The 115,343-nt window shown below is 34.2% G+C and carries 116 protein-coding genes, 1 other RNA gene and 1 pseudogene (2 of these 118 running past the window's edge); 72 read left to right on the top strand and 46 right to left on the bottom strand.

The genetic code is table 11. From position 1 onward, the window contains the following. The 13 genes from ATE47_RS07955 to ATE47_RS07895 form a co-directional block, all read left to right on the top strand. Positions 1–105: the 3' portion of an RNA polymerase sigma factor gene (locus ATE47_RS07955; RefSeq protein WP_062161463.1), read on the top strand. Its footprint begins 441 nt before the window's first position; only the last 105 of its 546 coding nucleotides appear in the window; the start codon falls outside the window, past its left edge; it ends in the stop codon at positions 103–105. Next, positions 83–790: a hypothetical protein gene (locus ATE47_RS07950; RefSeq protein WP_062161462.1), complete on the top strand. Its 708-nt coding sequence runs from the start codon at positions 83–85 to the stop codon at positions 788–790. Before ATE47_RS07955 ends, ATE47_RS07950 begins: the two co-directional genes overlap by 23 nt. 79 nt (positions 791–869) lie before the next feature. After that, the gene (locus ATE47_RS07945; RefSeq protein ID WP_150114802.1) at positions 870–1,964 is read left to right on the top strand and encodes a hypothetical protein; all 1,095 of its coding nucleotides are present in this window, start codon (positions 870–872) and stop codon (positions 1,962–1,964) included. 147 nt (positions 1,965–2,111) lie between these two features. Beyond that, entirely contained in the window at positions 2,112–2,510 is a 399-nt protein-coding gene (locus tag ATE47_RS07940; protein ID WP_062161460.1) for a hypothetical protein, read from the top strand. Further along, positions 2,507–2,959 (top strand): hypothetical protein, encoded by a 453-nt coding sequence (locus ATE47_RS07935; protein ID WP_062161459.1) that lies wholly within the window; start codon positions 2,507–2,509, stop codon positions 2,957–2,959. Before ATE47_RS07940 ends, ATE47_RS07935 begins: the two co-directional genes overlap by 4 nt. Before the next feature lie 51 nt (positions 2,960–3,010). After that, the gene (locus ATE47_RS07930) at positions 3,011–4,189 is read left to right on the top strand and encodes an acetyl-CoA C-acyltransferase (protein WP_062161458.1); all 1,179 of its coding nucleotides are present in this window, start codon (positions 3,011–3,013) and stop codon (positions 4,187–4,189) included. 73 nt (positions 4,190–4,262) lie between these two features. Further along, a complete protein-coding gene (locus ATE47_RS07925) occupies positions 4,263–4,574 on the top strand; it encodes a hypothetical protein (RefSeq protein WP_062161457.1) in 312 nt (103 codons plus the stop codon). 190 nt (positions 4,575–4,764) lie between these two features. Next, complete coding sequence (locus ATE47_RS07920) at positions 4,765–6,246, top strand: MFS transporter (protein ID WP_062161456.1); 1,482 nt, start codon at positions 4,765–4,767, stop codon at positions 6,244–6,246. A gap of 174 nt (positions 6,247–6,420) precedes the next feature. Continuing rightward, positions 6,421–8,586, top strand: a complete 2,166-nt coding sequence (locus tag ATE47_RS07915; RefSeq protein ID WP_062161455.1) for a T9SS type A sorting domain-containing protein — start codon at positions 6,421–6,423, stop codon at positions 8,584–8,586. A gap of 193 nt (positions 8,587–8,779) precedes the next feature. After that, the gene (locus tag ATE47_RS07910) at positions 8,780–9,706 is read left to right on the top strand and encodes a mevalonate kinase family protein (RefSeq protein ID WP_062161454.1); all 927 of its coding nucleotides are present in this window, start codon (positions 8,780–8,782) and stop codon (positions 9,704–9,706) included. Between the two features lie 10 nt (positions 9,707–9,716). Next, positions 9,717–10,646 carry a UbiA family prenyltransferase gene (locus ATE47_RS07905; RefSeq protein ID WP_062161453.1) on the top strand — a complete coding sequence of 310 codons (930 nt, stop codon included), beginning with the start codon at positions 9,717–9,719 and terminating at the stop codon, positions 10,644–10,646. Between the two features lie 64 nt (positions 10,647–10,710). Beyond that, positions 10,711–11,877 (top strand): proline dehydrogenase family protein, encoded by a 1,167-nt coding sequence (locus tag ATE47_RS07900; protein ID WP_062161452.1) that lies wholly within the window; start codon positions 10,711–10,713, stop codon positions 11,875–11,877. Between the two features lie 158 nt (positions 11,878–12,035). Beyond that, complete coding sequence (locus ATE47_RS07895) at positions 12,036–13,055, top strand: T9SS type A sorting domain-containing protein (RefSeq protein WP_062161451.1); 1,020 nt, start codon at positions 12,036–12,038, stop codon at positions 13,053–13,055. Positions 13,056–13,106: 51 nt separating this feature from the next. Here the strand turns inward: ATE47_RS07895 and ATE47_RS07890 are convergent, their stop codons facing one another. After that, positions 13,107–13,652, bottom strand: a complete 546-nt coding sequence (locus ATE47_RS07890) for a helix-turn-helix domain-containing protein (protein ID WP_062161450.1) — start codon at positions 13,650–13,652, stop codon at positions 13,107–13,109. Between the two features lie 829 nt (positions 13,653–14,481). On the opposite strand from ATE47_RS07890, the gene ATE47_RS07885 reads away from it, so the two are divergent. After that, positions 14,482–15,591 carry a M14 family zinc carboxypeptidase gene (locus tag ATE47_RS07885; RefSeq protein WP_062163488.1) on the top strand — a complete coding sequence of 370 codons (1,110 nt, stop codon included), beginning with the start codon at positions 14,482–14,484 and terminating at the stop codon, positions 15,589–15,591. Positions 15,592–15,656: 65 nt separating this feature from the next. Here ATE47_RS07885 and ATE47_RS07880 read toward each other — a convergent pair whose 3' ends face one another. Continuing rightward, positions 15,657–16,166 (bottom strand): DUF4920 domain-containing protein, encoded by a 510-nt coding sequence (locus tag ATE47_RS07880; protein ID WP_062163487.1) that lies wholly within the window; start codon positions 16,164–16,166, stop codon positions 15,657–15,659. A 454-nt stretch (positions 16,167–16,620) separates the two neighbouring features. On the opposite strand from ATE47_RS07880, the gene ATE47_RS07875 reads away from it, so the two are divergent. The 3 genes from ATE47_RS07875 to ATE47_RS07860 all read left to right on the top strand — a co-directional run bounded on the left by ATE47_RS07875 (position 16,621) and on the right by ATE47_RS07860 (position 20,871). Then, on the top strand, positions 16,621–18,036 hold the full coding sequence (locus ATE47_RS07875) for an APC family permease (RefSeq protein WP_062161449.1): 1,416 nt from the start codon (positions 16,621–16,623) through the stop codon (positions 18,034–18,036). A 489-nt stretch (positions 18,037–18,525) separates the two neighbouring features. Then, the gene (locus ATE47_RS07865; RefSeq protein WP_062161447.1) at positions 18,526–18,966 is read left to right on the top strand and encodes a GPW/gp25 family protein; all 441 of its coding nucleotides are present in this window, start codon (positions 18,526–18,528) and stop codon (positions 18,964–18,966) included. Positions 18,967–18,990: 24 nt separating this feature from the next. Beyond that, on the top strand, positions 18,991–20,871 hold the full coding sequence (locus ATE47_RS07860) for a type VI secretion system baseplate subunit TssF (protein WP_062161446.1): 1,881 nt from the start codon (positions 18,991–18,993) through the stop codon (positions 20,869–20,871). Positions 20,872–20,925: 54 nt separating this feature from the next. Here the strand turns inward: ATE47_RS07860 and ATE47_RS07855 are convergent, their stop codons facing one another. The 3 genes from ATE47_RS07855 to ATE47_RS07845 all read right to left on the bottom strand — a co-directional run bounded on the left by ATE47_RS07855 (position 20,926) and on the right by ATE47_RS07845 (position 22,916). Next, the gene (locus tag ATE47_RS07855; protein WP_062161445.1) at positions 20,926–21,225 is read right to left on the bottom strand and encodes a putative quinol monooxygenase; all 300 of its coding nucleotides are present in this window, start codon (positions 21,223–21,225) and stop codon (positions 20,926–20,928) included. 21 nt (positions 21,226–21,246) lie between these two features. Then, complete coding sequence (locus ATE47_RS07850; protein ID WP_062161444.1) at positions 21,247–21,927, bottom strand: type 1 glutamine amidotransferase domain-containing protein; 681 nt, start codon at positions 21,925–21,927, stop codon at positions 21,247–21,249. Between the two features lie 416 nt (positions 21,928–22,343). Then, positions 22,344–22,916 carry a Crp/Fnr family transcriptional regulator gene (locus tag ATE47_RS07845; protein ID WP_062161443.1) on the bottom strand — a complete coding sequence of 191 codons (573 nt, stop codon included), beginning with the start codon at positions 22,914–22,916 and terminating at the stop codon, positions 22,344–22,346. A 174-nt stretch (positions 22,917–23,090) separates the two neighbouring features. Between ATE47_RS07845 and uvrA the strand changes: the two genes are divergently transcribed. From uvrA to ATE47_RS07830, 3 genes are all read left to right on the top strand, one after another. Continuing rightward, positions 23,091–25,922 carry an excinuclease ABC subunit UvrA gene (gene uvrA, locus ATE47_RS07840; RefSeq protein WP_062161442.1) on the top strand — a complete coding sequence of 944 codons (2,832 nt, stop codon included), beginning with the start codon at positions 23,091–23,093 and terminating at the stop codon, positions 25,920–25,922. Positions 25,923–26,182: 260 nt separating this feature from the next. Next, complete coding sequence (locus ATE47_RS07835; RefSeq protein ID WP_062161441.1) at positions 26,183–26,584, top strand: hypothetical protein; 402 nt, start codon at positions 26,183–26,185, stop codon at positions 26,582–26,584. Positions 26,585–26,727: 143 nt separating this feature from the next. Next, positions 26,728–26,862, top strand: coding sequence for a bacteriocin-like protein (locus ATE47_RS07830; protein WP_062161440.1), 135 nt, complete (start codon positions 26,728–26,730; stop codon positions 26,860–26,862). A gap of 47 nt (positions 26,863–26,909) precedes the next feature. Here the strand turns inward: ATE47_RS07830 and ATE47_RS07825 are convergent, their stop codons facing one another. Further along, positions 26,910–27,476, bottom strand: coding sequence for a hypothetical protein (locus tag ATE47_RS07825; protein ID WP_150114801.1), 567 nt, complete (start codon positions 27,474–27,476; stop codon positions 26,910–26,912). A 136-nt stretch (positions 27,477–27,612) separates the two neighbouring features. Here ATE47_RS07825 and ATE47_RS07820 point away from each other — a divergent pair, with 136 nt between their 5' ends. The 3 genes from ATE47_RS07820 (at position 27,613) to ATE47_RS07810 (ending at position 28,979) form a co-directional block, all read left to right on the top strand. Then, entirely contained in the window at positions 27,613–28,128 is a 516-nt protein-coding gene (locus ATE47_RS07820; protein WP_082632530.1) for a DUF421 domain-containing protein, read from the top strand. Further along, complete coding sequence (locus tag ATE47_RS07815) at positions 28,129–28,629, top strand: GNAT family N-acetyltransferase (RefSeq protein ID WP_062161437.1); 501 nt, start codon at positions 28,129–28,131, stop codon at positions 28,627–28,629. 161 nt (positions 28,630–28,790) lie between these two features. Next, the gene (locus ATE47_RS07810) at positions 28,791–28,979 is read left to right on the top strand and encodes a hypothetical protein (RefSeq protein WP_062161436.1); all 189 of its coding nucleotides are present in this window, start codon (positions 28,791–28,793) and stop codon (positions 28,977–28,979) included. A gap of 361 nt (positions 28,980–29,340) precedes the next feature. Here the strand turns inward: ATE47_RS07810 and ATE47_RS07805 are convergent, their stop codons facing one another. Further along, on the bottom strand, positions 29,341–29,655 hold the full coding sequence (locus ATE47_RS07805; protein WP_062161435.1) for a DUF4286 family protein: 315 nt from the start codon (positions 29,653–29,655) through the stop codon (positions 29,341–29,343). Between the two features lie 148 nt (positions 29,656–29,803). On the opposite strand from ATE47_RS07805, the gene gyrA reads away from it, so the two are divergent. The 6 genes from gyrA to ATE47_RS07775 all read left to right on the top strand — a co-directional run bounded on the left by gyrA (position 29,804) and on the right by ATE47_RS07775 (position 37,276). Continuing rightward, positions 29,804–32,392: a DNA gyrase subunit A gene (gene gyrA / locus ATE47_RS07800; RefSeq protein ID WP_062161434.1), complete on the top strand. Its 2,589-nt coding sequence runs from the start codon at positions 29,804–29,806 to the stop codon at positions 32,390–32,392. 28 nt (positions 32,393–32,420) lie between these two features. Then, positions 32,421–33,464, top strand: coding sequence for a tetratricopeptide repeat protein (locus tag ATE47_RS07795; RefSeq protein WP_062161433.1), 1,044 nt, complete (start codon positions 32,421–32,423; stop codon positions 33,462–33,464). Between the two features lie 620 nt (positions 33,465–34,084). Continuing rightward, positions 34,085–34,921 carry a 1,4-dihydroxy-2-naphthoyl-CoA synthase gene (locus ATE47_RS07790; protein ID WP_062161432.1) on the top strand — a complete coding sequence of 279 codons (837 nt, stop codon included), beginning with the start codon at positions 34,085–34,087 and terminating at the stop codon, positions 34,919–34,921. A gap of 89 nt (positions 34,922–35,010) precedes the next feature. Continuing rightward, a complete protein-coding gene (gene menA / locus ATE47_RS07785; protein WP_062161431.1) occupies positions 35,011–35,940 on the top strand; it encodes a 1,4-dihydroxy-2-naphthoate octaprenyltransferase in 930 nt (309 codons plus the stop codon). A gap of 12 nt (positions 35,941–35,952) precedes the next feature. Beyond that, complete coding sequence (locus ATE47_RS07780; protein WP_062161430.1) at positions 35,953–36,399, top strand: SRPBCC family protein; 447 nt, start codon at positions 35,953–35,955, stop codon at positions 36,397–36,399. 190 nt (positions 36,400–36,589) lie between these two features. Then, positions 36,590–37,276, top strand: coding sequence for a metal-dependent hydrolase (locus ATE47_RS07775; protein WP_062161429.1), 687 nt, complete (start codon positions 36,590–36,592; stop codon positions 37,274–37,276). Positions 37,277–37,380: 104 nt separating this feature from the next. Here the strand turns inward: ATE47_RS07775 and ffs are convergent. Beyond that, an RNA gene (ffs, locus tag ATE47_RS07770) (signal recognition particle sRNA small type) lies at positions 37,381–37,478 on the bottom strand. Positions 37,479–37,609: 131 nt separating this feature from the next. Between ffs and ATE47_RS07765 the strand changes: the two genes are divergently transcribed. The 11 genes from ATE47_RS07765 to ATE47_RS07715 all read left to right on the top strand — a co-directional run bounded on the left by ATE47_RS07765 (position 37,610) and on the right by ATE47_RS07715 (position 46,945). Then, the gene (locus ATE47_RS07765) at positions 37,610–38,209 is read left to right on the top strand and encodes a DUF4199 domain-containing protein (RefSeq protein ID WP_062161428.1); all 600 of its coding nucleotides are present in this window, start codon (positions 37,610–37,612) and stop codon (positions 38,207–38,209) included. Between the two features lie 15 nt (positions 38,210–38,224). After that, positions 38,225–39,175, top strand: coding sequence for a glycosyltransferase family 2 protein (locus ATE47_RS07760; protein ID WP_062161427.1), 951 nt, complete (start codon positions 38,225–38,227; stop codon positions 39,173–39,175). 306 nt (positions 39,176–39,481) lie between these two features. After that, on the top strand, positions 39,482–40,183 hold the full coding sequence (locus tag ATE47_RS07755; RefSeq protein WP_062161426.1) for a head GIN domain-containing protein: 702 nt from the start codon (positions 39,482–39,484) through the stop codon (positions 40,181–40,183). An 87-nt stretch (positions 40,184–40,270) separates the two neighbouring features. Further along, positions 40,271–40,627, top strand: coding sequence for a four helix bundle protein (locus tag ATE47_RS07750; RefSeq protein WP_062161425.1), 357 nt, complete (start codon positions 40,271–40,273; stop codon positions 40,625–40,627). A gap of 97 nt (positions 40,628–40,724) precedes the next feature. Next, positions 40,725–42,440, top strand: coding sequence for a phospho-sugar mutase (locus ATE47_RS07745; protein WP_062161424.1), 1,716 nt, complete (start codon positions 40,725–40,727; stop codon positions 42,438–42,440). A gap of 31 nt (positions 42,441–42,471) precedes the next feature. Then, on the top strand, positions 42,472–42,834 hold the full coding sequence (locus ATE47_RS07740; protein ID WP_062161423.1) for a four helix bundle protein: 363 nt from the start codon (positions 42,472–42,474) through the stop codon (positions 42,832–42,834). Positions 42,835–42,879: 45 nt separating this feature from the next. Then, a complete protein-coding gene (locus ATE47_RS07735; protein ID WP_062161422.1) occupies positions 42,880–44,133 on the top strand; it encodes a pyridoxal phosphate-dependent aminotransferase in 1,254 nt (417 codons plus the stop codon). 191 nt (positions 44,134–44,324) lie between these two features. Beyond that, positions 44,325–44,864, top strand: a complete 540-nt coding sequence (locus tag ATE47_RS19225; RefSeq protein WP_185097142.1) for a hypothetical protein — start codon at positions 44,325–44,327, stop codon at positions 44,862–44,864. Positions 44,865–44,886: 22 nt separating this feature from the next. Then, positions 44,887–45,609 (top strand): 3-deoxy-manno-octulosonate cytidylyltransferase, encoded by a 723-nt coding sequence (gene kdsB / locus ATE47_RS07725; RefSeq protein WP_062161420.1) that lies wholly within the window; start codon positions 44,887–44,889, stop codon positions 45,607–45,609. Between the two features lie 76 nt (positions 45,610–45,685). Next, complete coding sequence (locus tag ATE47_RS07720; RefSeq protein ID WP_062161419.1) at positions 45,686–46,348, top strand: hypothetical protein; 663 nt, start codon at positions 45,686–45,688, stop codon at positions 46,346–46,348. Between the two features lie 18 nt (positions 46,349–46,366). Further along, entirely contained in the window at positions 46,367–46,945 is a 579-nt protein-coding gene (locus ATE47_RS07715) for a glutathione peroxidase (RefSeq protein ID WP_062161418.1), read from the top strand. A gap of 106 nt (positions 46,946–47,051) precedes the next feature. On the opposite strand, the gene ATE47_RS07710 is transcribed toward ATE47_RS07715, so the two are convergent. Next, a complete protein-coding gene (locus ATE47_RS07710; RefSeq protein ID WP_062161417.1) occupies positions 47,052–47,708 on the bottom strand; it encodes an NAD(P)H-binding protein in 657 nt (218 codons plus the stop codon). 101 nt (positions 47,709–47,809) lie between these two features. Here ATE47_RS07710 and ATE47_RS07705 point away from each other — a divergent pair, with 101 nt between their 5' ends. Beyond that, positions 47,810–48,160, top strand: coding sequence for an MmcQ/YjbR family DNA-binding protein (locus ATE47_RS07705; RefSeq protein WP_062161416.1), 351 nt, complete (start codon positions 47,810–47,812; stop codon positions 48,158–48,160). Positions 48,161–48,232: 72 nt separating this feature from the next. Continuing rightward, positions 48,233–48,715 (top strand): hypothetical protein, encoded by a 483-nt coding sequence (locus ATE47_RS07700; RefSeq protein ID WP_062161415.1) that lies wholly within the window; start codon positions 48,233–48,235, stop codon positions 48,713–48,715. Positions 48,716–48,758: 43 nt separating this feature from the next. Here the strand turns inward: ATE47_RS07700 and ATE47_RS07695 are convergent, their stop codons facing one another. Then, complete coding sequence (locus tag ATE47_RS07695; protein ID WP_062161414.1) at positions 48,759–49,679, bottom strand: bifunctional riboflavin kinase/FAD synthetase; 921 nt, start codon at positions 49,677–49,679, stop codon at positions 48,759–48,761. A 205-nt stretch (positions 49,680–49,884) separates the two neighbouring features. On the opposite strand from ATE47_RS07695, the gene atpD reads away from it, so the two are divergent. The 3 genes from atpD (at position 49,885) to ATE47_RS07680 (ending at position 52,665) form a co-directional block, all read left to right on the top strand. Then, positions 49,885–51,393 (top strand): F0F1 ATP synthase subunit beta, encoded by a 1,509-nt coding sequence (gene atpD / locus ATE47_RS07690; protein ID WP_062161413.1) that lies wholly within the window; start codon positions 49,885–49,887, stop codon positions 51,391–51,393. An 89-nt stretch (positions 51,394–51,482) separates the two neighbouring features. Next, positions 51,483–51,764, top strand: a complete 282-nt coding sequence (locus tag ATE47_RS07685) for a FoF1 ATP synthase subunit delta/epsilon (RefSeq protein ID WP_062161412.1) — start codon at positions 51,483–51,485, stop codon at positions 51,762–51,764. A 79-nt stretch (positions 51,765–51,843) separates the two neighbouring features. After that, the gene (locus ATE47_RS07680; RefSeq protein ID WP_062161411.1) at positions 51,844–52,665 is read left to right on the top strand and encodes a hypothetical protein; all 822 of its coding nucleotides are present in this window, start codon (positions 51,844–51,846) and stop codon (positions 52,663–52,665) included. Positions 52,666–52,683: 18 nt separating this feature from the next. Here ATE47_RS07680 and ATE47_RS07675 read toward each other — a convergent pair whose 3' ends face one another. The 4 genes from ATE47_RS07675 to ATE47_RS07660 all read right to left on the bottom strand — a co-directional run bounded on the left by ATE47_RS07675 (position 52,684) and on the right by ATE47_RS07660 (position 58,231). Next, a complete protein-coding gene (locus ATE47_RS07675; RefSeq protein ID WP_062161410.1) occupies positions 52,684–54,876 on the bottom strand; it encodes a B12-binding domain-containing radical SAM protein in 2,193 nt (730 codons plus the stop codon). A gap of 40 nt (positions 54,877–54,916) precedes the next feature. Continuing rightward, entirely contained in the window at positions 54,917–55,795 is an 879-nt protein-coding gene (locus ATE47_RS07670) for a DMT family transporter (RefSeq protein ID WP_062161409.1), read from the bottom strand. 62 nt (positions 55,796–55,857) lie between these two features. Beyond that, entirely contained in the window at positions 55,858–57,120 is a 1,263-nt protein-coding gene (locus ATE47_RS07665) for an aminotransferase class I/II-fold pyridoxal phosphate-dependent enzyme (protein ID WP_062161408.1), read from the bottom strand. Between the two features lie 73 nt (positions 57,121–57,193). Continuing rightward, positions 57,194–58,231: a PLP-dependent cysteine synthase family protein gene (locus ATE47_RS07660; protein WP_062161407.1), complete on the bottom strand. Its 1,038-nt coding sequence runs from the start codon at positions 58,229–58,231 to the stop codon at positions 57,194–57,196. Positions 58,232–58,451: 220 nt separating this feature from the next. Here ATE47_RS07660 and ATE47_RS07655 point away from each other — a divergent pair, with 220 nt between their 5' ends. The 10 genes from ATE47_RS07655 (at position 58,452) to chrA (ending at position 73,207) form a co-directional block, all read left to right on the top strand. After that, positions 58,452–61,937: a glycosyltransferase family 117 protein gene (locus tag ATE47_RS07655; protein WP_062161406.1), complete on the top strand. Its 3,486-nt coding sequence runs from the start codon at positions 58,452–58,454 to the stop codon at positions 61,935–61,937. 91 nt (positions 61,938–62,028) lie between these two features. Then, positions 62,029–63,516, top strand: a complete 1,488-nt coding sequence (locus tag ATE47_RS07650) for a hypothetical protein (protein WP_062161405.1) — start codon at positions 62,029–62,031, stop codon at positions 63,514–63,516. A gap of 140 nt (positions 63,517–63,656) precedes the next feature. Continuing rightward, positions 63,657–64,181 (top strand): DUF1697 domain-containing protein, encoded by a 525-nt coding sequence (locus tag ATE47_RS07645; protein ID WP_062161404.1) that lies wholly within the window; start codon positions 63,657–63,659, stop codon positions 64,179–64,181. A gap of 111 nt (positions 64,182–64,292) precedes the next feature. After that, positions 64,293–65,102: a 3-deoxy-8-phosphooctulonate synthase gene (kdsA, locus tag ATE47_RS07640; RefSeq protein ID WP_062161403.1), complete on the top strand. Its 810-nt coding sequence runs from the start codon at positions 64,293–64,295 to the stop codon at positions 65,100–65,102. Positions 65,103–65,249: 147 nt separating this feature from the next. After that, complete coding sequence (locus ATE47_RS07635; protein WP_062161402.1) at positions 65,250–67,472, top strand: TonB-dependent receptor plug domain-containing protein; 2,223 nt, start codon at positions 65,250–65,252, stop codon at positions 67,470–67,472. A gap of 200 nt (positions 67,473–67,672) precedes the next feature. After that, positions 67,673–68,050, top strand: coding sequence for an HYC_CC_PP family protein (locus tag ATE47_RS07630; protein ID WP_062161401.1), 378 nt, complete (start codon positions 67,673–67,675; stop codon positions 68,048–68,050). A gap of 107 nt (positions 68,051–68,157) precedes the next feature. Further along, the gene (locus ATE47_RS07625) at positions 68,158–68,631 is read left to right on the top strand and encodes a DUF3347 domain-containing protein (protein ID WP_062161400.1); all 474 of its coding nucleotides are present in this window, start codon (positions 68,158–68,160) and stop codon (positions 68,629–68,631) included. Positions 68,632–68,740: 109 nt separating this feature from the next. Further along, positions 68,741–71,581, top strand: a complete 2,841-nt coding sequence (locus ATE47_RS07620; protein ID WP_185097141.1) for a multicopper oxidase domain-containing protein — start codon at positions 68,741–68,743, stop codon at positions 71,579–71,581. Between the two features lie 80 nt (positions 71,582–71,661). After that, positions 71,662–72,093 carry a DoxX family protein gene (locus ATE47_RS07615; protein WP_062161399.1) on the top strand — a complete coding sequence of 144 codons (432 nt, stop codon included), beginning with the start codon at positions 71,662–71,664 and terminating at the stop codon, positions 72,091–72,093. Next, positions 72,080–73,207: a chromate efflux transporter gene (chrA, locus tag ATE47_RS07610; protein ID WP_062161398.1), complete on the top strand. Its 1,128-nt coding sequence runs from the start codon at positions 72,080–72,082 to the stop codon at positions 73,205–73,207. The genes ATE47_RS07615 and chrA overlap by 14 nt, the downstream gene beginning before the upstream one ends. Before the next feature lie 5 nt (positions 73,208–73,212). Here the strand turns inward: chrA and ATE47_RS07605 are convergent, their stop codons facing one another. From ATE47_RS07605 to ATE47_RS07585, 3 genes are all read right to left on the bottom strand, one after another. Then, on the bottom strand, positions 73,213–73,800 hold the full coding sequence (locus ATE47_RS07605) for a hypothetical protein (RefSeq protein ID WP_062161397.1): 588 nt from the start codon (positions 73,798–73,800) through the stop codon (positions 73,213–73,215). A gap of 112 nt (positions 73,801–73,912) precedes the next feature. Continuing rightward, the gene (locus ATE47_RS07600) at positions 73,913–74,779 is read right to left on the bottom strand and encodes a sigma-70 family RNA polymerase sigma factor (protein ID WP_002979276.1); all 867 of its coding nucleotides are present in this window, start codon (positions 74,777–74,779) and stop codon (positions 73,913–73,915) included. A 577-nt stretch (positions 74,780–75,356) separates the two neighbouring features. After that, complete coding sequence (locus tag ATE47_RS07585) at positions 75,357–76,148, bottom strand: S1/P1 nuclease (RefSeq protein WP_062161394.1); 792 nt, start codon at positions 76,146–76,148, stop codon at positions 75,357–75,359. 257 nt (positions 76,149–76,405) lie between these two features. On the opposite strand from ATE47_RS07585, the gene ATE47_RS07580 reads away from it, so the two are divergent. Genes ATE47_RS07580 through ATE47_RS07570 form a run of 3 tightly spaced genes read left to right on the top strand, consistent with a single transcriptional unit; the run spans position 76,406 to position 79,514 of the window. Next, on the top strand, positions 76,406–77,389 hold the full coding sequence (locus ATE47_RS07580) for a type VI secretion system baseplate subunit TssG (protein WP_228376338.1): 984 nt from the start codon (positions 76,406–76,408) through the stop codon (positions 77,387–77,389). Between the two features lie 56 nt (positions 77,390–77,445). Next, the gene (locus tag ATE47_RS07575) at positions 77,446–78,360 is read left to right on the top strand and encodes a TssN family type VI secretion system protein (protein WP_062161392.1); all 915 of its coding nucleotides are present in this window, start codon (positions 77,446–77,448) and stop codon (positions 78,358–78,360) included. 14 nt (positions 78,361–78,374) lie between these two features. Next, the gene (locus ATE47_RS07570; RefSeq protein WP_062161391.1) at positions 78,375–79,514 is read left to right on the top strand and encodes a hypothetical protein; all 1,140 of its coding nucleotides are present in this window, start codon (positions 78,375–78,377) and stop codon (positions 79,512–79,514) included. Positions 79,515–79,605: 91 nt separating this feature from the next. On the opposite strand, the gene ATE47_RS07565 is transcribed toward ATE47_RS07570, so the two are convergent. Next, positions 79,606–80,259: a metal-dependent transcriptional regulator gene (locus ATE47_RS07565; RefSeq protein ID WP_062161390.1), complete on the bottom strand. Its 654-nt coding sequence runs from the start codon at positions 80,257–80,259 to the stop codon at positions 79,606–79,608. Between the two features lie 84 nt (positions 80,260–80,343). On the opposite strand from ATE47_RS07565, the gene ATE47_RS07560 reads away from it, so the two are divergent. Beyond that, positions 80,344–81,375 carry a threonine aldolase family protein gene (locus ATE47_RS07560; RefSeq protein WP_062161389.1) on the top strand — a complete coding sequence of 344 codons (1,032 nt, stop codon included), beginning with the start codon at positions 80,344–80,346 and terminating at the stop codon, positions 81,373–81,375. A gap of 39 nt (positions 81,376–81,414) precedes the next feature. On the opposite strand, the gene ATE47_RS07555 is transcribed toward ATE47_RS07560, so the two are convergent. The 6 genes from ATE47_RS07555 to ATE47_RS07530 form a co-directional block, all read right to left on the bottom strand. Beyond that, a complete protein-coding gene (locus ATE47_RS07555; protein WP_062161388.1) occupies positions 81,415–81,918 on the bottom strand; it encodes a hypothetical protein in 504 nt (167 codons plus the stop codon). A gap of 229 nt (positions 81,919–82,147) precedes the next feature. Continuing rightward, positions 82,148–82,705, bottom strand: a complete 558-nt coding sequence (locus ATE47_RS07550) for a DUF4256 domain-containing protein (protein ID WP_062161387.1) — start codon at positions 82,703–82,705, stop codon at positions 82,148–82,150. 20 nt (positions 82,706–82,725) lie between these two features. Then, positions 82,726–83,124 carry a DoxX family protein gene (locus ATE47_RS07545; protein ID WP_062161386.1) on the bottom strand — a complete coding sequence of 133 codons (399 nt, stop codon included), beginning with the start codon at positions 83,122–83,124 and terminating at the stop codon, positions 82,726–82,728. A gap of 20 nt (positions 83,125–83,144) precedes the next feature. Further along, the gene (locus ATE47_RS07540; RefSeq protein ID WP_062161385.1) at positions 83,145–83,723 is read right to left on the bottom strand and encodes a YdeI/OmpD-associated family protein; all 579 of its coding nucleotides are present in this window, start codon (positions 83,721–83,723) and stop codon (positions 83,145–83,147) included. A 96-nt stretch (positions 83,724–83,819) separates the two neighbouring features. Next, a complete protein-coding gene (locus ATE47_RS07535) occupies positions 83,820–84,296 on the bottom strand; it encodes an SRPBCC family protein (protein ID WP_062161384.1) in 477 nt (158 codons plus the stop codon). 4 nt (positions 84,297–84,300) lie between these two features. Continuing rightward, the gene (locus tag ATE47_RS07530) at positions 84,301–84,624 is read right to left on the bottom strand and encodes an ArsR/SmtB family transcription factor (protein WP_062161383.1); all 324 of its coding nucleotides are present in this window, start codon (positions 84,622–84,624) and stop codon (positions 84,301–84,303) included. An 815-nt stretch (positions 84,625–85,439) separates the two neighbouring features. Here ATE47_RS07530 and ATE47_RS07525 point away from each other — a divergent pair. The 6 genes from ATE47_RS07525 (at position 85,440) to ATE47_RS07500 (ending at position 90,794) form a co-directional block, all read left to right on the top strand. Continuing rightward, on the top strand, positions 85,440–86,168 hold the full coding sequence (locus ATE47_RS07525; protein ID WP_062161382.1) for a tyrosine-type recombinase/integrase: 729 nt from the start codon (positions 85,440–85,442) through the stop codon (positions 86,166–86,168). Continuing rightward, complete coding sequence (locus ATE47_RS07520; protein WP_150114799.1) at positions 86,158–87,051, top strand: hypothetical protein; 894 nt, start codon at positions 86,158–86,160, stop codon at positions 87,049–87,051. Before ATE47_RS07525 ends, ATE47_RS07520 begins: the two co-directional genes overlap by 11 nt. A 5-nt stretch (positions 87,052–87,056) precedes the next feature. Then, entirely contained in the window at positions 87,057–87,623 is a 567-nt protein-coding gene (locus tag ATE47_RS07515) for a hypothetical protein (protein ID WP_062161380.1), read from the top strand. Then, complete coding sequence (locus ATE47_RS07510; RefSeq protein ID WP_062161379.1) at positions 87,616–89,697, top strand: hypothetical protein; 2,082 nt, start codon at positions 87,616–87,618, stop codon at positions 89,695–89,697. Before ATE47_RS07515 ends, ATE47_RS07510 begins: the two co-directional genes overlap by 8 nt. Positions 89,698–89,832: 135 nt before the next feature. Next, on the top strand, positions 89,833–90,078 hold the full coding sequence (locus ATE47_RS07505; RefSeq protein WP_062161378.1) for a hypothetical protein: 246 nt from the start codon (positions 89,833–89,835) through the stop codon (positions 90,076–90,078). Between the two features lie 275 nt (positions 90,079–90,353). After that, positions 90,354–90,794: a hypothetical protein gene (locus ATE47_RS07500; RefSeq protein WP_062161377.1), complete on the top strand. Its 441-nt coding sequence runs from the start codon at positions 90,354–90,356 to the stop codon at positions 90,792–90,794. Between the two features lie 81 nt (positions 90,795–90,875). Here the strand turns inward: ATE47_RS07500 and ATE47_RS07495 are convergent, their stop codons facing one another. Then, a complete protein-coding gene (locus tag ATE47_RS07495) occupies positions 90,876–91,715 on the bottom strand; it encodes a hypothetical protein (RefSeq protein WP_062161376.1) in 840 nt (279 codons plus the stop codon). A 140-nt stretch (positions 91,716–91,855) separates the two neighbouring features. Here ATE47_RS07495 and ATE47_RS07490 point away from each other — a divergent pair, with 140 nt between their 5' ends. After that, positions 91,856–95,032 carry a DEAD/DEAH box helicase gene (locus ATE47_RS07490; RefSeq protein WP_062161375.1) on the top strand — a complete coding sequence of 1,059 codons (3,177 nt, stop codon included), beginning with the start codon at positions 91,856–91,858 and terminating at the stop codon, positions 95,030–95,032. Between the two features lie 136 nt (positions 95,033–95,168). Here the strand turns inward: ATE47_RS07490 and ATE47_RS07485 are convergent, their stop codons facing one another. Beyond that, positions 95,169–95,372 (bottom strand): cupin domain-containing protein, encoded by a 204-nt coding sequence (locus tag ATE47_RS07485; RefSeq protein ID WP_062161374.1) that lies wholly within the window; start codon positions 95,370–95,372, stop codon positions 95,169–95,171. Here ATE47_RS07485 and ATE47_RS18885 point away from each other — a divergent pair. Continuing rightward, positions 95,373–95,495 (top strand): annotated as a pseudogene (locus ATE47_RS18885) (helix-turn-helix domain-containing protein); the annotation flags it as partial. A gap of 38 nt (positions 95,496–95,533) precedes the next feature. Here the strand turns inward: ATE47_RS18885 and ATE47_RS07480 are convergent. The 10 genes from ATE47_RS07480 to ATE47_RS07435 all read right to left on the bottom strand — a co-directional run bounded on the left by ATE47_RS07480 (position 95,534) and on the right by ATE47_RS07435 (position 101,950). Beyond that, the gene (locus ATE47_RS07480) at positions 95,534–95,962 is read right to left on the bottom strand and encodes a hypothetical protein (protein WP_062161373.1); all 429 of its coding nucleotides are present in this window, start codon (positions 95,960–95,962) and stop codon (positions 95,534–95,536) included. Positions 95,963–96,028: 66 nt separating this feature from the next. Next, positions 96,029–96,427 (bottom strand): surface-adhesin E family protein, encoded by a 399-nt coding sequence (locus tag ATE47_RS07475; RefSeq protein ID WP_062161372.1) that lies wholly within the window; start codon positions 96,425–96,427, stop codon positions 96,029–96,031. 1,040 nt (positions 96,428–97,467) lie between these two features. Then, the gene (locus tag ATE47_RS07465) at positions 97,468–98,013 is read right to left on the bottom strand and encodes a hypothetical protein (protein WP_062161370.1); all 546 of its coding nucleotides are present in this window, start codon (positions 98,011–98,013) and stop codon (positions 97,468–97,470) included. 46 nt (positions 98,014–98,059) lie between these two features. After that, positions 98,060–98,644, bottom strand: a complete 585-nt coding sequence (locus tag ATE47_RS07460; RefSeq protein WP_062161369.1) for a hypothetical protein — start codon at positions 98,642–98,644, stop codon at positions 98,060–98,062. Positions 98,645–98,670: 26 nt separating this feature from the next. Then, positions 98,671–99,045, bottom strand: coding sequence for a hypothetical protein (locus ATE47_RS07455; RefSeq protein ID WP_150114798.1), 375 nt, complete (start codon positions 99,043–99,045; stop codon positions 98,671–98,673). Positions 99,046–99,095: 50 nt separating this feature from the next. Further along, positions 99,096–99,719: a hypothetical protein gene (locus ATE47_RS19360; protein ID WP_228376337.1), complete on the bottom strand. Its 624-nt coding sequence runs from the start codon at positions 99,717–99,719 to the stop codon at positions 99,096–99,098. Between the two features lie 133 nt (positions 99,720–99,852). Further along, positions 99,853–100,302, bottom strand: a complete 450-nt coding sequence (locus ATE47_RS07445) for a hypothetical protein (RefSeq protein WP_062160408.1) — start codon at positions 100,300–100,302, stop codon at positions 99,853–99,855. A 65-nt stretch (positions 100,303–100,367) separates the two neighbouring features. Further along, positions 100,368–100,928, bottom strand: a complete 561-nt coding sequence (locus ATE47_RS07440) for a recombinase family protein (protein ID WP_062160409.1) — start codon at positions 100,926–100,928, stop codon at positions 100,368–100,370. A 559-nt stretch (positions 100,929–101,487) separates the two neighbouring features. Next, positions 101,488–101,610, bottom strand: a complete 123-nt coding sequence (locus tag ATE47_RS19450; protein ID WP_257721526.1) for a hypothetical protein — start codon at positions 101,608–101,610, stop codon at positions 101,488–101,490. Next, complete coding sequence (locus ATE47_RS07435) at positions 101,594–101,950, bottom strand: NUDIX domain-containing protein (RefSeq protein WP_228376336.1); 357 nt, start codon at positions 101,948–101,950, stop codon at positions 101,594–101,596. The genes ATE47_RS19450 and ATE47_RS07435 overlap by 17 nt, the downstream gene beginning before the upstream one ends. 183 nt (positions 101,951–102,133) lie before the next feature. Here ATE47_RS07435 and ATE47_RS07430 point away from each other — a divergent pair, with 183 nt between their 5' ends. Continuing rightward, the gene (locus ATE47_RS07430) at positions 102,134–102,718 is read left to right on the top strand and encodes a YciE/YciF ferroxidase family protein (RefSeq protein ID WP_062161367.1); all 585 of its coding nucleotides are present in this window, start codon (positions 102,134–102,136) and stop codon (positions 102,716–102,718) included. A gap of 76 nt (positions 102,719–102,794) precedes the next feature. On the opposite strand, the gene ATE47_RS07425 is transcribed toward ATE47_RS07430, so the two are convergent. Then, a complete protein-coding gene (locus ATE47_RS07425) occupies positions 102,795–103,256 on the bottom strand; it encodes a PA2169 family four-helix-bundle protein (protein WP_062161366.1) in 462 nt (153 codons plus the stop codon). 134 nt (positions 103,257–103,390) lie between these two features. On the opposite strand from ATE47_RS07425, the gene ATE47_RS07420 reads away from it, so the two are divergent. Together ATE47_RS07420 and ATE47_RS19050 are read left to right on the top strand one after the other, a co-directional pair. Further along, positions 103,391–104,191, top strand: coding sequence for a Cof-type HAD-IIB family hydrolase (locus tag ATE47_RS07420; protein ID WP_062161365.1), 801 nt, complete (start codon positions 103,391–103,393; stop codon positions 104,189–104,191). A gap of 127 nt (positions 104,192–104,318) precedes the next feature. Continuing rightward, positions 104,319–104,489: a lmo0937 family membrane protein gene (locus tag ATE47_RS19050; protein ID WP_062161364.1), complete on the top strand. Its 171-nt coding sequence runs from the start codon at positions 104,319–104,321 to the stop codon at positions 104,487–104,489. Between the two features lie 112 nt (positions 104,490–104,601). On the opposite strand, the gene ATE47_RS07410 is transcribed toward ATE47_RS19050, so the two are convergent. From ATE47_RS07410 to ATE47_RS07400, 3 genes are all read right to left on the bottom strand, one after another. Continuing rightward, the gene (locus ATE47_RS07410; protein ID WP_062161363.1) at positions 104,602–105,492 is read right to left on the bottom strand and encodes a helix-turn-helix domain-containing protein; all 891 of its coding nucleotides are present in this window, start codon (positions 105,490–105,492) and stop codon (positions 104,602–104,604) included. Positions 105,493–105,582: 90 nt separating this feature from the next. Then, positions 105,583–106,407 carry an oxidoreductase gene (locus tag ATE47_RS07405; RefSeq protein ID WP_062161362.1) on the bottom strand — a complete coding sequence of 275 codons (825 nt, stop codon included), beginning with the start codon at positions 106,405–106,407 and terminating at the stop codon, positions 105,583–105,585. Between the two features lie 210 nt (positions 106,408–106,617). Next, complete coding sequence (locus tag ATE47_RS07400; protein WP_062161361.1) at positions 106,618–107,607, bottom strand: aldo/keto reductase; 990 nt, start codon at positions 107,605–107,607, stop codon at positions 106,618–106,620. A 218-nt stretch (positions 107,608–107,825) separates the two neighbouring features. Here ATE47_RS07400 and ATE47_RS07395 point away from each other — a divergent pair, with 218 nt between their 5' ends. Next, positions 107,826–109,091: an NAD(P)/FAD-dependent oxidoreductase gene (locus tag ATE47_RS07395; protein WP_062161360.1), complete on the top strand. Its 1,266-nt coding sequence runs from the start codon at positions 107,826–107,828 to the stop codon at positions 109,089–109,091. Between the two features lie 91 nt (positions 109,092–109,182). On the opposite strand, the gene ATE47_RS07390 is transcribed toward ATE47_RS07395, so the two are convergent. Further along, the gene (locus ATE47_RS07390) at positions 109,183–110,103 is read right to left on the bottom strand and encodes a DUF3078 domain-containing protein (RefSeq protein WP_062161359.1); all 921 of its coding nucleotides are present in this window, start codon (positions 110,101–110,103) and stop codon (positions 109,183–109,185) included. A 223-nt stretch (positions 110,104–110,326) separates the two neighbouring features. Between ATE47_RS07390 and ATE47_RS07385 the strand changes: the two genes are divergently transcribed. Continuing rightward, positions 110,327–110,641, top strand: a complete 315-nt coding sequence (locus ATE47_RS07385; protein WP_062161358.1) for a hypothetical protein — start codon at positions 110,327–110,329, stop codon at positions 110,639–110,641. Between the two features lie 140 nt (positions 110,642–110,781). Here ATE47_RS07385 and ATE47_RS07380 read toward each other — a convergent pair whose 3' ends face one another. From ATE47_RS07380 to ATE47_RS07360, 5 genes are all read right to left on the bottom strand, one after another. Next, entirely contained in the window at positions 110,782–111,489 is a 708-nt protein-coding gene (locus ATE47_RS07380) for a DUF421 domain-containing protein (RefSeq protein ID WP_082632527.1), read from the bottom strand. A gap of 95 nt (positions 111,490–111,584) precedes the next feature. Continuing rightward, a complete protein-coding gene (gene bioA / locus ATE47_RS07375; protein ID WP_062161357.1) occupies positions 111,585–112,856 on the bottom strand; it encodes an adenosylmethionine--8-amino-7-oxononanoate transaminase in 1,272 nt (423 codons plus the stop codon). A gap of 55 nt (positions 112,857–112,911) precedes the next feature. After that, positions 112,912–113,910 (bottom strand): biotin synthase BioB, encoded by a 999-nt coding sequence (gene bioB, locus ATE47_RS07370; RefSeq protein ID WP_062161356.1) that lies wholly within the window; start codon positions 113,908–113,910, stop codon positions 112,912–112,914. Next, complete coding sequence (gene bioD, locus ATE47_RS07365; protein ID WP_062161355.1) at positions 113,910–114,557, bottom strand: dethiobiotin synthase; 648 nt, start codon at positions 114,555–114,557, stop codon at positions 113,910–113,912. Before bioD ends, bioB begins: the two co-directional genes overlap by 1 nt. Before the next feature lie 43 nt (positions 114,558–114,600). Then, on the bottom strand, positions 114,601–115,343 hold the 3' portion of the coding sequence (locus ATE47_RS07360; protein ID WP_062161354.1) for an aminotransferase class I/II-fold pyridoxal phosphate-dependent enzyme. It continues 367 nt past the right edge of the window; 743 of the gene's 1,110 nt are visible here — the last part of the coding sequence; its start codon lies off the right edge, out of view — the gene reads right to left on this strand; it ends in the stop codon at positions 114,601–114,603.

Here is a 115,343-nt window from a genome sequence, read left to right as displayed (position 1 = left end):
CTCAATATTTCTGAAGGAACAAGTAAAAGCCAGCTGAGCAAATCCAAAAAATGGATCGTAGATTTTTTAAAACAAAAAAAAGATGAAAAACAATATGCTAAATAAATTGAAGTCTGACTATGAAGAGCTTGAAATAAAGCCTTCTCCCGGTCTTTGGGACAGACTGGATCAAAAGCTGGATCAAACGCCTGAAATAGCGTTAAAACCATCTTTTCAGTGGTGGAAATATGCAGCTGTTGTTTTGGTGCTTGTTTCTTTGGGAACCATTATTTATTTTAATAATTATAAAAACAGTTTTGATCATAATAAAACCGATTATATCGCTAAAAAAGTTCTTGAAAAAACAGCCAATCCCATCAATCTCGACACTGAAAATCAATCTGTTATTCCAAACAACAACCCAATTGTGAAGAATGATGTAAAAACACTTGCTGAGAATCAAAAAATAAATTCCGACCAGGTCTTTGTTTCAAAAGAAGAAAAAGGAATGATTCAACCTCAAATTTCAGAGTTTAAAAACCAACCGACTACAATTGGACAACCTTTAAATAATAATACCGAACCCACAAAAACGGAGAATAATATTCTCAATACTCCTGTAATGGCGGAAATAAAAAAATCAAGCTATATCAGCGCGGATGAGCTTCTTTTGGGGCGAGAGCTGCATAAAACTAACGAAAACTCTCAAAAAGATGTAAGGAAATTCGGGATTTTCAGATTTAATAAGCCGCATGCAAATGTTGATAATGTTACGGTTTTGGGAGTAGCGGTTTACATCGATTCTAAGTAAATCTTTAAACTTTTAATAAAAAATTTACTGTTCAAAAATAAGAACAGCGCTAAAATATTGTCTAAAAATTAAAAAAAATATGAAAACTAAATTTGCATTAATGACTGCTGTAATGGCTTTTTCATACACTTTTGCGCAGGAAATACCGCTAAGTGCAGAATTAAATACCTATTCAAAAAAAGTCGACAGCATTGTAGTTTCCGAGAAAACAAAAATGAATGTGGAACTGGATGAAGTGGATAAAAATTATCAGGAAAACAAAATAACCTCAGATGAGAAACAAAAGCAAAGCACTGAAATTGCTTCCAGGTACGAAAAAATCATCAACGAGAAGGTAAATACCCAGCAAAACGACCTTGAAATTGCTACTAAGGAAATAGTAAAAAACGCTGTTCTGGGTAAAAATGACACTATCCAAAATCATGGGAAAAATGAAGTGCAATTGGGCTTTAACGGAATTAAAATGAAGGTGAACGGAGAGAAAAAAGAACCGAAAGATTACCTTCATTCCTGGGATTTTAATGTAAGTTTTGTCGGGGCAAACCTTACTTCCAAAGATGAACCCTTCAAGTTTTACAGTAAAGCTTCTGATGTGAGAACGACGGTTTATAATTCTTACAGTATTGCTTTAAGATATGAAGATCAGTTAGGAGGATTTAGGAGCCCGGTATTTTATAGAATAGGATTGGGAATGCGTTCTGATAACTTCAGACCAAAATATAACCAGGTTTTCAGCCAGGAAGAAAAGACATTGGTGGTAAAGGATTTTACAAAAGGAAATCTTCGTGATACCCGTCTAAGTAGCACTTATATCTATATTCCGGCAGATTTAAGGTTTGTTTTAAACCCAAAATATATTGAGCATAACGGCGTAAAATATCTTGACAACAAACAACCCCAGCTGAACATTATAGCGGGAGTTTACGCAGGAGTAAGGGCAGGAAGTGTTATTTACAATAAATATTCTACGGAATATACCAAAAGAGTTGTTGAGCGGGAAAGGGTAATGTACGGGATGAATGATATTATTTTCGGGGCAAAATTAGGAATAGGGTATAGAGGCTTTAATCTGTTTGTTCAGAAAGATTTAACGCCTACGTTTAATGATAATGCACAGCTGAAGAAGAAATACGGATTACAGATTGGTATTGAAATCGCAAATGTTAATTTTTAAATTAGTAATAATGTTTGGTTTATTTTACGAAATATTTAAAATTATAATCAATATTTTATTGTCTTTGATTAATTGATATAAAAAATCTATTTTTAAAACACACTGTTTTTAAGTGTGTTTTTTTTCGTATTTTGGCACTTTAGAAATATGAAAAATATTCAGATAATAGGATTGTTTTGGGTAGTTATAGGAAGCTTTCTGCCGTTAGTTCATGTTCCGCTGATAGGAAATTGGAACTACTGGCAGGTTGATCATTTTCTGGCCATTACCTGTTGGATTTTCTCAGCAGGCGCGCTTTTCGGAATTTTGAATAACAAGGGCAAAATAACGAAGATTTTTGCAGTTCTTTTAATTCTTTTATTTCTCTTTACATTATTTGCCATTAAAGTTCAGGCTTTCCAGTATTTTAGTTTTATGCCTTTTAAATCCTGGCAGGAAAAGCTGGCGGGTATCGTAAAATTAAGATGGGGCTGGATTGTAGAATTTTTAGGTGCTTTTATGATATTTTTTTCAAACAGTAATAAAATAAATCAGACACAGATATGAATTGGTTAAAAGTATTTTCAATCGCAGTATTATTTTTAGGTGTTTCCCAGGTTGATGCACAGAAAAAGGATACAAAAACAGCTCAAAAAGAGGCTCCAAAGCAAAAACCTGTAGATAATCCTACAAAATGCAGCAATATTAAAGAAGGAACATTTTTAAGAACCAATTATCCTAAAAATCTTTGGTACATGACTGTGAAAGACAATGTTCAGACAGAGTATTATAATAACGGTAAAGATTATATTAAATCAAGCATGGTTTTCCTTGATGACTGTAATTATAAGCTGATTGTGCTTGAGGTAAAGGGTGACGAAAATCGTATAAAAGTTGATGATGTTTTCACAAATAAAGTTCTGGCCACTCAGGACAATTATCTGAAAATAGAATCCCAGATTGCTGGGGATAAGTATAATCTTGTTTTAGTAAAAGTAAAAGAAAACAAAAAATAGAAATATAAAAAATGAAGCCGTAAGGTTTTATTGAATTTAAAATTAAGTATAATGAAAGAAGTATTCATCGTTTCCGCAGTAAGAACTCCTATGGGAAGTTTTATGGGAAGTTTATCAACGGTTCCTGCCACAAAGTTGGGGTCTGTTGCAGTAAAAGGCGCATTAGATAAAATCAACCTTGATCCGAAGCAGGTTCAGGAGATCTACATGGGGAACGTTTTACAGGCGGGAGAAGGACAGGCTCCGGCTCGCCAGGTAGCTTTAGGAGCGGGACTTTCTATTGAAATACCTTCTACTACGGTAAATAAAGTTTGTGCATCAGGAATGAAGGCCGTGACAATGGCTGCACAGGCGATCAAAGCAGGAGATGTAGACGTAATCGTTGCTGGAGGTATGGAGAATATGTCTTCCGTTCCTCACTATTATAATGCAAGAATTGCCACAAAATTAGGCGATATCAAAATGCAGGACGGTATGGTATTAGACGGTCTTACAGACGTTTACAATAAAGTTCATATGGGAGTTTGTGCAGAAAAATGCGCAACTGACTACAATATTTCAAGAGAAGAGCAGGATAATTTCGCTATTGAATCTTACAAAAGAGCTGCAAAAGCTTGGAGTGAAGGAAAATTTGCTGAAGAAATTGTACCGGTAGAAATTCCTCAAAGAAAAGGAGATCCTATCGTTTTTGCAGAAGATGAAGAATATAAAGCTGTAAAATTTGATAAAATCCCTACCCTTCCTACAGTTTTCAAAAAAGAACAAGGAACGGTAACGGCAGCAAATGCTTCTACTCTTAATGACGGGGCCTCTGCATTAATCCTTGTTTCTAAGGAAAAAATGGAAGAATTAGGTCTTAAGCCATTAGCAAAAATCATTTCTTATGCTGATGCTGCTCAAGAGCCTGAAAACTTCACAACTTCACCTGCAAAAGCATTACCGATTGCTCTTAAAAAAGCAGGATTGGAACTTACTGATATTGATTTCTTCGAGTTCAATGAGGCTTTCTCTGTAGTAGGTTTGGCAAACAATAAAATCTTAGGATTAGATGCATCAAAAGTGAATGTAAATGGTGGAGCAGTAGCTATTGGACACCCTCTTGGAAGTTCAGGTTCAAGAATTATTGTTACTTTGATCAACGTTTTAAAACAAAACAATGCAAAATTAGGAGCTGCTGCAATCTGCAATGGTGGTGGCGGTGCTTCTGCTATTGTTATTGAAAATATGTAATAATATTTCAAGCTAAATATTTAAAAATCCGGGAGTTTTGCTTCCGGATTTTTTTTGTTTTTAAATTATAAAGATGAATTATTTTTTTAGGAGCTATTTCCCGCTTTCCGCACTCGCTATTTTTTTTATTTCGGGCTGCGGCGGCAAAGCCGCCGCAGCCCGAAATAAAAAAAATGAGCTCAAACAAATGCTGCAATCGGGGCTAGACTTTCTGTTTTTAATTTCAAACATTCACAATCAATTCAACATTCAGTCTGTCATCCTGAAAAGATCTCAATGCAATTTTAAACTAGGTCTGGATCCTTCCAGGATGACAACAGTACGGAAAACTACTGAAAGATTCTCATCCACTTCACTGTTCAGAATGACAAAAGCGAGTTCATAGCTGTGTGAAACGCCCTTGCGACCGAAAAATATCCTCAATAATTAAAAAAAACATTGCGCTCTTTGCGTTAAAAAATCTTACTTGACAACATCCCAATTTTAACAAAATAATAAAATTTCACCGAAAGGAAATAAAAACCACCGAATATTCAATGGTTTTTTTATTTTTGTGCTACTAATATTTATTTGAAATGTCTGAAATTGAGAATCAACAGCCTCAAAACATAAAAAACAATCCAAAGATAATGAAGGCTTGGGCGGTCTATGACTGGGCAAACTCGGTATATTCTTTGGTAATTACTTCCACCATCTTTCCTATTTATTATTCCATTCTTACCACAGCTTATGAGAAGAAAGAATATGTGGCAGAAACAAAATCTTGGATTGATGTTCCCGTAAGGCATATGATCAAAATTTTTGGGAAAGAATATCAGCCGGATGCGGTTTATGGGTATTCCCTGACGATTTCATTCTTTATCGTGGTTTTATTGTCGCCGTTTTTGTCGTCACTGGCAGATACCATCGGCAACAAAAAGTCATTCTTACAGTTTTTCTGTTATCTGGGAGCTACATCGTGTATGGGATTGGCGATGTTTACAGGAATGCATAATGTTTTTCTGGGATTACTTTTCAGTATTACGGCGAGTGTCGGTTTTTGGGGCAGTTTGGTGTTCTACAATTCATTTTTACCGGATATTGCGACGCGCGACAAACAGGATGCGCTTTCAGCAAGAGGGTATGTTTACGGATATATCGGTTCTGTAGTTTTGGTAGTGATCTGTTTATTATTAATTCAGGTTTTTGCAAAAGGAGCGGCTCAGCAATTGTTATTTACCAGAATAAGTTTCTTATTGACAGGAGCCTGGTGGTTCGGTTTTTCTCAATATACTTTCAAGCATCTTCCTCAGTTTGGGGATGTGAAAGAAAAGCTTCCTAAAGATTTGGTATTGTTAAACTATAAAAATATATTCAAAAAGCACGAAGATCAGGGTGGATTTTTTGAGGTTTTAAAAGATAATCTAAGCTTCTATAAAGACATTGCAAAAGAAAGCTTCCATGAATTGTTTAAAGTAGGAAACGAGCTTTTTAAAGATAAAAATTTAAAGTTTTTCCTTTCCAGCTTTTTCTTTTACAGTGTGGGAATGCAGACGATTTTCCTGATGGCAACGTTGTTTGGAAAGAGTGAAATCAATCTGGCTCAGGACAAATTAATCGGGACGTTGTTGGTTATCCAGATTGAAGCCATTATCGGGGCTGTGATTTTCTCAAAATTATCAAAAAGAATAGGGAACAAAAATGTTATCTCAATTGCGATTGTACTTTGGATAGTAGCTTGTTTATGGGCATATTTCTTAAATAAAGAAAATCCTACGGTAGAATATCAGTTTTATGGAGTAGCGGCAGTTGTAGGGCTTGTAATGGGTGGTCTTCAGGCGATGTCAAGATCTACTTATTCCAAGCTTTTACCGGAAAACTCTATGGAAAATACTACGTTTTTCAGTTTCTATGATGTATTGGAGAAAATTGCGATCATTATCGGAACGTTTATCTTCGCTACTTTGATTGAGCATTTCAACAATATGCGTTTTGCAGCACTTTCCATGACCCTGTTTTTTGCTGCGGGATTAGTTCTCATACGTTTTCTTAAGCTTGCATCAAATAAAAGTGAATAATTAAATAAATAGAGACGCTAATTGTAGCGTCTTTTTTTATTTATAAATGTGAAAAATTTTAATCTAATTTAAGTTTTTGAATCATTTTAATTTAAAATATATGAAAACTCTATCATGTTTTTAATATGTTTGGAAATTTTTTGTTTATTTGCAAATTGTAAATAAATAATAATAATGATTAAAAAACTTCTACTTCTTTCTATTTTGCAGTTTTCCCTTTTGGGTTTTGCTCAGAATATGAAGCCGGTTGCTCAAAAAGTTTCTGAGTATCACGCTCAAAAGAAAGACTTTGAAAAATATGATTTGTTTGAAGTCAACAAAGCTTCCGAAAAATTAGCTGAATACAAACGAGCAGCAACAGATATTACAGTTATTAATGTTGATGCCAAACAGCTGAAAAAATTAGTTCATGACAAGCCGGAATTCCTGGAAATCTCTTTCCCTTTTGATGGAAAACAAATAACTCTTGAACTGTATAAAAATCAGATTTTCACAAACGATTTTAAAGTGACAACTAATAAGGGAGAAATCATAAACTATACTCCCGGAGCCTATTATCAGGGAATTGTAAAGGGTGATAGCGGATCAATTGTTGCCTTCAGCTTTTTTGACAATAATATCGTAGGAGTAGCTTCTACACCGGAACTTGGAAATATTGTAGTAGGAAAAGTGAAAAATTCTGAAGATTTTGTAAGTTATTCAGACTCAAAATTAACAGGCGCAAATCCTTTCGTTTGCGGTGTCGATGAATTGACGGACAACCACAAACAAAAAGTTTCCTTCGACCCGAATGCAAAGCAGAATACAGGAAAAGTATTGACCCAAAACTGCGTGAGAGTCTATTATGAAATTTGCTATACACCTTACGTAAACAACGGTTCAAGCACGACTACAACAACAGATTGGTTAACGGCTATTCATAACAATATTTCAACACTTTATAACAATGATGATGTAAGAATTGCTTTAAATGAGATTTATATCTGGACTACACAAGACCCATATTCGGGAACTCCGAACGCGAATCTTGCAAGTTTCAGAACAAACAGACAATCTTTCAACGGAGATTTGGCGCATTTAGTAAACCAGCCGTCTACTACAAGTGTAGCCTATGTAAATTCTTTGTGTACAGCAAACAGACATGCCTATTCTGGGGCTTCACAAACATATAACAACGTTCCGGTATATTCATGGACAATTATGGCAATGACTCATGAGATGGGACACAGCTTAGGATCTCCTCACACACATGCTTGTGCATGGAACGGAAATAATACGGCAATCGACGGATGCGGCCCTGCTGCAGGAGCAAATGAAGGCTGCAACGGTCCTATTCCTTCAACCACGGTAAAAGGTACCATTATGAGCTATTGCCACTTGATTTCAGGGGTAGGAATTAACTTCGCTAATGGCTTTGGCCCTCAACCGGGAGCTTTAATCAGAAATACGGTGGATTCTAAAGCTTGTCTGGGTACAGACTGTATTACAGCGTGTGGTACAACAATTACCGGGTTAGCTATTTCAAATATTACCCAAATTTCTGCAAATGCAGCATTTACAGATGCAACTTCTACCTCTTGGAAATATAAGCTTACGAAATTTGACGGAACTCCAGTTACTAACGGAACTTCATCAACTCAGTCGTTCAACTTTTCAAATCTTCAGCCTGCAACATATTATCTTTTATCTGTAGGGACGGATTGTTCTGCAGGATATCAAAGAACACAGCTGTTCATGACAGATGCAGACTGGTGCAACGGGGCACAGTTTACGGACACGGGTGGTGCAACTGCAAACTATGGACATAATCAGACCATTGTAAAAACTTTCTACCCGAGTTCAGGAGCTTTAACAATGAATTTCACAGAATTTGCTTTAGAATTAAACTATGATTTCATGTACATTTACAATGGCCCGTCTACGAGCTCACCACTGTTTACGGGTGGAAATAATTTAACAGGGAACACTTTACCAGGATCATTTACTTCAACACATCCTTCGGGAGCTATTACGGTAAGATTCGTTTCTGATCCTGCAGAGAATGCAAGCGGATGGAAGGCTAATTTCTCTTGTGCTGTTCTAGCGGTGGAAGATGTAAATACAAAAGATAACTCAGTAAGTATTTATCCGAATCCTGCCAAAAACATGATCACAATTTCGTCAAAAGATGCTTTAAAATCGTTTAAAATCTATGACGAAGCAGGAAGGTTAATTAAGTCAGAACCGTCTTTAAAAGGGACTAAATTTGAAGTTAATATTTCCTCAATGCAGACCGGAAATTATGTGGTAACCGTAGAGACAGAAAAACAAAAAGTCACAAAGAAATTAATTAAACAATAATTTTTAAATATTTAATAATAAAAGCCTGATTATTCAGGCTTTTTTGTTATCTTTATTGTATGAAGCACAGATTTTTGAGATTAATTAAAAATCTTAAATTATTTCAAGGTAAAATAAAGTAGAATTCGGCGCGGATTTTGCTAATATTCAGCGGAATAATTTTAAATTTGCAAAAAAAATTATTTAATATAAAATGACAAACCCTTTATTTTACGCAAAAATCCTTTTGTTCGGAGAATACGGAATCATAGAAGATTCCCAAGGTTTGACATTACCTTATAGTTTTTATAAAGGTACCCTCAAGTTCTCATCATTAGATTCTGATTTTGAAAAGAAATCTAATGAACATCTTACAAAATACTCAGATTATTTACAGAATTTGGATCTTCCCGAAGGTTTTGAGCTCAATGTTTCAAAATTTAAAGAAGAAATTTCCAAAGGATTATTTTTCGACAGCAATATTCCGCAAGGTTACGGAGTAGGAAGTTCAGGCGCTTTGGTGGCGGCTATTTTTGAACGATATTCTATTTCTAAACATGAACCTGAAAACATTTCTAAAGACGAATTAAAAAGCCTCAGAACTGTTTTTGGTTTAATGGAAAGCTATTTTCACGGAAAAAGTTCCGGAATTGATCCATTGATCTGTTACATGAACCTGCCCATTCTTATCGAAAGTAAAGAAAGCGTTGACAGGGTTGCCATTCCGGAAAGCGAAGCCGGAAAAGGTGCTATTTTCCTGATCGATTCAGGAATGACGGGAGAAACCGGGCCTATGGTTCAGATTTTCTTTGAAAAAATGAAAACAGAAGGTTTCCGTAAAACCCTGAAAGAAGAGTTTATCCGTTACAACAACGCTTGTATTGATGCTTTCCTCAAAAAAGATATGAATCCTTTCTTCAGAAATCTTAAAAAGCTTTCACATTGGGCTTACGAACATTTCCGCCCGATGATTCCTGAAAGTTTATTTAATGTCTGGAAAAAAGGACTGGATTCAAATGCTTATTATTTAAAACTCTGCGGAAGTGGCGGCGGAGGTTATATCCTGGGTTTCACCAAAGACTATGAAAAGGCAGAAAAAATGCTTGACGGTTTCCATAAAGAGGTGATTTACAGATTCTAATTACGTTGGAATGAATTCTGAAAAAGAAAATTTCCAACAGAAAAACTATATCCAAAAATCTTTTTATTACAGATTTTCACAATTCGTGGGCTTTCTTCTGGGAGCTCGCTTTTTTGTTGCTATTCTGCTTACTTTTGCATTGTATGTTTCGACATTTTTTTTGTTTAATCAAGATGAAACTTTCAGAAAATTTGTTTTTGACTTCAAAGTGCACGGCATTATTTTCTGTACCGTTCTCACGATTCTGGCGGGAGGAATTATCAATCAATTTTATGATTTTGAAAAAGACCATATCGTAAAGCCTTTTAGAACAAGGATTCAGAGCTTTATTAAGCAAAAATATTTTCTGTATGCTTATTTGATGTTAAGTATAGTTTCTTTGGGAGTTGCGTGGATGATTTCGCATAAAGTTTTTGCTTTCTTTGTTGTCTATCAGTTCTTTATGTGGTTTTATAGTCATAAATTAAGCCGAATCTTAATTTTAAATAACCTCACTTTTGTCAGCCTCACTTTATATCCGTTCTTCGGAATGATGGTGTATTATGAAACCTTTTCGAAAAAAGTTTTGCTAATGGCAATTTTCCTTTTTTTAATTCTCCTGTGTATTGATATTGTGAAAGATACATTGACAAAAAGTGTCGACAAAGCATTTGGTTATACCACGATCCCGAATTATTTTAAAAGCAAAAATACCAAAATTATTATCATTTCTCTGCTGATCATTACAATAGCAGTTTCTATGAAACTGATCCTTAGAACTGGGATTTCAGGCTTTATGGCATATTATTTTGTGGGTGGATTATTTGTGTTCATTCTCTGTATTTATCTTCTTTTAAATTATTCGAGAAGGAGTAAATTCATGACGCTCAATATCTTAAGATTATGGGTTTTTGTAGGAATTATCGCAATGCTTCTAAACGGACTGGAAGGTAAATTGTAGAAAATTTTCTCGAAAAAACCTTACATTTTCTTATCTTCGCAGAACCTTAAATTTATATAAAGTAATGCCCATTTTTAACGATACTAAAGTCGCATTTGCAGACAAATCTGATGCACAGTTAAGAAAAGCGTATTGGATGTTCAAGTTGATTGAGCAGCCTTCACTTACAAAAGTTGGAACTTCGGTTCTTAATTTCACGGTTCATAATAACTTTCCTTTCGTTACCGGAATTGTAAAAAACACCTTGTTTGAGCAGTTTTGCGGTGGTGAAACACGTGAGGAAAGTATGAAAGTAGTGAAGCAGCTTTTCAAAAGAGGAGTTGGAAGTATTTTCGACTATTCTATTGAAGGTAAGGAAGATGAAGAAACTTTTGACGCGGTTTGCAAGGAGATCAAAGATATCGTGAGATTTTCTGTAGGAAATCCGGCGATTCCCTTTATTGTTTTTAAGCCTACTGCCTTTGGTAGAATTGATCTGTATGAAGCTGTCGGGAAAAATAGTGAACTTACTTCAAGCCAGAAAGAAGAATGGGAAAGAGTGGTGAAAAGATTCGATGAAGTATGTAAACTCTGCCATGAAAATGATAAAAAGGTAATGGTAGATGCTGAAGAAACCTGGATGCAGGACGCAGCAGATCATTTGTGCGAAGAAATGATGGAGAAATACAATAAGGAAAAACCTATTGTCTGGAATACCATCCAAATGTACAGAACCGGAAGGTTGGAATATATGGAAGGAAATCTTCAAAGAGCGAGAGAAAAAGGCTATTTCATTGGTTATAAGATCGTCCGTGGAGCATATATGGAAAAGGAAAGGGCAAGAGCTGCGGAAAAAGGCTACCCGGATCCTATCCAGCCAACCAAAGAAGCTTCCGATAAAAACTATAATGCAGGAATTGATTTCGTGATGAATCATTTGGATAAAGTTTCAGCTTTTTTCGGAACTCACAATGAAATTTCCTCCGAATTGATAATGGATAAAATGAAAGCAGCAGGCCTTCAGAATGATAATCCACATGTATATTTCGGGCAGCTTTACGGGATGAGTGATAATATTACCTTCTATTTGTCAAAAAAAGGATATAATGTAGCAAAATATCTTCCTTACGGCCCCGTGAAAGATGTAGTGCCGTATCTTACGAGACGTGCCCAGGAAAATACTTCTGTAGCCGGACAGACTGGTAGAGAATTAGGTCTTATTAAAAAAGAACTAGACCGAAGAAAGAAATAACAATATTTGAATATATAAACCAACTTCACCTATCTGGTGAAGTTTTTTTATTTAGGATAAATATTTATTTTTGAAGATTTATGAAATTATTCATAAAACTGAAATTTTTACTATCAGTTTTCTTTATTATATTTGATTTTATAATAAAAGTTAATATCATGAAAAAAACTTTACTACTTACTATAAGTTTTATAGCAAATTTTTCTTTAGCACAAACCTATAATAATGGAGGTTTAAGTACCGGACCTACTTCAAAAAGCGGAGTAGCTGCACCCACCGGATACACATGGTCTGAACTTCAGAATAATACGGGAAATACTACAGAGTCCAACACAAGTGCTGGGTTTGGCGGGACTAATAGTTCGGCTACAACTAATTTATTTGTTGCAGATGACTTTACAATTCCAGCAGGTGCATCATGGCAGATTACCAGCATAGATTTTTTTGCTTATCAGACAAGTTATTTAGGAACAACTTCACCGTTTAATACGGTTCGTGTGAATATATTTAGTTCTGATCCTTCGGTAGCGGGTGCAGTAAGTGTTTTTGGAAATGACACCACCAACAGATTCGCTAGCAGTGTGGATGCCAATATGTACAGAATATTTAATAGCGCAGTACCGAACTCAACGTCTATCCCGGGAACGACAAGGAAGATATGGAAAATTACGGCCACTACACCTGTTACCTTAGCTGCAGGTACTTACTGGGTAAAATATCAACTGCAAAACGTAATAGCTACAAATGGAGGCTTTTTACCTACTGTTACAATCCCAGGATCGAGAGGGCTTGCCACTTTTAACGCGAAACAAAATGATGCGATTACGGGAACATGGAGTCCATTAATAGATAACGGAAATCCAGCAACTGCACCGGATTATACCGTAGATATGCCATTTATCATTAATTTTACTTCAACAACTTTGGGGACAAATGAAGCAATGCAGTATGATAACAGAGTTCAGGTATATCCAAATCCGGTTAAGGATAATTTTAAAATCAATAATCCTGAAAAGGTTAAAATCAGCAGTGTTGAAATAATCGACCTTTCCGGAAAACATATAAAAACTTTAAATGGAGCTGAAGAATATAATGTTTCAGATTTACCAAAAGGAAACTATATTTTAAAAATAAAAAACAACGAACTTACAAAAGTTACAAAACTTATAAAGCAATAACTTTAGTTTTAATTAAAATTTTAAACCTGATCATTTCCTGATCAGGCTTTTTTATGGCTCAAAACTTTCAAATTTCCCGTTTTCGTAAAAAAGAACAATGCGTTTTATTTTACTTTGTTGATTATCAACTACTTGTTTGATTTTTTGTTCATTTGTTTTCTCTAATTGCTGAGAATTGGATATTTTTTCCTGAGCAGTACTTTGGGACGGTATAACTGATTCTCGGGTACTTATTTTTGGAGCCTCAATTTCGCTTTCTTCCGTTCCAAAATCTTCGTCTTCATTCATCATCGTAAAAAGATCTGGTAGAGAAGTTGGTTTTGTCTTTTCCTCATCTGTAGTTTGTGGAATCTCTTCAACTCCGACAGTTTCCGACAGCTCAGATTTCAACATTTCACCTTCGCCCGTTACGAGCCAATCCCAAAGAATCTCGGGGAAGCGGGCTTTTATTTTAATAATAAATTCCAGCGACGGCTTATTTCTTCCGGAAGTAATATGCGAAATAGAGGAACGCTGTACATCAATTTCATCGGCAAATTCAGATGGAGTTAATCCAGAGTATTCAATAACCTTAGAAATTCTTTCATTTAAACCCATATAATTAGTTTTAAATTCACGTTACAAATGTAAAAATATAATTTACAAATGCAAAATACAAATGTAAACAAATGCGAAATGATTACATATACAAATGTAAACATCATATTTAATTGATAAACAACTATTTATATGATTTATAAGAAATTGTCAAAAAAATTATTCAACAAATTTCCCCCAATTTAATAATTATCTTTTTTTACTTCATTTATTACTTGAAGTAAACGACGTACTGTTAAATTGTGATTATTCTGTCTAAGTAAACCTCCTATTAATAACAATTGCCAACGTTTTTAGGCTTAAAATTTTCTAAAAAGAGTAGGAGACAGGTGAAATACCTGATTATGTATCAAATGGGATAAATCACTGTTAAACTTTCTCTCTAATCTACCATTATAAGGTAGTTTTAACATTAAATTATGAATACCGATTTTTACTTATTATAATAATTACAGCTTTAGGTTACATTTTTAAAGTGAAAAAATAAATGATTAAAATTTCATGATTAAAGTTTTAAATTATCAACAATTCACAAATGTATATTGGTATTAAATTTCGTTTTTCCACACATTTACGCGTTTAACGTATTTACGCCCAAATGCGGATAAACAGTACTTTTATAGCTTAAAGTAAACTTAAAAATATAGTTTATATAAAATCCGTATGTATTTGATTTTAAATATATTGATTACAACCAATTAAATTATTGTTAATCCACAATTTTATCCACAGACTTTTTGTCAATTTACATTGTTTAATCTTATTACAAATGTTAATTTTATTTTTAACTCAAAAATGGTTAAATTTGACTCTTGTAAACTATTCCACAATGAATTTTGAACAGATTTATTTTCCCAATCCTGATTTCCCAAACCGTTATATTTCCCCTGAAAAATTATTTTCTTATTTACAGGCAAATCTCAGCGATTACATTCAGGAGATTGGAAAGTCATATTTGGAAAAGCCTATTTATAAATTATCTGTCGGAAACGGTGACATTAATGTTCTTGCCTGGTCGCAGATGCACGGAAACGAATCGAATGCTACACACGCCATGCTCGATTTGCTAATAACTTTAGATAAAGCTCCGGAGCTCAAAAAAGAATTATTCGGTAAGATAAAACTGGATTTTATTTTCATGCTAAACCCCGACGGATCCGAAAGATGGACAAGATTGAATGCTGTAGACATAGATCTGAACAGAGATTTCCATAATGAATCGAGTAAAGAGATCAAGTTCCTGAAAAGTATGGCGGCTTCTAAAAAGTACGATTACGCGCTGAATCTTCACGAGCAGAGAACAATCTTTACGACGGACGGAGTTCATCCCGCTACACTCTCCTTTTTGGCGCCGTCGGAAAATGTAGAGCGTACCGTTACTGAAAACAGGAAGAAATGTATGGCTGTAATTGCCAACGTTTACAATCATTTAAAAGAAATGATTCCGAACCAGATCGGTAGGTATTCCGATGAATTTTATCCGACTTCTACAGGGGATAATTTTATCAAGGCCGGAATGCCGACTATTTTATTTGAAGGTGGGCATTTCGTGGATGATTACACCAGAAAAGGAACGAGAAAATATTATACGGTTGCGCTTTATTATGCTTTGAAGGCAATCAGTGAATTAAATTCAGAAACTGACGGATGGGAAACTTATCTCGATATTCCTGAAAATAAAGAAACACATTACGATATTGTTTACAGAAATGTAAAACTGAATACGGAGCATGAGTGTATTTTAGATGTGGCCGTTCAGTACCGCGAAATAAAAGAAGAAGGTAAAGATGACATATCTTTTGTGCCTTTTGTAATGGAAGTTGGAAGTGTAAAGCAGCGCAAGGGCTGGCTGGAAATAGATTGTACCGGGAAGAAGTTTGTTTGTGAAAACAAATACCCAAAACTGGATGCAGAAGTAAATTTTACTATAGAAGACTAAAAAAGCGGAACAATGTTCCGCTTTTGTTTTATATAAATGATTTTAATCGTAAGATCAATTTACAATTAGTTTACCACTTTGATTCCGTTTGCTACAAATCTGATTTCTTCTTTCGGAGTTGTGATGGCATCGATTTCAGCCTGAGGCTTTTTCGCATCTTCTGCATAATGCTTTTGCTCGTCAACAGAAGTTACTTTTCTTTCGGCAGTTCCGTCTAATACGACAGTTTTTCCTTTTAAAGCAGTTGGAACGAAGAATGCATAATCTTTCATTTTTACAAAAAACTGAGTATTATCCTCTGTCTGAATAGTCAACCAGCATCCTTTTTTCTCACAAACATCTGTTACTTTACCTTTTACGGCAACGTTTTCTACTTTTTTGTTTTCTTTTTTAAGCTTTTTGCTTAGTTTATCTACAGAAATTGCTTTAGATTCAGCATTTGAAGCAATTCCGCCACCATAAGTGTCACCAACAACAGCATTTCCAGCCGGAGGTCCGAATTTTTTTGATTCCTGTGCAAAAGCTAAAGTAGAAAAACCTAAAGCTGCTGCGAATAATATTACTTTGAATTTCATTTTTAATATTTTTTTCAAAAGTACTAATAAAATTTGAATCATAAATTGCGAAAAAATTGATAAAAAACAGGTTATTTTTTCCGTTGTTTAAAATGATTTTAAATGGATATGTCAATAAATTTATTTTAATGCTATGCTCGAAAGGCAATTTTCAATTAATCTTGAAAACAGTTTTGATCGCAGGGCGTTTCACTCAGCAAATGATAGCAACAATCTCTAACTTAAGAAATGTGAAAATTTTTAAGTTTAATTTACATAAGCATTATATAAAAAATAATGTACTTGATGCTATCATTTGCTGAGTGAAACGCCTTGCGATCAAAAAATAAAAATCCATTTATTACAAATAAACCTTGCGAGAATAGCGTTAAGTATTTAATACACTTTTCTTAATTTCACAACAAAATTTAAATTCAATGCTATATTTATTTATATTTGACATCTATACTCAACTATGCAAAAAAAACTAAAACTTTGGGACGCCATTATGTTGGTAATGGGTTCAATGATCGGAAGCGGGATCTTCATTGTGAGTGCTGATATGATGCGAAACCTGGGCTCAGGATTCTGGCTTATTGTCGTTTGGGTCATTACCGGAATTATGACTGTTGCAGCAGCAATCAGCTATGGAGAGCTTTCAGCAATATATCCGAAAGCGGGCGGGCAATATACTTATCTTAAAGAAATCTTTGGTAAAAAGATGGGTTTCCTTTACGGATGGGGATTATTTACGGTGATTCAGACCGGGACGATTGCGGCTGTTGCGATGGCTTTCGGGAAGTTTACGGCGTATTTGGTTCCGGCCCTTAATGATGCTGCTCCCATTATCCAAAGTGGAGAATTTAAAATCACTTGGATTCAGATTTTAGCTATTGCGATTATACTTTTGCTTACTTATATTAATACAAGAGGGGTAGAAAGCGGAAAATTATTACAGAATGTCTTTACAGGATCGAAAATTATTGCCTTATTGGGGTTAATTGCTGTAGGATTTATTTTAGTAGATGTTTCCCACATGGCAGAAAACTTCAGTTTTGGGATGGATTCTTTTAGTAATCTTAAAAAAGATGTATTTGGAAACTTCTTAAAAGAAGGCTGGGAACCGATTGGCGGAATGACTCTTTTAGGTGGAATTGCTGCAGCCATGGTAGGCTCTGTATTCAGCTCGGTGGCTTGGGAAAGCGTAACTTTCGTTTCCGGAGAGGTAGAAAATCCTAAAAAAAATATTGTAAAATCAATGATTTTCGGAACTACCGCCGTTATGATTTTATATATTGCAGTCAACTATGTGTATCTGAACGCTTTAGATCGTGACGCAATTGCCTTTGCAGAGAATGACAGGGTAGCGGTTGCGGCTTCACACCATATTTTTGGAAGCGCGGGAACGATCATTATTGCTTTATTGGTCATGGTTTCTACTTTCGGATGTGATAACGGTCTCATTCTCGCCGGAGCAAGGGTTTTCCAGACGATGGCCAAAGACGGAATGTTTTTCCAGTCCGCTGAAAAAAACAACAAAAATGAAGTTCCCGCCAATGCGCTTTGGATGCAGGGAGTCTGGGCTTCTTTACTTTGTCTGAGCGGTCAGTACGGGAATCTTCTGGATATGATTTCTTTTGTGATCGTATTATTTTATATGATTACTGTTTTTGGAGTTATTTATCTTAGAATCAAGCAGCCGAACCTTGAAAGGCCTTATAAAACATGGTTGTATCCTATTACCCCGATCATTTATTTATTGATAGGCGCAGGTTTTTGTATTTTACTTTTAATTTACAAGCAGCAATATACATGGCCAGGATTCGTAATGGTGTTACTCGGACTTCCGGTATATTATTTTATTAATCGGAATAAGAAAATTAAAGAATAAAATTCAAAAGCTGTTTGACTGATCAAACAGCTTTTTTATTAAACTGATAATTAATAACTAATAACTCATTTAGAAGCTTAATCCCGCTTTCCGCACTCGCTATTTTTTGTTTTTGGCTGCGGCGGCGAAGCCGCCGCAGCCAAAAACAAAAAATGAGCTCAAACAAATGCTGCAATCGGGGCTAGGTGGTAGGATTGGTGGCTTCGGGAGCCTCAGCCACCATGGAAAGTCAGCCTTTTTTCTTAGATGTTTTCTTTTTAAAATTCTCTATACGCAAAGAATTCCCCTCCTTTGGAGACGTGGCGAAAATTTCAAAGAAATTTTTGACGGGGTGGTTCTATAATTTCACCAATAAAAACATTAATTTTTAAATTAAAACTTTAAATCATAATTGAAAATATTATCTCATTTTATATCGTGAAAAATGCTTAATTTGGTATTTCTTTTTAGGTAACGGAAGTTATGAAGTAAAAAATTAAGAAGCTGATCATGGACACACCAAATTACAGAATGCCTTTTGTTCCATCAACATTAATGACGGAAGGGGGAAGTATCGACACCTGCGATATGGGTGAAAGTATTGCCCACAACATTATGCTGCTGATCACCACCAAAAAAGGCGAAAACAGGTATGATGAAAACTACGGAAACGATGTTTGGAACCTTGAATTCGACAATGGAGTTACCAGTGCCGTTTGGGAAAACGTTTTTATAAAAAGCTTAAAAAAGCAGATACAGGAATACGAACCCCGGATTATTCAGCCGCAGATCGATGCGCATATTCTGATTGTGGAACATAGCTACGACACAAAAGAACATACGGAAATCAAAAAGAAAGTAAAAATTGCCATTAATGCAAAAATGGAGGCAACGGGAGAACGTTTCAGCTTTTCCACGGAATTGTTCCTGAGCCCGATGTCGATTGATTAAATATTGTAAACTGTAACCAGAATTATGAACTTAGACCAGAATATATATTCCAAAGAATCCGTAAAAGCGAGAATGCTTCAGAATGCGACAAAAGTTTGGGGACTGAAAAGCCCACAGTCTTTGGACCCATTCGTAAAATTGCTGATTGATGCGTTCAGTACAGAAGTTTTCAAAGCAAACAACGAGATACAAACGGTCAACGCCAGGATTTTAGAAAAGCTGGCTAAATTATTAACACCGTCAATTTATACACATCCCATTCCGGCCCATGCAATCGCTTTCACACAGCCTTACGAATCATCAGAAATTTTGCTGGAGCATACAGAGTTTTTCTTCAGAAAACAGATGACTTCCACAGTGAAATCAGAGTCGGATAAACAGATTAACATTCCTTTTACCCCGGTTGGAAATGTAAGGATCAATAAAGCTCAGACTTCCATCATGTTTGTGGGGAACACCTGTTACAGTGTTGATGAAAGATTAAATAAAATCCCTATTGCAAGATTTCAAGGGAAACCGGAAGACTACAGAAAGATTACCATTGGTATTAATGTTTCAAAGTATGAAAGCGAAAATTTTCCTAAATATATAAGCATTTACTGCTCAAATCCTGCTTTTGAACACCTTGATTTTGTCTACAAATTATTACCATACATTACGGTTTCAAGCAACGGAAATCCTTTGTTTATAAGAGAAGGATTAACTTATCTTAAAAATAATCAGACAGACGGATATGAGCAGATGTTCCGTGAACAGTCGATTCAGAATAAATTAATTGAAGACGTTAAAAGTATTTACCGTCACAAATTCATTGAAATCACAGGAATTTCCGACAGTCTGTTTTCTGAACCCGGCAAGCTTCCCGAAAACCTGGATTTTGTAGATTATAAAGAAGAAATTACAAAACATATTGAAGGAAAAAGATACTTATGGCTGACTTTAGAATTTCCACCACAGTTTTCGGCGGAGATTTTAGATAATTTTTCATTTGTGTTAAATGCTTTTCCAATTTACAACCGAGGATGGAAAAAAACAGAATATAGTCTGGACATTATGGGAAATAATATCCCTTTGGTGACCGATGAAGGCGAACATTTTTTATATGTTGATGAAGTTCAGGACGGTGACGGCAGAAGATATACCGAAATCCCTTTTACGCCGAGTGATGATCTTAAAAAAGGATTATATACCGTAAGAAAAGGCGGAATGGAGCGTTTTACCAACAGAAATGCAGTCGATATGATTGCCAATGTGCTGGAGCTGACGCGAGATGAAATTGCAGCATTTTCTTTATTAAACAGGGACAATGTAAAAGGCCTTCTAAGTGAAATGTCGGACAAGATGAGATCAATGGTTCAGAAAGTGAATAATGCGAAAAGAAGCATCAAGCAGGAACTGAATTACGTGATCATGGAACCGGTCGAAAAAACAGATCATACGTATGCATCGTTTTGGGTAACTCACTGTACATTAGCCAATCATATGCGTCCCGGAACCGAACTTTCCAATCAGTTGAAATCGCAGACTCTTGTTCTTTTAACAGAAACAATCGGGGGATCGGAAGAGCAAAAAGGAACTGACAGCATTCAGGCTTATAAATATGCTTTAACGACCAGGGATAAAATCATTTCTCTTGAAGACGTTAAAAATTATTGTAGAATGGTTTTGAAAGATGAGCTGAAAGATGTCCGTGTAAAACGCGGAACCATGATCAGCAACAGGCCGAAAGAAGGTTTTATCCGAACAGTTGAGGTAGAAATCATTCCGCAGAATTATTCTTTTTATGGACGGGCTTATTGGGAAAATATGGCTAATATCCTTAGAAATCAAATTATTTCAAAAGCTATCGACGGCATCGAATATCTAGTGAAAATCACCAATGAAGATTCTGACTTTGGAGATTAAAAATAAAAGTTTCGGGAAAATCAAAGATTTTCCCGAAACTTAAAAAACACATGATTAAAATAATCGATTCATAAGAATCACCTCCCTGTTTTCCAGCAATGGAACAACCTGTTCCAAAACTATAGTTTTATAATGCTCAGAATTACGGTGCATCTCAACAGCATTAGCATCCACATAGCCTTCATATAGAATAATCGTATTCTGATCTTCCTGGCTTTGATGCAATGTATAAAGCAAATTTCCTTCTTCCTGAACACTTTTTTCTCTGGCTTCTTTCATTAATTGCAGAACAATATCCAGTTTTCCCTCTTTCACCTGCCATTTGGCATGCACAAATACATTTTTTTGATCCATTTTAAAGCTTTTTTAATTTAATTATGCTTTTTTAGCTTCCAAAAGAGCTACAATTTTTTCACCCACACCTTTTGCCGAAGCAGGATTTTGCCCTGTTACGAGGTTTCCATCTGCAATACTGTTTGCAGACCAAGGTTCAGCAGCATGAAAAATCGCGCCTTGTTCAGTCAATGCAGTTTGTAAATCAAAAGGTACGTCCTGTCTTGCGTAATTATCCTCTTCTTCCGTTGTAAAAGAAGTAATATTTTTACCGTTTACGATATAGCTTCCGTCAGTCAGTTTTACGTTTAAGAGTGAAACAGGACCGTGACAAACCGCTCCTACAATACGATCGGTTTCATAGAATCTGGCAATAACTTTCTTAAGTTCAGGGGCTTCCGGCATATCTGCCATCGGTGCGATCCCTCCGGGAACAAAAACAGCATCGTATTCATCGATATTTACATCAGAAAGTTTTCCTGCATTGTGCATGTCTTGCCAGCCTTTTCCCGTTAAAAATTTTAAATTATCAGGATCATCAGCTAAATTTAAAGCATCTAAAAATGGGGATTCGCCTGTTAAGCTTACAAAATCAACCTCATAGCCTGCTTTTTCAAATTCTGCATAAGGATGAGCAACTTCAGATAAGAAAGTTCCGGTTCTTCTGTGGTTGGGCCCGATTGAGTTGGCATTCGATACAATGATTAATACTTTTGGATTCATGATATTACATTTTTAAGTTAATTAAATATTTTTGTTGATCTTTTTGAAATCATTTAATTTCTATAGCAAATGTAGGTGTATCCGACGCCTAAACAGAAGGAGTGAAGTCACAAAAAAAGTGTGACCAAAATCACACTGAATTATTTAATGATAGTCTCTAAAAGTTTTTTTTGGAGCTTTATCCCGCTTTCTGCTGTATCTTTTTTGCGGGCTTCGCTTTGCTCCACCCGCAACCAAAAAGGATGTCGCTTCAATCGGGGCTAGGATTGCAGTCGTCTATTCAAACATTGGGAAAATGTCCACAAACTTAGTCATCCTGAAAGGAAGCAAACATAATAATATTAAAAACCAGGTTTATCTGTAATATTCGTGTGAAAATTAGTGTCATTAGTGTTTAAAAAAGAGATTGCTTGCAATTACTTATTCGTATTTGAATATAATCTGCTCAGTGTTTCCCGGCTTACTCCCAGATATTCCGCAACATATTTTTTTGGAACCTCAGAAATAAGATCCGGATATAATCTCACAAATTCTTCATACCGCTGTTGGGGTGTGCTTGATAATAAAAGAATAATTCTTTGTTGTAAGGCAATATAACCATTCATTAGTTTTACTCTGAAAAAGTGCTCCATTTTATGAAGTTCTGATGATAATTTTTCCCGTCCTTCCAAAGTAAGGCAGACAACGGCTCCGTCCTGTATACATTCCACGAACATGGTAGCATTTTTTTGTTTAAAAAATCCTATATAATCTGTCATCCACCAATTTTTTTTCGCAAATTGAAGAATATGTTCTTTTCCGTTTTCGTCAACGTAGAAAACTTTATAAATACCATCCAAAGTCAGGAATTCATATTTTACTTCATCACCTTCATGGACTAAAAACTGATTTTTGCGAACATTTTTAAGGATAAAAAAATCTTTAACATAATCAAATTCCTCATCCGTGAGTGGAGTTATAGCTTCTATATGTTCGCGCAGTCTGTTCATAGTTGGTTTTATGAGATGTAAATGTAATTAAATTTTTAAAGCAGTTAAAACTTAAACTTCAACAAAACCTTTTGCATCTTCGCACTAAATAATCTAACAATTTTTAACATAAAAAATTCCGTAAAATTCCGTAATTTTGCACATCGTGATTTTCATGCAGAATCACACCGAATTATGAGTAAATCAACAGAATATATAGAAGTTTACGGCGCACGTGAGCATAATCTTAAAAACATTAACGTAAAAATTCCGCGCAATGAATTGGTCGTGATTACCGGGCTTTCGGGAAGCGGAAAATCGTCATTGGCTTTTGATACGATTTTTGCGGAAGGACAGCGTCGTTATATTGAAACATTTTCAGCGTATGCACGCCAGTTTTTGGGAGGGTTGGAACGTCCGGATGTAGATAAAATCGAAGGACTTTCACCCGTAATTGCAATCGAACAAAAAACTACGAATAAAAATCCACGTTCAACTGTAGGTACCGTAACAGAATTATACGATTATCTGCGTCTGTTGTACGCCAGAGTTTCCGATGCCTATTCCTTAACGACGGGAAAAAGATTGGTAAGCTATACCGAAGAGCAGATCCTTGACGCTATCAAAGAAAATTATAAAGGCGAGAAAATAATGCTGTTGGCGCCGGTTGTGCGTTCCAGAAAAGGACATTATCATGAGCTTTTTGTTCAGATGGCAAAAAAAGGATACGGACAGGCAAGAATAGACGGTGAATTGCAGGATATTGAATATGATTTAAAGCTTGACCGTTACAAAACCCATGACATTGATATTGTCATCGACCGTTGGATCATTGGGGAAAGCGCGTCTGAAGGCAGAATGGAGAAATCGCTCAGAACGGCAATGGAAATGGGTGAAGGAATTATCGGGATTCAGAAGCTGAACGGAACAGAAATAGAATATTTTTCTAAAAATCTGATGGATGCAGAAACAGGACATTCATTAGCGTTACCGGAGCCGAATACTTTTTCGTTTAATTCCCCGAAAGGAAGCTGCCCGAATTGTAAAGGATTGGGAACCATCAAAAAAATCAATACTGATTATTTTGTTGAAAATCCGAAATTGTCAATCAATCAGGGAGGTTTGTTGCCGCTGGAAGACATTAAATCAAATAAATGGATCTTATCTCAGATTAAAAATATCCTTGAAATCTTCGGGTTAGGTTTTGCTACTCCAATGAAGGATATTCCTGCAGAAGCATTAGACTATATTTACAACGGTTGCCATAAAGAATTTAATAAAGATTTAAAATACGCTGGAATCGCCAAAAAAATTAAAATAAGTTTTGATGGTTTAATTCCTTTCATGGAAGAACTGATTGAAGAAAGAGAATCCTACGAAGCTATTTTGCTAGAAAGACATTTCACAACAGAAGAAACCTGCCCTGAATGTAAAGGTGCCCGTCTTCAACCGGGAAGCTTAAGTTTTAAAATTGACGGAAAGAATATTGCAGAGGTCAACGGTTTAAGCTTATCTGATTTAAAGGAATGGTTAGCTGATATTAAAGATAAATTTTCAGAAAAAAATTCGATCATCGCTCATGAGATTTTAAAAGAAATCGAAACAAGGCTTCAGTTCTTATTGGATGTCGGTTTAGATTATTTAAGCCTGAGCAGAAGTTCAAAAACCCTTTCCGGAGGGGAATCTCAGAGAATCCGTCTGGCGACACAAATTGGTTCTCAGTTGGTGAATGTCTTGTATATTCTGGATGAACCAAGCATCGGGCTTCACCAAAGAGACAATGAAAGATTGATTAATTCATTAAAAAATCTTCGTGATATCGGAAACTCTGTGTTGGTGGTAGAACACGATAAAGATATGATCCTGGAAGCCGATGAGGTGTTGGATATTGGCCCGAGAGCCGGAAAATTCGGGGGAGAGATCCTTTGGCAGGGAAAACCAAAAGATCTATTGAAAGCCGATACCATTACTGCTCAATATATCAACGGAAAAAGAAAAATTGAAGTTCCTGCGGAAAGACGTAAAGGAAACGGTAAAAATATATTGTTAAAAGGAGCTACAGGAAATAATCTTAAAAACGTAACCCTCGATATTCCTCTTGGAAAACTGGTCGTAGTAACCGGGATTTCCGGAAGCGGAAAATCTTCTTTGATAAACGGAACCTTATACCCGATTCTTAATAAACACTTCTACAGAGCCGTTCAGGAGCCTTTGCCATACAAAAAAATCGAAGGTCTTGATAATATAGATAAGATTGTAGATGTAGATCAGACCCCGATCGGTAGAACCCCACGTTCAAACCCTGCAACATACACCGGAATGTTTACAGATATCAGAAATCTTTTTGCGGAACTGCCGGAAAGTAAAATCCGTGGTTACAAGCCCGGAAGATTTTCTTTCAACGTAAAAGGTGGAAGATGTGAAACCTGTCAGGGAGGTGGTTTGAAGGTGATTGAAATGAACTTCTTACCGGACGTTTATGTTCATTGTGAAACCTGCAATGGAAAACGTTTCAACAGGGAAACGCTGGAAGTTCGATACAAAGGAAAATCAATTTCAGACGTGTTGGAAATGACCATTGATGAGGCGGTAGAATTTTTCCAGCCGATTCCTAAAATTTATTCCAGGGTAAAAACTTTACATGATGTTGGGTTGGGATATATTACCTTGGGACAGCAGTCTACAACACTTTCAGGAGGTGAAGCCCAGCGTATCAAGTTGGCAACGGAACTTGCAAAAAGACAGACAGGAAATACCTTATATATTCTTGACGAACCTACAACCGGACTTCATTTTGAAGATGTGAAAATCCTGATGGAAGCTATTAATAAACTGGTGGAGTTAGGAAATTCATTTATTATTATTGAACATAATATGGATGTCATTAAGCTTGCCGATTATATTATAGACGTTGGTCCGGAAGGTGGAAAACACGGCGGACAGATTGTTGCACAAGGAACTCCGGAGGAAATTGTGAAATCAAAAAAGAGTTTGACAGGGAAGTTTTTAAAGAGGGAATTGGAGTAACACTTTGTCAAAGTTAATCTTTCAAAATTTAAAGATAATATTAGGCTAAACCAACAAAGTTTAGCCTTTTTTATGCTCTAATTTAAACTCCAATGTTAAATTTTCAATTATTTTAAAATTTTATATTACTGATTATCAGTTGATTAATTCTCAATGTTAACTCAATGTTAACTGTATGTAAAATTAGTATGAATTATTTTATTTATCTTTGGTAAAGAAATAGTAATAAAGTTTAATATAACATTTAAAACCAAAGAGTTATGAAAAATAAAATTCAAATATTGATCGCTTCAGTTTTCGTTTGTGGATGTATGGCTGTAACAAATATGGCTAAAGCACAAAATTCAAATAATATGATTCAGGAAGTGCAGTTGAATAAAAATGACGCTTTCAACGAAATCAGAAATCTGCTGATGGCTAATTTCGACTTCACCAATTCTGATTATAAACAAGGAATCGTTAATTCAGAAGTAAAATTTGATATCGCTGAAAACGGAAAAATCGTTAACATTCATTCTAAAGGAGACTGCAAAAACGTAAGCAAAGAAATTGAAAAAGTTCTGAGCAGCCTGCAGTATAAAGTTGACAGCAGAAAAATCAACCAAAATATGATTGCTTCTACCTACGTAATGCCGGTAAGAGTGGATATCAACAACAGATAATATTCATAAAGATATGTAGATAAAGCCATGCAATTCTGTATGGCTTTTGTTTTTTAGATGTGAATAGTGAAAATTTTAAACATAAAATTGTAATAATTGGTATTAATTTTCGTTTTATATTTAATACGCAAAATTAAAACGATATGAAAAATTTGAAGAAACTAACCAAAGACGAGTTAAAAGCAGTAAACGGAGGAGCTCCGAAAAAATACTGCGTCTATTGTGAATGGATGAATGCTGTAGTTTGCAGTGAAATTCCAATTTCTCAATGTCCTTAAAAAGCAAAGCCGCTCAGTGATGAGCGGCTTTATTTATTGTTTGACTTTTATTTTGTAGTTTTAGCACCTTCCATAAAAGCTTTTAAACTTTTCTTAAGATCCGAATCGGTTATCTTTTTATCAAAATTAATATTATCAATCTTCCATCCATTGCCGGAATTAATTAGATTTACCTTATCTGTCCAGGTAATTTTTGGGGTTTCTTTTGAATTTTCAAATTCTACACTTACTTCTGATTTAGCCGGGTTTGAACCGTCAATCATTTTCACGGAAAGGATTTTATAAGTTGTATATCCTTCATAAAGACTTGTGAATACTGACCCCTCGAATACTTGAGGCTTATCCTCCGGATGTGCACTTTTCTTAACTTTTTCAATATCCTCATTGGAAGCTTTTACGGCTTCATCAAGAGTTTTTTTAAGACCGGATGAAAAAATTGTGTCAGAAAAAGGATTGTCATACATGGCTTCGCTTGATTTACCATAAACGCTGTACATCTGGTTTATTTTTTGTGTAATTTCAACATCGCTGTTTACGGCTTTTGGTGCGTTTTCACTTTTTTTACATGCAGTAAGTGTCAGGAAAACTCCTAAATAAAAAAATAATTGTTTCATAATTTGTGCTAATTTTTTAATAATTATTGATGATCGTGCGTCAAATTGTATGCCAATAATATTATTTTCTTTCATTTCGTAAAAATAATTCAAAACAAGTGCAAATATTTTTTACATTTGATATAAATAAACTATTGTGAATCCCATTCTTGATGTAGTGCTCCGCTCACTCTGCGTTTATCTTTTTATGATGATTGCAATCCGTGTTTTCGGTAAAAACCAGCTTTCACAGCTTAATGCAGGAGATGTCGTTTTGTTATTGTTGATTTCAAACGCGGTTCAGAATGCAATGGTGGGTCCGGATACTTCTTTGCAGGGCGGTTTAATTGCCGCTTTGGTTCTTTTTGCTGCTAATTTTATTGTTAAAAGATTTATGTTTTTCAGTCAGAAATTTGAGTCTTTGATGGAAGATGAGCCGGTCATTCTGGTAAAGGACGGAATGATTGACGAAAAGGCTTTGGATAAAGTGAAAATTACAAAAGGCGAATTAGAGGAAGCAATCAGGGAGCACGGTGTCGACGGAATTGAAAATGTGAAGCTTTGCATCCTTGAAGTTGACGGTAATATCAGTGTAATTTCCGAAGATGAAAAAAATAAGCAGACCCATTATTCAAGAATTAAAAGAAAAAATAAAAGAAAATACCTCAGATAAATGAACTACGAACTTAGACATATGCTTCCCGCCGATGAAAACAGGGTACTGGAAATATTCAGGCAAGGCGTTGACAGCGGAATTGCCACCTTTGAAACAATCATTCCTACCGCCGAAGCCTGGAATATGGAATATTTTAATGATTGCCGGTGGGTTTTGGAAAATGAAAACAATGAAGTTGTCGGCTGGTGTGCCCTTAAACTGGTGAGCAAAAGAGAATGTTACAAAGGCGTGGCAGAAGTAAGCATTTATTTCGACAATAATTATCAGGGGAAGGGATTAGGTTCGGTTTTACTTAAAAAGATGATTTTGGATAGCGAAAGCCACGGATTTTGGACTTTACAGGCAAATATTTTCTCCGAAAATGAAGCTTCAGTTAAATTCCATCAGAAAAACGGGTTTCGTATGGTGGGAATCAGGAAAAAACTAGCAAAGCTCAATGGCAAATGGAAAGATGTTATCATGCTTGAAAAAAGAAGCGAAACAGTAGGGAATGAATAATGAGTAATTGGTAATTTTATTAATAAATTAAAATAATATTTTAAACAAAACAGCCATAATACAAAACTTTAAAGCCGTTTGTTTTAAATCATAAAAACTTTGTAATTAAGTTTGGCATTAACATTGATATTTTTCACTTCGAAATTTGAAAAAGTGAAAAAATGAAAGGTTTGATTAAAATTGTCGGAGTCACGACGGTTATGTTGATGTTGACTTCATGTATAGTTCATGAGCATCACGGAAGAAGAGGATTACCTCCGGGACAAAGGAAAAAAGTGTTTATCTATGAAAAAAGAGGTCACGGGCACGGTCATTACAAACATAGAGGCAGAGGACACGGACATCATTAATGAATTGAAAAAAAATAAAAAGCGCTGAAATTATCAGTGCTTTTATTTTTGTTAAACATTCATTTTTAAAGTATTGAGATTGGCACTTAGCTTGATGGTTTTATATTACCAAAAAATGAAGATATGAAAACCTTATCTAAAATTATTACGGGATTAGCTTTGGTAGCTGTGTTTGCTTCGTGCCTGCATCACCCACCGGCTCCTCCCAAGCCTCCTGAACCTCCACGGCCTCACGGACGATAACAAATTATAAAAGCCCCGAAACTTCAGGGCTTTTTTATTTATAACGGATAATTGTATCAGTATATCTTTAATCAAAATTTAAAACTCATTAATATTAGCCTCAACCTTAATCCTAACCTTAAAACCTGGACTTCTTCGGATTTAAAAAAGTATTAAAAATCATCACTTCCTGCCCGAACTTCATTTCAATTCTGTCAGTAATATTTTCCAGTTCGCTTTTCACAAAATCTTCTCTCAGGTCGTCATTGTCAAACATTAAAAGAAGATTATAATTTTTTCCATCTTCAATATAATCGCTGTGAACTTCGGAAAGAATATATTTATCGACATCCATCAGATTTTCAGTCATTAAAACCAATGTTTCGTCGATATAATTTTCCCATTCATCGGGATTATTTTTTGTGCAATGGAAAGTTATACTTAATACGCTCATATTTTATGAATTTTTAAGATTTTGTGGATAAATTCTACCACAAAAATCGGCAAATTTTTCGTAAATTAGCCCGTTAATAAAAAATCAAAAAGAATAATTTTCAGACACACAGCTAACGGTCTGACTTTCATTATAATAAAATTTGTTTATGCAAAAAGAAGGAGAAAGATTGATTCCTATCAACATTGTTGATGAAATGAAGTCGTCTTATATCGATTATTCGATGTCGGTTATCGTTTCAAGAGCGTTACCTGATGTAAGAGACGGCTTGAAACCCGTTCATAGAAGAGTGCTTTATGGTATGTATGGATTAGGGGTTTTTTCTAATAGAAAATATTTAAAATCTGCGAGAATTGTTGGGGATGTTTTAGGTAAATACCACCCGCACGGAGATTCCTCTGTATACGATGCAATGGTCAGAATGGCTCAGGACTGGAGCCTGCGTTATCCCCAGGTAGACGGACAGGGTAACTTCGGTTCCATGGACGGTGACCCGCCTGCAGCAATGCGTTATACGGAAGCAAGATTAAAAAAAATCTCGGATGAGGTACTTTCAGACTTAGACAAAGAAACGGTAGATTTCCAGAATAACTTCGATGACAGCTTAACGGAACCAACCGTTATGCCTACTAAAATCCCAAACCTTCTGGTGAACGGAACTTCAGGTATCGCTGTAGGTATGGCAACAAACATGGCTCCTCATAATCTTACAGAGGCCGTAAATGCCATCTGTGCTTTTATCGATAACAGAGACATCACTATTGATGAATTGATGCAGCATATCATTGCTCCGGATTTTCCTACAGGAGGGATTATCTATGGATATGACGGAGTAAGGGACGCTTTCCATACAGGAAGAGGAAGGGTAGTGTTAAGAGCTAAAGTTGCTTTCGAAGAAATAGGAAACAGAAGCGCCATTATCGTTACGGAAATTCCTTACCAGGTGAACAAAGCTGAAATGATTGCCAGGACAGCAGAATTGGTAAAAGACGAAAAAATCCCGGGAATCTACGAAATCAGAGATGAATCGGACAGAAGAGGTCTTCGTATTGTTTATGAATTAAAGAACGATGCAATTCCTAATGTTGTCTTAAACTTATTATATAAATATACCTCACTTCAGACATCTTTTAGTGTTAACAATATTGCCTTGGTACACGGTAGACCGGAACAATTGAACTTAAAGGATATCATCCACCATTTCGTGGAGCACAGACATGAAGTTATCGTAAGAAGAACTCAGTTTGAACTTAGAAAAGCAAAAGAAAGAGCGCATATCTTAGAAGGTTTCATGAAGGTGATCGGAACGCAGGATGCTTTAGACAAAGCAATTTCCATCATCCGCCACAGCGCCAATCCACAGGCTGCGAAAGAAGGATTAATCACAGAATTTGAGCTTTCTGAAATTCAGGCTCAGGCGATTCTTGATCTTCGTCTTGCGCGTCTTACAGGAATGGAGCTTGATAAGATCCGTGATGAGTATGATGCTATTATGAAAGAAATTGCAGATTTGGAAGATATCTTGGCTAATGAACCGCGAAGATTCCAGATTATCAAGGATGAATTAATTGAGGTTAGAGAAAAATACGGCGACGAAAGAAGAACTGAAATCGATTATTCAGGAGGTGAAATGTCAATTGAAGACATCATCCCTAATGAATCTGTGGTTCTTACGATTTCTCACGCAGGATATGTGAAGAGAACGTTGCTTTCGGAATATAAAATCCAAAGTAGAGGCGGTGTAGGAAATAAAGCAGCGACAACAAGAGATTCAGACTTCCTGGAATATATTGTTTCTGCAACCAACCACCAATATATGTTGTTCTTTACTGAAAAAGGAAGGTGTTATTGGTTAAGAGTATTTGAAATTCCTGAAGGTTCCAAAACAGCCAAAGGTAGAGCAGTACAAAACTTAATTAACATTGAACCGGACGATAAGATTAAAGCATATATCAGAACCAATAACTTAAAAGATTCCGAATATGTAAATCAAATGAGCGTTGTGATGGTTACTAAAAACGGTACGATCAAGAAAACGTCTCTTGAAGCATATTCAAGACCGAGGGTAAATGGTGTAAACGCTATCGAGATCAGAGATAATGACCAGTTGTTAGGTGCTTATTTAACGAATGGAACTTCCCAGATTATGATCGCTACTAAAAACGGTAAATGTATCCGTTTCCCTGAAGAAAAAGTGAGAGAAGTAGGTAGAGGGTCTATTGGGGTTCGTGGTATTACGATGGAAGATAATGATGAGGTAATTGGTATGATTGTTGTGAATGATGTGGAGAAAGAAACCGTTCTTGTAGTATCTGAAAAAGGATACGGTAAGAGAACTGCAGTGGAAGATTACAGAATTACCAACAGAGGAGGAAAAGGAGTTATCACCCTGAACATTACCGAAAAGACAGGAAATCTGATCGCTATTCAAAATGTAACAGACGAAGACGGATTGATGATTATCAACAAATCAGGTGTTGCTATCAGAATGAATATGGATGAGATGAGAGTAATGGGTAGAAATACACAGGGAGTAAGAATGATCAATCTTAAGAAAAATGACGAAATTGCAGCCATCGCAAAAGTAGAAATGGATAAGGATGTAGCAGAAGAAGACGAGGAAAATGAAGAAGGAACAGAAATTATAGCGGATAACCAGGAAAACAATACAGAAGCACCTCAGACGGAAAATGAAAACCCAAATGAGGAAACTGAGAGTTCTGATTCGGAAGAATAATATTGTACAATTAATATAAATAGTTATTATGAAAAAGCTAATTTTAGGGATGGCTATCGTAGCATCAGCTTTTGCTTTCGGGCAGAAAGGAGATGTGAACGCTCAGCTACAAGAAGCTAACAAAGCGGCAATGGATGCATATAATGCAAAAAATTATGCTGTGGCGGCTCCAAAGTTTATCGAAGTTTACAACTTATTGAAAACCAACGGACAGGATAATAAAGTATATATGTATTATGCAGGTCTTAATTATGCTTTGGCAAATGATATTCCTCAGGCTACAAAAATATATACAGATTTGATCAATTCCGGTTATACAGGCGTTGAAACAAACTATACGGCGAAGGAAAATAAAACAGGTCAGGTTGCCAGCTACGATAAAGCGACTTGGGAATTGTTGAAAAAATCTTCATCAAAAGACTATTCAGACTTTAAAACTGAGCAAACGCCAAGTGTAGAAGCTGATTTGTATGAAACATTGTCAACGTTATTGTTAAATGCTAAGAAAAATGACGAAGCTTTAGCAATTATTGAAAAAGGATTGGCAAAATTCCCGAACAATGCGAAATTAAAGGAGTATCAAGGGACTGCGTTGTATGCATCTGGAAATACAGATAAATTCATGCAGAATTTGAAGGATCAGCTAGCGAAAAACCCTAATGATGCTACCAATTGGTACAATTTAGGAGTTCTTCAGGCAAAAAATCCAGCATCTGCAAATGAAGCGATCACTTCTTTCCAAAAAGCAATTGAATTGAAGCCGGATTTTTCTAATGCTTACCAGAACTTGGTGTACACAACCATTGGTGATGATGATGCAGCTGTAAAAGAAATTAATACGCTTAGAAAAACAAAGCCGGATGATGCTACAAAATTAATTGACGCGAGAAAGGAAAAGTTTAACAAAGCTTTACCTTATGCTGAAAAATGGTATCAAGCTGTACCAACAGATATAAATGCTGTTCAGACTTTGAAAGATATCTATAATATCACAAAAAATACAGCTAAATACAATGAACTGAAAGCTAAAGAAGCTGAATTGTTAAAACAACAACCAGCTGCTGCTAAATAATTTCAAACCATTGAAATTAATATAAAACCGGAACATTTTGTTTCGGTTTTTTTTGACACTTATTTTAATGTTTTTTAGGAGCTATTTCCCGCTTTCCGCACTCGCTATTTTTAGGGATTTGGCTGCGGCGGCTTTGCCGCCGCAGCCAAATCCCTAAAAATGAGCTCAAACAAATGCTTCAATCGGGGCTAGATCTTTGTCGGCTTATCAATGTATTATATTATTTATCAATGTTGTTATTCCGATGAAGAAGAATTTAATTTATTCAGATTATTAAAAAAGATTAATAGAACGGGCCTTAACTCGTTTCAAGATAAAGCATTCAATTTAGTTTTAGCCGAAACTTAAATTATAAATAAGAATTTATATCGGAGACTCTTCCTTCAGTCAGAATGACACGGCTCGTTCTTAGTTGAGTGAAACGCCCTTGCGAACTTTAAAAAGTCAATTCGCTTAGAAAAAACCTTGCGAACGTTGCGTTAAAATTAATCCATTCAAAACTCTTAATGATTTAAAAATTATTTAAGCAGAAAACTCAACAAATTTCCCAACGATTATCATCAAAAATCACCTTAAAAATTCTCTGCAATTCCGTATCTTTGAGAAAAATTTTTACAAAAATGATTGAGTGGAAAACCGCCAAAGAATACGAAGATATTACATACAAAAAATGTAATGGTGTAGCGAGAATTGCTTTCAACAGACCCGAAATTCGCAACGCTTTCAGACCAAAAACCACTTCCGAATTATACGATGCTTTTTATGACGCTTACGAAGACGCTTCGATAGGTGTTGTTTTACTTTCAGGAGAAGGGCCAAGTCCGAAAGACGGAGGTTGGGCTTTCTGCAGCGGAGGTGATCAAAAAGCCAGAGGGCATCAGGGATATGTAGGAGAAGACGGAAGACACCGTTTGAATATTCTTGAAGTTCAGCGTTTGATCCGTTTTATGCCCAAAGTAGTAATCGCGGTAGTTCCGGGATGGGCAGTTGGCGGAGGACACTCTCTTCATGTGGTTTGTGACCTTACTTTAGCGAGTAAAGAGTACGCTATTTTCAAACAGACAGATGCAGACGTTACCAGCTTCGATGGTGGTTACGGCTCAGCTTATTTAGCAAAAATGGTAGGACAGAAAAAAGCTCGTGAAATTTTCTTTTTAGGTAGAAATTATTCCGCTCAGGAAGCGTTGGATATGGGAATGGTAAATGCTGTAATTCCTCACGATGAATTAGAAGACACGGCTTACGAATGGGCGCAGGAAATTCTGGCAAAATCCCCGACATCCATCAGAATGCTGAAATTCGCCATGAACCTTACAGACGACGGAATGGTTGGGCAACAGGTTTTTGCAGGCGAAGCAACTCGTTTGGCCTACATGACGGAAGAAGCAAAAGAAGGAAGAAACGCATTCCTTGAAAAAAGAAAACCTGATTTCGGAAAAGATCAGTGGATATCTTAAATAAGAAGTTAAAGGTTAGAAATTAGATATCAGACTTATGCGGTTTAAAATCTAAAATCTAACTTCTAATTTCTAACATCTAAATAACTATGAAGGATTGGATAAAAGCCGCAAGGCTACGAACATTACCGCTTTCCCTGAGCGGAATTATCATGGGAGCTTTCATTGCAAAATGGAGGCTTTACGGTGAAGGTGGAATTTGGGACTGGAGAATTTTTGCATTGGCATTGTTGGTGACTTTGCTGTATCAGATTCTTTCAAATTACGCGAATGATTACGGGGACGGAATAAAAGGAACAGACGCAAAAAGAGCTACAGAGGCTGAATCCAGAGCGGTTGCATCCGGAAGAATTACGGCAAAACAAATGAGAAATGCAGTCGTTCTATTCTCAGTTTTATCTTTTATAGCAACAGTTGCCCTTTTATACGTTGCTTTTATCCCAAAATATATGAATGAATTTTACATTTTTATAGGTTTGGGAGTGGCGAGTATTTTAGCAGCAATTGGTTATACGGTTGGTAAAAAACCTTATGGATACATGGGATTGGGAGACCTTTTCGTGTTTATCTTTTTTGGATTGGTTTCTGTTTGTGGGAGCTATTTTTTATTTACTAAAACTTTCAGTTGGGACATGTTATTGCCAGGAACAGCAATCGGAATGATGAGCATGGCAGTTTTGAATCTTAACAACATGAGAGACATCGAAAGCGACAGATTATCAGGAAAAAACAGCTTTGCATTAAGAATCGGATTCAAAAATGCGATGATTTATGAAATGATTTTATTGCAGCTTCCGTTAATTTTAATTCTAATATTTTTAGGAATAAACGGATTCTTCCAGACTCAGAATTATTATGTTTTTATTGTTATGATTTTGCTGCTTCCATTGATGAAACTGAGAAGAAAAATCATGGCTGTAAAAGAACCGAAAGAGCTTGATCCATTCTTAAAACAGGTCGGAATAATGACTTTTGTGATGGCAGTTCTTACCGCTTTTGGACTTAATTTTTTTAACTAAAATATTTCTATCATGAATTCGAACGTGTATGTTGAAGCTCAAATGCTTATCAGAAAGCCGGTTGAAGATGTTTTTGAAGCATTTATCAACCCGGAAGTAACGACTAATTTCTGGTTTACAAAATCTACCGGAAAATTAGAAGAAGGCAAAACCCTGACTTGGGAATGGGAAATGTACGCCGTGAAATCTGATGTTAAAGTGCTGCAAGTTATTCAAAATCAGTTGATAAAAACAGAGTGGGGCGAACCTTCAACAAATGTAGACTACGAATTCAAACAAATGGAAAAAGGAACGTTAGTTATCATTAAAAGCTATGGATTTTATCAGGAAGGAGAAGACCTGTTAAAAGTAATTAATGACAACACGGGTGGTTTCACTACGGTTTTAGACGGCTGCAAAGCATATCTGGAACACGGAATTAATTTGAGATTAATTGAGGATAAATTTCCATCGAAATAATTTAAGTACAACAAATAACTCAAATATTTTTCACAAACTTCCACTAATATAATTGTGCTATATAAGCAGTTAGTATTAGCGTTGTCATGCTGAGCTTGTCGAAGCATCTCATAAGTTTAAATTTCAATTGTATTATTCGTGAAAAATTAGTGTCATTAGTGATTAAATAAAATCAAAAAATAAATTAAAAATGAAAATAAAATTCTTAGGACAAAACTGTTTTTTGTTCACTTATAAGGACAAAAATATTTTATGTGACCCTTTCTACAACTACAAAAAAGTAGAATCTGGGTTTGATATTACAGCTCAGAAAATTGATTATATTTTACTGACTCATGCTCACGGAGATCACATTGCAGACGTGGAAGAAGTGTTGCAGTATCATCCGGAAGCTACTATTATTGCGGTTCCTGAAATTTGTGGTCATTTCAAAATGGCAAAAAATACAGACGATGTCAACTTAGGAGGATCGGCAAAAATCGACGATCTTAAAATCTCTATGGTTCCGGCTCATCACACAAGTTCTTTCCCGGATGGAAGCTACGGCGGTGTTCCTGTGGGATATATTTTCAGATTGCCTGAAGGTAAAAACCTTTATTTGGCAGGTGATACAGGAGTAATGTCGGATATGGAATTATTTCCAAGATTATACGGAAATTTAGACTTATCAATCTTGCCAATCGGAAGTCACTACACGATGTGTGCGAGAAAAGCGGCTTTTGCAGCAGCAGAATTATTGAAAACTCCAAAAGTTATCGGATGCCATTTTGATACTTTCCCTGCGATTGAAATCAACCATGAAAGTGCATTAAAGCATTTTGCAGACAAAAATGTAGAGCTTGTTTTACCAAAACTAGGTGAGGAGTTCGAATTTTAAATAAAAATGGGAGGTAATTTGAAAACTGGAATTAAAATGTTGAAAAGTTTAGAAACAAAAAAAGATAATCTTCAAATTACCTCTCTTCAACTTAAACCAATAAAAAATGGCAAGCTACCTAAATCACACCGCTACGACCAATTACCTTTGCTGCGTTCCCACCCTGGAGGATTCTCAGGAGCTGGTTGTTTAGGACTTGCCGGTGCAAAGATAGCAATATTTTATAAATTTGAAAACTTATTAAAGAAAATTAGTTGAAAAAATTACTGCAATACAAGTAAACAATTGAATTTTAGAACGATAATTTTTCAACTTTTTTCTAAAAAATTAAATATGACGAAAAGTCCATCAACATTAGGAATTATACTTTTTATCGCTACAATGATCGTTTTTTTTGTAGTGTATTCTTTTTTCTCAGGAATCAATTATTTTGATATATCATTGAAGGCCAATGCTTTTGTGTTGCCGCTACTGTATGCTGGAGCAGCATTCTGGTCTGTGAAAACATATTGGAACAACCATCGAGTGGTAAGTTTTAAACAAGCGTTTAAGAGAGCTTTCGTACCCATGTTTATCGGGGGAATTCTTTCGATTTTCAGCATTTATGCTTACCTTAATTTTGTAGATACCGATGCAAAAAAGCTGTTAAATTATCAATACGTAACAAGACAAAAAGCAGAATTGGACAAGGAATATACTTCTGCAAGAAAGATTTTAAAACATCAGAAAGATATCGACGAGCTGGATCAAAAATATAAAGAAAGAAGCCAAAGTTTTACGCCGGAAGCGGTAAAGGGGAAAGATATGCTTACGGCAAGTCATTTTTCGGGATATTTTGCAGCAATTCTTATATTTTACGTAGTTTTGTCAGTGTTTTTCGGGGCGTTTTTCAGAACGAAAACTATTTATCAAGAAGAACAAAATCAAGAATAATTTTATTAAAATTAAATGAATTTATCTATAGTTATTCCGTTATTGAACGAAGAAGAATCTCTGGAAGAGCTTTTTTCAAGGATTGATAATGTTTGCAGGTCAAACAATTTATCGTACGAAATCTGGTTTGTGGATGACGGAAGTACAGATTTGTCCTGGAGTATTATTGAGAATTTAAAAATTCAGAATCCTCAGATTCATGGAATTAAATTTTCAAAAAATTACGGAAAATCACAGGCACTTCACGCAGCTTTTGAAAGGACAAACGGAGATGTAATTATCACCATGGATGCTGATTTACAAGACTTTCCGGAAGAAATTCCTGAGCTTTATGATATGGTTGTCAATGATAATTACGATATTGTTTCCGGCTGGAAGAAAAAACGTTTTGATAATGTAATGACGAAAAATGTTCCGTCAAAATTATTCAATGCGGCGGCTAGAAAAGTTTCCGGAGTTGAGCTCCACGATTTTAATTGTGGTTTAAAAGCTTACAAAAAACAGGTTGTAAAAACAATTGATGTGTACGGGGATATGCACCGTTACATTCCGGTTTTGGCTGCTAATGCAGGTTTCAGAAGAATTACGGAAAAAGAAGTTCAACATCAGGCGAGACCTTACGGAACTTCAAAATTCGGAACAGAAAGATTTATCAGAGGTTTTCTGGATTTGGTAACTCTTTGGTTTGTAAGCCGTTTCGGTGGAAGACCAATGCACTTTTTTGGGGCGGTGGGAACGTTGATGTTCATTTTTGGTTTCCTTTCTGCGCTTTGGCTGGGAATTTCAAAATTAATTGATGTTTCAAGAGGAATTTACGGACATTTAATTACCAATAATCCTTGGTTTTTTATAGCTTTAACGATGATGATCATGGGAACTTTGCTTTTCATTGCAGGGTTTTTAGGAGAAATGATTATCAGAACAAATAGAGAGCATAAGAATTACAATATTGATGAGGTGATTTAAAGTAAATGAATAAAAAAAGTTGTTTGAACTGCGGTCATTCAATCTCCGATGAGTTTTGTCCTCATTGCGGACAGAAATCCGACACAGCAAGAATAACTCCATTTTCACTCGTTAAAAATGATATTCTTGAATCAATCTGGCCTGTAAAAGTAATATTATTTCTTCCCGGCAATTACTTATTGGAATGCTTTTAAAAATTCATACTCAAAACCAGGTTATTCTGGAGGGTATTAATTCTTTATGTTTTAATGGGAATAGAAAGTCTTATTATCATTGCGGTTTTATTTAAAAATATTTTAAGTTAAAATGAAAAATATATTATATACATTCATGCTGCTGGCAATTGTTTCCTGCGGAAAAGTTTCTCCAAAGGGAAATATCGAAAGGAAAGATGTGGAAGTTCCGGAATTTGTAAATCTTGATCTGGAAGGGAAGTTCCGGGTATTTTACGCAAGAGGGACCAAAAACTTTGTTGAAATAGAAACCTACCCGAATATCGCTGATAATCTGGATGTTGATGTAGATGATAAAACACTTTCCATCAAAGAAAAACGGGGGACAAAAGGTGTTGATTTCTACAATGTTACTGTTTATTCAAAGTATAATCTCGAAAAAATATCTATTTCCGACTCTGTGGAAATGAATATTTCGAGTGAAATTAAGACCGATAATTTTAGGCTTAATTTAAAAAATAACGCTACTTTTATGGGTTCAGTAAACACAAGAAGAGCGGAAATTGAAATGGCGAACAGAAGCAGGGCAAATTTTCTGGGACTGACAAAAGATGCAGTGATAAAGATCTCTGATACAGCAAGTTTGATCGCTCCATATTGGAAAATCGAAAACCTGAATATCGATTCTAAGAATGGAAATTATGCAGAAGTTAATGTAAAAGATTCATTGAAAGGTCATATTCAGAATACGGCGAAATTTATTTATTATAATGATCCAATTCGCGCTTTTAAAATTGATAAAACGACACAAGTGCAGAATAAAAAATTGGATTAAAGGCTGGAAGAGGGAAGCTGGAGGATGGAAGTTGGAGGATGGAAGAAGTATACAACACAAATTAAATGATGGAAAAAATATTAATTGATGAGTTTCAAATTTGAAAAGTTGATTATTTGGCAGAAATCTATGGATTTTGGTGAGATTATTTTTAAATTATCTAGGAATTTTCCAAAAGATGAAGCATTTAATTTAACTTCACAAATTAGAAGAGCTTCTGATTCTATTGCACTTAATATTTCTGAAGGAAGTATTTTACAGTCAAAATTAGAATTTAAAAAATTTTTAGGATATTCAATTCGTTCTTTGGCTGAAGTTGTAACCTGTCTATATAAAGCAAAAAACAGGCAATATATTTCAGAAGAAGATTTTAATAAAATGTATACTGAAAGTTATAGTCTTATGAATCAAACTATAGCATTCAGAAATCAAATAAAAGAATGATAAGCAGGAAGCCAGGAGCTTGAAGCTGGAAAAACTTCCAACTTCCATCTCCCAACTTCCGATCTAAATATAAAATTACAAAATAGGAAATACAAATATGACAACATTAGAAAAAGCAAAACTTTGGTTGCATGAATCATTTGATCAGGAAACGAGAGATGCTGTTCAACTTTTAATTGACGGCAATTCGCCCGATTTGGAAGACTCTTTTTACAGAGAATTGGAGTTTGGAACAGGAGGGATGAGAGGAATTATGGGTGTTGGAACCAATCGTTTAAATAAGTACACGTTAGGTCAAGCTACACAGGGACTTGCGAATTATATGTTAAGTCAATTTCCAGGTGAGGAAATTAAAGTAGCGATTGCTTATGATGTAAGACATAACTCAAAAGAATTCGGGAAATTAGTGGCGGATGTTTTGACGGCAAACGGAATTAAAGTATTGCTTTTCAAAGACCACAGGCCGACTCCGGAATTATCTTTCACGGTTCGCGATAAAAAATGTAACGGAGGAATTGTGTTGACAGCTTCTCACAATCCACCGGAATACAACGGCTATAAAGTATATTGGAACGACGGGGCGCAAATCGTTCCGCCACATGATGAAGCAATTATCAATGAAGTATATTCTGTGAAATTTAACGAAATTAAATTCAACGGAAATGATGATCTAATCGAATGGATCGGAGAGGAGCAGGATGATGTATATATTGATGCCTGCATCGAAAACTCTACGTATCAGAACGTTGGAAAAGAAAATTTAAATATTGTCTTCACATCGATTCACGGGACGACTTATACAACGGTTCCTAAGGCTTTAGAAAAAGCAGGTTTTAAAAAGATCGATCTGGTAAAAGAACAGATGATTCCGAGTGGAAATTTCACGACGGTAGAATCTCCGAACCCGGAAGAGCCTGCAGCGCTGGAAATGGCAATGGACTTGGCAAAAATTACCAATGCAGACATCGTTATCGGAACAGATCCGGACGGCGACAGATTGGGTATTGCAGTAAGAAATCTTGACGGAGAAATTCAGTTATTGAATGGAAATCAGACCAATACAATCCTGACCTATTATATTTTGAACGAATGGAGAAAGCAGGAGAGAATTACCGGAAAAGAATTTATTGGTTCCACGATTGTAACTTCTGATATTTTCTTTGATATTGCTCAGAAATTTGGTGTTCAGTGCAAGGCCGGGCTTACAGGATTTAAATGGATCGGAAAAATGATTCGTGAAGCTGAAGGAAAAGAAAAATTCATTTGCGGTGGCGAAGAAAGTTTCGGATTTATGACCGGAGATTTTGTTCGAGACAAAGATTCTTGCGGAAGTATTGTCCTTGCCTGTGAAATCGCAGCTTGGTGCAAAGCCAACGGGAGAACGATGTACCAATATCTGATCGAAATTTACCAGGAAACAGGAATGTATTATGAAGGTTTGGTAAATCTTGTAAGAAAAGGGAAAGACGGCGCAGAGGAAATCGAAAATATGATGAAAAATTTCCGCGAAAACCCTCCAAAACAGTTGGCAGGTTCTCCGGTTGAAGAAGTGAAGGATTTCAAAGAGCAGACGAATTTCATTGTTTCAAAAGGCGAGAGAAAAGTAATGAACGACATTCCAAAGTCTAATGTTTTGATTTATTACACCCAGGACGGCACAAAAGTTTGCGTAAGACCCTCAGGTACAGAACCAAAAATAAAATTTTATATCTCAGTAAAAGACTCTATTACTTCCGAAGCAGATTTCAGGGATAAATTAAAATCTCTGGAAGCAAAAATTGAAGAAGTAAGAAAAGACTTACAATTAAATTAGACAATGAGTTATAAGTTTTGAGTTATGAATTATGAGTGATAGCATTATTGGTAAGAAGAGTTTTGAGTTTGCAATACAAATTGTCAATTTTTACAAAAAATTCAGTTCAGAAAAGAAGGAATTTATTCTCTCCAAACAAATTTTGCGATCAGGAACTTCTGTTGGAGCCAATGTTCGGGAGGCTTTAAATGCTCAAAGCAGAATGGATTTTATACATAAATTATCAATTTCACAAAAAGAATGTGATGAAACAATTTATTGGCTTGAATTATTATTTGCAACAGATTATATTTCAAGAGATGAATTTGAAAGTTTAAAAAACCCGGCTGCAGAAATATTAAAAATGATAAGAAGTATAATTATAACGACAAAGAGTAAAACTCATAACTCATAATTAATAACTTATAACAATAATAAGATAACAAAAAATAAAAATAAAGTGAAAGTTTCAAAATTAGCGGCGAACCTGATTGGTTCTGAAATTGTAAAAATTGGTAACGAAGTAAATGATTTAAAGGCAAAAGGAGCGGAAATTGCTAACCTTACCATTGGTGATCTAAATTCTAATATTTATCCTATTCCTGCCAAGCTGAAGGAAGAAATTCAGAAAGCCTATCAGAACAATCTTACTAATTATCCGCCGGCAAACGGACTTTTATCTTTAAGAAAAGAAGTTTCCAGAGACTTAAAAACAAGATGGAACCTTGATTATTCACCCAATGATATTTTAATTACAGCGGGTTCAAGACCTTTGATTTATGCTGTTTATAAAACAATTGTTGATGAAGGTGATAAAGTTGTGTACCCGACACCATCGTGGAATAATAACCACTACGCTTACCTTACTTCAGCAGAAGCGGTAGAAGTGAAAACGACACCTGAAAATAATTTTCTGCCAACTGCTGATGATTTAAGACCACACTTGGGCGGAGCAGTTTTACTGGCTCTTTGTTCACCACTAAACCCGACTGGAACGATGTTCACAAGAGAACAACTTTCAGAAATCTGTGAATTGGTGCTAGAAGAAAATAAAAAAAGAGGTGAAGATGAAAAGCCGCTATACCTGATGTATGACCAGATTTATTCTAACCTTACTTTCGCGGCAGAACACGTTGATCCCGTTTCTCTTTTCCCGGAAATGAGAGAATATACAATTTATATTGACGGTATCTCAAAATGCCTTGCTGCAACGGGAGTTCGTGTAGGTTGGGGATTCGGGCCGGCTCACATTTTGGATAAAATGAAAGCGCTTTTAACGCACGTTGGAGCCTGGGCTCCAAAACCTGAACAGGAAGCCACAGCAAAATTCTTTGAAAATCATGAAGATGTAAATATTTTTGTTGAAGATTTTAAAGCAAAACTGGAAGAATCATTAAAAGTTCTTCACAGTGGAATTCAGGATTTAAAAGCAAAAGGATTAGCAGTAGACAGCATTAAACCGATGGGGGCGCTTTATCTTACCATCAAATTAGATTATATCGGAAAAACAAAGCCAGACGGTTCTGTGATTGGAAATTCTTCTGATTTGGTATTCTACTTAATCAGTGAGGCCGGAGTTGCTTTGGTGCCATTCTCCGCATTCGGGGAAGAGAAATCTGAGCCTTGGTTCAGAGCTTCTGTAGGTGGTTTAGCTACTGAAGAAATTTCAGCAATGATGCCGAAATTAGAGAATGCTTTAAACAAATTAAAATAATTTAAAATAGAGATGCTTCGATGGGCTCAGCATGACAATCCTAAATACAATTACTTATTTCACAGTATATTTTTAGCGAGGTCATGCTGAGCGAGGTCGAAGCATCTTTTATTACTCATAATTAAGAATTATATAAAGTGAAACTTTTCAAAAAGTCCTTTCTTGAAACCAAATTATTGTGTTTTTCTACTTTGGGAATTATTGTTTTGGTTATTGTAAGTGTTTGGATTTCAGGAGAAAATTCTCACAGGTCTTTATTTCAGAATTCTATTCTATCGACTTCAATTTTAGCCATTTCCTTTTTTCTGTTTATCAGTTTAGGTTTATATTTTGGTTTGAAATTAAAAGATAATGTTGGACCTATTTTAACAAAAGAAAGAGTTAAAAAATTGTCAGATAAAACTCCTGAAATTGGTAGTTTGGACTTGGATATTCCGGCTGTTGGTGACAGCATTGGTGGTATTATAATTTCCATTATTTTGTGGATATTATTTACTATTGTTCTTGTTTTTCTTTTATATTTTTTAGGAGTCTTCTTTTGGGCAACAATTTTATTTTTTGGAGCCATGTTATATTGGATTTTTTTCCGAGCTTTACGTCTGGTATTTAAAAATTCAAAGCATTGTAAAGGAGATTTATTAAAAAGTTTTGGTTTCGGATTTTTTTACTCATTGTTGTATATTTCCTGGATTTACGGAATTATTTTGTTGGGTAATTATTTAAACTCATAATTAATAACTTATACTATATCACATGAAAATCATCGCAGTCATTCCCGCACGTTACGAAGCCAGTCGTTTTCCTGCTAAATTAATGCAGATGTTGGGAGAAAAAACGGTTATTACAACAACCTATCAGAATGTTGTGGAAACAGGGTTGTTTGACGAAGTTTTTGTAGCGACGGATTCGGAAATTATTTTTGATGAAATTGTAAAAAATGGTGGAAAAGCTGTCATGACCGGACAACACGAAACGGGCAGCGACCGTATCGCAGAAGCTGTGCAAAATATTGATTGTGATATTGTTATCAATGTTCAGGGGGATGAGCCTTTCCTTAAATTAGAGCCTTTAAAGCAATTAATTGAAGTTTTTTACAACGATGAAAATCAGGAAATTTCTTTAGCTTCATTAAAAATAAAACTGACCGAAAAAGAAGAAATTGAAAACCCGAATAACGTAAAAGTTATTACAGACAACAATGGTTTTGCCTTATATTTCAGCCGTTCCGTGATTCCTTTTCATCGGGAGATTTCTTATGATATTAATTATTTTAAGCATATTGGTGTTTACGCTTTCAGAAAACATGCTTTACTTCAATTTTCAAAACTGGAAATGAAGCCTCTGGAAATTTCAGAAAAAATTGAATGTATCCGTTATCTGGAATATGGTATGAAAATCAAGATGATAGAAACAAATTTTGTAGGAGTGGGAATTGATACGCCGGAAGATCTGGAAAAAGCGAGGAAGCTTATTTAGGTTAATCTACAAATTAGCTTATTTGCCTTTTGATGTTGTATTAAAAGCCTTATATTTGAATTTATAAAAAGAATTAATGAAGAAATTATTGTTAGTATTCGTCCTGATATTTTCGCAATTATTTTTTGCCCAAACTGCGAAGGAAATTATAGATAAGAATATCGAAATGTCCGGAGGATTAACGAATTGGAAGCTGTTAAATTCAGTATTACTTCAAGGAAAAGTAATTTTGGGGGTGAAGGATGAATATCCCATTAAAATCTACCAACAACGCCCGAATCTTACAAAAACAATCATTACAATCAGTGGGAAAGATACAGCAATTGAAGGATATGACGGGGCGAAAGGCTATGCAATGAATTATGCAACCAACAAACTTCAGGTATACGCAGAATATGTTCCCGAAAGTTTCGATAATGACTTTATAGACTGGGAAAGTAAAGGTTTTGAGGCCAAATATTTAGGAAAAGAAAAAATTGGTAATATTTACTGTCATAAAGTTGAATTAACGAAAAATGTTAATAAAAACATCTACTATTTCGATACAAAAACATACATGCTTTTGAGGGAAATTAAAAAAGATGAAACGTTAGATTATTCAGATTACAAAAAAGTAGGAAATTTATCAATGCCATTCAGGATAGAATCTTCCAGTACAAAGAAGGACGGAGATTTTGTGATGTTGATGAACAGGATTGATATTAATAAGGTATTTCCTTCTAATACTTTTAAGTTTTAATTAAAAATAAATTTTAATATGAAAAAATTCTTTTTAGTGCTGCTTTCTTTTGTGGCGTTTTTCAATAGCTGCGCTCAGAAAAAAAGTGAAGCATCTAAAGCTAAAACCAAAGAACTTATGGGAAAATCAATATACGATTTCAAAGTAGATGCCTTGGAAGAAGGTAAGCAAATCAATTTTGCAGATTTTAAAGGAAAGAAAATCCTTGTTGTAAACACGGCTTCAGAATGCGGATTTACACCGCAATATGCTGATCTTGAGAAAGTTTCAGAAGAGTATAAAGATAAATTGGTAGTTATAGGTTTTCCGGCGAATAATTTTGGAGGGCAGGAACCAGGAACCAACAAAGAAATCGGTGCTTTTTGCCAAAAGAATTATGGGGTAACTTTCCCAATGGCTGCTAAAGTTTCTGTAAAAGGTGATGACACCGCTCCAATCTTTAAATATTTAACTGAAAAAGATTTAAATGGAGTAAAAAACACCAAAATCCTTTGGAATTTCACAAAATTTTTAATTGATGAAAACGGAAAGCTGATCGATTCTTTTGTAAGTACTACAAAGCCTACGGACGAAGCGATTACAAAGTATTTGAAATAAAAATTATAATAAATAGAAACGCTTCATGAACATTCATTCGTAAACTCTTACAAAGAATTGTTCATGAAGCGTTAATAACTTCTAACTCATAATTGGAAACTCATAACTAATCGCTCCTTTTCTCCGCAAAACAAAAAATATTTCCCAGCTTAATACTTGAGTAGCCATTACTTTTAATTTTTGAAGAATTAATCATCGCTTTAGCTAAAACATCGGTAGGTAAAGGTTTTTGACTTTCCAAAAGGCCCAGTTTATTAGCAAATTTTATAATCCGGCTTCCCAAAACTTCTCCTGTTCGTTCAGAATTTTTCCTTTCGAGCATTCCGGGTTTGAAAATCGTGATTTTGTTGAAATGTAGCTGTTTTACAGCCTCTTCCAATTCACCTTTCATTTTAGAATAAAATATTTTTGAACTCGGGTTGGCTCCGTAAGCGGAAACCAAAACGTAATCTTCCACCTCATTTTCTTTGGCAGCTTTCGCAAATTGATACTGATAATCAAAATCTACTTTTTTTTGAGCTTCTTTACTTCCTGCATCCTTTAAAGTCGTTCCCAGGCATGAAAAAGCCACATCGCCCTTCACCAGATCTTTCCATTCATCAGGTTTTTCAAAGTCTACAATATGAGTTTTTAGTTTTTCATTTTGAATATCAACAGGTTTCCTTACAAAAATATCAATTTCCTCAAAATCCTTATCGTTAAGAAGTTGGTGAACTAAATCCTTTCCTGTAGCGCCTGTAGCACCGATTACTAGAGCTTTCATAATATATCGTTTGTGGTGATGATGTTTGTTTCTTAAATTTACTAAATTTGAATTAAAGTAAAAAATATTACTCATTACTAATTACCAATTACTCATAAAATATGGATGCCAACGAAATTTTAGATTATTGTCTCGCCAAAAAAGGAGTTGCAGAGACCTTTCCATTTGATAATGAGACACTTGTCATGAAAGTAGGAACAAAAATGTTTTTATTAATAAGTCTTGAAAAACAACCATTGTCAATTAGTGTAAAAACAGATCCGGAATGGAGTGCAGAGCTTCGTGAGCAGCATCCACAGATCACAGGCGCTTATCACATGAATAAAACCCATTGGAATTCCGTGTTGCTGGATGGTTTAAAAAAAGATTTGATTTTAAAGCTGATTGATCAGTCGTATGAATTGGTTTTTAAGTCTTTAACAAAAAAGGAGCAAAATGATATAAATTCATAAGTAATTTTAAGGCATAGAATTTGCCGGTTTGTAGTCAAATTTTAATTAAAAGCTAACAATAAAAAGATACAAATGAGAAAACATCTTTCATTATTTATAATAGCAGGAGTTTTATCAGTAACAGTAATAAGCTGTATGGTAAACGAAAAAAAGAGGAATTCCGAAAATAAAATAGCAGCTTCCGGGCAGGATCATTTAACATTGGAATTCACGGGAACAGAAAGTTTCAACATAAAAAATCCTAAATTCAAAGTGAGTTTATATGGATCTGATCCGAATTTAATGGATGTTAAAGCCACATTGATTACTGAAAAGGAATTTGAACAAAAATCAGTACCTTTTACTATTGATTTACCAATTCCAAAAAATCCGGAGAGTCTTATCAATCCTAAACCCGTTAATGGAGTAAAATATTATGTAACAACGGAATGGGATTCTGACGGGAATGGAAAAACCCGTGAAAAAGGGGATATATTTATTGATTATGATAAGAAATTCCCTAACGTAGAATTAAATAATCAGACACAGAAAATCTATCTTAAGATTTTAAAATAAAATATTGATTAACTGTTTCATAGCCAATATGAAACAGTTTTTTTTAGAAATTAAATTCCTCAGTTAATCTTTTATCTTCGTCTAACCTTTCAATTAATTTTTCCAGCCCTTCGAATTTAATTTCATCATGAAGAAAATCCCTGAATTTTACGGTAATATTTTCGTCGTAAATATCTCCTTCAAAATCAAGAATATACACTTCAACGGTTAGTTTTTCTCCATTTACGGTCGGATTCGTTCCAACGCTCAACATCCCTTTATATTGTTCACCTTTTACATTAACTTCAACAATATAAGCTCCTTTTTTAGGCAAAAGTTTAATAGAATCCGTTTCGATATTGGCGGTAGGATAACCAATCGTCCTCCCGATTTTCTTCCCATGAGCCACTGTCCCTGAAACAGAGTAGGAGTAACCTAACATTTCATTGGCAGCCTTGATGTTTCCTGCTAAAAGGGCATTCCGGATTTTGGTTGAGCTGATATTATTTTCGTGAATATTAATGGCTTCCATTTGTTCAACCTCAAAATCAAGTTCTTTTGAAAGCTTTTGAAGCAATTCAAAGTTTCCGCTTTTATTTTTTCCGAATGAATGGTCGTAACCAATAATTAAATACTTTATATTCAATTTTTCAATTAAGATCTGGCGGACAAATTCTTCTCCCGTCAAATTTCGGAATTCGTCATCAAATTCTTTTAAAAATAAATTATTGATCCCATATTTTTCCATCAAGGATTTCTTTTCATCCAGAGTATTCAGGAGTTTTAAGTCTTCATTAGGATTAAAAACAAACCTCGGATGTGGCCAAAAAGTAAGTACTGCGGTCTCCAAATTGTTTTCAGAGCCTATCTTTATTAATTCATCAATAATACTTTTATGACCAAGATGCACTCCGTCAAACATACCTAAAGACAATGCTAAAGGCTTCTGAGAGGAATAATCTGTAAAATTCTTGAAAACTTTCAAAACGGAAAAAATTTGACTGCAAATATAGAGATAATGTACCAATGTATCAATATAACAGTATATCAATAATATCAATGATAAATATTGTTGGATTGGGAAATTGTTATATTACTAAATTAATACAAAAAGCATGATAAAAATCTTTTTTTTACCAATTGTAGGTTTATGAAGAATCATTATATTTGCACCAAGAAAAAATTTAGCAATGGCAAACCAAATTAAAGGTAAAATTTCTCAAATTATTGGTCCGGTAATCGACGTTGTCTTTACTGATGTGGAAGCAGTTCCAAGCATTTATGACGCGTTAGAAATTACAAAAGATAACGGTGAAAAAGTAGTTTTAGAGGTAGAACAGCATATTGGAGAAGATACAGTAAGATGTATCGCAATGGACGCTACTGACGGTCTTAAAAGAGGGCAGGAAGTAATTGGATACGGAAATCCTATTACAATGCCAATCGGTGAGGCTGTGAACGGAAGACTATTCAACGTTGTTGGTGATGCTATCGACGGGCTTCAAAATATTTCTAAGGAAGGAGGTCTTCCTATCCACAGAGAAGCTCCAAAATTTGATCAACTTTCAACTTCTGCAGAAGTTTTATTTACAGGTATCAAAGTAATCGACCTTATCGAGCCTTACGCAAAAGGAGGTAAAATTGGTTTGTTCGGTGGTGCAGGTGTAGGTAAAACGGTATTGATCCAGGAGTTGATTAATAATATTGCAAAAGGACACGGAGGTCTTTCGGTTTTCGCCGGAGTAGGTGAAAGAACGAGAGAAGGAAATGACCTTTTGAGAGAGATGTTGGAATCAGGAATTATCAAGTATGGTGATGATTTCATGCACTCTATGGAAAACGGAGGTTGGGATCTTTCTAAAGTAGATTTAGAAGTTATGAAAGATTCTAAAGCGGCATTCGTTTTCGGACAGATGAATGAGCCACCTGGTGCAAGAGCGAGAGTAGCACTTTCTGGTCTTACATTAGCTGAGTACTACAGAGACGGTGGAGAAAGCGGACAAGGTAGAGACGTACTTTTCTTCGTAGATAACATCTTCCGTTTTACACAGGCTGGTTCTGAGGTATCTGCACTTCTTGGTCGTATGCCTTCTGCGGTAGGTTACCAACCGACACTTGCTTCTGAAATGGGTGCGATGCAGGAAAGAATTACTTCAACTAAAAATGGTTCAATTACTTCAGTACAAGCGGTTTATGTACCTGCGGATGACTTAACTGACCCTGCTCCTGCAACAACGTTTGCCCACTTGGATGCAACAACAGTATTAGATAGAAAAATTGCTTCATTAGGTATTTATCCAGCGGTAGATCCATTGGCTTCTACGTCAAGAATCTTGGCTCCGGAAATTATCGGTGAAGAACATTATAACTGTGCTCAGAGAGTGAAAGAAATTCTTCAGAGATACAAAGCTCTTCAGGATATCATCGCGATCTTAGGTATGGAAGAACTTTCTGAAGAAGATAAGCTTGTAGTTTACAGAGCTAGAAAAGTTCAGAGATTCTTATCTCAGCCTTTCCACGTAGCTGAACAGTTTACAGGTATTCCGGGATCATTGGTAGATATCAAAGATACGATCAAAGGATTCAACATGATTATCGATGGTGAATTGGATCACTTACCGGAAGCTGCTTTCAACTTGAAAGGAACTATCGAAGAAGCTATCGCAGCTGGACAAAAAATGTTGGCTGATAACGCTTAATAAATTAATTAGACACAAGATGTCAGATTCTAGACATGAGACTTTTATGTCTGAAATCTGAATTCTGAAATCTTTAAATCTAAATTAAAATGAATATAAAAATTTTAACACCAGAATACGTAGTTTTTGAAGGAGAAGTAGACTCAGTATTGCTGCCTGGAAAAAATGGTGAATTCCACATCATGCAAAATCACGCAGGAATCGTTTCTTCTTTGAGTGGTGGTAAGGTAAAATTATATGCAAAGTCTGTTGGCGAAGCGTATGCAAAATACTTTACTAAGGAAAATGAGAAAGATTCAGTTTTTTCTTATCCTATCAAAAGCGGTGTTGTAGAATTTAATCATAATAAAGGAATTATCCTTTGTGAATAATTAAATGAAAAGCTAAATATATTTTCAAGAAAGTGTAACTTTGGTTACACTTTTTTTATTTATGTAAGAATCTGATTTTATGAAGAGAGGTTTAATCATTTTATTTACAGTTTTGGGAATCCTGGTTAATGCTCAGATCATTAAAACCAAAAGAGGAATTGTAACTCTTGACGGAACCCATGTTGCAAAAATTTCTAATAAATCAAATGTTTATACTTTCATGGATTTGAAAGAAACACCGATTTACACCATAGAATTTGTTGATAAAAGCATAGTTGATTCTGTACGAGATAGTTATATCAAATTAAAAAGAATTTACAATCAGGAAAAAGTACTGGAATTGGATTATATTTCCCCGTCAGCATTTTCGGGCGAAGAAAAATCTGCCGTATATACTTCTGTAAAAGGATTAAAAATTATTGATAACAGAGGAATTAACATCAAAAATTTGGATGATCTTTTTTCTAAACCTCCCAAAAGAAATTTAGATGCAAAAACTAAAGAAGCATATTCTATCAGAAGTAAAATTGATAAGCTGAATATTACGGTTAATAATGTGGGTGAAATTCTAAGCAACGGAAGACCAGTAGGTTACTTTACAAATCTACCGATAAGCTTTGGTTCTGAAGATACGATCATGGATAAAACTTTTGTGGATATTGAAATCTACGATGCCAAAAGTAAATATATCGGAAGGTATATTACGACAACAAAACAATTGAAATCTGCCGGCGGAAAAACGTTTACGATTTACAGGGAAATATCGGGTAGGGCTTCCATTTTAAAGTTTCCAACTTATAAAGCTATCGCAGAAAGAATGGCTATTATGGATCCGAACTTTATTAAAATTCAGGGAAAGGTAGAAGCTGGTCTCGTTTTGAAGGATGGCATTGAAAAATAAGATTAAAAATTAAAAATTTTACAAACTCAAAATCACACCATTTTCTTTCAATTGCTGGACAGGTTTTGAAAACCAAAATAATTCAAAATCTTCAAAATTCTCTTCAAATTTTTCCTTAAGTTGTTGAAGTGTAATCTTTTTTGATTGATCTGTAGAATTTTCTTCAAACATTTTTATCAGCCATTCCGCCTTTTCCGGTTCCAAATCTATACTGATAATATTAGTTTTTAAATGGATTGTAATTTTTGTATACGGGTAAACATATTTCTTTTTTGTTTTTACGCGATTCTCAGCGATTACATTTTTTGTTAAAAATATGACTTTTGAATTTCCCTTAAATTTAAAATCATCTTCTTCCAGTAAACAATCATGAATGTAATCCGGATGAATTGTCGTTCCCGGAATTTTAAAATCAAACCACTCCTGAAGCGGAAGTTCAAAATTAACTCCGTGCATATAATTGAACAAAGATTTTTTTAAACCAAAACTAAATTTTCCATGATCGATTCCGGTTTTGTCTGTAAAATCAATATCATTGTTAGCGAATAAAATTTCTTGCTTGATCGGAGTTACTCCAAATTCTTCGGGACTTAAACCAACCGGCGAATGAGCAGTCATGGCAAACTGATGCCAAAACCCACTTTGCAGAATTCCCATCTCAAACATTTGCCGAACCATTTCCAAAGAATCAATTGTTTCCTGAACAGTCTGGGTCGGGTATCCATACATCAGATAGGCATGAATCATGATTCCGGCTTCCGTAAAATTTCTTGTCACCTGTGCAACCTGTTCTACCGAAATTCCTTTGTCTATTAATTTTAATAATCGGTCACTTGCTACTTCAAGCCCTCCAGAAACGGCAACGCAACCGGAAAGTTTTAACAGAAAACACAAATCTTTAGTAAAACTTTTTTCGAAACGAATATTCGTCCACCAGGTTACAACTAGATTTCTTCGTAAAATTTCCAGGGCAACTTCTCTCATCAAAGCGGGTGGAGCAGCTTCATCAACAAAATGGAATCCGGTTTCACCCGTTGTTGCAATGAGCTCTTCCATTCTGTCAACCAAAATTTTGGCAGAAATTGGCTCATAAATTTTTATGTAATCTAAAGAAATATCGCAAAAAGTACATTTTCCCCAATAGCAACCATGCGCCATTGTGAGTTTATTCCATCTTCCGTCGCTCCACAAACTGTGCATCGGATTAGCAATCTCAATGACGGAAATATATTTATCTAATTGTAAATCAGTGTAATCTGGAGTTCCTATATCGGCTTGTCTGTAATCGTGCTTTGTGGAATTATTTTTATAAATAACTTCTCCATTCTCAATTAAAAAAGTTCTTTTAGCTTCGACAGGCTCAGTCACCTTACCTGTAATATTTTGATAAAGCAGTTCAATCGGAAGTTCGCCATCATCCAAAGTGATAAAATCAAAAAACTCAAAAACTCTTTTGTCTTTAATTTCTCTCAATTCAGTATTTGGAAAACCGCCACCCATTGCAGTTTTTATGTGAGGGTAATTTTCTTTAATAAACTTTGCGCATCTAAAACCTGCATATAAATTTCCGGGGAATGGAACAGAAAAACAAACCAGTTTTGGCTGAATTAATTCTAATTTTTCCTGGAGAATTTTTAAAGTAAAATCATCAATAAAAGTTTGATTTTCACAAATTTTTAAATATAATTCATCAAAAGAGTTGGCACTTTTTCCGAGTCGTTCGGCGTATCTGCTGAAACCAAAATCTACATCGATACATTCAACTATATAATCAGATAAATCTTCTAAATATAAAGTAGCCAGATGTTTAGCCTTATCTTGCAATCCCATGTTCCCGAAAGCAAATTCCATATCATCCAGTTGATTGAATCGGGAAGCCTCCGGTAAAAAATTCATTGAACAGATTTGTCTTGCAAGGGTTGGAGTTTTACCTTGTAGAAAAGAAATAACCTGATCGATGGTCTTTATATATTCATTTCTTAAAGCAAAGATCCGTTGAGAGTTTTCAGAAACGCTCTGAATATCAATCTCTTTACTGAAAATTTTCTGAATTCCGTTTTTTGAGAACAACTCCAAAATCACTTCAATTCCCAAATCCAGCTGATAGCTTGAAATATCTTTTGTATTCAAAAAACCTTTGATATAAGCTGTTGCGGGATAAGGAGTATTTAGTTGGGTAAAAGGCGGAGTGATAAGAAGCAGATCTTTCAACAGTAAAATTTTTGCAAAGTTATTTTAAATATTTTAAATTTTAAGAATGAACAATTTTTTTACTTCCCGCAAGAACGTTTAAAATTACTCCAAAAAGTATTAAGATAATTCCTATTAATAAATTGAAAGTAAATTTTTCATGGAAAATCAAAACACTTACCATTACTGCAACTACCGGTTCCAGGGCTCCTAGAATTGCTGCAGAAGTTGAACCAATACTTTTGATCGCAAAAACCAAACACAATGTGGAAATTACCGTAGTTAAAAAAGCAAAAATAATGAAATTAAAAAAAATACTTGTTGAAGGAATTTCAAAGGATTCTTTTCCTATTAAAGCTTTAATCATAAAAAAAATGGAAGTAAAAACCATGGAATAAAAGGAAAGTTTAAAACCCGAAACTTTTATATTTGATTTATTTACAATAATCATATAAAGTGCGTAAGATAGCGAACTTAACATTACAATTCCCAAACCGGCATAGTTGATTTCCAATCCTTTGCCTTTTAAACATAAAACAATTACACCCGCAAATGCAAGAAATAATGAGATAATGGAAAGTTTATTTAATCTCTCTTTATAAAAGAAAAACATGATCAATGCTACCATAACCGGATAAATAAAAAGCACAGTCGAGGCGATTCCAGGAGTGAGATAGTCGTATCCTAAAAATAAAAATTCTGAAGAAAGGGCATAACATATCCCGAGTATAACTAAAATTAATCCTTCTTTCTTATTGATAGAAAAATTTTCTTTGGAATAGAGTAGATATCCACCAATCATTAAGGCAGAAAATAAGAATCTATAAAATAAAGTAATGTCTAAAGAAAAGTGTGCTTGCTTCACAGGCAGGATAAAAATCGGAATCAATCCGTATGAAACTGCTGAAATAATTCCTAAAGCGTAACCCTTTAATTTCATTATTGTATTTTATAAAAAACCACTGATAATTTCAGTGGTTTTTAGTTTATGATAATATCGAATTACATTTGTTTGTATTCGATGTTCATTTGCTTTTCCATTTCTGCGTATGTGCCCGACTCTAATTTTTCTTTGATGCCTTCGAAAGCAGCTAATGTTTCGTTAATTTCCGAATCAGTATGAGAGGCTGTCGGGATTAATCTCAACAAAATCATTCCTTTTGGAATCACCGGATATACAACAACTGATGTGAAAACGCCATAGTTTTCTCTTAAATCTTTTGCCAAAAGAGTAGCTTCAATTGTAGTTCCCTGGATAAAAACAGGTGTTACACAAGTGTTTGTGTTTCCAAGGTTGAAACCTCTTTCTTTCAGTCCGTTTTGAAGTTTATTTACGTTTTCCCACAATTTCTCTTTAATTTCCGGACGTGTTCTCAATAGCTCCAATCTTTTTAAACCTCCAATTACCATTGGCATTGTTAAAGACTTAGCAAAAATCTGGGAACGCAGATTGTATTTTAAGTATCTGATAATCGTTTCATCTCCCGAAAGAAATGCTCCGAAACCTGCCATAGATTTAGCAAAAGTTGAGAAGTAAACATCAATTTGGTCCTGACAGCCCTGCTCTTCACCAGCTCCGGCTCCGGTTTTACCTAAAGTTCCGAAACCATGTGCATCGTCCACTAATAGCCTGAAATTGAATTTTGATTTCAATTCACAGATTTCCTTCAGTTTTCCCTGCATTCCTCTCATTCCGAAAACTCCTTCAGTAATCACCAAAATTCCGCCTCCGTTTTCTTCTGCTACTTTAGTTGCTCGGGCTAAGTTTTTCTCTAAACTATCAATGTCATTATGTTTGAACGTAAAACTTTTACCCATATGAAGACGAACTCCGTCTACGATACAAGCGTGAGAATCAGCATCATATACAATCACATCATGTCTTGTAACCAATGCATCGATAGCTGAAACCATCCCCTGGTAACCGAAATTTAAAAGGTAAGCAGCTTCTTTTTGGGTGAATTCTGCCAATTCTTTTTCCAACTGCTGATGTTGTTGTGTTTCACCTGACATTGCTCTTGCGCCCATCGGATAAAACATTCCATATTCTGCAGCGGCTTTAGCATCAGCTTCCAACACTTCCGGGTGGTTGCAAAGACCTAAATAATCATTTGCACTCCAGAAGATTACATCTTTACCCTGAAATTTCATTCTTGGACCAATAGGACCTTCCAGTTTTGGGAAAACAAAATATCCTTCAGCATAATCAGCAAATTGTCCTAATGGACCGGGATTTTGTTTAATACGATCAAAAATATCTAACATTTTATTAATATTTAAGTAAAAAAGCCTTTTGTGATCTACAAAAAAGGCTTGATTTGTATAGATTTATTTATTTTTATTTAATGAATTCTGTTTTGAAAACTTCATCGTAGTTATGTACACAATTGTTAATGAAACCCTGCTCAGCCATCCATTGATCACTGTAAACTTTTGTGATATATCTTGATCCGTGGTCAGGATAAATAAGGACAATTACATCGCTTTCTGAAAACTGATGAGATTGTGCGTATTGCAATAACGCCTGGGTAACAGCTCCTGTTGTATAACCGCCCATGATAGCTTCTTTAAGAGCTACTTCACGGGTTCTGTAGGCTGACATTTCATCATTTACCCTTACAAATTCGTCTACTTTATCGAAAAGAAGAGCAGAAGGGATCAAATTTTTTCCCATTCCTTCGATCTGATAAGGATGAACATCTTCTTTGTGAATTTCTCCTGTTTCGTGATAACTTTTCAGGATAGATCCGTCAGCATCCACACCAATGATTTTTATAGCTGGATTTTTTTCTTTTAAGAATTTTGCAGAACCGGACAACGTTCCTCCCGTTCCTGTACATGCAAAAAGGTGAGTTATTTTACCTTGAGTCTGTTCCCAAATCTCTGGCCCTGTTGTCTGATAATGCGCATCAATATTCAGTTCATTGAAATATTGATTGATATACACCGAATTCGGCGTTTCTAAAGCGATTCTTTTGGCAACTTCATAATATGATCTGGGATCATCCGCAGGTACATTTGCAGGGCAGACATACACGATAGCACCCAGAGCTTTCAAATACGCGATTTTCTCGGGCTTCGTCTTGTCGCTTACAGCAAGAATACATTTGTACCCTTTGATAATGCACACCATTGCAAGAGAAAAACCGGTATTTCCGGAAGTAGTTTCTACAACTACGGAATTTTCATTTAATAAACCTTTTTTCTCAGCATTTTCTATAATATGAAGTGCAATTCTATCTTTTGTGGAATGTCCAGGATTATATGATTCTAACTTGGCATAAACGGTTGCAGGAATTTCTTTCGTCACAGTATTAAGCTTCACCATAGGAGTATTTCCTATCAGGCCAAGTATATTATCGTAAACATTACTCATTATTTGTTATTTTTCAATAAAAATCTGACGGCAAAAATACAAAAAAATAAATTATTTCTAAACTTTTGTTTGATTTCTCACCTCTAAAATAGCTAAAATTTATTTTTCTATCGCCATCTAAGACCAAAGTTTTCAAAAAGTGAGCCAAATTTTTTAAATTTTGTTAAAAACCATCTTAAATCATATAAAAGCGTTATTTTCGCGTAATTGATTTAATACTATGAAAAATTGGACTTTTAAGCAATGGAATACCGTCCTTGGATGGGTGATTTTTGTCATTGCATTTTTTACGTACTTGTCCACCATAGAACCCAATTTCAGTTTTTGGGATTGTGGCGAGTATATTTCCTCTGCTGTGAAATTAGAAGTGACGCACGCTCCGGGAGCTGCATTGTTCCAAATTGTGGGTGCTGTAGCAGCCATTTTTGCTTTAGGAAAAGGTGAGAATTATTCTATCGTTATCAATGCGATGTCTGCATTGTTCAGCGCATTAACGATTTTATTCCTTTTCTGGACGATCACTCATTTTGTAAGACGGTTGTTGAATAAGGATTTTGAGGAAGTAACAAAGCATGAGGAAATTTCTATCCTTTTTGCGGGTGCTGTAGGAGCTTTATGTTTCACCTTTTCGGATACGTTCTGGTTTTCAGCGGTTGAAGGTGAAGTTTATTCAATGGCATCAATGTTCATCGCTCTTTTAGTCTGGTTGATCACAAAATGGGAAAATGAGTATCTGGCGCCGGACAGCGACAGATGGATTATTCTTATTTTCTTTATTTTAGGACTTTCTGTTGGGGTTCACATGATGTGTATGTTGGCTATTCCTGCAGTTTGTCTGGTATATTATGCAAGAAATTACAAATTTACCTGGAAGAATTTTCTTTGGGCAAATGCCATTACTTTATTAATATTAGCTATTGTATTTAAAGGAATTTTCCCTTTTATCATGACGATGTTCGGGAAGCTGGAGATTTTCTTTGTTAATGGTTTAGGTTTACCTTTCCATTCGGGAACAATTGCAGCATTTATTTTAATGGTTGGAATCTGTTATTTCCTGATTACTTATGCAAGAAAACTGAAGAGAAAAGTATATCAGATTACTGCATTGTCGGTTGTTTTCATGATGATCGGTTTTTCATGCTGGATGGTAATTCCTATCAGGGCTAATGCCAATCCACCAATGAACCTTAATGATCCGGATAACGCAATCGGGATGCTGGATTATTATAACAGGGAACAATATGGTGACTGGCCGACAGCTTATGGCCAGAACTATACTTATAAGCTTGATGCTCATGGAATTGAGAAGAATGAAGACGGAAGCTTTAAGACTACAAAAACAGGCGAAATTTATGAAAAAGATGAAAAAACCGGAACCTACAGAAAAACAGGAGACCGATTCAATTATGTTTTCAATAAAGCTCATGTAGGATTCATGCCAAGAATGTTTAGTGACGATGATGATGTAATCGCCAACTACATTTCAATGTACGGAGCACCGGATTTTTCATTTAATTATGAAAATGACCAAGTTGCTGATAATCCTCAGGCTAAGCAGATATTTGATGAATTAAGACAAAAATATGAAGACGGGACTATTACGGCTTCTGATTATATGAAGGTAAGAGATTATGATTTAATCAAAGTTCAAAAGCCTTCTCTGGCTCAGAATATGGATTATTTTATCACTTTTCAGAACGGGTATTACTTCGTAAGATATTTAATGTGGAACTTTGTAGGACGCCAGAATGACCTTGAGGGAAACATGGAAAGCACAAGAGGAAACTGGATTTCCGGAATTCCTTTCATCGATAATACTTTGGTAGGAAACCAGGATAAAATGCCTGCAAAATTTAAAAATGAAAGTACGGTAAAATTCTTCTTTTTACCTTTAATTTTAGGGTTAATAGGATTCTTTTTTCAATTAAACAGAGACTTCGGAAGATTTTATGCTTTATTGTCTTTATTTGTTTTAACAAGTGTTGGAATTGTTTTCTACACGGGTGTAAAACCTTTCGAGCCGAGAGAAAGAGATTACGCAATGGTAGGCTCATTCTACGCATTTGCCATATGGATCGGAATGGGAGCCGGAGCAATTCTTTGGTTCTTACAGTCTAAAGTAAAGTCAAATGTAGCCAATATTGTAGCCGGAGTTGTTTTATTGGGAGTTCCTTTTATGATGGGCTTCCAGAATTATAATGTCCACAACAGAAACAACAGATATACTTCTTACGATTATGGTTATTCCGTATTAAAATCATTACCGAAAAACGATATTTTGTTTGTTTATGGTGATAATGACACGTATCCGGTTTGGGCAATTCAGGAAACTGAAAGATTCCGTGATGATGTGAAAGTAGTGAATTTTACATTAGCTTCAACTCCTTGGAATATCGACCAGATTAAGAGAAGAACGTACAATGCAGCACCGGTTCCGGGCGTATTGACTCATGATGATTACAGAGACGGCTCGAATGACCAGATCTATATGATGAGAAAAGAAAATTGGGAAGAAATTTTCTCAATGCTTAAAGATCAGGGGGCCCCGGAGACCGAATTTGCAGAATTCAGAAAATACCTGACACAGGATTCTATGACAATGAAGGAAGCTATTAATTTCCTTAAACATAAATCTCCAGCAAAAGATGAGCTTCTTAAAATGTATTTTGGGGAAGAAAAATATGAGAAGTACAATATCTTACCTGTAAACAAATTTATTTTACCTGTAAATAAAGCCAACGCATTACAGGCAGGAATTATCAATCAGGCAGACCTTCCGAACACGGTAAACCAGATTATGATCAATTATAAAGGAAATACATTGTATAAAAATAATCTGATTATGCTTGATATTCTGGCCAATTTCGACTGGAAAAGGCCGATAAATTTCTCTTCAGGAGGAATCTATGACAGCGAAAACGTTTTCTATCTTGATGAATATCTTCAGTTCGATGGATTCAGCTACAGGTTGATCCCGATCCATACGCCCCAGACTCCGGATGGAGAGATGGGTAGAGTAGATGCCAATTCTTTATATAATGTGGTGAAAAACTTCAGATGGGGGAATTTCAAAGACCTTAATACTCATTTTGACGAAACAGCCACTTCAAACATTATAAGCTATAGAAGTTCAGCGAGTAGAGCCGCCGCGGCATTAGCAACAATGGGCCAAAAAGGAAAAGCTGTTGAATTATTAGACCTGGCTTCCAAAGAAATTCCTGCTGAAAAATACAACGATCCACGTTCATTAAGCTCAATGGTTTACGGATACATCGTTTCAGGACAAGAACAAAAAGGATTAAAACTGGCAGAAGTCCTTAAAAAAGGAATTTTTGAAGAATACGATTATTATATGAGCCTTAGCAAAGCAGATCAAAGCTATCTGAGAAAACAAATCAGAACAAAACCGATGGAATATTCTCTGGTAATCTCTGCTGTTACGGACGCTTATACAAGAATCGGGAAGAAAGATAAGGCGTATGATTACCTTGTGAAATCCATAGAGCCGATTGATAAGAAATTCAACACATTTGTAGAAAATCTTAAAGAAATGGGCAAGGAAAAAGCAATGAGTGAATCTGAACAAGTTCAAAAGATTACACCATTCTACCAATATTTATTTGATATAATGGAGCCTTTTGATTCTACCTATTCGAAGGAAAAGGAAAATCAGATTACCAACGCGATTATAAAGGCAACGCAATAAAAACAAAATTTAAAACGGAACTTCGGTTCCGTTTTTTTATTATTGTGCTTCAGAAATTTTAAGATTATATTTGCCAAACTAATGAAGCACAATGACAGAGACGGAAAATAAAAAAATCCCGATATATGCTGTAGCATTTACAGTTGTTTTTAAACTTATTTTTTTACTGACACATTACATTCAGGAAGATGCCTTTATCACCTGGAGAGTGGCACAGAACCTCTTGGATTACGGAGTGATCGGGTTCAATGGAGCTACGAAAATATCTGCATCAACAACGCATTTGTATGTTTTTGTTTCTTATTTTTTTAATTTAATTTTTGGGAAAGAATACTTTATTGAGCCGATTCTTATTTTCAATTCCATCCTTTTTACGATAGGAAGTTTATTTCTTTCTCATTTGGTGTTGAAAAATGTCTGGCATAAAGCAATTTTTATATTTTTAATCGGAATTTTACCACCTGCCATAAAAATTTCTATTCTTGGGATGGAATACGGAATTCTTTTCTTTTTAGAAATGGCTTTGCTGTATTATGGCTTTAATAAAGGGAAAAAATGGGCTCTGATTATTTTACCCATCTTAATTTTATTCACGAGAATTGACACCGTAATTTTCTTGGGAATTGTCTTTTTAGTTGATCTGTTTTGGACTAAAAAAATCAGGTGGAGTTACATTTTGGGTGGAGCTTTAAGTGTTTTAGCGGCACTGGCTTTCAACTGGTTTTATTTTGGCGAAATTGTCAATAATACGATTGTTGCTAAGAAATTGGCTTATGATAAACATTTTACATTTGCCCAGAATTTAGAATATTTTAGATTAAATTTTGGAAACTTTTGGGGAATGCTGAAGCTTCCGGGAGATTTCAACCCGTTGACGATCTTACTTTTGATTTTTGAATTACTTTGCTTTATTTATTTAATCAGACAGAGAGAAAAAAGGAATTATTTTCTTTGGATGATTTTTATTTTCGGATGGGTAAAACAATTGATTTTCCTTTCACAGAAAAGCCTTTTCGATTGGTATTACTGGGTTCCGCAGATTTTACTTTTTGTCCCTATCCTGATTTTTGTATTAGAGCAAAAGATTAAAAGAAACTTATGGTTATCATTATTAATCATCGTTTATATACTTCCGATGCTGGCTTTCCAGACCATTCATTCCATCGCGACAGGAAACGGGGAGTGGAATTACAGAAGAACCATCGGATTGTTTTTAAATCAATATGAAAAAGATAAAAACCAATGGATTTTATTGGAACCAGCCGGTTATATCCCATATTTTTCTGGTTTAAAAACGATTGATGAAGTTGGATTGGTTGATAAGCAAGTCCAGGAAGAAATTATAAAAGACAAACCTAATTTCTGGATTAATACCGTAAAGAAAAGAAAACCGAAATACCTTCTTTCCTACGATGATTTATACCAAAGAAAAGATGCGGAATATTTTAAAGTTCATTATAAATTAATAAAAGAATTCCGGGTAAAAGACCACCTGAAAAGCAACAATAAATTGCTTGAAAAAATCTACATTTTAAAACCTTCCGGAACAGATTATAATTTGTATGAGAGAGTTGAGTAGGATGGAAGATGCAAGCGGGATGATGGAAGTTTACAGCTTTACATTTAATTTTTTTTAATTAAAATAAACTCACTCTCCAACACTAACACTCTCAAACACTCAAAACCCTCAAAATCTAATACCCTCAAAACTAACCAACTATGAAATACTGTGCATTTCTTCGCGGCGTCAATGTAAAAGGAACCAATATGAAAATGGCGGATGTCTGTCAGGTTTTTAAAGATGCCGGAATGGCGGATGTGATTTCAATTCTTGCTTCGGGAAATGTTGTTTTTTCTTCGGGAAAAAAAGTTGAGGAATTAAAGAAAATCCTTGAAAAAGCAATGTCAGAACATTTTTCTTATGAAGCATTTTTATTTGTAAAATCTCAGGAAGAAGTGGAAAATGTCTGGAATGGAAATCCTTTCGAAAAAAATGAAAATCTTCACTCTTATGCTTTCATAGGAAATGATGGTGTGGAAAATATTTTAATGCAGGAATTTGAAAAAGCTTCAAAAACAGGAAGTGAAGATGCTAAAATTGTGAATAATATTTTCTATTGGCAGGTTCCGAAAGGAAATACTTTAGACTCCACTTTCGGGAAAATTTTAGGCAAGAAAAGCTTGAAAGATCAATTTACAAGCAGGAATATTAATACGTTTGAGAAGATTTTAAATAAATTTTGATTTAAATCTATTATAAAGAAAAACTATTATGATCATAATCCGTTAAGTCCACAAATAATTTCCCATTCCAAAACTTATCAGTATTTTTACTCAACTTTTTAATTAAATAAAATGATTCAGTATTTAGATAATATTCATCACAAAGATTCAAAAAACTTTTTCCTGATTGCCGGGCCCTGTATCATTGAAGGAGAAGATATGGCATTGAAAATCGCTGAAAAAGTAGTAGAATTGACTAATAAATATAATATTCCATACATTTTTAAAGGAAGTTTTAAAAAAGCCAACAGAAGCAGAGTAGATTCTTTTACAACCATTGGTGAGGAGAAATCTTTAGAAATCCTTAAAAAAGTTGGGGAAACTTTCAACATCCCGACAACAACTGATATTCATGAGAACGAGCATGCTGCTTTGGCTGCTCAATACGTTGATGTTCTGCAGATTCCGGCATTTTTGGTTCGCCAGACTGACCTTTTGGTGGCAGCTGCGAAAACGGGAAAATGTGTAAGCTTAAAAAAGGGACAATTCCTTTCACCGGAATCCATGAAATTTGCCGTTCAGAAGATCACAGATTCTGATAATCAAAAAGTTGCAATCATTGAAAGAGGAAATTCTTTCGGATATACAGATTTAATTGTTGATTACAGAGGAATTCCTACAATGCGACAATATGCGCCTGTGATTCTGGATGTTACGCATTCTTTACAACAACCTAACCAAAGTTCGGGTGTTACGGGAGGAAGACCGGATTTAATAGAAACGATTGCAAAAGCAGGAATCGCGGTAGGTGCAGACGGAATTTTCATCGAAACTCACCCGACTCCGGAAACGGCTTTATCGGATGGAGCCAATATGTTGAGATTAGATTTGCTTGAAGATCTTTTACAAAAATTAACCAGAGTCCGAGAAGCTATTTTATAGTAATCAGACAATATTTATACAAGAATCAGAATGTTTAAATGCGATATGTATGTCATTTTAAGCATTCTGATTTTTAAATGTTAATAAAGTATAAATAAGTTAAAATAAAATTTATATATTCACGTTTGAAATTTTAAAACATTTCTTTTGAAAAAACTAGTTTTACCGCTAAGCCTTATCGTTCCCGCATTAGTATTCTCCCAGGCAAAGAAGAAGGATACCGCTACTAAAGTCAACAGTATAGAGGAAGTTGTTTTCCAGAAAAAAGGAACAGGAAGAACGAATGACCTTACGACTGTAAAAATATCGGCGAAAGATGCTCAGAACGTGGCGAGTATTTCCGGAGGTATTGAAGGGATTATCAAGACTTTACCTTCTGTAAACTCAAATACGGAACTTTCTTCACAATATATGGTTCGTGGTGGAAACTATGACGAAAACCTTATCTATATTAATGACATTGAAATTTACAGGCCTTTTCTGATTAGAAATTCTCAGCAGGAGGGTTTAAGTATCATTAATCCTGATATGGTTTCTACGGTTAATTTCTCTGCAGGAGGTTTTGAGCCGAGATATGGCGACAAAATGTCTTCTGCTTTAAATATCTATTATCGTGAGCCTCAAAAATTTGAACTTTCGGGAGAGGGGAGTTTGATTGGCGGAAGGTTAACTGCCGGATTTGCCGGTGGAAAAGATAAAGATGACAACAGGAAGTTTACGGCTTTATTTTCAGGAAGATACAGGAATACAAACCTTGTTCTTAATACCTTAAAAGAAGATACGGATTTCAATCCTAAATACATGGATTTCCAGACGTATCTTAATTATCATTTCAGCCCAAAATTCACGCTTTCATTCATAGGATACTATTCCAAGAATGATTACGAGATGATTCCCAAAGAAAGGGAAGTGGATTTTGGAAGTCTTCAGCAACCGCTTAAGTTGAGCGTAGCGTACGGCGGCCGTGAAGATGATAAGTATAAAAACATGATGGGGACAGTTTCTATGAACTTTAAACCATCAGACAAATGGAGATTCACTTTGGATGCTTTTGCTTATCAGAACCGTGAAAGGGAATATTATTCCATCGCTTCCAGTTATAAATTAAGTACTTTTGATCCGCTTACCGGAGAACCTGTTACCTCTTATGATGCGGGTGGACAGATTGAGCATGCAAGAAATGACTTGTTTGTAAAAACATACGGAGCACAGTTCAGAACACGTTTTTCACCCAATGTGAATACGGATATTGAAGTTGGGTTCAAATATGAAAAAGAAAATCTGAAGGATCTTACCAATGAGTGGAAACTATTAGATTCTGCGGGATATAGCCTTCCGCACGACGCACTTATTAATGATCCTAGAAATCCGGGAGATCTGGAATTATTGTATCATATTTCAGGTAAAAATCACATTGAGCCTACAAGAATGTCGGCGTATGCCCAATATTCCCAGAAGTTTTTCTGGGGAAGCAATAAGGTATTTGTGAATGCCGGAGCAAGGGTAGCACACTGGAGCTTCAACAACGAAACTATTTTCTCGCCAAGAGCGCAGTTTGCCATCAAACCGGATTGGGACACAGATATGTTGTTTAGAATTTCAGGAGGTATCTATTATCAGGCTCCTTTTTATAAGGAAATTAAAGATTTGGATGGAAACTTTAACAGCAATATAAAATCTCAGAGATCAATTCAGGCTATTTTGGCTAATGATTATGAATTTTATTTTGATGACAGACCTTTCAAATTAACGACCGAGCTTTACTATAAAAAAATGGATAACCTGATTCCTTATTATATGGATAATGTAAGAATCCGTTATACAGGAAAAAATAATGCTTCCGGTTATGCATACGGAATTGATACAAGATTATTCGGGGAATTTGTTCCAGGTGTAGATTCTTGGTTGTCTGCAAGTTATGCAAGGGTTTATGAAAATATTGATGGGAAAGGAGATATTCCAAGACCTACGGATCAAAGGTTTAGGTTTGCGATGTTCTATCAGGATTATATGCCAAAATTCCCACAAATGCGCGTGAATCTTACATTGGTTTATGCGATGGGATTGCCGACGGGAGCACCGGTTCTTACGGATCCATATCAATATCAGAAAACGTTACCTTCCTATAAAAGAGTAGATTTAGGACTTTCTTATGCATTTATAGATCCTAAAGAAAAGAAAACCGGATATGGATTTTGGGGTAAGTTTGAAGAATTAACGTTGGGAGTTCAGGTTTTTAACGCTTTCAACATTAGAAATACCGTTGCGAATCAATGGATTGCGGATGCCAATACAAATTTGATGTATCCGGTTCCGGTACGTTTAACAGGGCGTTTCTTTAATGTTAAATTAGAATTTAAGATTAAATAGGATCAATTTATAGGTTGCAGGTAGATTAGATAATAGTTTAAAATATTCAGATTATCTGTGAAGATTTGTAGGAAACAAAAGATTTAAAGAATATAATAAAACTCCTGAAAGTCTCGGGAGTTTTTTATTTTCCCAAATTTTATAACAACAATACATAATTTTATAACATACATACCACATATATTTTTAACTTTGCTTCAATGAAAAAGATTCTCGCCATACTGTTCTCTGTTTTCTACTTCGGGTTTTCCTCCGGAGCGGTTTTTAGCGTTCATTATTGTATGGAAGAATTGGCTTCTATCAGTCAGAAGGTTGATGATAACTGCAGTAAATGTGGCGTTAAAACAAAAAAAGACTGTTGCAAAACAGAGATCAAGGTTGTAAAAGTAGATGATTCTCAAAAGTCTGATTTACTTAAAATTGATTTCTTAAAACAGATGCCGGAATTTCAACATCAGGAATTTTTCTTTGTTGACAAATCTTTTTCGGCTACAAAATTTACTCAGATTCAGATCAATGCGCCGCCCAATGTCCGGCCGGTTCCTATTTTTATAGATCATTGTAATTTTAGAATTTAAAATCCGTTTGTCGTTGATATTCTTATCATTACGAACGACACAGCCTTTCGCAATATGCGATATCTTACTTAATTCTTTAAAAATTTTTAATTCTAAAATGTAAAACAATGAAAAAGTATATTTTCACAGCAGTATTATTTTTATTCGCAATCATTTCATTATCAGCACAATCTAAAAAAGATGCTCAGGTTTCAAAGCTCTATCAGAATTATATCGCTATAAAATCGGCTTTGGCTTCTAATGATGCAGATAAAACGTCAAAAGCAGCAACAGAATTCATCAAAACAGCTTCTGCGATTGATTATAAAATGGTTTCGGAGGGTAATTTAAATATTCTCAGAAAAGATGCAACGGTAATTTCAGAAGCAAGAACAATCAGTGCTCAAAGAGAGACTTTCTACAATCTTTCAGACAGCATGATTGCGCTTACAAAAGAATTCAAGCTTTCAGAAAAGCCAATCTACGTTCAATATTGTCCAATGGCCGACGGAAGCTGGCTAAGCGATGAAAAGAAAATCATAAATCCTTACTACGGAAGCTCAATGCTTTCTTGCGGGAATGTAAAAGCAGAGATAAATTAATTTATCTATTCAGTTTAAATATAATAAGTTATATAGCTTAATTAGAATTAGCTTTAATTATTGATAATTAAAAATATTAAGCTATACAACTTTAAAATTTCAGAATATTATGAAAAAAATAATATTATTTCTGATGCTTTTGTTCTCTGTTTTTATTTTTTCACAAACAACAAAAACAGTTTATACGTGTCCGATGGATCCTGAAGTTATCTCCTCAAAACCCGGCGACTGCCCGAAATGCGGAATGACTTTAAGAAAAAAAATAATCGTAATAAAGCCAAAAGTTGTTGCAAAACCCGAAGTAAAAACGGTTAAACCGAAAACAGAGATCAAATCAACAGGAATTAAAAATAAGGCTGAGAGTAAGATTAAGGCTAAGGTTGAGAAAAAAATTGATGTTAAAAAGGTAAAGAAGGCTAAGGAGGATGATAGATCTAAACTTAATTTAAATTCTAAAAATAAAATTCAAGATAAAACTTTAACGCCATCAAAGTCTCAGCCTAAACCTCAATCTCAACCTCAAAAATATACTTGCCCGATGCATCCGGAAGTCATTTCCGACAAGCCCGGAAAATGTCCGAAATGTGGAATGGATCTGGTTGAAATTGAAAATCATTCTAATCATCAATCTGAACCTGAGCCCCAAAACTCAGTTCTAAAAAGAAATTCCGGAAACGGGAAAGTTTCTTTCGGTGGAAAAACGGTTCGCTACGATTTGTATGTAAAAGACACGATTGTAAATTTTACAGGAAAAAACCGCCGTGCGATTGCTGTTAACGGAAAATTACAGGCTCCGACTTTATATTTTACAGAAGGCGATACGGCAGAAATTTATCTTCACAATATGCTGAAAGAAAATACAGGTTTTCACTGGCATGGCGTGATTTTACCAAACGAACATGATGGCGTTCCATATCTTACGACAAAACCTGTAAAACCAGGCGAAACGCATTTATATAAATTTAAAATTTCGCAAAACGGAACCTATTGGTACCATTCCCATGAAAGTTTGCAGGAGCAAATCGGGATGAACGGAATTTTGGTTTTTAATAAACGGGAAGGCGAGCCAAAAGTGAATTACACCAAAGAAATTCCTGTGTTATTGGGAGATTGGAGTGACGAAGATCCGATGCAGATTGCAAGAAGGCTTCACATGGCGAATACAGATTGGTATGCCATTAAGAAAAATGCTGTCCAGAGTTATTGGGAAGCCATAAAATCAGGAAATTTCGGAACTAAAGCTTTAAATGAATGGAAAAGGATGGAAGCGATGGACGTGAGTGATGTTTATTATGATAAATTTCTCATTAACGGACAGCCAAGTTCTGATTATTCTAATTTAAAAGCTGGTGATAAAGTGAGATTGAGAGTTGCCAATGGCGGTTCTTCCACGTATTTCTGGCTGAATTTCGGAGGTGGAAAAATTAAAGTTGTCGCTAATGACGGAAACGATGTGGTTCCTGTGGAAGTTGATCGTTTAATTGTCGGAGTTTCGGAAACATACGATATTGAAGTGACAATTCCAGAGAATAAAAGCTTTGAATTCCGTGCTACTTCGGAAGACAGAATTGGATATGCTTCGCTTTGGCTCGGTTCAGGAGAAAAAATTTCAGCTCCGGATTTGCCAAGATTAAAGCTTTTTGAAGGTATGAAAATGATGAATGGAATGATGGAAATGAGCGGAAATATGAAGCCGATGAACATGACGATGGGCAATCAGATGATGGATATGAACGAAGTAATGTATCCCGAACTTCCTGAAAGCCAACGCAAAATGACAATGAAGCACATGAATGAAATGATGGGAGTTAAAACTAAAGATGAAGATCATTCAAATATGGCTTCGGAAGCTTCAGCCACGGGGCATGAAAATCATTCAGGAATGGAAATGAAGGAAGAAAAATCGATTAAAAGATTGTCTTACAACATGTTGAAATCTCCTGAGAAAACGATTCTTCCGAGCGAAAATGTAAGAGAGCTGAAGTTTACGTTAGAAGGAAATATGAATCATTATTTGTGGACTTTAGACAATAAAACGGTTACTGAAACAGATAAAATTTTGGTTAAAAAAGGGGAAATCCTGAGAATCACGATGTATAATAATTCGATGATGCGGCACCCTATGCACCTTCACGGCCATGATTTTAGGCTGATTAATTCAAAAGGAGAATATTCACCGTTGAAAAATGTAGTTGATATTATGCCGATGGAAACCGATACGATTGAATTTGCTGCCAATCAGGATGGTGACTGGTTTTTTCACTGTCATATCCTGTATCATATGATGGCCGGAATGGGAAGGATTTTCAGTTATGAAAATTCTAAACCAAATCCTCAGCTTCCGAATACAAAATTAGCCTGGAAAAACTTTTTGAAAGACAACAGGATGATCAGTTCAATGGCAATGCTGGATATTAACAGTAATAAACTTCATGCGGAAACGATGACGATGTTTGGTCCGAGATGGGCAAATTTGAATGAATTTCATACAAACTGGGATTTTAATCATTTCGACGGAAATTTTAAAGTGGGGAGATTTTTAGGAAAATTTCAGTGGGCTTTGCCGTATGTTGGTTTCAGGGTTCAAAAATCTCACGAAATTATGGAGAATGAAATGCTTCACAACACGGAAATTCAGCATGATCATAAAAAAACATGGTTCGGACAAAAGAGAATTCCAAAAAATAAAAATACTTTCATTATTGGAGCGCAATATCTCTTGCCAATGTTGATTACAGCAGATGCAAGTGTTGACCAAAACGGAAAAGTTCTATTGGAATTGAGTCGGGAAGATATTCCGATTTCGAGAAGATTGAGAGGAAATTTTACAGTAAATTCTGATGGAGAATTCAATACTGGATTACGGTATATTTTACAAAAATGGTTATCCGTTTCAGGAAATTATGATAATGAAATGGGGTGGGGAGCCGGAATTACCCTGACTTATTAGATAAAAGGAACTCAATTTTGGGTTCCTTTTTTTATTTCATATTCAAAATATAATATACTTTTGTAAAAATTGAATTAATCATGATAAACAGCATCATTCAGACAAAACCGTTTCCGTTATTCATTTTACGTTTAATAGTCGGATTAATTTTCCTTTCAGAGGGATTACAAAAATTTATTACTCCCGAAAGTGTAGGGGCAGGAAGATTTGCAAAAATAGGTTTTCAAAACCCTGAATTTTGGGCATCATTGGTAGGTTCGGTAGAAATTGTATGCGGAATTTTACTGCTTTTGGGTTTTATTTCAAGATTGGCTGCTATTCCGTTATTAATTATTATGATAGTCGCTTTTGTGACAACAAAAATTCCAACTTTATCGGACAAAGGTTTTTGGGTTTTTGCCCACGAATACAGAACAGATTTTTCGATGACGATGCTTCTGATTTTTTTACTGTATTTTGGAAGTGGTAATTTTTCAATAGATAAAAATTTGATAAGTCGTGAACAGAAATAGTGAGTTGAAGACACTTGCCCGTGTTTTTATTACTTTGGGAGTTACTGCATTTGGTGGTCCGGCCGCACATATTGCCATGATGCAGCAGGAAGTGGTGGCTAAAAGAAAGTGGATGAGCGAAGAGCATTTTCTCGATTTGATGGGAGCTACAAACCTTATTCCGGGACCCAACAGCACTGAAATGGCAATGCACATCGGGCAGGACAGAGCGGGTTGGAGAGGTCTTGTTGTGGCAGGATCGTGCTTTATATTTCCGGCCGTCGTTATTACGTTATTTTTTGCCTGGCTTTACAAAGAGTATGGACAACTCCCGGAGGTTCAGCCATTTATTTACGGGATTAAACCTGCTATTATTTCGATTATTTTAATAGCAATTTTACCGCTCGCAAAAAAATCATTAAAAAATATTCAGCTTGGAGTCATTGGTGTGGTGGTACTGGTATTGGCTTTGATGGGGGTCAATGAAATATTGCTGTTATTTGGTGCCGGAATATTAGCCATGGGATTGTCATTGTTTTCAAACAGAAAAACAATCAATTCGTTTTTACCTCTTGGTATATTACAGGTTTCAGATTTCAATTTATTTTCAACAGCCAATGTCAGTCTGTTTCTGACATTTCTTAAAATCGGGGCCATTTTATATGGAAGCGGTTATGTATTATTTGCCTTTTTGAATGCCGAGCTGGTAGAAAACGGTTTGCTGACGAGGCAACAACTCATAGATGCAATCGCTGTAGGACAGTTTACGCCGGGACCCGTATTTTCTTCGGTGGCTTTTATTGGATATCAGATCAACGGCTGGTCGGGAGCGATAGTTTCTACAATCGGTGTTTTTTTACCGTCATTTATATTTGTAGCGCTTTTAAATCCTATTGTAAAAATGATGCGGGATTCAAGTCTTTTTTCTAAATTTTTAGATGCTGTAAATGTAGCTTCTATAGCTATTATTGTTTCCGTTTGCTATGTGATGGCAAAAGAAAGTATCAGTGACTGGCGGGCAATTCTTATAGGAATACTATGTTTGTTATTGAGTTTCAGCTTCAAAAAACTCAATAGTGTTTGGATTGTTTTATTGGGATCGTCTTTGGGATATGTACTGAATTTGTTTAATTAATGAATTTATTTTAATTTTTTCAATTCTTCCAACAATTGATTTTGCTTTTTGATAAAATTATTAAGACTGTCTGTTTTCAAAGGATGGGCGTTTTGGTATTTCTCAATTTCTGGAAGAGTTCTTTTGATTTTGAACGCAGAATATTGATTGTAAATAAGCTCATTATTACGATTAATTTCTAAAATTAAATCCCTGAATTTTTTCTCTTTTGTATAATTTTTCTCAGCACTTGCTTTGATAAGCTCTAAAGTTTGTTTTTTTAATATAGAATCAGTCATGCTTTTTGCTTCACTTTCAGCATCAGAATAATATTCGGCTGATTTATTTAATATCTCACGATAGATATCCTTAACTTTTCGACTGTCTTCTTGTATTGTATTAATTCTTTCATCTAAGTTTTTGAGATTTTCATCATCTTTAATTTGCTCATGATAAATCGCATCAATCATATTCTGCCCATTACTATATCTTGAATAAGATTTTGATTCAGCATTTTCAACAGCATTTTCTACAATTAGTTCATTCTCAGGTTTATTTTCTGTACACGAAAACAGTAATAAAAATAGAGTAGTGATAAGAAGGATTTTTTTCATGATTTGATGTAAGTTTTAAATCTTTCAATTAGTTGAAATACTCAAAGAATTGTTACAAAAAAAACGGAGCCTGAAAAATCAAGCTCCGCCTATACATTGTTTCGTTAAAATTTTATTTACCCAAATAAGATTTTAGAATCTTACTTCTGGTATTGTGTTTCAATCTCTTAATCGCTTTTTCTTTAATTTGACGAACTCTCTCTCTTGTAAGATCAAAAGTTTCACCAATTTCTTCTAAAGTCATTGGATGTTTTCCGTTCAAACCGAAGTATAATCTTACCAAATCAGCCTCTCTTGGCGTCAAAGTATTCAATGCTCTTTCGATCTCGATTTGCAGAGATTCAAGCATCAGATCCTTATCAGGACTTGGAGATTCTCCTGAACGCAATACGTCATAAAGATTAGAATCTTCACCTTCTACCAAAGGCGCATCCATAGACAAATGTCTTCCGGAGTTTTTCATAGATTCTTTAATATCTTCCTCGCTCATGTCAAGAACTTCAGCCAATTCTTCCGGGGAAGGTGGTCTTTCATTTTCCTGCTCAAGGTGGGCGTAAGCTTTATTAATTTTGTTGATGGAACCGATTTTATTCAACGGCAACCTTACAATTCTCGACTGCTCAGCCAAAGCCTGTAAAATTGATTGACGAATCCACCAAACCGCGTAAGAGATAAATTTGAAACCTCTAGTTTCATCATACCTTTTTGCCGCTTTCATCAGTCCTAAGTTACCTTCGTTAATCAAATCGGGTAAAGAAAGACCTTGATTTTGGTACTGTTTAGATACTGAAACCACGAAACGAAGGTTGGCTTTTATTAATTTCTCCAGTGCTGCTCTGTCGCCTGCACGAATTCTTTGTGCCAATTCTACCTCTTCGTCCGCAGTGATTAGTTCTACTTTACCAATTTCCTGCAAATACTTGTCTAATGAAGCAGTTTCCCTGTTGGTTACCTGCTTAGTGATTTTTAATTGTCTCATCTATTTTATCCTCAAAAAAGAGTTACTATACATTATACGTTTGAAAAGGTAAAAAGGTTACACATGTTTCAATTATTTTTCATTTAATTAAAATAAGTTTGAAAATTTAGTTGTAAATTATAGCTCTCATATCACAAAATGGCGATTTTACTATTTTGAGAAATTTTTCAAATACCTTTTTATATTTCGTTTGGAGCTTTATCCCGCTTTCCGCACTCGCTATTTTTTGAGGTTTCGGCGGCGGCTTTGCCGCCGCCGAAACCTCAAAAATGAGCTCAAACAAATGCTGCAATCGGGGCTAGGGCAGTAGTCACTCATTTAAATATTAGGAAATATCCTCAATCTTTGTCTTCCTGAAAGGAGCTAAGCATAGTATTAGATATCCTGCAAAGATTCGAGCTTAGCTCCTTTCAGGAAGACAAACATTGAGGGAAACAACTGTAAAAAGCATACAAAAATATTAGTGTAATAATTAGTGTTATCAGTGGTTAAAAACAAAAAAGCGAAACCAAAGTTCCGCTTATAAATTTTAAATTGATAATCAACTAAAAACCAGCAACAATCAACCAATAACGATTTAAAAAAGATCATTCAACAATTTCGCCAGTCTCAAGCCTCCGTAAAGAAGTTGTCTTTCCATCGTTTCATTGAATTTATACTGATAATCATAAGATAACTTAGAATCATTAGGCGTTTGTGCATAAATCGTATTGGCAATTTTATGAGAATCATACAGCCAATCTTCCAGTGTTCCGGTTTGTATCTTTACCACTTCATCTTTCGACTTAATATCCAGCAATTTTGCATATTCTGTATAGCTGTATTTTTGAGAATCTACTAATTTTCCGTCCCAAACTGAGTGTAAATTTGTTTCATCACCAAAATAAGTCACGTTAATTTTATTTCCCCCTAAATCTTCAGCCCTTCCAACATGCAATGGCTGCGAAAGATCTCCCATCATATGAATTAAGAAAATTAATGCGATTTTTCTATCTTTTTCAGAAGTTTTTTCATCTTTGATCTGGCTCGACAATACTTTGATCTGAGTATAAAGATTTGCACCCGCCTGAGCCTTCAGATTTTGTTCGAATGCCTTGAAATCCGTCTGTGGATCGATGTTTACATAATGCCATGCCGAAGCCTGTTTCCAAGCACCTGTAGTATCAGATTTAATGAAATCCGGCCAGTTTGCCCAATACGCAAGACGCTCTTTTCCCATGATCTTTTTGATCTCTCTTCTTGCCTTTCCGGAAAGGTGGTTTTCTGCAATTTCTGCGATAATTCTGTGTCCCGTCAACCCCCATGCATAAGAATAAATCGAAGACGTAATGAATGCTAAAATCAGGATTTTAGAATAAATACTTTTCATTGTAAATAACATTTTCAGGCTGCAAAGATAATGTTAATTTGAGGTTTAGATTAAGATTAAGCCAATGATTTAAAAAATTAACTAAATCTTAAAACTAACATTAAATTCTACATTAAGCCAATCTCAATCTTAGCCTTAACCTTAATCTCAACCTCAAAATTCCGTATTTTCACTATTTCTATGTATAATATTCTTTTTAATATCAATAAATTAGTATTTTTAAAATAAAATTAATTGTAAAATACTTTTTCAATAATTTGAGATATACTATTTTTACAAGCCAAATCACAGGAAACATCATGCATGAGAATAATATTGTAGATATGAATTACAATAAGCTGCAAACAGATTTCAAGGCTGAAGCTGTAGCAGTGAACCTCTTGAAATATCACAGAGCGGTAAGCAATATTTTTATAGAAAGAATCGGGATCAATGACAGGGCTTATCTCAAGGATATTAAAAATATTTCAAGCAATTATCTGGGATTTGACGAAGAAGTTTTCACGATAGAAACCTATAGGGAAGGTATTTACGATTATCTGCCGGAAGGTCTCTTTCATCCGCCGTCATTGGGAGCATCGAGAAAAAATGTTGAAAATGTAGTGAAGGAAATCCGTAAGCAGAAAAGGGTAGAAGAAGATGCAAGAAAATTTTTCAAGCCGTTTGAATTAGAAATATTTTTCACCGAAATCAGTGCTTTGCTTAAAGAATTTGATTTTGAAATTTCAAGTGACACAGATTCTTTATTTGAAACGATAACTGAGCTTTGGCCTTTATTGGATATGCTTGATAAACAAAATGCTTACATTTTTATCTATATTTTACCGTTTTTTCATCAGATTAGAGGCGATAAAGCATGGTTTGAAAGATGTATGACCGCTTTTCTGCAGGTTCCTGTAAAAATAACTTTTGCCCCGAATATCATCGATGGAATAGAGGAGGAAGACGATTCAATGCTGTTGGGAAATTCCAGGTTGGGTGTTACTTACATACCAAGCGGAAGACATATGGACGGGCAGCGGAACTGGGTAGTGAACATTGGCCCGATCCCTTATTCGGATATGAAAAAATATATTCATGGAAGCCCTTTCCGAAAAGTGCTTCAGGCAATGTATGATTATTTTTTACCAGTAAGCGTGGATGTGGAGGAAAATTTCATCACAGAAAAACAGGAGTATTCTTTCGCTTTGGAGGATGATGAAAGAAATGCAAACAGGCTCGGCTACTCTACATTCCTGTGAAAATTTTTAACTATATTTACATTCACCAATAAAAATATAAATTTGAAAAAAGACAAATGGAAATTTCTTCAGTAAAAGGTATCTTTTTAAGGTATATTTTAATGCCTTTATTTGCAGTAATCATGATGATAATCTTAGGATTTATCAGAAGAAACAAGCCTGCAATCAAGATCAAAACCATCATCATATATGTGCTGCTTTGCAGTTTGTGCCTTGCGATTCCGGGAATTTTCGGATTTGCGGGTAATCTTTTTAATCCTTACTGGTATCTTATTGCGCAGATCATTTACCTTATTTTGGGTATTATCCACGTAAATCTGTCCGATAAATATTTTAAAAAGCATTTTTCTTCTTTAGCGAAAAGTATTTTGTTTGAATCTGTACTTTCCCTTACCTGTATTGGTTTCGGAGGTTATCTTTTCTATTTGATTTTTAATTGGATGAGTAAAGGAACGGGTTATCCGATCATGTCGGCCACAAGTATGTTGATTTTTCTGGTTCCTTTGGTTTTTCATTATTGTTATATTCAGCTTATCAGTATTCCGGTTGATATTTATAAGACCTGGAGATATTCCCCGGATCAGAGACTTCCGGATTTTGAGGGGGCTGATTTTGATAGATTAATGGTACTGAATGTAGAATTAAGCAAAAATCTGGAAGATGCCAACCGTTTTAGGATTAAAGCCAAAACTTTGCCTACCGGAGTTACTTTCGGAGACTGGTTTTACAGGGTTGTAGATGATTACAACCATAAAAATCCCAACTCGATTATTCATCTTTCGGATCAGGCAAAAGATCCGTATTACTGGATTTTTTACACAAAAAAATCATTTTTCAGCTTTAGAAAATATATTGATTTCGACCAGGATATTACAGAAAACAGCATTGCCGAAAACGATGTGGTCATCTGCAAAAGGGTAATTCAGCATGAGGAAGAAGGAATAAGAAGAGCACAATCACACACAGTTTAAAAAAAATATTGACTATGATACAGCCTATTAAGCATTTTGCAATCAATTGGGTTGACGGGATGAAGGTTTCCCAGAGACATCTTAATGATCAGGATAATTTTTTAATTGATACCATCAGAGATTCCAACTCATTGGCAATCACTACATATAATTATGGACTTTTACCTATTTCCAACGAATTTACAGATAGGACGATTTTTGATGTTCATAACACCGCGACCAACGACGTTCAGCTGGTAATCAAGCATTGCAGCGCCATAACAATGGCAGGGTACAGAATTGAGTTGAATGACAGAAGAGTAAGTGTAAAATCACTGGCAAAATCAATGACTGAGGAGCAGGCAGACGGTGAATATTATATCTTAATTTCTGTTAATCCGTTTGATAAAGTTCCGTTTGGAGATATTGATCCGGAAGAAATTCCGCCGCGTCATCCGAACACACAATCCAATCATCATATTGAATTACTTCCCGTAACTTCTCTGAACAGCAGCTATTCCGGAGGGAATTATCTGATTATAGGAAAAGTGGATTTAAAAGGAAATATTGCGCAAGTAGATTCTAATTTTATCCCGCCGTGCACATCAATTCAGAGCCATCCGGCGTTGTTGGATTATTATAATACTTTCGCAAAATCCATCGGGAATTTACAGCAATATGCTTTTAAAATCATTCAGAAAGCTTCGCATAAAAACCAGAATACGGCTTTAGCTCAAAACGTTAAGTTTCTGTGTAACACAATGATCAATACATTTGGAGATATGTATTTCCAGTTCAGGAATATTACACCGTATCAGTCGCCTGTGTTTCTAATCGAATCATTTGCGAAACTTGCGTTGCGTTTGTACAATGCCACTCAGGTTTTGGTTCCTGCAGAACTGGAAGAAATGTTGAATTACAGTTTGGAATGGAGCGAAATCGCACCTCACACCTTGCTAAATCAGCTATCTATCGTTGCAGAAACAAATTACGATCACCACAATTGTGGAGAACCGCTTTTGTATATCCAACAGATGTTAAGAAGCCTTGAAACTATTTTCTCTAAATTGAGCGAACTGGATTACATCGGCCAGAGAAAAGAAAATATCATTGTTAATGAACAGGAAGTTTCAAACAACAACAATCCGAAAAGAGGTTGGAGTGTTTTAGATTAAATTTAAAACTTTAAAATATTAATCCCGATACTGAAATTTCGGGATTTTTTATTTTAAACTGCTCGGTGATTGAGGTCTCAAAACCATCATTTTATTTTTTTACCAATATTTTATCAGTAGCCTTTCTGCTCAGAATTTCCTGTTTTCCATCTACTTCAACGGTCATTGATTTATCGAAATTTTCAACTTTGGAAATTTTAATTTTTTTATTTAAAAGCAGATTTCTTTCCGTTAAATAATTAAGAAAAGCATCATCGGAAAGCGTTACAGAAGCGAAAATTACTGTTTCACCAGCTTCACAGTTACTCAATTTTTGTAAATCCTGGGCGATAATATTTCCGTCTTTATCGGGAATTGGCTCACCATGTGGATCAAATTTTGGATAACTGAGAATTTCATCCATTTTTTCAAAGAAAATAGTAGAGTGAACGTGTTCCAGCTGCTCAGCAATCTCATGGACATTTTCCCACCCGAAGTTCATTTTTTTTACTAAAAACATTTCGGTAAGGCGGTGTTTCCTTACGACTAAAGCTGCTTCTCTTCTGCCTTTTTCTGTGACAATCAAAGGCTTGTAGGTTTCGTAAATTACCCAGCCTTTCTCTGCAAATTTTTTCATCATATTATTTACACTCGGCATTTTTACGGATAAAAATTTGCTAAGCTCGTTTATCGTCACTTTACTTTCATTGTCAACCAAGTGAAATAAAGCCTTCAGATAGTTCTCTTCTGTTAGTGTTGTTTTCAAATGTTAGATGATTTTCATTACAAATCTAACAAAATATTATTAATTATTTACGCTTGTTAAATGAACTTTTTTTAATTTTACTTTATGAAATTTTCATTTAAAAACGACTATTCGGAAGGTTGTCATCCTGCTATTTTACAATCACTTTTACAGCATAATCTTGATCAGCAGACGGGCTACGGCGAAGATGAGTATTCTTTACAGGCGAAAGAATTAATCAGGAAAAAAATCAACAGTCAAAATTCTGAAATCTATTTTGTTTCGGGAGGAACGCAAGCTAATTTAATTGTAATTTCCTCTGTTTTAAAACCTTATCAATGCGCAATTTCTGCGTCTACAGGACATATTTTAAATAATGAAACCGGTGCCATCGAAGCAACAGGACACAAAATATTGAGTATTGAAAAGGAGGATGGAAAGCTGACTCCTGCAGATATTATTCCTGTTTTGGAAAGCCACGGAAATATTCCGCATCAGGTAATGCCGAAGATGGTTTATATCTCGAATTCTACGGAGTTGGGAACGATTTATACGCTAAAAGAATTAAAAGAATTATCAGATTTTTGTAAGGAAAAACATCTTTATTTGTTCATGGATGGAGCGAGAATGGGGCATGCTTTAACTTCTGAAATCAATGACCTGACATTAGAAAATGTTGCAGCACTGACTGATATTTTTTACCTGGGCGGAACCAAAAACGGAGCTTTAATAGGAGAAGCAATTGTCATTAATAATCAGGATCTTCAACAGGATTTTGCTTTTAATATTAAGCAAAAAGGCGCGTTGCTGGCAAAGGGAAGACTGCTCGGAATCCAGTTTTTGGAACTGATGAAAAATGATTTGTATTTCGATCTGGCGAGCCATGCCAATCAGCAGGCCATGAAAATCAAACATGCTATGGAAGAAAGGGGAGTGCGGTTCCTTTCAGAGACATATACCAATCAGATTTTTCCAATTTTAAGTAATGATTTAATTCAAAAATTATCTGAAAAGTTTGAATTTTATGTTTGGAAGAAAATTGATGAAAATTTTTCCGCCATTCGTCTCATTACTTCCTGGAGTACCGGTGATGAGCCAGTAAACGATTTTATTGAAATTATTAAGAGAGAATTATAAAAAAATTGGTGGCTTTTTACAACCACCAATTTTAATTTGTTATTTTAAAGCCTTTGTAACAACATTACAATCAGCAGCTTTAAGGTTTCTACCGCCCTGATATTTTATCTTACTGTCATTGGCGTATTTGGTTCCTGTTTCAGCATCTCTTTCCCCGATTCCTTCAGTCAGGCCATCTTTGGTCTGGAGGAAATAGATATCATTTTTGTTCCCGGTTTTTCCTTCGGCCGCGAATTCGTAAGTCAGTTTAAGCGTATCCCCTGATTTTATCCCGGATAAATCCCCTTTATTACTGTCTTTTGCACTGTTTTTTGTAGCCATTTTTCCGGTAATAGTTCCCAGATTATCATCAATAGTTACAAAAACGGTGTCTTTCCCTGTCACTCCCATGTAGCAAAGAGATTTTGTACCCAGTGTATCCGCAGTCGTTGTTGTGGCAACAGTAGTATCCGGTGTAGATGTCTCAGCAACAGGTGCTTCCGTTTTTTTATTGCAATTCAGCAAGAAAACTGACAATGAACTTAATAAGATTAATTTTTTCATATTCCTTGTTATTAAATTAAATTTTATTATGCTAAAATAGCAATACTATTTTTATCAAAAACATTTAATGGAAATAAAAATAACATTTGATTTTAAAGAATGCATGGTATAAACATTTAATGAAGCCCGGATTTATAAATAAATTTTTATAATGTAAGTAAATCAGTTGATATTTTAAATTATAAGAGTCATGAAAATTCACAACTCATAACGCAGAATTTATAACTCATTACACTTTCAGGCAACCTCTGAAACCTCGGGCTGCATAATAAGAATCTGCACCATTATGATACATAAAAACCGTGTTGTAGCGGCGATCACAGAAGATTGCGCCGCCATGTTCCCTAATATTGGCCGGTGTTTTTACCCAACTTGAAGTTTTAAGATCAAATTTTCCTAATTCCTGAAGTTTGCGGTATTGTTCTTCCGTTAAAAGTTCAATACCCATTTCAGACGCTTTATCAATAACGTTACTTTCCGGTTTGTTGGCTTTTCTGGCCTCCCAAGCCTGGTAATCGTAGCAAAGACTTCTGCGTTTCGGGCTTTCCGGAGAGCAGTCGAAAAAGATATATTCATCCGTTTTTTTATCGTATTCAACCACATCAGGTTCGCCTTCAGTTTTCTCCATTTCGTTTAATGACCATAGTTTTTCTGGATTATTTTCCAGTTTTGCCTGAATTTTTTCCCAATTTAATTCTTTATGACGGCTCATATTTTTTTCAAAACGGCTTTTTAAAACTTTTAAAAGCTCTTCTTTTTGTTCTGCTGTAAGGTTCTTTTTGCTCATATTAATTTTTTATAAGTGATTTAATTTTTAAGAAAAATTTTTCTATCCGTTGGTCTAAAATACCAGGAAATAATTACTAAAACAAGCAGTAAGACCGCCGGAAAAGTTCTTCCGAAAGAATCGCCGACAATCATATGCGAAATGACTGCCCCCGACATTACGAAGAAAAAGCCGGCATACGCCCATTCTTTTAATAACGGTGATTTGGGAATTAAAACAACAATTACACCCAGTATTTTCAGGACTCCTAGGATGGTCATCAGATAAGGAGGGTAGCCGAGGTTTGTAAAATTGGCTAGCTCGTCTTTGTGTTTCATCAATTGTACAATTGCTGTGGAAATCATTCCCAAGGACATCCACAGTGTGAAAATCCAATAGATAATCTTAATTCTTTTTTCTGATTTGTTTTGTGTTTCCATTTTTTTATTTGTTTAAATTTTTAATCATTTAATCCTTTACCGTTAAGAATTTCCGGAATATATTTTTCAATTCTTGCTTCTCTTGTTTTGGATTGTTTTGCGGAAGAAAAGTAGAGTAGGTAAGCACGTTGTCTTCCTTGTGTTAAGCCTTCGAAAGCTTCTTTCAACAAAAGATTCTCGTCTAGTCTTTTTTGAAATTCTTCAGGCATTTCAAATTCTTTCGTTTTCTTCATCGGAACTTTTATGCCTGATTTTTCTACTTCAAGAGCTTCATACATATAAGTTTTGATAACTTTTTCCAAATCAACAATTTCTTTTAAACTGGTAAAACGGATTTGTCTCGCTGCCTGCACATTTTCAGTCTGTTGAATTAAGATATTATCAGTATCATTCAGCAAAGCACCTTTGAAGAACAGTATTGCACAATATTCTTTAAAACCGTGAATTAAGAAAATATTTTTCTCCTGGTAAGTATAACATGGGCAGCCCCATTTCAATTCTTCTTCAAGTCCCGTATCTAGAGCGATTGCCCTTAATTTTTCAAATTCTTTCTGCCATTGCTTGGCTTTATCAAAGAAAAAATCAACTTTTGGGTTCATGATGTTTAAATTTTAGATAAAAGATAAAAGATAAAAGATAAAAGATAAAAGATAAAAGATAAAAGATAAAAGATAATTTTACTAAACTTCTAACTTCTAACTTCTAGCTTCCAACTTCTTAACCGTTTCTTCCAGTCGGTTGTGGGCCATATTGATGCCTTGTGCAAAGGGTAATCTTAAATGTTGATCCCTGAAATCTACTGATTTATAAATGGCTTGAATTGTAATTTTGCTGGTTTCATCCGACAGTTTTTCAAATTCTAAAAATTCAATCTGAACAGGAAACGGAGTATTTTCCATCTGGAAAGTCCTGGTAATTTTTTCATTCGGGACGAACTCATGAATTGCTCCGTTAGCTCTGAAAACGACATCACCCTGAGGATTTGAAGTTTCAAACTGATAGCTGCCGTGTTGTTTATTTTCCATTTTCAACACCTTTGTTCCCATCCATTGTTCAACAATTTCTGGTTCAGTGTAGGCTCTGAAAAGCAGATCCAAAGGCAGATCAAACTCCCTGGTAATAAGGATTTCCTGTTTTCCGTCTTCGGCGTGAATTTTTGTTTTAAGTTCCATATATTTATTTTTTTGTCTGATATTTTTTCATGATGTCTTCCAATTTGTTGAATCTATCATCCCACATTTTGCGGAACGGTTCTATAAAATCAGCAATTTCTTTCATTTTACTTGGATTTAGATGGTAGATGATTTCCCGGCCGTTTTGTTCCGGTTTTAATAATTCACATTCCGTAAGGATCTGTAGATGCTTTGAAACTGTTGGCCTTGCGGTATCAAAATTTGAAGCAATGGCGCCCGCTGTCATAGATTGCGTTGCAACAAGCATTAAAATAGATCTTCTGGTAGGATCGGCAATTGCTTGGAATACATCTCGTCTCAAATTCATTGTGTAGTTATTTGACTACAAATTTATATGAAGTTATTTAACTACGCAATATTTTGTATAAAAAATTTTAAAATATTTTGATTTAAATGAAATTGCAGTTCAATAAATCTATTTATATTATTGAGATAATTATCACAAAATCAAAATAATACAGCAATAACCTTTGACTTTTACTTTATTTATATGGTAGATTATCATCTGGCGGGCGTGTGGAAGATTTTTTATTATTTAAAGACAGAATATAGAATTCTGAAGTATTTAAACAACAAAATACTGGATTTTAAAAAGTCCTATAATTTATATTATGTTAAATGAAATGTAGTGTTTATTTTGTTCATATTCATAAGGTATTTAAATTTAATAAATATTTATTAAATTTAATATATTGAAAAACAGAGTAATTAATATCGGAACTAAGTCATTAGTAATACTTTTAAATGAAGATGGCTCTCCGGTCTTTTTACCTAATTTATATATTATTTCTTCTAAAATTAATCTTTCTGAAAAGAGACTTTCGTATATCTGTACTGTCATAAGACGAGCAATAAATTTCTTTAATGAGGAAAACTTAAATTTAGAAGAAATGTTAATCAATGGAGATTATGATTGTTTGTTAAAAAAAATATCAAAATTCTATACTGATTATCTACAGGTATATAACTTAAGTAAATGAGGCTTATAATAATCATGTTTCACTTTTAAAAGAATATTTTATATGGGCACTTAAGAGATATTTATCAAGAAGCTTAAATTATTTTGATAATAAAGAATTTTATATTATTTATTATAATAAAATTGAGAGTACTTTTTCTTTTTTGGAAAGAAATAAAAAGCATAAAAATTTAGGATTTAAAAATATTGAAGACAATTATATAGTTGATCTTTTAAATTTTTTAGAAAATAAAAGTAAATTAGATTGTACTAAATTTAAAGATTACTTAATTATAAGATTATTATTAGAAACGGGTATTAGAATTGGTGAGTTACTTAATTTAAAGACAACTGATATAATTTTTGGAAAAAAAAATTCTTATATTAAAATTTTACAAGGCACTACTCTATTAGATACAAGGTTTGATAAGCCACGGATAAAAAATTCACAAAGTAATCGAATTTTATATATTTCAGATGAATTATCACATTTACTGCATTACTACATAATTACATTTAGAAGAAATGTATATAAAACTAAGAGTAAAAAAATAATTCACTCTTTTGTTTTTATAAGTAAGTTCGGGTATCCCCTATCAAAAAGTTCAATTCAATATTTATTTAATAAAATAAACAATGAATTAATGAATTATGAATTAGATATAGAGAAGTTAACACCACATAAGCTAAGACATACATTTGCTTATAATTTTTTAAAATATCTAGTTGAAGAAAAAAATATTGAACTAGAAAGAGCGAAAGATGAGCTAAAACAAATTTGCGGCTGGAAACCATCATCCCGAATGCCTGAACTATATGCTGGTAAATATATTTGGGAAATAGCAAATAGTCATAACATTAATAGAATAAATGATTATTATAATGGGAAATAATAAAATTATTGCTTCATCTCAAAATCAATTACCAGAAGTAACAAACTATGAATTTAATACCTGTAAAGATATATTTATTAACAATACACCTGCAGATATTGATAAAAAATGCTATTGTCGTGATGACTTGTGGAGGTGGCCTTTGCAGGGACGAATCTATAAGCTTGATTGGAGGAAGTTCTATTTTTCTAATGAATTGAAAGAATTACTGAAAGGTTATATTTTTTATAGATTACAAAATAAGTCTCCTTACACGGTTGTAAGTATGGATATTTACTTTATACGTTACTTAAGCAAATGTTCGGAATTACGGAATTTTCCATGGTCAAAAGAATTGTTAATTTATCATTTAGGTCTTTGTGAAGATATACTTTGTTCTTTAAAATTATTTTATAAATGGTGTCTTGTACAGAATATAAAAAACTTTACCAAAGAAACTTTTGAAATAATTTGTGATTTTAAAGCTTCAAAAAAAATACCATATCAAAATATTTTTCTAAGGCAAAATTATATTGAGGATTCTAAAATTAAAATAATAATTAATAAGTTAAATCAGCCTGTTGATTTAACTAAAGCATTTGATTTACAAATTCGAATACTTATGAGACTTTGTTTTGAACTTGCTCCTAGACCGTCACAAATTTATGTTCTTAATAACGAAGATTTGAAAATTTTTAAAAATGAAAATATATATTATTCTATTACTTTAACAATGACAAAGAAAATATCATTAAAAAAGTATGATAAAAGAACAAGGGCAGTTAGTTCTAAACTAGGATTTGAAATTAGTAAATTGATTTCTATGAATAAAGAATTAGGTAGCACTTCTAATGCACTATTCATTAATTTAAAACAAAAAAGAGGTATTCTTCAAATAAAATAGGTTCATTGATTATTCAAGGTTTAAAAGATATAGAGTTAATTTCAACAGCACTTAGACATAATCTTGCACAGTCATTAGCAGATCAAGGTGCATCGGCTGAAATTATTGCCGATATAATGGGGCATAACTCTACTGTTCCTGCAAGAGCATACATTGCCGCTATCCCCAAAATTGCTGAAATAAAAACGAGAGCTTTAGGGAAAAATAATAATTATATTGATATAATGAAAATGTTCACCACGGGGAAGATTATCAATAAATCTGATATTGAAAAAGAAAAATGGGTCAAAGGCATTGCTGGTATGCAATATATTGGTGAAATAGGTGGATGTACATTGGATAAGATTTGCCCCAAAAATCCAGTTTATTCTTGTTATACATGTGATAAATTTAATCCTTTTAAAGATGGTGAACATAAGAAAGTATTAAAAGGATTACAAGAAAATATCCAAAAATTTATTGATATAGGAACTAGTTCTGGGGATGTAAAATATAACCGTACAATTGGGCAGCTTGAAGACACAATTATTGCTGTCAAAAAGATTATTAACTACATAAAAGATTATGAATAATATAAATGTATGTTATGAAAACTTAGTAAATTTTGTAGAGAAAGAAAAAGTATTCTTTAATAGTCTCCCAATTAGTGATAGTTGGGATGCTATGCAATGGAATACCAAAGAATGGCTGTTTCACAAAGGAAGTGATCATCACATTAATTTTAATCTTTATAAGTTTAAAACCAGAGTTTTAGATTCTCAAATGCCGAAAGAATTTGGTGATTTTACAAAAGCTTTGGCAATCTATCTATATAGATCAAAAAAAGTCGGATTTATGGCAATAAGAAACTATGTGATTGCATGTAGACAATTATCTGTTGTTTTGAAGAATAGAAATGAGGTTTCCCCTGTACAGCTAACAAAATGGCATTTCGATCAAGTTATTGATGATTTAAAGGAAAATAAATTTAAAAAAATATATGAAGCAGCGGCTAATTTGAAAGTAGTAGCTGACTTATTAGACAAATTAGATATAACTCCCCTAGCAATAAATTATATTAATTGTGAGGAAAATAATCATTATTATCATGATTATAAAAGTTTATCAGAATTAAACTCTGAAGATGATAGAATAGGTAAAGAAAAACTTCCTTCTTATGAAGCAATGGTTGCTTATGCAATTTGTACTAATAAACCAATTAATAATGATGAAAAAATTCTTCTTAGAACAATTGACCTTCTAATTGCAATGGGACAAAGAGCAAATGAGGTAACATATATTCCATATGATTGTTGGGTTGAAATAGAAAAAAAAGATGAGAATGGGAAAATAATATTAGATGCTAAAAAGAAACCAATTAAAGATGTAGGCATAAGATATTATGCTGAGAAGAAATTTGAATCACGAGTTCACTGGCTTGCAGAGCAGGATGTCCAATTTGCATATCGAGCAGTCAATGATTTAAAAGTGCTTACAGAAGAAGTACGAAAAGTTGCAAAGTTTCAAGAGCAATATAATCGAATGTGGAAATATGACAAGGATGAAATTATTTCAGATGTTAGATTATTGCAATATTTAGGATTTCAAAATACGTATAATCTTAGTTTATACTTAAAAAGGAATAATATTCCAATACATTCTATTGATAAAAAGATTAAGCACCCCATTAATAATTCTGGAAAAAGAATATGCCAGCATTATTATTTAGCAGGTGATATTGAAAATTTATTTTTCAAAAAATATGAAAGCAACATCATATTGAAAGATAATAATAAAGTAATTCTTAGAGTTGGAGATTTACTTTCTATAAAATTTGAAGGTGCATTTAGGTTTAAGAGAAAAGCAAACACATTTCGAGTTGTTCCTTGTAAGTTGACATTAGAAGATATAAATGCGGCATTAGGGAGTGGTTCTAAAACAGAATCAATTTTTGAAAGACGTGGTTTAAAAGAAGCAGATGGGAGTAAAATAAAAATTACAAGCCACCAGCCAAGACATTGGAGAAATACTTTGTATGAATTAGCAGGAATGTCAAATATCAACCAAGCTTTGGCATTAGGAAGGCAGTTAATTGATCAAAATACAGTATATAAACATTTAACAGTTAAAGAGACAACACAAGTACATAAAGACTTTATTACGTTTAATTCAGTTGCAGAGAAAATTAATTTTCTCCGTACAGGTATTAGAGATAAAACAATTATTGGAGATTTAACAGATACTTATCATAAACTAAAACAAAGTCAAGGTTTGGTAATAGCTGAGGAATTTATTAGTACCCATACAAATGCATTACATATTACTCCTTTTGGTGCATGCTCTAATGATTTTAGCCTAAGTCCATGTCCAAAACATTTGCAGTGTTGGAATGGTTGTAATAATCTAAATTTGACCGGATCTAAGCATGAAATTGATAATCTAAATAAGCTAATTGATAGTACTGAAAAAGCTTTAGAGCAAATGAAAAATCAAGGTGAAGGAGACTTTGGATCTGATATCTGGATTTTAGATATCGAAAAAAAATTGTCAAATATGAAATTTGTTCAGCAGTTAGCAACTAAGGGTGTAAAGCATCAATTATTTCCTAATGGAATTGATTTTTCGAATACGAATAAAAAAACGGATTTAATTAATGGAAAAAAATAAGAAGTTAAGAGGAGAAGAAATTGATATTCATCTTAAGAAAATTTTAAATGAAATGCTAAATGATGGATTTGCTCTCTCTCTATTTCACGCTCAGTTATTTTAAAAAAACTTGGACTAAAAAGTCGTAGTACATTGTTGTTAAATAATAGAGCCGAATTAATTGATAATGCCAGAATAACGCAGCTGAAAAATATAGGGTTAGATTCTACAGGTAAAAGAAAAAGGAAAAATTTACAGGAACAGCTTGATTATTATAAGGAAAAACTTGAAGAATCTGAAAAAGAGAAAGAAGTTTTAATTCTAAAAATGGCTGCAATAATTTATAACCTAAATGCCAAGGGGTTAGATGTTGAAGAGATAATGATACCATTGAGAATTTAATATAATTGTCTCTCCTATTCAATTTATATAAACCGAAATCTTTTTATATCTTTGTTTTTAAGAAATTAATATCAAGCGTAAGCCATCGTATTGGTGTAAGAAAACCGCTAATTTTCATAACAATCCAAATTCGATAGACTTACGCCCGTGCCTTATATCGGCGTGGGCTAAGTCTTTCTGGATTGTGGGTTCTTAGCGGTACCTCTTACACAGACTGTGCTTAGTGCCACGCTTTTTATTTAATATATATTTATTTAATATTAAATAAATTTACTATGGATGTACCCCAGTTTTTAGATTATGAAAAAAAGTTATACCAAGGCATAATTGAACGAATTGATATTTTAATAAACTTGTATAACTATGAAAATAGTTTGCAAAATGATCATCATCTTTTTCCTCAGAACAATTATCTAGATCAGATACTTTTTATAATAAACAAGGAGAATAGATTTCTTCATAATAAAGAAATATCTCAACTTTTTTTAAAGTATAATAAGGAGCACAATGATATTGTAGGACTACAAGGAAAGATCTCTATTATACTTAATAAAAAGAAAAAAACAATATCTAATTTAGTAAGTTACAAATATTCTAAAGCATATAAAGACACTGTTTGGGGTAAAAAAGAATGGTTGGATGAAAATAATAAACCTAAAGAAAAGCATATGTATAAAGAGAGGAAGAAAGATGATTTTTTAAAATCCAAATTTTAAAAATATTTCAAGGTTAAAAAAAAGTATTGATATTGCTTAAAGCCTCTTTTTTTAATTCTCATCAGATAAATATATATAAAGCTATCTCCTTAGGAGTTCATCAATTTCTGAACTATAATGAGAATACTCTAATTCCTCATTTAAATAAAATTTTCCAAAATTTAAATATGTCATTTGGTCCTCAATTTTAAAATCATAGAAAGACTTGGGGTAAAACTCCTCGTTATTCAACATAATTACATTTTCTAAAGACATTTCAAAATTATTTTTTTTATTAAATGAATTATTATTGCAATAAAACCATTCAATTCTTAATGATCCTTTGATAATACAGCCACAAAATAAAAGATTATTATCTTTTATTAAATATATTGTTGAACCAAAAGCATCATTTGACTTATATTTTCCTCCTTTTAAAGTTTTTAATTGATTAGTGAAAGCTTTTGTAACGGGATTAAAATAAATTTTCAGATAAAAATTATCAATATTCGTAGATCCCACTATAAATGCACTTAATTTAGATAAATCTATTTTTTCTGTAGTATTTCCTGTAATAATTTTACAGCCTGCATGTTTAGCAAAATATCTATATAGATCAACTTTTTTCTCTTTCCATTTTACACCAAATATTTTTTCATAATCAATTTGGCCATTAGATTCGATAGATGAATTAATAGTCTCGAAATTTTCAAAAAACTCTGTGTAAGCATCATCTGCACCCCTAGTTTTATTATTATTACAATCAATGCAAATTACCTTTGGAAATTTGATTATTTTATCCTTTTCAGAATGGAATGAATGCAGACTACCATTATAATAAATGGCATCGAATTTCTTTCCAAAATTTCTTCTTATATCTGAAGCTTTAAATTTATGCTCTTCAGAATTGGCTTCGTTTTGATTGCAAATCCAACAAATCATATTTTTAAATGTTATTAAGAATCATAATATAATAAAAAATAAATTAATATTAATTAAGTCTTAATTACGGTTTCCCTTTTTATCAAAGATTTATAATTTATATATTTAAAATTCACATATTTGTAGAAAGCTAATACATTATGAATCAATTGAGTTTCGATTATATCGCTGTGGAAAAAATTAAACTTGATGGCCCATTCTTTTTCATAGACAAAAAAGTTGAGAATGGACATATCTTTCAAATAGCATATAACAAAAAAAATAGTGTTTTTTCAGCAATATATCAACAAGGATCTACTTATCATATTTCAAGTGATGACTACATATTTGAGAGTGAACTTGAAAAAATACCAGAAGGTTTTAAAGTAAAAGGTTGTGTGAAAAATATAAACCAGAATGGGAAAAGTTTTTTTGAGGATTTTAAAATTAATGGTTCGGGGTTAGATAACCAAACATTAAGACCTGCTCAATCTGGAGCAGTATACAATCTTATGGGACATTGGTCTTTATCCAATGAGGCTGCTACTGTTGTTTTACCTACTGGAACAGGGAAAACTGAAACTATGTTAGTAGCAACATTAGCTGATAGAGCAAGAAAAACATTGGTAATTGTTCCATCTATAGAGCTTAAAAATCAAATTGCAGATAAATTTTCTACTTGGGGTATGCTTAGAGAACTTGGTGTTATCAGTGAAAGTACACCTAATCCAGTTGTTTTTATTTTAGACAAAATTTTGACGAATGAATCATGCATTAACGATATTGAAATAGCTGATGTTATAGTTTCAACTCCTTCATTAATTGCAAGAGCAAATAAAAAGATAAAAGATGGTTTAAAAGAGTTTTTTTCCCATGTATATTTTGACGAAGCACACCATATTAAAGCGGATGAGTGGGATCATATTAAAAATTTATTCAAACAATCTAAAATTGTACAATTTACAGCAACTCCTTACCGCAATGATAAAAAACCAATTGAAGGTGAAGTTGTTTATAATTATCCTTTATCTAAAGCATTAGCAGATGGCTGTTTTTCTAAGATATCATTGGTGTCAATAGATGAGAGAAATCCTAGTAAAAAAGATGAAGTCATTGCAAGGGCTGCTATGGATAGACTTATTGAAGATCGAAATCGAGGTTGGGTGCGTCATAGAATGATGGTTCGGACAGAGACTGCCCCTCGTGCAGAACTGCTTTTCACAAAATACAAGGAGTGGTTTCCAAATGAAAGAATAGTAATGGTTCATTCAAGAACTAAAGGTAGGGGTAAAATTGTAGAAGAAATAAAGAGAGGTAGTTATGATATTATAATTTGTGTAGATATGCTTAAAGAAGGGTTTGATTATCCTGAATTTAAAATTGCAGCTGTACATGATTTACATAAGTCTATGTCTGTACTCCTACAGTTTATTGGAAGATTTACCCGAACGCAAAAAGATTTAGGGGATGCGTCATTTATTGTTAATTATGCAGAAGAATCAATGTCTACGGAATTAGAAAATTTGTTTCAAGAAGGAGCTGGTTGGGAAATGGTAATTAGTGAAATTGCAGATGCAAGAAAAGCAGAAGCTGAATCATTATTAACATTTTTACAAGGATGTAAACCATACGGTGGTTTTGATTCTCCTGAAATAGAGTTAAATCCTAAATTAGTTTATCCTGCTTTAAGTTGTGTTTGTTATGAATGTGAACAAGTCGATTGGAGTAAATTCAAAGATTCTTTTAATCTGGATAGGTATGCTATTACGCAACCGTATTTTAATCAGAAAGAAAATGTTTTTTATTTTACAACACAAAAAAGGGAAAAAGTAAAATGGGCTAGAACTGATAAAATGCGTGATCAAACATGGAATCTTATTGTTATGCATTATGATTTAACTACAAAATTATTGTATATCGGATACTCGGAAAAGCGATTAGATGTAAATAGTTTAGTTGAGAATTTATCAAGTAATATACCTAATATGTTGAACGGAGATTGTGTCTTTCGTTCTTTTGATTCAATAAAACGATTAAGTATAATACATGCAGGTATATTTAAGCCAGCAAATCACCTTCACCGATATTCAAGACTTAGTGGGGCTGATGTTACAACGGAATTAACTAGATGGAAAGAGGGAAAACGCTGTCAAAAATCTGATTTTGTTGGTGTAGGATATCGGGATGGTTTCCCTGTGAGTGTAGGAGCTTCTGTTAAAGGGAAAATATGGAGTCCAGCTCGAGTAGGCGATTTGAAAGGGTGGAAAGCGTGGTGTTTAGAGGTTGGAAAATTAATAACTGATGAAACCATTGATTCCAATCAATTATTAGAAGATTCTGCTGAAAAAATTCAATTGGATAAATATCCTGAAGGGCTCATTGTTCTAGCTACAGATTGGGCTGAAGAATTATATAGTAGAATTCATAAATTAACTATTAGCCTTTCAAGTTATAAATCTATTATGCTTTCAGAGTGTACACTAAAAAATATTTTAATACAAGATAATAAGGCTGATTTTGAATTAAATTTACCTGAGAAGATAATTAATTTTTCCATTGTGTTAGGTGGTGAACACGGCCATTCTGTAATAGCGCTGGTTGATATTGATATTATGATTGATGGACTTAAAAGTGAACCTATATCTTTGAAAAAATTCTTTGAAGAGAATCCTCCTACTTTATTTTTAATGGATGGTTGTACTATTTCTGGTTGTATACAAACAGATTATGGATCCACTGAGTTAGTTCAGATTCCCAAAAATCAAATTGAAGCTTTTATCTGGGATAATGTAGATTATACTATTGAATCACTATATAAAAAAGGGGAAAAAAGGGAAAAATCTGTTCAAGAATATATGATGAAATATCTTGTAGAGAAAGGAGCTAAGATTGTTTTTAATGATGATAACGCTGGAGAATCTGCAGATATAGTTGCTATATTTCAAGCCAATGAGTTAATTAAATTTGAACTTGTTCACTGTAAATATTCCAAGGGAAAAAGTGGACTAAGGCTTGAAGATTTATATGAAGTCTGTGGACAAGCAATAGTTTCTCTTAGATATAAATGGAAGCCAGAAGAATTATTAAAGCATCTTGAACGAAGAAATGGAAATGGAATTTTAAAAGGTCTTAGATTTTACCATGGGAATGAAACTGACTTAGATGGAATTAAAAAAGGCTTAAAATATTCCAACGTAGAGTTTGAATTTACTATTGCGCAGCCTGGAGTAAAAGCTAATAACTTGACTAAAGATATGGAAGGTTTTTTGGCTTCAATATATTCAACAGTAATTGAAATGACGGAAACAAAGTTAAAATGTTATTTTAACCAGAATTAAAGAATTTTTAAAGCTATTACTTTTCACTTTCAATCATTTTCCATAATAAAAGAAAAATTAATTATTTATAATATTCTTCTTCTGTTAGTGGTTGTAGCCATATTGCCGAACCATTCTTATTATCAGTAACTGCAACCTAAACGAAATAAGAATCCTTACTTGCACCGTGCCAATGCTCAACATGTGGTGGACATTTTATAACGTCACCCTTGTGTAAGATCTTTTTCGGCTGCCCTTTTTCCTGATAATATCCTACACCACCAGTTACTAGGATAATCTGTCCACCGGGATGGAGATGCCATTTGGTTCTCGCTCCGGGTTCAAAAGTTACATTACCCACAATGTGGATAAATCTATTGCACAGATTTCTTACGAGTTAGGATTCAAATATCCACAGCATTTTATTCGATTATTCAAGCAGAGGACTGGCGTTACACCTAATGAATTTCGGAATTTAAATTAAAGTTTAATTAAGCGTTTTTTAGATTTTGTATTGACTTATTAATTGTCTATTTGAATTTGATAAGTTTTTCCATCTTCACCATCAACACTTGCGCTCCCATCATCGCTAATATTTGCATAAGAAATGTGGTCATCATCTAAGTATCCATCATTAGGAAAGTTAATTTGAATGACTTGGCAGTCCTGAACATCAACATCAAGCGTATATGTTGCAGAATAACCTGTTTCAGAATTATTATAATCAACAGTTTCAGAATAAGTTCCATCATCAAATTTGCAGTCAGCAAAATTATCAATATCTTCACTATCACTACTTCCTAAATCTTCATCATTTTCTTCATCGGGAGTACTTGTAAAAGAAATATTTGAGTTATTATTTCCTTGAACATTTTCAGCCTTTGGCGAACAAGAAAAAATTATATTTATTAAAATTAGAAGAAGAAGAGCTAGATTTATGGTCCATTTCATATTACGCTTATTTAAATATCTTGATATTGTTTTATGAAATTTTATTTTGTAAGGATTTACTACTTTTTAATCAATTTTTCTACAAGCTATAGACATAATTTTTTCTGCAATAGAATTGGGAATGATGTAGCTTTCTTCAAAAGGACCGTTAGAAGATTGTCTAACGTTGCCTTTTAAATCATAAACAACCAATGTTTGTGTTTTGCTAGTTTTATTTTGGCAATCCATAGTCCATTTTGTAAGAACACGATCTGAAGGTCTATAATATTTCTGTCCCTTAAAATTTTCCTTTTTATCAAATTTTTGTATTTTAACCCAGACAGAAAGTCTTCTATAATTATCTTCTTTAATAATATCTTTTATAAAGTAATTGTCTTCAGAATTTGTTGTTGCTACATATTCCCATTCATCCTGTGCAAAAGTAATTCCTGGAAAAAGTAAGAGGAGAAATAAAAGTTTTTTCATCGTTTTATGAGATTGCAAATGCAGTATTATTTATCTTTTAATTTTGAAAAATAATGCTTTGCTATATTAACACTTCCAGAGATTACTAGACCTCTGATAAATGACCAGAACAATATTTCGTTTAATTTACTTGCCGCGTAATTAGTATCATCATAGAAGTTAATTTCCATTAGAAATATAATTACCGTCATTATAAGCGCACCTAATAAAATTTTTTCTATTCTTCGTGAGTCCATATTATAAGTTTATTTGCTATTTCTGAGCTAATGTATCGTTTTTTGAGAGTATTAGAATTAAATATATGTATATTTTTTTACATGTTGTGAACTGATAAATATTACATATTGTCCAAATATCAATCAAAATAATTTTATGAAGATTAACATTTATTAATCATTTAAGCTCGGTTTTGGTTATATTCTGTCAGCGATAGTTTTTACACAGATTGTTTCGTATTATGTGTCAAATTGGCATTAAATTTTTCCATTTCATATCTCCTAAGCTGACATAAAACTATATTAATTGATTGGATTGAAATTTGCCTTTATATGTTTATGTGTGGGACACTCCATCGATAGGCTTAATAACTTCAGTGTTATAACTAGGCTTTAATGCCCTTTAAAAGGCTAAGCTTTGACCCTTTCGTCATTTCCAGGTCAACCTAGATGTCCAAGAACCTCTCATAGGTGTTGGTCTAATCGAACACACCAGAGAAATGTCAAAAAAACATAGAAAAGCTCAAAAAGCCCAGAGCTTATTCTCTACAATTGTAGAAAGTTGTATAAGGCTTGCAGTCTTAATTAAGTTGGTCTTGGCAATCCTTAATTAGCAGAAAGGGGCGAGTGTCGCCTCTTTTTTATTTCAATATTTGCTAATCTACCACTATCAATCGTTTTTTGAGATCCGTTATATTTGTGAGTAGTAATTTTTGGTAAAGTATTGTGACTTTAATATGGGAATTGGAGACAATACGAAATTCCATTCGAATACTACCATTGAACTTTGCACTTCCCACACACTTTGAAATCCTTAGTTTCATACTAATTTTCTAAAACAATTCCCTTTTTATTTAGATCTATTAAACTGGTTATTGTTCTTTCTAAATTATTTTCAAATATTGTTACTTCTAAACATTCCTCTCCCCTAATATTCCAGATGTACAGTCTGTTATCCATAAGTTTTATTTTTTTCCAATGACATGATGTTGTCAGTATTTCTTCAATCTTCAGATTATTAGTGTTAAAGAAAAAAATCCTGTCAGAGTGTTTATCATGATATTTGACAATAAGATAATTTTTATAAAAGAATATATTGCTGCATCCCAAAGAAGATTGTCCCATTGTGTTTAATGGAATTTCCCAAGTAATTAATATTTTAGGATTTAATTTTAAAAACACTAAATCAAGACCAGCAGAGTTGCATTGCCACCACGCAATTTTATTTTCCTCATATGCAATGTCCTTAATTGAAACAGAATTTTCTGCCCCAAAGTTGTCAATCCAAATCAGTATGTCATCTTTAAGGTCAACATTTTTGTCATATGGTAAGTCAACATAAATTGATTTAAGAATTTTTTTTGCCTCCATTTTTTATTAAAATTATTATTTTCAATAATATCGTTTTTTGAGATTATTATTTGTCTATTTCGTCAAATCCAATTGCTAATCCTTCTGAAAAATATATCCTAACACCGACCTCTTTATATACAAAACATTTTACTGGATTTCCATCAAACAAAGAATCTTTAACCTCATTAGGAAAACCTAAAGTATCAAAAAGAAATTGTTGATCTAAAATTTTTTTTAGAATAAATCGTTTGAGATCTGCTTTTACACCCCAATGATGCTCATTAAAAATATTTTTACCGAAATAATAAACATAACTAGAGTTATCCTCATTGACCTTGCTTATTAGCTCTTGGATTTTATCAGACGAAAATGATTGATTATTTAAAGTTAATATGAAAAGAGGTTTCATTGTAAAGGATTTAAAGCTTATATCTACTTTATCTTCCGGTAAATATGCATTCCAAATTCTTCCTGATTTCTCGAATTTTTTATTTATTTCTCCAACTGTAAGATTTTTAAGACTTCCAACATTGCATTTTTCACCTGTTGGAAGATAGCATCCAAACTCAACATTTTCATTAGTTTTTTTCTTTTGAGCTATAAGAGAAAAATATGTGCATAGAATTGAAAGTAAAAGTATCTTTTTCATTTGAAAATCTTTTTTTGAGATTATTATTAAAATTCTTCAAATGTAGAACGCTCTTCAGGAATTGGTTTTCCAATTATTTCGATTTCAAAGGATTCTAAATTGATTTTATAATTGACAACTATAAAATCGTCATTCTCTGAATCCAAATCTCTACAACCATTAAAAAATTTTATAGTGTAATCAATATGTAATTCATTAGGATTTTCAGTTATATCAATATCGTTAATAGAATCAGCTACCCATCTTTCTTTTTGATATCTACTTAAAAAAGTAACTAGATCTTCCGAATATTGTAGCTCTTTTTTTAATTCTGAGTATTTTGATTCATCATTTTCCTCCCAAAGATAAATTACATCGTTAGATAAATCGATATTTACAGCTTCGTGATTTTGCTCATTCATGGTTTTTTCATCGTTTTTTAGTTTAATCCTTCGTCTTACTTTTTGAAAATTCAACCTCCTATACCCTTGGTTATATCGTATGTAATAATGGCTACAGTCGGAAACTTTTGATACTCTACAAATAATAATTCTGCATAATTATTAATAGATTTTATTCCTTTTTCATAATGATAGTGAAGTGTAAAATCATTTGGATTGTCTTCATCCATTTTACTTAATAATGATTTTTCCACCTCATTCTCTGGAATAAGTTCTATTATAGCTTTGCTTGTGTTTAATATTTGACAATTAATAGGGACAACCATTCTCTCCTTAGCATTGTTAGACCATTGAACTTGCCATACTCGACCATCAATTTGGTCAATTAGTATAAAATTATACATGTTAGTCGTTGGATAAAGAAAAAACCTACCATTTTTTTCATCTTCCTCAGAAACAAGGTATACTAAAGATAAAGAAGTTTCTAATTGATTGCTTTTTGTGTCCCACTGAACTTGCCACACTTGACCGTTCCTTGTATCTAATTTAATAAATGTGTACATATTTCGTGTAGAAAAAAGCCTATACACTACATTGTTATCAGGAGAAATATTTTGAGCAGGTGCTTCAGACGTAGTTTGAGCATATAAAATGTGTGCTATCAAAATAAAGATAAAGGTTATTAATTTTTTCATCAGATTTAATCGTTTTTTGATATTATTTATAGGTTATTTATTTTAATTTGCTGATGGTTGTTTCATTAACTCCAAAGCTTTCAATGCATTTACGTATATATCATGGACAGCAAAACTATCCAAAATAAATCTATCATTTTGGAAATAAAAATCCTAATATTTCAAGCTTATCAATATCTGAAGTACGTTTATAGTGATTATGTACGATTGCATTTCTAATTTTCCCCAAATCTCCAAATAGGTTATTTTTTAGGTCAGTTTTATTTGTATAACCTAAGCATTTAGCAAATATTGTCCGGTAATTATCTTCCCATAAATTATAAATCATTACTATTGTATTACCCGCCATTATCATTTGATAAAATCCGTGCTCTTTTGCTTCCTCCATATCTAGCTCAGAAAACTTTATCTCAATATTACATTCCTGATCTACAATTTTAAAATTCTCAATATTGTTTTTCTTTTTGTAATCATTAAAAACACTTCTCAAATTATACAATCCGAAATGAGAAAAGCGATAAGCTTTATAGATGTTATGGACTTCAGTTTTAAAGATTTCTATTTCGTTATTAAAGACATTCATATTAAATTTTTACAGATATGCTCAAAGATATATTCTTACTGCGCAATCTATTAGCGTATATTATACTAACTTTTAACTATTTTATAAAAAGTTGCTTTACTTCCAATATTAAAAGCATTCATAATTTCCTCAATTGGAACATTCTTACTTTCATAGGAGCTCTTTACTAAAGGTGCAATCTTTTTATATTTTTCGGTCATTCCTTTTGGTCTGCCTCCCTTTTTACCTCTGGCCCTCGCAGACTTCAATCCAGCATTTGTTCTTTCAATCAAAACATTTCTTTCATGCTCTGCCAAAACACAGAAAATCTGGAAAATTAATTTGCCACTTGCCGAACTTGTATCAATGTTTTCCGAAATAGATTTAAAATGTATTCCTTTTTCATTCAGTTCTGTCACAAACTGGATTAGTCCAACTGTAGTCCTACCGATCCTGTCTAATCTCCACACGGTTAAAGTATCCCCTTTTCGTACGAAATTTAATAAATCGTTAAGCTGCGGCTTTTCTGATTTAACACCACTAACTTTGTCAATAAAAATTTTTTCAATTCCTAAACTCTTTAAAGCATCAGTTTGTAAATCAAGATTTTGCTCAAACTTGCTTACTCTTGCATATCCAATTAACATAAGTACATTTTACTCATTTATTTCAAAAATAGTGTAATTTGTTTTTGTGTACAACGAAAATGTACTGAAAAGGAAATAAAAAAGAGTTGTCAAGTAGTTTTCAAAGAAAGTACATGAAACCGACCAAATTCTAATACTTTTTATTTATATGAAATAGTTATATTATTTTAGATTTTTTTATCTATTTAAACTTAATAGCATATTTTAGGTGATTATTTTTACAGAATTTTTTTTGACAAATATGAACATCAAACATGAACAGAAATAAAATTTGTTAAATAGGAAAATGTTTAGAAATGATTACTATTTCTAGTTTTTCTTTTAATCATTATATTAATATGAACAAATTACACAGTGTATTAGTTAAATTGTAAATTTTTCAGGTTTATTAAAAATATCCTTTCAACTAAATTTGTTATTAGAAACATCTTTAAGTCAATTTTAGTTTCGAACTTCCAAATATTGATCAAACTCTATTAGAAATTTAAACTGGGATTAATTTAATTTCAAGAAATTAATTCCATACAAACATTAAAACCTTTAGAAATTTAAACCGAAATTATTTTTGTTCCAACAATTCTTCCAATTCTATAATAAAACTTACCTGTGCTGGATTTATTCGATTTTTTGCTTCATCAGAATCAAACCATTCCCATTCGTCTACTTCAGGTATTTCGATCATTTTGTCGGATTTTGGTGGCCAGTTTATCTTTATGGTATTGCTGGTAAGTCCAACAAAGGTCTAGACTTCCTTCTACAGCCCATGCATAAACGGTTTTTCCTCCTTTTTGCTTTACAGGATTAAGCTCAATAAATTCTCCGGTTATTGCTTTTCCGGTTTCTTCCTTAAATTCGATGAGTGCTCTTTCCAATAAATTTTCATTAGGTAAAGGCTCTCCTTTTGGTATTGACCATGTCCCGGAATGCTTGTTTTTCCAGAACGGTCCGCCCGGATGAACCAAAAAATAGAAAATAGTATTTTTTTCTCTTTTAAACAATAAAATACCGGCACTTGTTTTCATACTCCTTTATCTATATTGATATAAAATTATTAAAACAATTTCTCTATTCATACAAACTGGTAAACAATTATTACAATTATTTTAATGATACCACATTTATGCATAAAAAATTATTTTCATAAAAGATGGTCTCATAGTTGCAGATTAATTCACAATCAAAATAATCACTAAAATATATTTATTATGGAAACTAAAACAGCAACCAAAAAAACGACCGCAAAAACAACAACAACTTCTAAAACTGCATCCAAAACTGCATCGAAAACCCCGGCTAAAAAAGGTGCTGCCAAAGAATTGAAAGATCTTTTTGAAGATTCCTTAAAAGATATCTATTGGGCTGAAAAGGCATTGGTAAAAGCTTTGCCGGCCATGATGAAAAATGCTACCGATGAAAAACTGAAGGCCGGTATTGAAAAACACATTGCAGAAACAAAGACCCATGTTGAAAGACTGGAAGCGTGTTTTAGTGCGTTAGGTAAAAAAGCCCAGGCAAAAAAATGTGATGCCATGCAGGGATTGTTGGATGAAGGTAAAAGCATTATGGAGGAAACAGAACCCGGCGCAGTGCGAGATGCAGGGATTATAGCTGCCGCACAAAAAGTGGAGCATTATGAAATTGCAACTTACGGAACACTGGCTGCTTTTGCAAAAGTTTTAAAAGAAGATGAATGTGTAAAACACCTTCTTCAAACGCTTGCCGAAGAGAAAAAATGTGATGAGCTTCTTACAAAAGTAGCTGATACAAATCTTAACAGCAAAGCAATGTAATTATTACTGTTAGAATCAAATAGAAAGAGATCCGTACTGGATCTCTTTTTTATTTTACAGTTAATTTAGAAAAAATTTACTCTCTATCCTTATATTCACTGATTCCTTTAAATTGATTATAAGAATCTTTAATATTTTTTAAATGTTCAGAAACTATTGGTAAGCTCTTTTCGGTCAGTTTTCCGCTGTCTATAGCATTTTGATAGGCTTCTATCGCTGCTTTTTCCCCAAAAACCACATTTCCGAGTGTAGATTCTTCCGCATTTCCTATCGTAAAAGAGTTTTTTATATCAATCCATGTTCTGTGAAGGGCTCCTGCAACCGATGGCGAATCCTCAGCCTCTCCTCCATCTTCATTGATAAGGTTAATGAGTTCATTTTTCATGACTTTTGATAAGGAAACCATTTTGGCATATTCAGGTTTTACATCGGGATAATTTTCCCAGATTTTTTCTTCCACCTTTGAAAATCCTTCAATTCTGTCATTGGTGATGTGTAGCAGATCGTTTAATACTGATACTTCTTGTTCGTTTTTCATGATAAAATATTTATGGTGTGCAAAAAACTGTACAAGAATTATACCTACTTTTTTAAATAAAATTTAACAATGCTTAAACCATTAACCAAAATATTAAAATTGTATTTTTGTAAAATAATTTATTCAAAAATTAAATGATGGATATTCAAAATTCTTCTAAAATAAAAGCTGTATTTTTCGATATTGACGGAACGTTAATCAGCTTTAAAACCAATAAAATCCCCAATTCTACACAAAAAGCAATTGAAAGTCTTCGCCGGAACGGAATTAAAGTTATTGTTGCGACAGGGCGTTCTATCAATACCCTAGCCCACATTTCGCATATAGAATTTGATGGTTTTATCACATTTAATGGCGGATATTGTGCTACAACAACAGGTGAAATTTTATCCAAAAAAATAATTGATCCGAATGATATTCAGAATTTAATTAATTATGCTGAGAATACACCTTTAAGTTATTCGCTGATGTATGAAGATAAGGTTGAAATTAATGATGCAACTCCCGAAGTTGTAGGAATGTATGCACACGTAAACCTTCCCGTTCCCCCAATTCATGATAAAGAAAATATTGATATTCATAATGTGCTTCAGGCTAATATTTTTCTCGGTCCCGATGCAGAACAGGAATTTATGCAAACTGTAATGCCCAACAGCACGGCTTCGAGATGGACGCCTCTTTTTGCAGACGTGAACCCGGGAGGTATCAGTAAAAAAGTGGGTGTTGAGGCTTTTTGCGGTTATTTTGGAATTGATATTTCCGAAACGATGTCTTTTGGAGATGGTGGAAATGATATTTCTATGTTAAAATTTACAAAAATCGGAGTGGCTATGGGAAATGCCAATGAGAATGTAAAAGAAATTGCAGATTATATTACGGAAGAAGTTGATAATCACGGAATTGAAAGGGCTTTGATTCATTTTGGTCTTCTATAATTTTTATGAACTGCAACTGAATTTTTTACTAAAAAATATGTTTATAACAATAATTTTAAAATTGTTTTAGCTAAAAAGGCACAATATGTGTATTATGTTACTCAAATAACATTAAAATTTTTTAGTCATGAGAAGTATATTATGGTTAGTCGCAGTCATTTGTATCGTCGTTTGGCTTTTAGGAATGTTAGGAATTGTTCCGGGAATGGACACTGGTTACCTAGTCCACGTATTACTGGTAATTGCCATTATTGTAATTCTTTATAATATTATTACAGGTAGAAGACCATTAGATTAATGTTAAAAAACTGAAAAATAAAAACTGGAAATGGGAAGACATAAATTCTTAATTTCCAGTTTTTTTTGTCTCAAAATTCTATAAAACTTATAGTTAAGCTAAAATTTTAAACTTAATTTAAATCTGATTTTCTGAATTCCATCGGCTTCATTCCTGTTTGCTTTTTGAATAGACGTGTGAAATAAGAAGCGTTCTCAAATCCCAGTTCATAAGCTATTTCTGCCACGCCTTTCTCTCCAATTTTCAATAGATTTTTCGCTTCGGAAATTAAAAAAATATGAATCAGCTCAATGGCGGTCTTTCCGGATTCCTGTTTCAATAGATCACTTAAGTAACGAGGTGAAATTGCCAGCTTATCAGCAATATAGCTTACATTTGGAAGTCCCTTTTTTTCAAGGAAACCTTCGGTAATGTATTTTTTTAATACATCATTAAATTTCGATGTAGTTTTTCCTGTTACCTGTGCCCGGTCTATAAACTGTCTTTTGTAGAAACGCTGGGAATACTTTAAAATTGATGAAACATGGCTCAGAATAATTTCACGGCTGTATTCATCAGGATTATTGAAGTATTCATTGTAGATTTTTTCATGAAGCTCCCGAATAATCTGCTCTTCTTTTGGCGACAAATGAATCGCTTCTGTCACTTCATAATCAAAAAAGCCGTACTGATCTATAGTTTTGAAAAGTTCATGGCCGTTTAGATAATCAGGATCTATCATCAGCATAAAACCATTTTCTTCTACTTCAAGATCTCTCATTTCAATGACTTGTCGTGGTTTGGTGAAAAACATACATCCATTGTCATGATCATAAGGCATTCTTCCGTACATGAAAATCCCGGATTTTATCTTTTTAAAAGCAATAATATAAGAATCAGTAGTAAATTCCTGATTTCCCAACGTACATTCGGAAAGACAGCCAACCATACTGAAAAGAGGATGCTGAGGCGCTTCCCAGAAATTTCCTGCATGAAGTTCGGTAATGGTTTTATAATGTTTCATGAGAATTTTTAAATTTAATTTAAAGCTTAAAATTAGTTGATATAATTTACTTTAAGTTCAAAATATTATGATTAAAATCTATACTAAATATTAATGACCATGAGCAGCGATACTCACCTCTTTCCATTCTTCGATATCTTTTAAACGGTTGGTATAAACTTCGTTCATAAATTGATAAGCAACCTTTCCCAGTAATAGTCTTAACGGAGGATTTTCACTATCTGCAATTTTTAAAATAGGCTCCACAGTTGCTTCCGGATCTCCCCAGATATCTCCGTTATTTCCTGTTTCTGCAAAGCCTTCCCGAACCGGATTGTAGTCTGTAATATCCGAGGTCGTCTGAACTGCGGAGCTTCCCGACCATTCTGTAGAATAACCGTTCGGTTCTATCAAAGTGAATTTTATTCCTAAATGTGCGACTTCTGATGCAATAGTTTCACTTAAGCCTTCCACCGCAAATTTTGAAGCATTGTATAAACCAAGCATCGGCAATGTTGTTAAACCTAAAAAGCTGGAAACCTGAATGATATGTCCGTTTTTTTGAGCTCTCATGATGGGAAGTACTGCTTGGGTTACCCACAACAACCCGAAAAAGTTGGTCTCCATCTGAGCCCTCGCCTGTTCTTCTGTAGTTTCTTCCACAGTTCCAAAAAGCCCATAACCGGCATTGTTGATCAGGATATCAATGCCTCCGAAGTGATTCTTAATTTTTTCTACTGCTTTTTTTACCTCTTCTTTTTGGGTTACATCCAATGCAACGGGCAGGATATTGTCACCGTATTTTTCCACAAGATCATCCAATGCAGCAATATTTCTCGCAGATGCGGCGACTTTATCCCCTCTTTTTAAAAATGCTTCTGCCCATAATTTACCAAAACCTCTTGAGGCTCCTGTAATAAAAACTGTTTTTGCCATTATTTTAATTTTTTAAATTTTATTAAGGCAAAGTTATTTCGGAAAGCAGTTGAAACTTTAATCCATTTTAGCGGAATACTAGCACAGAATTACGTTAAAGATTTTATTTTAAAGAATAAAGAGTAAAGAGTAAAGAGTAAAGAGATTTAAATTAAGGTAAATAAAAAACCTCCCGGAATTGAGAGGTTTAGTTTATTTAGTATAATTTTTTTAATTGGGGATTTGTGCTTTTTCATAGATCAAGCCTTCTGATTTTAATTCATTCCAGAAATCTGTAGGAATTTTTTCATTTAAAGCTTTTACATTATCTTCCACTTGTTCCGGCCTGCTTGCACCGGGAATGATTGACACAAATTCATCTGCAGCCAAAACAAACTGAAGTGCGGCATGAACAGCGGTTGTATTGTATCTTTTAGCAATTTCATTGATCTTATCACGTTTTTCGGTCATTCCTTTTGGGATAACTTTTACATAATTATAGCGATCTCTTCCTGCAATAAATCCTGAATTATATCCTGCTCCGGAAACTAATTTCACCCCTGCTTTTTTTACCGCAGGAAGCAGCCTGTCAACCGCATCTTCATGGTCTAGAATAGAATATTGTGTCGCCGAAAGACAAATGTCCGGATCAGCAGAATCAAGACAGTCCAGTATAGGCTCAATCTTGTTGACACCCATTCCCCAGGCTTTGATTACTTTCTGGTCCCTCAATTCTGATAAAACCTTGAAAGCCCCTTCCCTGGCCTGTTTCAGGAAATATGGATAACGATCGCCCACCTGATCTTCAGACAAATCGTGAATATAAACAATGTCAATATGATTTAGGCGGGTTCTTTCCAGACTGTCTTCTATAGACCTTTTTATGGCATCGGCGGTGTAATTGTGTTCAAAATCAAAATTTAAAGGAGCCTGCCACATTGTTGGCGGAACTTCAGATTCCGGAACTTCTACAAACAGCCTTCCGACTTTTGTTGAGAGCACAAATTCGTCCCTGTTCTGGCCATGAAGAAAATTCCCGAATCTTCTTTCACTTTTCGTCAGCCCATACCATGGCGATGTGTCGTAATATCTTATTCCCAAATCCCATGCTTTCTGTAGAACTTCATAAGATTCTCCGTCAGTAAGGGCTTCAAAAGCGGTTCCGATGGCTACTCCACCCAACCCTAATCTGTGCTTTTCCGTTAAAATGTCTGCTTTCATATTTATAATATTTAAGATTTTGGTTTTGTATGAAGTACAAACATCGTGCAGAGCTTCGAATGGAAATTTTAATTTACATCTGATATTATATTCGTTAAATCTTAAATTTTAAGAATTAATATTAATTTAAACCTTATTTTAAAGCAAATTTAATATCATAACAATGTCCTTTGGCTTTATTATTGAAGAGATTTACTACCACTTCAATACTATTCAATATGAAAAAACATATCGTCATCGTAGGCGGAGGTTTTGCGGGAATCAACCTTGTAAAATCTCTTGTAAACGACAATAGATTTCGGATTACTCTGGTTGATAAGAACAATTATCACTTTTTTCCACCGCTTATTTATCAGGTTGCCACTTCATTTATTGAAGCTTCAAATATCAGCTATCCTTTCCGGAAATTATTTTCAAATTATAAAAATGTGAATTTTCATATGGGAAGTCTTGTCCAAGTACATCCTGAAAGCAATTTCATTGAAACTGATACTGGAGATATTCATTATGATTATCTGGCTCTGGCGATGGGAACGGAAACCAATTTCTTCGGAATGGAAAACGTTAAACGATGTGCAATACCGATGAAAAGTATTGATGAAGCACTTTATCTAAAAAATTATATGCTGTTGACCCTTGAAGAAGCGGCAAGAAATAAGGAAACAAAAGAAGCGCAGAAATTACAGAATATTGTCATTGCCGGAGGTGGTCCCACTGGTGTGGAACTGGCCGGAATGATTGCGGAAATGGGGAAATATATTGCAGAAAAAGAATATCCTGAAATAAAATTAAGATTCTCAAATTTATACCTTATCGATGCGTTGCCATCACTGCTTTCCCCGATGAGTAAAGTGGCTCAGCAGGCCGCCTACGAACAATTAAAAAAGCTTGGAGTAAAGATTATCCTCAATGTAGCTGTAAAAGATTATGTTGATAATAAAGTGATTTTGGCTGACGGAAAGGTTATAGAAACGGAAACGCTGATCTGGACTTCCGGAGTGATTGGCCGTGAAGTGCCCGGGATTCCTGAAGAAAGTGTGGGAAAAGGCAGAAGATTATTGGTAGATGCTTATAATAAAGTGCAGGGAATGAAAAATATTTATGCTTTGGGCGATATTGCTTTACAACTTACAGAAGAGGAATATCCTAAAGGTCATCCACAGCTGGCGCAGGTTGCGATTCAGCAAGCTAAAAATTTCGGGAAAAACCTGAAGCGTATTGAAGATGGAAAAGTTCTTAATCCTTTTAAATATAACAATAAAGGAAGCATGGCCATTATTTCGAAATTCAATGCTGTTGTGGATCTTCCTAAGTTTTCATTTAAAGGTTTTCTGGCATGGCTGACGTGGCTGTTCATCCATATTATTCCGCTGGTGGGTTTCAGAAATAAGGTTCGCCTTGCTCTGGATTGGCTGCGGTTATTTATTACGAATAATCCTTCGATCAGACTAATTCTTCAGCCGAAAAGGGATACAAGTAAATAGTATTAATTGTAAAAGTAAATAAAACATTATTCTTATTAAATAAAAGACCAACTTCAGTGCTGGTCTTTTTTTTATAAGTTAAATTTTTACATTATTTCAGCCAGGATTGGTTGCTTTTATTTTCAGAACGTTTTTTACCGTTTTCAATATTATAGGCAAAACCTACTCCCAAAGTTTGTTTTAGCTGGGTTCTTCTGATCTGGTTGTGATCATAAAGCAGGTCTAATGTAATATTGGTAGAAATAAATTTATTAATTTTCATATTTAAAATCCCACTATAAGAAAGCACAAGCCTTTCCGGATGATCAAGATAATTTGAAAAAACAGAACCAGTATTGGTAAGTGTAATATTTTCCATGATTTTCAGTTTATACATAGCAGTTCCCAAAAAACCGAACTGGAAAAGTGAAGAATCTCCGTCATTTTTCAAGCCATAAATTCCCGCACGTTGAAGGTCGTCATCCAGAACGAAAGTCCATCTTGCGTTGGCCGGACGTAAAGTCACAGTGAGATTATCATTCGGTCTGTATGTAACACCAGCCCCGATATTTACGTAGCCGGGAGCCATAAAATTGGATATTTTTGCCGCCTCCGGATTGTTTCCGTCTTCGTAACCCGCTGCAAACTGCGTTTGTAAGCTTGCGCCTCCGGAAATGTACCAGTGTTTCGCAAATTCTCTTCCATAGTTCGTGGAAAGATTGATGACGTCCTGCGTTTTTCTTGTCCCTACGCCTTTTGTATTATTTTGGCCATACCCAAGGATGATGATGTTTTCCCAAAGATCTTTTCCTTTCTCATAAGTAAGGTTGTAATTGACTCCGGCAAGCCAGCCCACATTATTGGCGCCACCGCCTACCCAGTTTGAAAACGCAGCCTGATTGAGCATTAACGTGTTTTGTCCCTGAATGCTCCATGCTTTTGTAGAATCAATGGCAGGTGCATCAGTTTTTGCCTCTTGCGAAAATGCGGAAAATCCCAACAAAAGAGACAATGGCAATAAAATTTTTTTCATAGTTGTAATTGTTTGAAGTAAAATTAAAGAATATATTTTTTGCTGAATAATATTAAATAAACTTAAACTAACTCTAAAAATATACTTTTAATTGATAAAAATATGATTTTAGATCAACTTTTACATTAAGAATTGAATAATGAACTGCAAGAAATTGTGTGGAAAAGATAAATAATAAACCCCTCTTTGTGTGAGGGGAATAAAACTTTTTAAAACTTGAAATATGGATTATTGTGTTTGTTCAAATCTAGTAAGCTTTGCATATAATACTTATGATTATAATCATAACTTGAAATATAGATACAAACAGTTGAAAATCAGTAATAATATCAATTATATAAAAAGAATATGGTTTGAAATTTGCTGTAATTTATATATGAAAGTAAAGAATATATTATCACCCTTTTTAGGAAAAAGATCGGGGAAGCAAGAACTTTCAAAAGAAGTTGAGAATGCGGCTAAATATCTGGCAGTAGGAGTTTTAGCTTTACTGGCTTTAGGCGTTTTTACTACTTCCCAAAGAATTAACGCAGGATAATTCGTAATCTGAATAGATTTTATAAATATTTATTATGTACTATGTTTTACATAACTACATTTTTACTATATTTGCGAATCGAAATAATTTTTTTTCATCATTTGTGTTTTTTTAGGCTCCTCTTTTGGAGCCTTTTTATTTTAAGTGATACGTTTTTTATTGCTGGCTGGGATCCATTCATCTTTTTTACATTTTATACAATTTATTGTACTACCTGCTTGTTTTTCTTCTGTATAACCGCAAAATGTACATGAATAATAGCCTGGCTGTATAATATTTTTCAACGGATGCTCCAATGAATCCGGCATAATGGGAAGACCATATTTCACTTTTTCATCTTCAAAATAAAAAACACTGATTTCTCCTGAAATTTCTTCAATAGCTTTTTCGATCTGGCCCAATTGTGATATACCTTTTAATCTTAATTCTGCAAAAAATTCATCGCTTCCAAGGTTTTCCTTCTTAAAATTTTCAATGGAAAACTCTCCGTTTTCAATCAGACAAATTGACTTTCCTTCCACTAATTTTTCAAAAGTTTTGCTTCTTCCTATGAAATAAGTAACAAGGGTGTACAGAAAAATAATCACCATAAAGACGATAATCGATGAAACAATTCCCACATCTTTATTAAACATAGGATCTCCAGCCGCGGAACCAAGACCGATAATAACAACCAATTCGAAAAGGGACAACTGCTTCACTCCCCTTTTACCCAGCACCCGAAGTCCAATGATAATGGTGAGAAACATGATAACGGTCCGTAAAATGATTTCGAGAAGAAATGACCATTCTTCGTGGCCCATCAGAAGTTCTTTCCAGTCAAGTTTTAATAGAAAAGCCGATAACATAGAATATTATTTACTTTCCGAGATCCAAAAAGCAAGCCAACGCTTGAAATGAAAAAGTTAGTAAATCAATTGAATACGAACTTTTTTTAGGATAATTAAATTTTAAACTTATCTAAAACATCCAGTATATTTCTATAAATAAAATCCAGCTCTTCCGAAGTTATGCAATAAGGCGGAACCAGATACATGACATTTCCTAAAGGACGCATAACGATTCCCCTGCTTAAAAACTCTTCATACAAAGCTTTTCCAATATCATTAAAATAGGAAGTTCCATCATCCGTTTTATAGTCCCATGCTAAAATTGTCCCGATATGGCGGACATTTTCAACCTGAGAATGCTGATTTAAAATTTCAGAAAATTTTAAATGTTTATCACTGATTAAATTAATATTTTCCAAGGTTTCCTTTTTTAACAAAAGCTCCATACTCGCCAAAGCAGCAGTACAAGCCAAAGGATTTGCAGTAAATGAATGCCCGTGAAATAGAGTCTTATACTTATCTTCAGACAAAAAAGCATTGAAAATCTCCTGAGAACAAGTTGTAATTCCCATCGGCATTGTTCCGCCGGTCAGACCTTTTGAAAAACACATAATATCCGGTTTTTCCGATAAAAAATCAGCTGCAAATAGTTTTCCTGTTCTTCCAAAGCCTGTAAAAACTTCATCCTGAACAAGTAAAATATTTTGTGTTTTGCAAAATTTCATTAATTCTGATAAGTCTTCCGGTTTGTGCATCAACATTCCTGCCGCACCTTGAATTAAAGGTTCATAGATGAAGCAGGCAATATCTTCTTTATAACTTTTAATCTGGCTTTTTAAATTTTCAAGATTTCCGACATTTGGAATATCAATAAAAATGACTTCGAAAAGCATTTCTCCGAAGGGCTTCGTCCAGATGCTTCTTCCGCTCACAGACATCGCGCCAAAAGTATCACCGTGATAAGCATTTTTAAAAGCTAAAATTTTTGTTTTTTCTTTCCCCTGATTGTAAGCATGCTGAATGCACATTTTCAAAGCAACTTCCACTGCCGTAGAACCATTATCCGAATAAAAAACTTTTTCTTGATTTTCGGGTAAAAGGTTTAATAAATTCTCTGAAAGTTGTATTGCAGGTTCATGTGTAAACCCTGCAAAAATAACCTGTTCTAAAGTATTCAGCTGCTCCGAAACCCGCTGTGCGATGTAAGGATGGGCATGACCGTGAAGTGTCACCCACCACGAAGAAACAGCGTCAATGTATTTTTTTCCTTCATCATCAAAAAGATACACACCTTTTCCTTTCACAATAGGAATGGCGTCCGCGGCGGTTTTCATCTGGGTATAGGGATGCCAGTTGACGGCCTTGTCGCGTTGCTTTAAATTCATTTTTAGAAATTAGAGGTTAGAAATTAGAAGTTAGTTTGCTGACAAAAATTATAGCTTATAACTCACAATTTGTGACTTTTTCCATTTCTCTTTTCATTGGTTTTAATCCTAATGTTTGCAACATCTGCATGTCTTCTGAAACGCCCGGATTTGGCGTTACCAACAGCGTTTCTCTTTCCCCCGTAAAAATGGAATTTGCCCCTGCCATGAAGCACCAACCCTGCTCAAATTCAGTCATTTCAATTCTTCCTGCGCTCAGGCGAACCATTGACGAAGGCATTACTATTCTTGCCGTGGCAATCATTCTTACCATTTCCCACGTGTCAACTTTTTCGTTGTTTTCAAGCGGTGTTCCTTCTACTCTTGCCAATGCGTTGATAGGCACGGACTCAGGATGTTTTGGCATGGTTGCCAATGTTAAAAGCATGGAAATTCTGTCTCTGTGAGTTTCTCCAAGACCGATAATTCCGCCTGAACAAACCGTAATTCCTGCTTTTCTTACGTTATTGATGGTATTAATTCTGTTGTCAAAAGTCCTTGTCGAAATAATTTCTTCATAATATTGTTCCGATGTATCAAGGTTGTGATTGTAAGCGTATAAACCAGCTTCCTGAAGACGCATTGCCTGTTCTTCCGTCAGCATTCCGAGTGTGCAGCAAACCTCCATTCCCAGTTCATTCACACCTTTTACCATGTCGATTACTCTGTCAAAGTCGCGATTGTTGCGTACTTCACGCCATGCTGCAGCCATACAGAAACGCGATGATCCGCCTTCTTTGGCCTTTTTTGCATGCTCAATTACCTGTTCTGTAGGAAGCAAAGCCTGAACTTTGATGTTGGTATGATAGCGGGCAGCCTGTCCGCAATATGAACAGTCTTCCGGGCAGCCACCGGTCTTTATGGATAATAAAGTTGACATCTGGATTTCTTCCGGATTGTGCCATTCTCGGTGGATTGTAGCTGCTTTATAAATTAATTCAAGAAGCGGAAGATTGTAGATTTCTTCGATTTCTTCTTTTGTCCAATTGTTTCTGAGCTGATTTTTTTTATCCATTATTTTATTTTTTTTAATTCGTTTGTAATACGTTTTATATTTTCCCTGGTGATATTTTCAAGGTCGGGAATTCTAAGAATCTTTGTTTCCGGTGGAATATTTTCACAAATAATCCTTTCGGTGTCGGGCGGAAAATTTCCGTTAAGAATTAAGTATTCCAGTTTTATTTTTCTTTGATATAAAGCTAAAGCTGACAGTAAGGTATGATTAATGCAACCCAAATAATTTCTTACCACCAAAGCTGTAGGAATAGATAACTTTTCAATAAGATCAATAATAAAATCATTGTCATTAAGCGGAACCATCAGGCCTCCTGCGCCTTCTACGATTAAATTGTTTCTGGTTTCAGGAAGATTAAATTCATTTAAATCAATTAAAACTCCTTCTTCCAAAGCTGATTGATGCGGTGAAGCTGCAAGTTGCAACCGGTATCTTTCCGGATGGCAAATGACATTATCTCCAATCCAGTTTTTAATTTTCATGCTATCGGAAAAATGTAAATCCCCGGACTGAACGGGTTTCCAATAATCAGCCTTAAAATATTCAGTTAAGATTGCCGAACAAACAGTTTTTCCAACTTCAGTCCCGATTCCGGTTACGAAGAGGATCTTCTGTTCACAGCTTTGCGTTTCTAGTTCTGTTTTCATTTTAAATATTCATTCACTACTAATGGGATTTTTAGAATTATCTTTAGATCAGTTCCTTAATAATTTTAGCAATATTTACAATTTCCTTTTTTGTATTGAAACTATGAAGGCAAATCCTTAATCTTTCAGTTCCTTCTTTTATGGTCGGACTAAAAACTGCGTAAATTAAAAATCCTTCATTCAATAAAGTTTCCTTTATTATTCTCAAACGGTCATTATCTGGAATTAAAATCGCCTGAACCGGACTGTTTTCAGAAGAAGGGCTTATTAATTCTTGTTGACGAAAAATTTTAATATTTTCCTGAAGTTTGATGGATAATTGCTTGTTGTCATTTAAAAACTGATATCCCGTTTTTATACTCATCCATAGAAAATCATGCGCTGAAGTTGTATAGATAAAAGGAGAGGCAAAATTGATTAAGTAAGATTTTACAATATTATTTGTTAGAATTGCTGCTCCGTGAGTTCCGAGGGCTTTTCCATAAGTGACAACTGTTGCTAAAACCTTGTCTTTCAACTGAAATTTATCAACCAAACCATACCCAAAAACCCCAAAAGCATGTGCTTCATCTACAATTAAGTTAGCGTTATATTTTTCTACGATTTCAGCAATTTGCTTAATAGGAGCAATGTCTCCATCCATCGAATACAGGCTTTCAATCGCGACGTAACAATTTCCTTTTTGTTTTTTTAAAATATCTTCTAAATGTTGTGGATCGTTATGCTTAAACTTTAATTTTTTTGCATGAGACATTTTGCACGCATCATGAACCGAGCGGTGAATTT

The sequence above is a fragment of the Chryseobacterium sp. IHB B 17019 genome (assembly GCF_001456155.1).
Taxonomy (GTDB): Bacteria; Bacteroidota; Bacteroidia; order Flavobacteriales; family Weeksellaceae; genus Chryseobacterium.
This window is presented reverse-complemented; position numbering and strand designations above follow the sequence as displayed.

Coding starts and splice junctions, on each gene's coding strand:
- ATE47_RS07950 (WP_062161462.1), top strand. CDS start 83: ATGAAAAACAATATGCTAAATAAATTGAAGTCTGACTATGAAGAGCTT.
- ATE47_RS07945 (WP_150114802.1), top strand. CDS start 870: ATGAAAACTAAATTTGCATTAATGACTGCTGTAATGGCTTTTTCATAC.
- ATE47_RS07940 (WP_062161460.1), top strand. CDS start 2,112: ATGAAAAATATTCAGATAATAGGATTGTTTTGGGTAGTTATAGGAAGC.
- ATE47_RS07935 (WP_062161459.1), top strand. CDS start 2,507: ATGAATTGGTTAAAAGTATTTTCAATCGCAGTATTATTTTTAGGTGTT.
- ATE47_RS07930 (WP_062161458.1), top strand. CDS start 3,011: ATGAAAGAAGTATTCATCGTTTCCGCAGTAAGAACTCCTATGGGAAGT.
- ATE47_RS07925 (WP_062161457.1), top strand. CDS start 4,263: ATGAATTATTTTTTTAGGAGCTATTTCCCGCTTTCCGCACTCGCTATT.
- ATE47_RS07920 (WP_062161456.1), top strand. CDS start 4,765: ATGTCTGAAATTGAGAATCAACAGCCTCAAAACATAAAAAACAATCCA.
- ATE47_RS07915 (WP_062161455.1), top strand. CDS start 6,421: ATGATTAAAAAACTTCTACTTCTTTCTATTTTGCAGTTTTCCCTTTTG.
- ATE47_RS07910 (WP_062161454.1), top strand. CDS start 8,780: ATGACAAACCCTTTATTTTACGCAAAAATCCTTTTGTTCGGAGAATAC.
- ATE47_RS07905 (WP_062161453.1), top strand. CDS start 9,717: ATGAATTCTGAAAAAGAAAATTTCCAACAGAAAAACTATATCCAAAAA.
- ATE47_RS07900 (WP_062161452.1), top strand. CDS start 10,711: ATGCCCATTTTTAACGATACTAAAGTCGCATTTGCAGACAAATCTGAT.
- ATE47_RS07895 (WP_062161451.1), top strand. CDS start 12,036: ATGAAAAAAACTTTACTACTTACTATAAGTTTTATAGCAAATTTTTCT.
- ATE47_RS07890 (WP_062161450.1), bottom strand. CDS start 13,652: ATGGGTTTAAATGAAAGAATTTCTAAGGTTATTGAATACTCTGGATTA.
- ATE47_RS07885 (WP_062163488.1), top strand. CDS start 14,482: ATGAATTTTGAACAGATTTATTTTCCCAATCCTGATTTCCCAAACCGT.
- ATE47_RS07880 (WP_062163487.1), bottom strand. CDS start 16,166: ATGAAATTCAAAGTAATATTATTCGCAGCAGCTTTAGGTTTTTCTACT.
- ATE47_RS07875 (WP_062161449.1), top strand. CDS start 16,621: ATGCAAAAAAAACTAAAACTTTGGGACGCCATTATGTTGGTAATGGGT.
- ATE47_RS07865 (WP_062161447.1), top strand. CDS start 18,526: ATGGACACACCAAATTACAGAATGCCTTTTGTTCCATCAACATTAATG.
- ATE47_RS07860 (WP_062161446.1), top strand. CDS start 18,991: ATGAACTTAGACCAGAATATATATTCCAAAGAATCCGTAAAAGCGAGA.
- ATE47_RS07855 (WP_062161445.1), bottom strand. CDS start 21,225: ATGGATCAAAAAAATGTATTTGTGCATGCCAAATGGCAGGTGAAAGAG.
- ATE47_RS07850 (WP_062161444.1), bottom strand. CDS start 21,927: ATGAATCCAAAAGTATTAATCATTGTATCGAATGCCAACTCAATCGGG.
- ATE47_RS07845 (WP_062161443.1), bottom strand. CDS start 22,916: ATGAACAGACTGCGCGAACATATAGAAGCTATAACTCCACTCACGGAT.
- uvrA (WP_062161442.1), top strand. CDS start 23,091: ATGAGTAAATCAACAGAATATATAGAAGTTTACGGCGCACGTGAGCAT.
- ATE47_RS07835 (WP_062161441.1), top strand. CDS start 26,183: ATGAAAAATAAAATTCAAATATTGATCGCTTCAGTTTTCGTTTGTGGA.
- ATE47_RS07830 (WP_062161440.1), top strand. CDS start 26,728: ATGAAAAATTTGAAGAAACTAACCAAAGACGAGTTAAAAGCAGTAAAC.
- ATE47_RS07825 (WP_150114801.1), bottom strand. CDS start 27,476: ATGAAACAATTATTTTTTTATTTAGGAGTTTTCCTGACACTTACTGCA.
- ATE47_RS07815 (WP_062161437.1), top strand. CDS start 28,129: ATGAACTACGAACTTAGACATATGCTTCCCGCCGATGAAAACAGGGTA.
- ATE47_RS07810 (WP_062161436.1), top strand. CDS start 28,791: ATGAAAGGTTTGATTAAAATTGTCGGAGTCACGACGGTTATGTTGATG.
- ATE47_RS07805 (WP_062161435.1), bottom strand. CDS start 29,655: ATGAGCGTATTAAGTATAACTTTCCATTGCACAAAAAATAATCCCGAT.
- gyrA (WP_062161434.1), top strand. CDS start 29,804: ATGCAAAAAGAAGGAGAAAGATTGATTCCTATCAACATTGTTGATGAA.
- ATE47_RS07795 (WP_062161433.1), top strand. CDS start 32,421: ATGAAAAAGCTAATTTTAGGGATGGCTATCGTAGCATCAGCTTTTGCT.
- ATE47_RS07790 (WP_062161432.1), top strand. CDS start 34,085: ATGATTGAGTGGAAAACCGCCAAAGAATACGAAGATATTACATACAAA.
- menA (WP_062161431.1), top strand. CDS start 35,011: ATGAAGGATTGGATAAAAGCCGCAAGGCTACGAACATTACCGCTTTCC.
- ATE47_RS07780 (WP_062161430.1), top strand. CDS start 35,953: ATGAATTCGAACGTGTATGTTGAAGCTCAAATGCTTATCAGAAAGCCG.
- ATE47_RS07775 (WP_062161429.1), top strand. CDS start 36,590: ATGAAAATAAAATTCTTAGGACAAAACTGTTTTTTGTTCACTTATAAG.
- ATE47_RS07765 (WP_062161428.1), top strand. CDS start 37,610: ATGACGAAAAGTCCATCAACATTAGGAATTATACTTTTTATCGCTACA.
- ATE47_RS07760 (WP_062161427.1), top strand. CDS start 38,225: ATGAATTTATCTATAGTTATTCCGTTATTGAACGAAGAAGAATCTCTG.
- ATE47_RS07755 (WP_062161426.1), top strand. CDS start 39,482: ATGAAAAATATATTATATACATTCATGCTGCTGGCAATTGTTTCCTGC.
- ATE47_RS07750 (WP_062161425.1), top strand. CDS start 40,271: ATGAGTTTCAAATTTGAAAAGTTGATTATTTGGCAGAAATCTATGGAT.
- ATE47_RS07745 (WP_062161424.1), top strand. CDS start 40,725: ATGACAACATTAGAAAAAGCAAAACTTTGGTTGCATGAATCATTTGAT.
- ATE47_RS07740 (WP_062161423.1), top strand. CDS start 42,472: ATGAGTGATAGCATTATTGGTAAGAAGAGTTTTGAGTTTGCAATACAA.
- kdsB (WP_062161420.1), top strand. CDS start 44,887: ATGAAAATCATCGCAGTCATTCCCGCACGTTACGAAGCCAGTCGTTTT.
- ATE47_RS07720 (WP_062161419.1), top strand. CDS start 45,686: ATGAAGAAATTATTGTTAGTATTCGTCCTGATATTTTCGCAATTATTT.
- ATE47_RS07715 (WP_062161418.1), top strand. CDS start 46,367: ATGAAAAAATTCTTTTTAGTGCTGCTTTCTTTTGTGGCGTTTTTCAAT.
- ATE47_RS07710 (WP_062161417.1), bottom strand. CDS start 47,708: ATGAAAGCTCTAGTAATCGGTGCTACAGGCGCTACAGGAAAGGATTTA.
- ATE47_RS07705 (WP_062161416.1), top strand. CDS start 47,810: ATGGATGCCAACGAAATTTTAGATTATTGTCTCGCCAAAAAAGGAGTT.
- ATE47_RS07700 (WP_062161415.1), top strand. CDS start 48,233: ATGAGAAAACATCTTTCATTATTTATAATAGCAGGAGTTTTATCAGTA.
- atpD (WP_062161413.1), top strand. CDS start 49,885: ATGGCAAACCAAATTAAAGGTAAAATTTCTCAAATTATTGGTCCGGTA.
- ATE47_RS07685 (WP_062161412.1), top strand. CDS start 51,483: ATGAATATAAAAATTTTAACACCAGAATACGTAGTTTTTGAAGGAGAA.
- ATE47_RS07680 (WP_062161411.1), top strand. CDS start 51,844: ATGAAGAGAGGTTTAATCATTTTATTTACAGTTTTGGGAATCCTGGTT.
- ATE47_RS07670 (WP_062161409.1), bottom strand. CDS start 55,795: ATGAAATTAAAGGGTTACGCTTTAGGAATTATTTCAGCAGTTTCATAC.
- ATE47_RS07665 (WP_062161408.1), bottom strand. CDS start 57,120: ATGTTAGATATTTTTGATCGTATTAAACAAAATCCCGGTCCATTAGGA.
- ATE47_RS07660 (WP_062161407.1), bottom strand. CDS start 58,231: ATGAGTAATGTTTACGATAATATACTTGGCCTGATAGGAAATACTCCT.
- ATE47_RS07655 (WP_062161406.1), top strand. CDS start 58,452: ATGAAAAATTGGACTTTTAAGCAATGGAATACCGTCCTTGGATGGGTG.
- ATE47_RS07650 (WP_062161405.1), top strand. CDS start 62,029: ATGACAGAGACGGAAAATAAAAAAATCCCGATATATGCTGTAGCATTT.
- ATE47_RS07645 (WP_062161404.1), top strand. CDS start 63,657: ATGAAATACTGTGCATTTCTTCGCGGCGTCAATGTAAAAGGAACCAAT.
- kdsA (WP_062161403.1), top strand. CDS start 64,293: ATGATTCAGTATTTAGATAATATTCATCACAAAGATTCAAAAAACTTT.
- ATE47_RS07630 (WP_062161401.1), top strand. CDS start 67,673: ATGAAAAAGATTCTCGCCATACTGTTCTCTGTTTTCTACTTCGGGTTT.
- ATE47_RS07625 (WP_062161400.1), top strand. CDS start 68,158: ATGAAAAAGTATATTTTCACAGCAGTATTATTTTTATTCGCAATCATT.
- ATE47_RS07620 (WP_185097141.1), top strand. CDS start 68,741: ATGAAAAAAATAATATTATTTCTGATGCTTTTGTTCTCTGTTTTTATT.
- ATE47_RS07615 (WP_062161399.1), top strand. CDS start 71,662: ATGATAAACAGCATCATTCAGACAAAACCGTTTCCGTTATTCATTTTA.
- ATE47_RS07605 (WP_062161397.1), bottom strand. CDS start 73,800: ATGAAAAAAATCCTTCTTATCACTACTCTATTTTTATTACTGTTTTCG.
- ATE47_RS07600 (WP_002979276.1), bottom strand. CDS start 74,779: ATGAGACAATTAAAAATCACTAAGCAGGTAACCAACAGGGAAACTGCT.
- ATE47_RS07585 (WP_062161394.1), bottom strand. CDS start 76,148: ATGAAAAGTATTTATTCTAAAATCCTGATTTTAGCATTCATTACGTCT.
- ATE47_RS07575 (WP_062161392.1), top strand. CDS start 77,446: ATGGAAATTTCTTCAGTAAAAGGTATCTTTTTAAGGTATATTTTAATG.
- ATE47_RS07570 (WP_062161391.1), top strand. CDS start 78,375: ATGATACAGCCTATTAAGCATTTTGCAATCAATTGGGTTGACGGGATG.
- ATE47_RS07560 (WP_062161389.1), top strand. CDS start 80,344: ATGAAATTTTCATTTAAAAACGACTATTCGGAAGGTTGTCATCCTGCT.
- ATE47_RS07555 (WP_062161388.1), bottom strand. CDS start 81,918: ATGAAAAAATTAATCTTATTAAGTTCATTGTCAGTTTTCTTGCTGAAT.
- ATE47_RS07550 (WP_062161387.1), bottom strand. CDS start 82,705: ATGAGCAAAAAGAACCTTACAGCAGAACAAAAAGAAGAGCTTTTAAAA.
- ATE47_RS07545 (WP_062161386.1), bottom strand. CDS start 83,124: ATGGAAACACAAAACAAATCAGAAAAAAGAATTAAGATTATCTATTGG.
- ATE47_RS07540 (WP_062161385.1), bottom strand. CDS start 83,723: ATGAACCCAAAAGTTGATTTTTTCTTTGATAAAGCCAAGCAATGGCAG.
- ATE47_RS07535 (WP_062161384.1), bottom strand. CDS start 84,296: ATGGAACTTAAAACAAAAATTCACGCCGAAGACGGAAAACAGGAAATC.
- ATE47_RS07530 (WP_062161383.1), bottom strand. CDS start 84,624: ATGAATTTGAGACGAGATGTATTCCAAGCAATTGCCGATCCTACCAGA.
- ATE47_RS07520 (WP_150114799.1), top strand. CDS start 86,158: ATGGGAAATAATAAAATTATTGCTTCATCTCAAAATCAATTACCAGAA.
- ATE47_RS07510 (WP_062161379.1), top strand. CDS start 87,616: ATGAATAATATAAATGTATGTTATGAAAACTTAGTAAATTTTGTAGAG.
- ATE47_RS07500 (WP_062161377.1), top strand. CDS start 90,354: ATGGATGTACCCCAGTTTTTAGATTATGAAAAAAAGTTATACCAAGGC.
- ATE47_RS07495 (WP_062161376.1), bottom strand. CDS start 91,715: ATGATTTGTTGGATTTGCAATCAAAACGAAGCCAATTCTGAAGAGCAT.
- ATE47_RS07490 (WP_062161375.1), top strand. CDS start 91,856: ATGAATCAATTGAGTTTCGATTATATCGCTGTGGAAAAAATTAAACTT.
- ATE47_RS07480 (WP_062161373.1), bottom strand. CDS start 95,962: ATGAAATGGACCATAAATCTAGCTCTTCTTCTTCTAATTTTAATAAAT.
- ATE47_RS07475 (WP_062161372.1), bottom strand. CDS start 96,427: ATGAAAAAACTTTTATTTCTCCTCTTACTTTTTCCAGGAATTACTTTT.
- ATE47_RS07465 (WP_062161370.1), bottom strand. CDS start 98,013: ATGGAGGCAAAAAAAATTCTTAAATCAATTTATGTTGACTTACCATAT.
- ATE47_RS07460 (WP_062161369.1), bottom strand. CDS start 98,644: ATGAAAAAGATACTTTTACTTTCAATTCTATGCACATATTTTTCTCTT.
- ATE47_RS07455 (WP_150114798.1), bottom strand. CDS start 99,045: ATGAATGAGCAAAATCACGAAGCTGTAAATATCGATTTATCTAACGAT.
- ATE47_RS19360 (WP_228376337.1), bottom strand. CDS start 99,719: ATGAAAAAATTAATAACCTTTATCTTTATTTTGATAGCACACATTTTA.
- ATE47_RS07445 (WP_062160408.1), bottom strand. CDS start 100,302: ATGAATGTCTTTAATAACGAAATAGAAATCTTTAAAACTGAAGTCCAT.
- ATE47_RS07440 (WP_062160409.1), bottom strand. CDS start 100,928: ATGTTAATTGGATATGCAAGAGTAAGCAAGTTTGAGCAAAATCTTGAT.
- ATE47_RS19450 (WP_257721526.1), bottom strand. CDS start 101,610: ATGATCGAAATACCTGAAGTAGACGAATGGGAATGGTTTGATTCTGAT.
- ATE47_RS07435 (WP_228376336.1), bottom strand. CDS start 101,950: ATGAAAACAAGTGCCGGTATTTTATTGTTTAAAAGAGAAAAAAATACT.
- ATE47_RS07430 (WP_062161367.1), top strand. CDS start 102,134: ATGGAAACTAAAACAGCAACCAAAAAAACGACCGCAAAAACAACAACA.
- ATE47_RS07425 (WP_062161366.1), bottom strand. CDS start 103,256: ATGAAAAACGAACAAGAAGTATCAGTATTAAACGATCTGCTACACATC.
- ATE47_RS07420 (WP_062161365.1), top strand. CDS start 103,391: ATGATGGATATTCAAAATTCTTCTAAAATAAAAGCTGTATTTTTCGAT.
- ATE47_RS19050 (WP_062161364.1), top strand. CDS start 104,319: ATGAGAAGTATATTATGGTTAGTCGCAGTCATTTGTATCGTCGTTTGG.
- ATE47_RS07410 (WP_062161363.1), bottom strand. CDS start 105,492: ATGAAACATTATAAAACCATTACCGAACTTCATGCAGGAAATTTCTGG.
- ATE47_RS07405 (WP_062161362.1), bottom strand. CDS start 106,407: ATGGCAAAAACAGTTTTTATTACAGGAGCCTCAAGAGGTTTTGGTAAA.
- ATE47_RS07400 (WP_062161361.1), bottom strand. CDS start 107,607: ATGAAAGCAGACATTTTAACGGAAAAGCACAGATTAGGGTTGGGTGGA.
- ATE47_RS07395 (WP_062161360.1), top strand. CDS start 107,826: ATGAAAAAACATATCGTCATCGTAGGCGGAGGTTTTGCGGGAATCAAC.
- ATE47_RS07390 (WP_062161359.1), bottom strand. CDS start 110,103: ATGAAAAAAATTTTATTGCCATTGTCTCTTTTGTTGGGATTTTCCGCA.
- ATE47_RS07385 (WP_062161358.1), top strand. CDS start 110,327: ATGGATTATTGTGTTTGTTCAAATCTAGTAAGCTTTGCATATAATACT.
- ATE47_RS07380 (WP_082632527.1), bottom strand. CDS start 111,489: ATGTTATCGGCTTTTCTATTAAAACTTGACTGGAAAGAACTTCTGATG.
- bioA (WP_062161357.1), bottom strand. CDS start 112,856: ATGAATTTAAAGCAACGCGACAAGGCCGTCAACTGGCATCCCTATACC.
- bioB (WP_062161356.1), bottom strand. CDS start 113,910: ATGGATAAAAAAAATCAGCTCAGAAACAATTGGACAAAAGAAGAAATC.
- bioD (WP_062161355.1), bottom strand. CDS start 114,557: ATGAAAACAGAACTAGAAACGCAAAGCTGTGAACAGAAGATCCTCTTC.